General features: G+C 59.4%; 109 protein-coding genes and 1 riboswitch (1 of these 110 cut by a window edge). Of the genes, 27 read left to right on the top strand and 82 right to left on the bottom strand.

The window, feature by feature from the left end; translation table 11 throughout:
• Positions 1 to 167: 167 nt before the first annotated feature.
• From ACP7BN_RS15085 to cobO, 6 genes are read right to left on the bottom strand one after another with little or no spacing between them, the layout of a single operon-like run.
• The gene (locus tag ACP7BN_RS15085) at positions 168 to 1,619 is read right to left on the bottom strand and encodes a cobyric acid synthase (protein ID WP_426205052.1); all 1,452 of its coding nucleotides are present in this window, start codon (positions 1,617 to 1,619) and stop codon (positions 168 to 170) included.
• Positions 1,616 to 2,608, bottom strand: coding sequence for a threonine-phosphate decarboxylase CobD (cobD, locus tag ACP7BN_RS15080; RefSeq protein ID WP_426205051.1), 993 nt, complete (start codon positions 2,606 to 2,608; stop codon positions 1,616 to 1,618). Before cobD ends, ACP7BN_RS15085 begins: the two co-directional genes overlap by 4 nt.
• Positions 2,601 to 3,509, bottom strand: a complete 909-nt coding sequence (gene cbiB, locus ACP7BN_RS15075; RefSeq protein WP_426205050.1) for an adenosylcobinamide-phosphate synthase CbiB — start codon at positions 3,507 to 3,509, stop codon at positions 2,601 to 2,603. The genes cobD and cbiB overlap by 8 nt, the downstream gene beginning before the upstream one ends.
• Positions 3,506 to 4,156 (bottom strand): 5,6-dimethylbenzimidazole synthase, encoded by a 651-nt coding sequence (bluB, locus tag ACP7BN_RS15070; protein ID WP_420648064.1) that lies wholly within the window; start codon positions 4,154 to 4,156, stop codon positions 3,506 to 3,508. The genes cbiB and bluB overlap by 4 nt, the downstream gene beginning before the upstream one ends.
• Positions 4,153 to 5,568 carry a cobyrinate a,c-diamide synthase gene (locus ACP7BN_RS15065; RefSeq protein WP_426205049.1) on the bottom strand — a complete coding sequence of 472 codons (1,416 nt, stop codon included), beginning with the start codon at positions 5,566 to 5,568 and terminating at the stop codon, positions 4,153 to 4,155. Before ACP7BN_RS15065 ends, bluB begins: the two co-directional genes overlap by 4 nt.
• Positions 5,565 to 6,176: a cob(I)yrinic acid a,c-diamide adenosyltransferase gene (gene cobO / locus ACP7BN_RS15060; RefSeq protein WP_420648062.1), complete on the bottom strand. Its 612-nt coding sequence runs from the start codon at positions 6,174 to 6,176 to the stop codon at positions 5,565 to 5,567. Before cobO ends, ACP7BN_RS15065 begins: the two co-directional genes overlap by 4 nt.
• Before the next feature lie 81 nt (positions 6,177 to 6,257).
• Positions 6,258 to 6,486: riboswitch (cobalamin riboswitch) on the bottom strand.
• 165 nt (positions 6,487 to 6,651) lie between these two features.
• Here cobO and ACP7BN_RS15055 point away from each other — a divergent pair.
• Both ACP7BN_RS15055 and ACP7BN_RS15050 read left to right on the top strand, forming a co-directional pair.
• Positions 6,652 to 7,236 (top strand): hypothetical protein, encoded by a 585-nt coding sequence (locus ACP7BN_RS15055; protein WP_426205048.1) that lies wholly within the window; start codon positions 6,652 to 6,654, stop codon positions 7,234 to 7,236.
• A gap of 66 nt (positions 7,237 to 7,302) precedes the next feature.
• A complete protein-coding gene (locus ACP7BN_RS15050; RefSeq protein ID WP_426205047.1) occupies positions 7,303 to 8,616 on the top strand; it encodes a PQQ-dependent sugar dehydrogenase in 1,314 nt (437 codons plus the stop codon).
• Between the two features lie 74 nt (positions 8,617 to 8,690).
• Here ACP7BN_RS15050 and ACP7BN_RS15045 read toward each other — a convergent pair whose 3' ends face one another.
• The 6 genes from ACP7BN_RS15045 to ACP7BN_RS15020 form a co-directional block, all read right to left on the bottom strand.
• Complete coding sequence (locus ACP7BN_RS15045; protein WP_426205046.1) at positions 8,691 to 9,227, bottom strand: C40 family peptidase; 537 nt, start codon at positions 9,225 to 9,227, stop codon at positions 8,691 to 8,693.
• A gap of 220 nt (positions 9,228 to 9,447) precedes the next feature.
• The gene (locus ACP7BN_RS15040) at positions 9,448 to 10,065 is read right to left on the bottom strand and encodes a C40 family peptidase (RefSeq protein WP_420648058.1); all 618 of its coding nucleotides are present in this window, start codon (positions 10,063 to 10,065) and stop codon (positions 9,448 to 9,450) included.
• A 224-nt stretch (positions 10,066 to 10,289) separates the two neighbouring features.
• Entirely contained in the window at positions 10,290 to 10,994 is a 705-nt protein-coding gene (gene hda, locus ACP7BN_RS15035; RefSeq protein ID WP_426205045.1) for a DnaA regulatory inactivator Hda, read from the bottom strand.
• A gap of 222 nt (positions 10,995 to 11,216) precedes the next feature.
• The gene (locus ACP7BN_RS15030; RefSeq protein WP_420648056.1) at positions 11,217 to 12,290 is read right to left on the bottom strand and encodes an AI-2E family transporter; all 1,074 of its coding nucleotides are present in this window, start codon (positions 12,288 to 12,290) and stop codon (positions 11,217 to 11,219) included.
• A 34-nt stretch (positions 12,291 to 12,324) separates the two neighbouring features.
• The gene (locus ACP7BN_RS15025) at positions 12,325 to 13,380 is read right to left on the bottom strand and encodes a DUF2066 domain-containing protein (protein ID WP_426205044.1); all 1,056 of its coding nucleotides are present in this window, start codon (positions 13,378 to 13,380) and stop codon (positions 12,325 to 12,327) included.
• Between the two features lie 240 nt (positions 13,381 to 13,620).
• Positions 13,621 to 13,770, bottom strand: coding sequence for a hypothetical protein (locus tag ACP7BN_RS15020; RefSeq protein ID WP_420651428.1), 150 nt, complete (start codon positions 13,768 to 13,770; stop codon positions 13,621 to 13,623).
• Between ACP7BN_RS15020 and purM the strand changes: the two genes are divergently transcribed.
• Genes purM through ACP7BN_RS15005 form a run of 3 tightly spaced genes read left to right on the top strand, consistent with a single transcriptional unit; the run spans position 13,763 to position 16,193 of the window.
• Complete coding sequence (purM, locus tag ACP7BN_RS15015; RefSeq protein ID WP_420648053.1) at positions 13,763 to 14,821, top strand: phosphoribosylformylglycinamidine cyclo-ligase; 1,059 nt, start codon at positions 13,763 to 13,765, stop codon at positions 14,819 to 14,821. The two genes, ACP7BN_RS15020 and purM, sit on opposite strands and share 8 nt — an antisense overlap.
• Positions 14,821 to 15,471: a phosphoribosylglycinamide formyltransferase gene (gene purN / locus ACP7BN_RS15010; protein ID WP_426205043.1), complete on the top strand. Its 651-nt coding sequence runs from the start codon at positions 14,821 to 14,823 to the stop codon at positions 15,469 to 15,471. Before purM ends, purN begins: the two co-directional genes overlap by 1 nt.
• Before the next feature lie 8 nt (positions 15,472 to 15,479).
• Positions 15,480 to 16,193 (top strand): DUF3108 domain-containing protein, encoded by a 714-nt coding sequence (locus ACP7BN_RS15005; protein ID WP_426205042.1) that lies wholly within the window; start codon positions 15,480 to 15,482, stop codon positions 16,191 to 16,193.
• Positions 16,194 to 16,254: 61 nt separating this feature from the next.
• On the opposite strand, the gene ACP7BN_RS15000 is transcribed toward ACP7BN_RS15005, so the two are convergent.
• Positions 16,255 to 17,880 carry a methyl-accepting chemotaxis protein gene (locus ACP7BN_RS15000; protein ID WP_426205041.1) on the bottom strand — a complete coding sequence of 542 codons (1,626 nt, stop codon included), beginning with the start codon at positions 17,878 to 17,880 and terminating at the stop codon, positions 16,255 to 16,257.
• A 143-nt stretch (positions 17,881 to 18,023) separates the two neighbouring features.
• Entirely contained in the window at positions 18,024 to 19,064 is a 1,041-nt protein-coding gene (locus tag ACP7BN_RS14995; protein ID WP_426205040.1) for an amidohydrolase family protein, read from the bottom strand.
• 129 nt (positions 19,065 to 19,193) lie between these two features.
• Between ACP7BN_RS14995 and ACP7BN_RS14990 the strand changes: the two genes are divergently transcribed.
• Both ACP7BN_RS14990 and ACP7BN_RS14985 read left to right on the top strand, forming a co-directional pair.
• Entirely contained in the window at positions 19,194 to 19,610 is a 417-nt protein-coding gene (locus ACP7BN_RS14990; RefSeq protein WP_420648048.1) for an OsmC family protein, read from the top strand.
• Between the two features lie 61 nt (positions 19,611 to 19,671).
• The gene (locus ACP7BN_RS14985; protein WP_426205039.1) at positions 19,672 to 20,538 is read left to right on the top strand and encodes a pirin family protein; all 867 of its coding nucleotides are present in this window, start codon (positions 19,672 to 19,674) and stop codon (positions 20,536 to 20,538) included.
• A 188-nt stretch (positions 20,539 to 20,726) separates the two neighbouring features.
• On the opposite strand, the gene ACP7BN_RS14980 is transcribed toward ACP7BN_RS14985, so the two are convergent.
• The 4 genes from ACP7BN_RS14980 to ACP7BN_RS14965 all read right to left on the bottom strand — a co-directional run bounded on the left by ACP7BN_RS14980 (position 20,727) and on the right by ACP7BN_RS14965 (position 24,433).
• Positions 20,727 to 21,455, bottom strand: coding sequence for a dienelactone hydrolase family protein (locus ACP7BN_RS14980; RefSeq protein ID WP_426205038.1), 729 nt, complete (start codon positions 21,453 to 21,455; stop codon positions 20,727 to 20,729).
• Between the two features lie 69 nt (positions 21,456 to 21,524).
• Positions 21,525 to 23,426, bottom strand: coding sequence for a molecular chaperone HtpG (gene htpG, locus ACP7BN_RS14975; protein WP_426205037.1), 1,902 nt, complete (start codon positions 23,424 to 23,426; stop codon positions 21,525 to 21,527).
• An 81-nt stretch (positions 23,427 to 23,507) separates the two neighbouring features.
• Positions 23,508 to 23,960 (bottom strand): PaaI family thioesterase, encoded by a 453-nt coding sequence (locus tag ACP7BN_RS14970; RefSeq protein ID WP_420648044.1) that lies wholly within the window; start codon positions 23,958 to 23,960, stop codon positions 23,508 to 23,510.
• Positions 23,957 to 24,433 carry a PaaI family thioesterase gene (locus ACP7BN_RS14965; protein WP_426205036.1) on the bottom strand — a complete coding sequence of 159 codons (477 nt, stop codon included), beginning with the start codon at positions 24,431 to 24,433 and terminating at the stop codon, positions 23,957 to 23,959. Before ACP7BN_RS14965 ends, ACP7BN_RS14970 begins: the two co-directional genes overlap by 4 nt.
• 158 nt (positions 24,434 to 24,591) lie before the next feature.
• Here ACP7BN_RS14965 and ACP7BN_RS14960 point away from each other — a divergent pair, with 158 nt between their 5' ends.
• Positions 24,592 to 24,828, top strand: a complete 237-nt coding sequence (locus tag ACP7BN_RS14960) for a hypothetical protein (protein WP_420648042.1) — start codon at positions 24,592 to 24,594, stop codon at positions 24,826 to 24,828.
• Between the two features lie 83 nt (positions 24,829 to 24,911).
• Here the strand turns inward: ACP7BN_RS14960 and ACP7BN_RS14955 are convergent, their stop codons facing one another.
• The 12 genes from ACP7BN_RS14955 to sdhC all read right to left on the bottom strand — a co-directional run bounded on the left by ACP7BN_RS14955 (position 24,912) and on the right by sdhC (position 39,339).
• Complete coding sequence (locus ACP7BN_RS14955) at positions 24,912 to 25,313, bottom strand: MAPEG family protein (RefSeq protein ID WP_426205035.1); 402 nt, start codon at positions 25,311 to 25,313, stop codon at positions 24,912 to 24,914.
• Positions 25,314 to 26,051, bottom strand: a complete 738-nt coding sequence (locus tag ACP7BN_RS14950; protein WP_426205034.1) for a DUF599 domain-containing protein — start codon at positions 26,049 to 26,051, stop codon at positions 25,314 to 25,316.
• Between the two features lie 151 nt (positions 26,052 to 26,202).
• Positions 26,203 to 27,516: a branched-chain amino acid transport system II carrier protein gene (gene brnQ, locus ACP7BN_RS14945; protein ID WP_426205032.1), complete on the bottom strand. Its 1,314-nt coding sequence runs from the start codon at positions 27,514 to 27,516 to the stop codon at positions 26,203 to 26,205.
• Positions 27,517 to 27,978: 462 nt separating this feature from the next.
• A complete protein-coding gene (gene sucD, locus ACP7BN_RS14940; protein ID WP_426205030.1) occupies positions 27,979 to 28,860 on the bottom strand; it encodes a succinate--CoA ligase subunit alpha in 882 nt (293 codons plus the stop codon).
• On the bottom strand, positions 28,860 to 30,026 hold the full coding sequence (gene sucC / locus ACP7BN_RS14935) for an ADP-forming succinate--CoA ligase subunit beta (RefSeq protein ID WP_420648036.1): 1,167 nt from the start codon (positions 30,024 to 30,026) through the stop codon (positions 28,860 to 28,862). Before sucC ends, sucD begins: the two co-directional genes overlap by 1 nt.
• A 183-nt stretch (positions 30,027 to 30,209) precedes the next feature.
• Complete coding sequence (gene lpdA, locus ACP7BN_RS14930; protein WP_420648035.1) at positions 30,210 to 31,646, bottom strand: dihydrolipoyl dehydrogenase; 1,437 nt, start codon at positions 31,644 to 31,646, stop codon at positions 30,210 to 30,212.
• A gap of 97 nt (positions 31,647 to 31,743) precedes the next feature.
• Positions 31,744 to 32,976 carry a 2-oxoglutarate dehydrogenase complex dihydrolipoyllysine-residue succinyltransferase gene (gene odhB, locus ACP7BN_RS14925; protein ID WP_426205027.1) on the bottom strand — a complete coding sequence of 411 codons (1,233 nt, stop codon included), beginning with the start codon at positions 32,974 to 32,976 and terminating at the stop codon, positions 31,744 to 31,746.
• Positions 32,977 to 33,018: 42 nt separating this feature from the next.
• On the bottom strand, positions 33,019 to 35,850 hold the full coding sequence (locus ACP7BN_RS14920) for a 2-oxoglutarate dehydrogenase E1 component (RefSeq protein WP_426205025.1): 2,832 nt from the start codon (positions 35,848 to 35,850) through the stop codon (positions 33,019 to 33,021).
• Between the two features lie 260 nt (positions 35,851 to 36,110).
• Positions 36,111 to 36,815 carry a succinate dehydrogenase iron-sulfur subunit gene (locus tag ACP7BN_RS14915; protein WP_420648032.1) on the bottom strand — a complete coding sequence of 235 codons (705 nt, stop codon included), beginning with the start codon at positions 36,813 to 36,815 and terminating at the stop codon, positions 36,111 to 36,113.
• A gap of 11 nt (positions 36,816 to 36,826) precedes the next feature.
• A complete protein-coding gene (gene sdhA / locus ACP7BN_RS14910) occupies positions 36,827 to 38,599 on the bottom strand; it encodes a succinate dehydrogenase flavoprotein subunit (protein ID WP_420648031.1) in 1,773 nt (590 codons plus the stop codon).
• A 3-nt stretch (positions 38,600 to 38,602) separates the two neighbouring features.
• The gene (sdhD, locus tag ACP7BN_RS14905) at positions 38,603 to 38,971 is read right to left on the bottom strand and encodes a succinate dehydrogenase, hydrophobic membrane anchor protein (protein WP_045057756.1); all 369 of its coding nucleotides are present in this window, start codon (positions 38,969 to 38,971) and stop codon (positions 38,603 to 38,605) included.
• Positions 38,965 to 39,339 (bottom strand): succinate dehydrogenase, cytochrome b556 subunit, encoded by a 375-nt coding sequence (gene sdhC / locus ACP7BN_RS14900; RefSeq protein WP_420648030.1) that lies wholly within the window; start codon positions 39,337 to 39,339, stop codon positions 38,965 to 38,967. The genes sdhD and sdhC overlap by 7 nt, the downstream gene beginning before the upstream one ends.
• 364 nt (positions 39,340 to 39,703) lie before the next feature.
• Here sdhC and gltA point away from each other — a divergent pair, with 364 nt between their 5' ends.
• The gene (gene gltA, locus ACP7BN_RS14895) at positions 39,704 to 40,993 is read left to right on the top strand and encodes a citrate synthase (protein ID WP_071486445.1); all 1,290 of its coding nucleotides are present in this window, start codon (positions 39,704 to 39,706) and stop codon (positions 40,991 to 40,993) included.
• Between the two features lie 991 nt (positions 40,994 to 41,984).
• Here the strand turns inward: gltA and ACP7BN_RS14890 are convergent.
• The 3 genes from ACP7BN_RS14890 to ACP7BN_RS14880 form a co-directional block, all read right to left on the bottom strand.
• Positions 41,985 to 43,643: a cation acetate symporter gene (locus ACP7BN_RS14890; protein ID WP_426205021.1), complete on the bottom strand. Its 1,659-nt coding sequence runs from the start codon at positions 43,641 to 43,643 to the stop codon at positions 41,985 to 41,987.
• On the bottom strand, positions 43,640 to 43,951 hold the full coding sequence (locus ACP7BN_RS14885; protein ID WP_266018425.1) for a DUF485 domain-containing protein: 312 nt from the start codon (positions 43,949 to 43,951) through the stop codon (positions 43,640 to 43,642). The genes ACP7BN_RS14890 and ACP7BN_RS14885 overlap by 4 nt, the downstream gene beginning before the upstream one ends.
• Before the next feature lie 256 nt (positions 43,952 to 44,207).
• Positions 44,208 to 45,059, bottom strand: coding sequence for a glycine betaine ABC transporter substrate-binding protein (locus ACP7BN_RS14880; protein ID WP_426205019.1), 852 nt, complete (start codon positions 45,057 to 45,059; stop codon positions 44,208 to 44,210).
• Positions 45,060 to 45,357: 298 nt separating this feature from the next.
• Between ACP7BN_RS14880 and ACP7BN_RS14875 the strand changes: the two genes are divergently transcribed.
• Positions 45,358 to 46,950, top strand: a complete 1,593-nt coding sequence (locus ACP7BN_RS14875; RefSeq protein WP_426205017.1) for a beta (1-6) glucans synthase — start codon at positions 45,358 to 45,360, stop codon at positions 46,948 to 46,950.
• Between the two features lie 121 nt (positions 46,951 to 47,071).
• Here ACP7BN_RS14875 and ACP7BN_RS14870 read toward each other — a convergent pair whose 3' ends face one another.
• Positions 47,072 to 47,440: a hypothetical protein gene (locus ACP7BN_RS14870; protein ID WP_426205015.1), complete on the bottom strand. Its 369-nt coding sequence runs from the start codon at positions 47,438 to 47,440 to the stop codon at positions 47,072 to 47,074.
• A 223-nt stretch (positions 47,441 to 47,663) separates the two neighbouring features.
• On the opposite strand from ACP7BN_RS14870, the gene ACP7BN_RS14865 reads away from it, so the two are divergent.
• Positions 47,664 to 48,962: a serine/threonine protein kinase gene (locus ACP7BN_RS14865; protein ID WP_426205013.1), complete on the top strand. Its 1,299-nt coding sequence runs from the start codon at positions 47,664 to 47,666 to the stop codon at positions 48,960 to 48,962.
• Positions 48,955 to 49,743: an MlaA family lipoprotein gene (locus ACP7BN_RS14860; RefSeq protein ID WP_426205011.1), complete on the top strand. Its 789-nt coding sequence runs from the start codon at positions 48,955 to 48,957 to the stop codon at positions 49,741 to 49,743. The genes ACP7BN_RS14865 and ACP7BN_RS14860 overlap by 8 nt, the downstream gene beginning before the upstream one ends.
• Before the next feature lie 65 nt (positions 49,744 to 49,808).
• On the opposite strand, the gene ACP7BN_RS14855 is transcribed toward ACP7BN_RS14860, so the two are convergent.
• Positions 49,809 to 50,723 carry a DUF808 domain-containing protein gene (locus ACP7BN_RS14855; protein WP_426205009.1) on the bottom strand — a complete coding sequence of 305 codons (915 nt, stop codon included), beginning with the start codon at positions 50,721 to 50,723 and terminating at the stop codon, positions 49,809 to 49,811.
• A gap of 134 nt (positions 50,724 to 50,857) precedes the next feature.
• Between ACP7BN_RS14855 and ACP7BN_RS14850 the strand changes: the two genes are divergently transcribed.
• Positions 50,858 to 51,463: a TetR/AcrR family transcriptional regulator gene (locus ACP7BN_RS14850; RefSeq protein ID WP_420648022.1), complete on the top strand. Its 606-nt coding sequence runs from the start codon at positions 50,858 to 50,860 to the stop codon at positions 51,461 to 51,463.
• A 128-nt stretch (positions 51,464 to 51,591) separates the two neighbouring features.
• Here the strand turns inward: ACP7BN_RS14850 and ACP7BN_RS14845 are convergent, their stop codons facing one another.
• The 3 genes from ACP7BN_RS14845 to ACP7BN_RS14835 form a co-directional block, all read right to left on the bottom strand.
• Positions 51,592 to 52,050, bottom strand: coding sequence for an REP-associated tyrosine transposase (locus ACP7BN_RS14845; RefSeq protein ID WP_426205008.1), 459 nt, complete (start codon positions 52,048 to 52,050; stop codon positions 51,592 to 51,594).
• A gap of 247 nt (positions 52,051 to 52,297) precedes the next feature.
• Positions 52,298 to 53,368, bottom strand: a complete 1,071-nt coding sequence (locus ACP7BN_RS14840) for an alpha/beta hydrolase-fold protein (protein ID WP_426205006.1) — start codon at positions 53,366 to 53,368, stop codon at positions 52,298 to 52,300.
• A 95-nt stretch (positions 53,369 to 53,463) separates the two neighbouring features.
• The gene (locus ACP7BN_RS14835) at positions 53,464 to 53,904 is read right to left on the bottom strand and encodes a GlcG/HbpS family heme-binding protein (protein WP_426205005.1); all 441 of its coding nucleotides are present in this window, start codon (positions 53,902 to 53,904) and stop codon (positions 53,464 to 53,466) included.
• 266 nt (positions 53,905 to 54,170) lie between these two features.
• Here ACP7BN_RS14835 and gcl point away from each other — a divergent pair, with 266 nt between their 5' ends.
• The 9 genes from gcl (at position 54,171) to ACP7BN_RS14790 (ending at position 65,263) form a co-directional block, all read left to right on the top strand.
• Entirely contained in the window at positions 54,171 to 55,946 is a 1,776-nt protein-coding gene (gene gcl, locus ACP7BN_RS14830) for a glyoxylate carboligase (protein WP_420648018.1), read from the top strand.
• Positions 55,947 to 56,124: 178 nt separating this feature from the next.
• Positions 56,125 to 56,907 carry a hydroxypyruvate isomerase gene (gene hyi / locus ACP7BN_RS14825; RefSeq protein ID WP_134785770.1) on the top strand — a complete coding sequence of 261 codons (783 nt, stop codon included), beginning with the start codon at positions 56,125 to 56,127 and terminating at the stop codon, positions 56,905 to 56,907.
• A gap of 167 nt (positions 56,908 to 57,074) precedes the next feature.
• The gene (locus ACP7BN_RS14820) at positions 57,075 to 57,968 is read left to right on the top strand and encodes a 2-hydroxy-3-oxopropionate reductase (RefSeq protein WP_426205002.1); all 894 of its coding nucleotides are present in this window, start codon (positions 57,075 to 57,077) and stop codon (positions 57,966 to 57,968) included.
• A gap of 170 nt (positions 57,969 to 58,138) precedes the next feature.
• Positions 58,139 to 59,419: a glycerate kinase type-2 family protein gene (locus ACP7BN_RS14815; protein WP_426205000.1), complete on the top strand. Its 1,281-nt coding sequence runs from the start codon at positions 58,139 to 58,141 to the stop codon at positions 59,417 to 59,419.
• A complete protein-coding gene (gene pyk / locus ACP7BN_RS14810) occupies positions 59,409 to 60,824 on the top strand; it encodes a pyruvate kinase (protein ID WP_426204998.1) in 1,416 nt (471 codons plus the stop codon). Before ACP7BN_RS14815 ends, pyk begins: the two co-directional genes overlap by 11 nt.
• A 215-nt stretch (positions 60,825 to 61,039) precedes the next feature.
• Positions 61,040 to 61,942, top strand: a complete 903-nt coding sequence (locus ACP7BN_RS14805; protein WP_426204996.1) for an urea transporter — start codon at positions 61,040 to 61,042, stop codon at positions 61,940 to 61,942.
• A 21-nt stretch (positions 61,943 to 61,963) separates the two neighbouring features.
• Positions 61,964 to 62,788 (top strand): ion transporter, encoded by an 825-nt coding sequence (locus ACP7BN_RS14800; protein ID WP_426204994.1) that lies wholly within the window; start codon positions 61,964 to 61,966, stop codon positions 62,786 to 62,788.
• A 94-nt stretch (positions 62,789 to 62,882) separates the two neighbouring features.
• Positions 62,883 to 63,881 (top strand): sulfate ABC transporter substrate-binding protein, encoded by a 999-nt coding sequence (locus tag ACP7BN_RS14795; RefSeq protein WP_426204993.1) that lies wholly within the window; start codon positions 62,883 to 62,885, stop codon positions 63,879 to 63,881.
• 194 nt (positions 63,882 to 64,075) lie between these two features.
• Positions 64,076 to 65,263, top strand: a complete 1,188-nt coding sequence (locus ACP7BN_RS14790; protein WP_426204991.1) for an MFS transporter — start codon at positions 64,076 to 64,078, stop codon at positions 65,261 to 65,263.
• 47 nt (positions 65,264 to 65,310) lie between these two features.
• Here ACP7BN_RS14790 and ACP7BN_RS14785 read toward each other — a convergent pair whose 3' ends face one another.
• Positions 65,311 to 65,715 carry a type II toxin-antitoxin system HicB family antitoxin gene (locus ACP7BN_RS14785; RefSeq protein ID WP_426204989.1) on the bottom strand — a complete coding sequence of 135 codons (405 nt, stop codon included), beginning with the start codon at positions 65,713 to 65,715 and terminating at the stop codon, positions 65,311 to 65,313.
• On the bottom strand, positions 65,715 to 65,927 hold the full coding sequence (locus tag ACP7BN_RS14780) for a type II toxin-antitoxin system HicA family toxin (RefSeq protein ID WP_426204987.1): 213 nt from the start codon (positions 65,925 to 65,927) through the stop codon (positions 65,715 to 65,717). Before ACP7BN_RS14780 ends, ACP7BN_RS14785 begins: the two co-directional genes overlap by 1 nt.
• A gap of 211 nt (positions 65,928 to 66,138) precedes the next feature.
• Between ACP7BN_RS14780 and ACP7BN_RS14775 the strand changes: the two genes are divergently transcribed.
• Complete coding sequence (locus tag ACP7BN_RS14775) at positions 66,139 to 66,606, top strand: helix-turn-helix domain-containing protein (protein WP_426204986.1); 468 nt, start codon at positions 66,139 to 66,141, stop codon at positions 66,604 to 66,606.
• Positions 66,603 to 67,178, top strand: a complete 576-nt coding sequence (locus ACP7BN_RS14770; RefSeq protein WP_426204984.1) for a PIN domain-containing protein — start codon at positions 66,603 to 66,605, stop codon at positions 67,176 to 67,178. Before ACP7BN_RS14775 ends, ACP7BN_RS14770 begins: the two co-directional genes overlap by 4 nt.
• A gap of 61 nt (positions 67,179 to 67,239) precedes the next feature.
• On the opposite strand, the gene ACP7BN_RS14765 is transcribed toward ACP7BN_RS14770, so the two are convergent.
• The 10 genes from ACP7BN_RS14765 to ccmA form a co-directional block, all read right to left on the bottom strand.
• A complete protein-coding gene (locus tag ACP7BN_RS14765) occupies positions 67,240 to 67,644 on the bottom strand; it encodes a hypothetical protein (protein ID WP_420648008.1) in 405 nt (134 codons plus the stop codon).
• 29 nt (positions 67,645 to 67,673) lie between these two features.
• Positions 67,674 to 68,873 (bottom strand): c-type cytochrome biogenesis protein CcmI, encoded by a 1,200-nt coding sequence (ccmI, locus tag ACP7BN_RS14760; RefSeq protein ID WP_426204982.1) that lies wholly within the window; start codon positions 68,871 to 68,873, stop codon positions 67,674 to 67,676.
• Entirely contained in the window at positions 68,870 to 69,343 is a 474-nt protein-coding gene (locus ACP7BN_RS14755; RefSeq protein ID WP_426204980.1) for a cytochrome c-type biogenesis protein, read from the bottom strand. Before ACP7BN_RS14755 ends, ccmI begins: the two co-directional genes overlap by 4 nt.
• Positions 69,340 to 69,876 carry a DsbE family thiol:disulfide interchange protein gene (locus ACP7BN_RS14750; RefSeq protein WP_426204978.1) on the bottom strand — a complete coding sequence of 179 codons (537 nt, stop codon included), beginning with the start codon at positions 69,874 to 69,876 and terminating at the stop codon, positions 69,340 to 69,342. The genes ACP7BN_RS14755 and ACP7BN_RS14750 overlap by 4 nt, the downstream gene beginning before the upstream one ends.
• Entirely contained in the window at positions 69,873 to 71,861 is a 1,989-nt protein-coding gene (locus ACP7BN_RS14745; protein WP_426204977.1) for a heme lyase CcmF/NrfE family subunit, read from the bottom strand. The genes ACP7BN_RS14750 and ACP7BN_RS14745 overlap by 4 nt, the downstream gene beginning before the upstream one ends.
• 3 nt (positions 71,862 to 71,864) lie before the next feature.
• Positions 71,865 to 72,320, bottom strand: coding sequence for a cytochrome c maturation protein CcmE (gene ccmE, locus ACP7BN_RS14740; protein ID WP_420648003.1), 456 nt, complete (start codon positions 72,318 to 72,320; stop codon positions 71,865 to 71,867).
• The gene (ccmD, locus tag ACP7BN_RS14735; protein ID WP_420648002.1) at positions 72,317 to 72,493 is read right to left on the bottom strand and encodes a heme exporter protein CcmD; all 177 of its coding nucleotides are present in this window, start codon (positions 72,491 to 72,493) and stop codon (positions 72,317 to 72,319) included. Before ccmD ends, ccmE begins: the two co-directional genes overlap by 4 nt.
• The gene (locus ACP7BN_RS14730; RefSeq protein WP_426204975.1) at positions 72,490 to 73,245 is read right to left on the bottom strand and encodes a heme ABC transporter permease; all 756 of its coding nucleotides are present in this window, start codon (positions 73,243 to 73,245) and stop codon (positions 72,490 to 72,492) included. The genes ccmD and ACP7BN_RS14730 overlap by 4 nt, the downstream gene beginning before the upstream one ends.
• A gap of 78 nt (positions 73,246 to 73,323) precedes the next feature.
• A complete protein-coding gene (gene ccmB / locus ACP7BN_RS14725; RefSeq protein ID WP_420648000.1) occupies positions 73,324 to 73,992 on the bottom strand; it encodes a heme exporter protein CcmB in 669 nt (222 codons plus the stop codon).
• Positions 73,989 to 74,624, bottom strand: coding sequence for a cytochrome c biogenesis heme-transporting ATPase CcmA (ccmA, locus tag ACP7BN_RS14720; protein WP_426204973.1), 636 nt, complete (start codon positions 74,622 to 74,624; stop codon positions 73,989 to 73,991). The genes ccmB and ccmA overlap by 4 nt, the downstream gene beginning before the upstream one ends.
• Before the next feature lie 197 nt (positions 74,625 to 74,821).
• Here ccmA and ACP7BN_RS14715 point away from each other — a divergent pair, with 197 nt between their 5' ends.
• The gene (locus tag ACP7BN_RS14715) at positions 74,822 to 76,393 is read left to right on the top strand and encodes a flagellar hook-length control protein FliK (protein WP_426204971.1); all 1,572 of its coding nucleotides are present in this window, start codon (positions 74,822 to 74,824) and stop codon (positions 76,391 to 76,393) included.
• A complete protein-coding gene (locus ACP7BN_RS14710) occupies positions 76,390 to 76,719 on the top strand; it encodes an EscU/YscU/HrcU family type III secretion system export apparatus switch protein (protein ID WP_426204970.1) in 330 nt (109 codons plus the stop codon). The genes ACP7BN_RS14715 and ACP7BN_RS14710 overlap by 4 nt, the downstream gene beginning before the upstream one ends.
• A gap of 130 nt (positions 76,720 to 76,849) precedes the next feature.
• On the opposite strand, the gene ACP7BN_RS14705 is transcribed toward ACP7BN_RS14710, so the two are convergent.
• From ACP7BN_RS14705 to ACP7BN_RS14635, 15 genes are all read right to left on the bottom strand, one after another.
• Entirely contained in the window at positions 76,850 to 77,242 is a 393-nt protein-coding gene (locus ACP7BN_RS14705) for a DUF2802 domain-containing protein (RefSeq protein ID WP_420647996.1), read from the bottom strand.
• Positions 77,243 to 77,728 carry a chemotaxis protein CheW gene (locus ACP7BN_RS14700; protein WP_108226832.1) on the bottom strand — a complete coding sequence of 162 codons (486 nt, stop codon included), beginning with the start codon at positions 77,726 to 77,728 and terminating at the stop codon, positions 77,243 to 77,245. It lies immediately after the preceding gene.
• Between the two features lie 84 nt (positions 77,729 to 77,812).
• The gene (locus tag ACP7BN_RS14695; RefSeq protein WP_426204968.1) at positions 77,813 to 78,763 is read right to left on the bottom strand and encodes a CheW domain-containing protein; all 951 of its coding nucleotides are present in this window, start codon (positions 78,761 to 78,763) and stop codon (positions 77,813 to 77,815) included.
• 2 nt (positions 78,764 to 78,765) lie between these two features.
• Positions 78,766 to 79,554, bottom strand: a complete 789-nt coding sequence (locus ACP7BN_RS14690; protein WP_420647994.1) for a ParA family protein — start codon at positions 79,552 to 79,554, stop codon at positions 78,766 to 78,768.
• 43 nt (positions 79,555 to 79,597) lie between these two features.
• Positions 79,598 to 80,488, bottom strand: coding sequence for a flagellar motor protein MotD (gene motD, locus ACP7BN_RS14685; protein ID WP_420647993.1), 891 nt, complete (start codon positions 80,486 to 80,488; stop codon positions 79,598 to 79,600).
• Between the two features lie 12 nt (positions 80,489 to 80,500).
• Complete coding sequence (locus ACP7BN_RS14680; protein ID WP_420647992.1) at positions 80,501 to 81,241, bottom strand: flagellar motor protein; 741 nt, start codon at positions 81,239 to 81,241, stop codon at positions 80,501 to 80,503.
• Positions 81,241 to 82,377, bottom strand: a complete 1,137-nt coding sequence (locus ACP7BN_RS14675; RefSeq protein ID WP_426204966.1) for a protein-glutamate methylesterase/protein-glutamine glutaminase — start codon at positions 82,375 to 82,377, stop codon at positions 81,241 to 81,243. Before ACP7BN_RS14675 ends, ACP7BN_RS14680 begins: the two co-directional genes overlap by 1 nt.
• Positions 82,378 to 82,426: 49 nt before the next feature.
• Positions 82,427 to 84,691 (bottom strand): chemotaxis protein CheA, encoded by a 2,265-nt coding sequence (locus ACP7BN_RS14670; protein ID WP_426204964.1) that lies wholly within the window; start codon positions 84,689 to 84,691, stop codon positions 82,427 to 82,429.
• 54 nt (positions 84,692 to 84,745) lie between these two features.
• Positions 84,746 to 85,534 (bottom strand): protein phosphatase CheZ, encoded by a 789-nt coding sequence (locus tag ACP7BN_RS14665; RefSeq protein ID WP_420647989.1) that lies wholly within the window; start codon positions 85,532 to 85,534, stop codon positions 84,746 to 84,748.
• Between the two features lie 22 nt (positions 85,535 to 85,556).
• Positions 85,557 to 85,928, bottom strand: coding sequence for a chemotaxis response regulator CheY (locus ACP7BN_RS14660; protein ID WP_008072643.1), 372 nt, complete (start codon positions 85,926 to 85,928; stop codon positions 85,557 to 85,559).
• A gap of 167 nt (positions 85,929 to 86,095) precedes the next feature.
• Positions 86,096 to 86,836 carry an RNA polymerase sigma factor FliA gene (gene fliA / locus ACP7BN_RS14655; RefSeq protein WP_011333070.1) on the bottom strand — a complete coding sequence of 247 codons (741 nt, stop codon included), beginning with the start codon at positions 86,834 to 86,836 and terminating at the stop codon, positions 86,096 to 86,098.
• Entirely contained in the window at positions 86,833 to 87,663 is an 831-nt protein-coding gene (gene fleN, locus ACP7BN_RS14650) for a flagellar synthesis regulator FleN (protein ID WP_003222917.1), read from the bottom strand. The genes fliA and fleN overlap by 4 nt, the downstream gene beginning before the upstream one ends.
• 113 nt (positions 87,664 to 87,776) lie before the next feature.
• A complete protein-coding gene (flhF, locus tag ACP7BN_RS14645) occupies positions 87,777 to 89,117 on the bottom strand; it encodes a flagellar biosynthesis protein FlhF (RefSeq protein ID WP_420647988.1) in 1,341 nt (446 codons plus the stop codon).
• A gap of 11 nt (positions 89,118 to 89,128) precedes the next feature.
• The gene (gene flhA / locus ACP7BN_RS14640; RefSeq protein WP_426204960.1) at positions 89,129 to 91,258 is read right to left on the bottom strand and encodes a flagellar biosynthesis protein FlhA; all 2,130 of its coding nucleotides are present in this window, start codon (positions 91,256 to 91,258) and stop codon (positions 89,129 to 89,131) included.
• Between the two features lie 201 nt (positions 91,259 to 91,459).
• Positions 91,460 to 94,588, bottom strand: a complete 3,129-nt coding sequence (locus tag ACP7BN_RS14635) for an Ig-like domain-containing protein (protein WP_426204959.1) — start codon at positions 94,586 to 94,588, stop codon at positions 91,460 to 91,462.
• A gap of 620 nt (positions 94,589 to 95,208) precedes the next feature.
• On the opposite strand from ACP7BN_RS14635, the gene ACP7BN_RS14630 reads away from it, so the two are divergent.
• Positions 95,209 to 95,568: a DUF6124 family protein gene (locus tag ACP7BN_RS14630; RefSeq protein WP_426204957.1), complete on the top strand. Its 360-nt coding sequence runs from the start codon at positions 95,209 to 95,211 to the stop codon at positions 95,566 to 95,568.
• 230 nt (positions 95,569 to 95,798) lie between these two features.
• Here ACP7BN_RS14630 and flhB read toward each other — a convergent pair whose 3' ends face one another.
• The 17 genes from flhB to fliF all read right to left on the bottom strand — a co-directional run.
• Positions 95,799 to 96,938 (bottom strand): flagellar biosynthesis protein FlhB, encoded by a 1,140-nt coding sequence (gene flhB / locus ACP7BN_RS14625; RefSeq protein ID WP_420647984.1) that lies wholly within the window; start codon positions 96,936 to 96,938, stop codon positions 95,799 to 95,801.
• Positions 96,939 to 96,941: 3 nt separating this feature from the next.
• Positions 96,942 to 97,727: a flagellar biosynthetic protein FliR gene (gene fliR / locus ACP7BN_RS14620; protein WP_420647983.1), complete on the bottom strand. Its 786-nt coding sequence runs from the start codon at positions 97,725 to 97,727 to the stop codon at positions 96,942 to 96,944.
• A gap of 3 nt (positions 97,728 to 97,730) precedes the next feature.
• Positions 97,731 to 98,000 carry a flagellar biosynthesis protein FliQ gene (gene fliQ, locus ACP7BN_RS14615; protein ID WP_420647982.1) on the bottom strand — a complete coding sequence of 90 codons (270 nt, stop codon included), beginning with the start codon at positions 97,998 to 98,000 and terminating at the stop codon, positions 97,731 to 97,733.
• The gene (gene fliP / locus ACP7BN_RS14610) at positions 97,997 to 98,755 is read right to left on the bottom strand and encodes a flagellar type III secretion system pore protein FliP (RefSeq protein WP_420647981.1); all 759 of its coding nucleotides are present in this window, start codon (positions 98,753 to 98,755) and stop codon (positions 97,997 to 97,999) included. The genes fliQ and fliP overlap by 4 nt, the downstream gene beginning before the upstream one ends.
• Complete coding sequence (fliO, locus tag ACP7BN_RS14605; RefSeq protein ID WP_426204954.1) at positions 98,755 to 99,219, bottom strand: flagellar biosynthetic protein FliO; 465 nt, start codon at positions 99,217 to 99,219, stop codon at positions 98,755 to 98,757. Before fliO ends, fliP begins: the two co-directional genes overlap by 1 nt.
• Entirely contained in the window at positions 99,220 to 99,669 is a 450-nt protein-coding gene (gene fliN / locus ACP7BN_RS14600; protein WP_426204953.1) for a flagellar motor switch protein FliN, read from the bottom strand.
• A gap of 56 nt (positions 99,670 to 99,725) precedes the next feature.
• Positions 99,726 to 100,694 (bottom strand): flagellar motor switch protein FliM, encoded by a 969-nt coding sequence (fliM, locus tag ACP7BN_RS14595; protein WP_038363850.1) that lies wholly within the window; start codon positions 100,692 to 100,694, stop codon positions 99,726 to 99,728.
• 9 nt (positions 100,695 to 100,703) lie between these two features.
• Positions 100,704 to 101,210, bottom strand: coding sequence for a flagellar basal body-associated protein FliL (fliL, locus tag ACP7BN_RS14590; RefSeq protein WP_426204951.1), 507 nt, complete (start codon positions 101,208 to 101,210; stop codon positions 100,704 to 100,706).
• A gap of 212 nt (positions 101,211 to 101,422) precedes the next feature.
• Entirely contained in the window at positions 101,423 to 102,784 is a 1,362-nt protein-coding gene (locus ACP7BN_RS14585) for a flagellar hook-length control protein FliK (RefSeq protein WP_426204949.1), read from the bottom strand.
• 105 nt (positions 102,785 to 102,889) lie between these two features.
• Positions 102,890 to 103,237 carry an Hpt domain-containing protein gene (locus tag ACP7BN_RS14580; protein ID WP_426204947.1) on the bottom strand — a complete coding sequence of 116 codons (348 nt, stop codon included), beginning with the start codon at positions 103,235 to 103,237 and terminating at the stop codon, positions 102,890 to 102,892.
• Positions 103,238 to 103,267: 30 nt separating this feature from the next.
• The gene (locus ACP7BN_RS14575) at positions 103,268 to 104,971 is read right to left on the bottom strand and encodes an ATP-binding SpoIIE family protein phosphatase (protein ID WP_426205054.1); all 1,704 of its coding nucleotides are present in this window, start codon (positions 104,969 to 104,971) and stop codon (positions 103,268 to 103,270) included.
• A 5-nt stretch (positions 104,972 to 104,976) separates the two neighbouring features.
• Complete coding sequence (locus ACP7BN_RS14570) at positions 104,977 to 105,282, bottom strand: STAS domain-containing protein (RefSeq protein ID WP_426204945.1); 306 nt, start codon at positions 105,280 to 105,282, stop codon at positions 104,977 to 104,979.
• A 77-nt stretch (positions 105,283 to 105,359) separates the two neighbouring features.
• Entirely contained in the window at positions 105,360 to 105,809 is a 450-nt protein-coding gene (fliJ, locus tag ACP7BN_RS14565) for a flagellar export protein FliJ (protein WP_420647974.1), read from the bottom strand.
• A 6-nt stretch (positions 105,810 to 105,815) separates the two neighbouring features.
• Positions 105,816 to 107,174 (bottom strand): flagellar protein export ATPase FliI, encoded by a 1,359-nt coding sequence (gene fliI, locus ACP7BN_RS14560; protein ID WP_426204944.1) that lies wholly within the window; start codon positions 107,172 to 107,174, stop codon positions 105,816 to 105,818.
• The gene (gene fliH, locus ACP7BN_RS14555; protein WP_426204942.1) at positions 107,164 to 107,970 is read right to left on the bottom strand and encodes a flagellar assembly protein FliH; all 807 of its coding nucleotides are present in this window, start codon (positions 107,968 to 107,970) and stop codon (positions 107,164 to 107,166) included. Before fliH ends, fliI begins: the two co-directional genes overlap by 11 nt.
• Positions 107,971 to 107,974: 4 nt before the next feature.
• On the bottom strand, positions 107,975 to 108,994 hold the full coding sequence (gene fliG / locus ACP7BN_RS14550; protein WP_007958288.1) for a flagellar motor switch protein FliG: 1,020 nt from the start codon (positions 108,992 to 108,994) through the stop codon (positions 107,975 to 107,977).
• On the bottom strand, positions 108,987 to 109,608 hold the 3' end of the coding sequence (gene fliF / locus ACP7BN_RS14545) for a flagellar basal-body MS-ring/collar protein FliF (protein WP_420647971.1). It continues 1,166 nt past the right edge of the window; 622 of the gene's 1,788 nt are visible here — the last part of the coding sequence; its start codon lies off the right edge, out of view — the gene reads right to left on this strand; it ends in the stop codon at positions 108,987 to 108,989. The genes fliG and fliF overlap by 8 nt, the downstream gene beginning before the upstream one ends.

The raw sequence follows: 109,608 nt of genomic DNA, 5'->3' as shown, positions 1-109,608 counted from the left end.
CTGCCGCCAAAGCCGGTAGTCCATTACTGTGTCCCATGACTAACTCGTCGTATCGTTTTATCAGGCGGGCATCTAGCCCAGTCATTTGATATCCATGCCGTCCCTTTATAGACCAGGATCGGGAGATGTGTAGATACCAATGCCGCGATGGGGCCATTGAAAACGCCTCAAATCCCACAGAGCTGACGCAACAAATCAGTATCGAGATGGTTCACCACCAGATCCGCCAGGCGTTCGATATCGCGCTCGCGCAAGGCGTGGTAATCCACCTCCTGCACGTCGCTCAACCCCGCCCAACGCAACAACGCCGCACTGGCTGCAGGCGACTCAAACAGCCCGTGCAGATAAGTGCCGAAAATCTGCCCATCGAGACTCTGCGCACCATCGCAACGACCGTCATCCAGATGCACCGCGGCATTTTCCAGCGCCGGCCCGGTGGTCACGCCGGCATGAATTTCGTAACCGCTGACCTCGGCATCTTCCAACGCCAGACGCCCACGCACATTGCGCAATTGCTTCTCGGCTTCGAGTTGGGTGGCGAACGCGAGCAAGCCGAGGCCGGCACTGGAACCCGGTGCGCCCTCAAGACCCAAAGGATCGTGCACCTGCTCGCCAAGCATTTGCAGACCACCGCAAATCCCCAGCAGCTTGCCGCCGTAGCGCAGGTGGCGACTGATCGCCGTGTCCCAGCCATTCGCGCGCAAATACGCGAGGTCGCTGCGTACGCTTTTCGAGCCGGGCAGGATGATCAGATCGGCCGGAGGGATCGCCTGGCCGGGGCCGACGAATTGCAGGTCGACTTGCGGGTGCAAACGCAGCGGATCGAAATCGGTGTGGTTGCTGATGCGCGGCAGCACCGGCACCACGACTTTGAGCACTTGCGAGGCCTTGTCGGTCTGGCGCTGATCAATGCCGTCCTCGGCCTCAAGATGCAGATCCATCACGTACGGCAGCACGCCGATCACCGGTTTGCCGGTGCGCTGTTCCAGCCAGTCGAGGCCCGGTTGCAGCAAGGCGATGTCGCCGCGAAAACGATTGATGATGAAACCTTTGACCCGCGCCTGTTCGCTCGGCGACAGCAATTCCAGCGTGCCAACCAGATGCGCGAAAACCCCGCCACGATTGATGTCGGCGATCAGCACAACCGGGCAGTCCACCGCCTCGGCGAAGCCCATGTTGGCAATGTCGCCGGCACGCAGGTTGATCTCGGCAGGCGAGCCTGCGCCCTCCACCATCACCAGCGGATACGCCGCGCTCAAGCGCTGATGCGAGGCGAGCACGGCTTGCATGGCGATGGCTTTGTAGTCGTGGTAGGCCACGGCGTTCATGCTGGTGACCGCGCGACCATGAATGATCACTTGCGCGCCCGTGTCGCTGTTGGGTTTGAGCAGCACCGGATTCATGTCGGTGTGCGGCGCGAGAAATGCCGCTTGCGCCTGCACCGCTTGCGCGCGGCCGATCTCGCCACCGTCCGCGGTCACCGCGCTGTTGAGCGCCATGTTCTGCGGCTTGAACGGCACCACCGCAACGCCCTGACGCGTGGCCCAGCGGCACAATGCTGTCACCAGCGTACTTTTGCCGGCATCGGACGTGGTGCCCTGCACCATCAATGTGGTCATGAACGTTCCTTCGCAAAAGCTTGCAGCGCTTGTTCGAGACGAGCCTCTTCAACTGCATCGGCAGGCAGACCGAAACGCAGGCTGCTGTTGTGCGCGAAGATGCGCACCAGAATGCCGCGTCGGGCCATGAATTCGTGCAGTTCGGCAGCCTGTTCGGTGATCAGCCACTGGAACAATGCGCAGCCGCCATGAGGTTTGAAGCCGTAACGCTCAAGCAGCAACGCCAGCCGCTCACTGGCCTCGTCGCTGCGGATACGCTGTTGCGTGTGCCCGTCAGTGTCTTGCAGACAGGCCTGGCCGAGCACTCGAGTTGGCCCACTTACAGCCCAAGGCCCGACCTGCTCGGCGAGCAATTTGAGCAACCTACGCTCGGCCAGCACAAAGCCCAATCGCACACCGGCCAGACCAAAAAACTTGCCGAACGAGCGCAACACGATCAGGCCGACCAGATGGGTAAACCCGGCCAGGCTCAAATGAGGGGTGTTGTCCATAAACGCTTCATCAACCACCAGCCAGCCACCGCGTTGCGCCAATCGCGCGTGCCAGTCGAGCAACCGCGCCGGAGTCAGACTCAGGCCGGTCGGGTTGTTCGGGTTAACGACAACCAGTACATCGAGGCTGTCGATGAAGAAGTCGACTTCCTGCTCCAGCGCTTCACGCACGATGTAGCCGCTGCGGCGCCAGGCTTCGGCGTGTTCGGCATAACACGGCGATAACACGCCGACTTTGCCGGCCCGGCGCAAACGCGGCAGCAACTGAATGGCCATCTGCGAACCGGCGACCGGCAGCACGTGCGCGGCACCGTAGTAATCGCAGGCAGCCTGCTCCAGACCGTCATCGGTTTCCGGCAGCCGCGCCCAGGCGCGCAACGGAATTTCCGGGACCGGAAACGGCCACGGCGCGAGACCGCTGGACAGGTCGAGCCAGTCTTCTTCGGCGATGCCGTATTCAAGCGCCGCCCTGCGCAACCGGCCACCGTGCTCAAGCATAGAATTCAGCCCCCACGCAGAGAATCAGCAGCCATAACCATACGCCGCGCTGGACCAATTGCCAGCCACGGTCGATGGAGTCGGCATCCGCCGGCGCGCCTTCACCGAGCTGCGGACGCTCGTGCAGTTCGCCGTGATAGATCGCCGGGCCACCCAGCTCCACGCCTAGCGCTCCAGCTCCCGCCGCCATCACCGGGCCGGCGTTCGGGCTGTCCCACTGCGGCGCTTGGGTACGCCAGCATTTGAGTGCGAGTCGGGTTTTTCCCAGTAGCGCATAGGTTAACGCCACCAGTCGTGCAGGAATGTAATTGAGCACGTCGTCGATTTTTGCCGCCGCCCAGCCGAAACGTTCAAAGCGTTCGTTGCGATAACCCCACATCGCATCCAGCGTGTTGCTCAAGCGATAGAGCACCACGCCCGGCGCACCGGCCACGACAAACCAGAACAGCGCGGCGAACACTGCATCGCTGCCGTTCTCCAGCACCGATTCGGTGGCGGCGCGGGCGACAGCGGTGCTGTCGAGTTCATCGGTCTGGCGGCTGACCAGATAACCGACGCGCTTGCGAGCTTCCTCCAAATCATCGCTGCGCAACGCCTTGGCCACCGGCTCGACGTGTTCGCCGAGGCTGCGCATGCCGAGCGCGCAATACAGCGCGAGAATCTCGACGATCCAGCCCACGTATGGCGCCCAGGAAAATGCCGTGGCGAGCAAGGTCAGCGGCAACACCGCAATCACCCACGCAGTGACGCCATGACTGCGCCAACCGCGACCGCCGCTATTGAAACGTTGCTCGATGCGCCCGGCAAAATTGCCGAACGCCACCAGCGGATGCCAGCGTTTGGGTTCACCCAGCAGCGCATCCAGCGCCACTGCGGCGACACTCAACAACGCCACACTCATTGACTCACTCCCCAATAATTTTCGTACAGCAACTCATTGAGCGGACGCGCCTGCGCCCACCCTTCGAGTACCAGCATCGGCGCCGGATAGAACTCCTTGACCGGCCCGAGGCAAAGCACCGCCAACGGCTTGGCCCCGGCCGGCAAATTCAACAAATCAGCCAGCGCTTGCGGTTCGAACAGCGAGACCCAGCCCATGCCCAGCCCCTCAACGCGCGCGGCCAGCCACAGGTTCTGAATTGCGCAGGACAGCGAGGCCATGTCCATTTCCGGCAGCGTGCGCCGACCGAAAATATGCCGTTCGCGATCATCCATCAGCGCGGCGACCAGCACTTCCGCACAGTCGTTGATGCCTTCGACTTTCAGCGTCATGAACTCGTCGCTGCGCTCGCCAAGGGCTTCGGCGGTGCGCACGCGTTCTTCTTCGACGAGGGTTTGGATCTGCCCACGCAAGGCGCGGTCGCTGATGCGGATGAAGCGCCACGGCTGCATCAGGCCGACGCTGGGTGCCTGATGTGCGGCTTCGAGCAGACGCCGCAGCAAGTCAGGCTCGACGGTCCCGCCGCTGAAATGGCGCATGTCGCGGCGTTCGGCGATGGCTTTATAGACCGCTGCGCGTTCGGCTTCGGTATATGCGTTGTCGGTCATGGCCCCATCGCTGGCAAGCCAGCTCCCACAGTGGGCGGTGCAATACCTGACGAAACGCAATCCCCTGTGGGAGCTGCGGTGCGACGATTCGACTTGCCAGCGATGGCGGCCTCAAGGTCTGGTGTAAACAGAGCAGCGACAGCCACAGGATTCGACGGAAAATAAAAGTGCACGTAAGACGCGGTCATCCGCCCCTGCCGATAAACCGCTTCCGCACCGCGTCCGCCGTTGGGGCTGTGGCCTCGGGCAATCGGTGTCAGTTCGGTGGTGGTCAGGGAATGGTGATAAGTGTGGCCGCGCAGTGCGCCCTCCGGCAGTTCGACGTCCTGCAACGCCAGCGCCGCCAGGCGTTTCTGCATCGTCGCATCGCCGCGCAACAGGCCGACCAGTTCGGCGCGGGTGCCTTCGACATCAGTCAACGAATCGAGCAGATAGAGCATGCCGCCGCACTCGGCGAGCAGCGGTTTGCCGGCAGCGTGATGTTGGCGGATCGCATCGAGCATCGAGGTGTTCTGTGCCAGCGCGACGTGGTGCAATTCCGGGTAACCGCCGGGCAGGTACAGGCTGTCGGCCTCGGGGATTTGCGTGTCGCGGATCGGCGAGAAGAAGCTCAATTCGGCGCCCATTGCGCGCAGCAGATCAAGGCTGGCGCCGTAAGTAAAGGCAAAGGCTTCATCGCGGGCGACGGCAATCCGCACACCTTTGAGCAACGGTTCAACGATCAGCTCGTCTGGCACGGCGAATTCCACGGCTGGTGGCAGCGCTACCTCGCAACTGCTGGCCAGTGCGGCGGCAGCGGCGTCGAGGCGCACGTCGAGGTCATTCAGTTCGCTGGCCTGCACCAGTCCGAGGTGACGGCTCGGCAGTTCGATGCCGGTCTCGCGCGACAATGCGCCGTACCAACGCAGCCCTTCCGTCAGGCTGCCTTCAAGCAATTGCGCATGCCGCAGCGTGCCGACGCGATTGGCCAGCACCCCGGCAAACGGCAAGTCCGGCTGATAACGCGCCAGGCCCAGCGCCAGTGCGCCGAAAGTCTGCGCCATGGCGGTGCCGTCGATCACGCCGAGCACCGGCACACCGAAGTGCCGCGCCAGATCGGCGCTCGACGGCGTGCCGTCAAACAGCCCCATCACACCTTCGATCAGAATCAGATCGGCTTCGGCGGCGGCTTCCCACAGCAAGCGGCGACTTTCCTGCTCGCCGACCATCCACATATCCAGTTGATAGACCGGCGCACCGCTGGCGCGCTCGAGGATCATCGGGTCGAGAAAGTCCGGGCCGCATTTGAACACGCGCACCTTGCGCCCCTGATTGCGATGCAAACGAGCGAGCGCAGCGGTGACGGTGGTCTTGCCCTGACCGGAGGCCGGCGCGGCGATCAGTACCGCCGGGCAGTGACGTGGTTGCTTCAAAGTTCGACGCCTTTCTGCGCTTTGATCCCGGACTGAAAGGCGTGCTTGAGCATGCCCATCTCGGTGACCGTGTCGCCCATCTCGATCATTTCCGGCTTGGCGCCGCGCCCGGTGACGACCACATGCTGCATCGGCGGACGCGCCTGCAAATCGCTGAGCACTTGATCGAGATCGAGGTACCCGTGCTTGAGCGCGATGTTCAGTTCATCGAGCACCACCAGACCGATCGACGGATCGCGCAGCAGTTCACGAGAGACTTCCCAAGCGGCTTCGGCAGCGGCGATATCGCGCTGGCGATCCTGGGTTTCCCAGGTAAAGCCCTCGCCCATCACATGGAAGCGCACTTGTTCAGGGAAGCGGCGGAAGAACAGTTCCTCACCGGTGCTGTTGCGGCCCTTGATGAACTGCACCACGCCGCACTGCATGCCGTGGCCCATGGCGCGCGCGAGCATGCCGAACGCCGAGCTGCTTTTGCCTTTGCCGTTGCCGGTCAGCACCAGCACCAGGCCACACTCGTCCGGCGAATTGGCGATGCGTTCATCGATCACGGCTTTTTTACGCTGCATGCGCGCCAGATGGCGTTCGTCGCGCTCGGGGGAATCGGTCATGGGGGAGCTCTCCGTTGAGGCTGGATAACGGCGGGCAGGCACAAGAATAGACGGCAAAAAGCCTGGCATCGCCCACCGTGATGCCGCTGGATGGATCAGGCCGGTCTCCGGGCTCATGAGCGGCGCATTCGCCGGACTGCGCGCCTTCCCGCTTGTTCAGCAGTGGCATCAGACGCAGTTTTTACTCATTTACCGTTGCGGGGGCAGCGCCGGGATCGTGATCGGTCTTCGCTTGAAGACAATCCTCACCGGCTTCCCTGTTTCACTCTGTCGACGTACGTCACAGAGCACCTGAAACAAGCGGCGAAGGTTAGAGGGTTGGGGGTGGAGCGTCAATTAAAGAGGGGCGCGCGCGCGTAATAACTGCCGCCGATCAAATATATGCCGCCATTGTTGTGCCACACTCTCAGCAGTGATATCAAAGAGCCATGCTTTTACCCAAAAAAGCGCCATCACAATAACAAGGGAGTGCACCATGCAAGGCATGATCATCAGCAACCCGCGACTGGAGTTCCTGCGCCCGGTGCTGGAACGCTGGTTTGACTGTATCGACCGCTACAACGCCGTGCGTGGCGACAACGACACGCCCTACTGGCATGACGAAAAAGCCAACCTCGGCCTGCTCTCGGCCGCCGCATGGATGGCCGAACTGGTGACATTGCGCGACACCGCCACGCGCAAGCAGAACGAGGAAGGCGAGCGCAATGCCCGCGCCGATCTGTTTCTCGCCGGGGCCGAGAACCGCGCATTCATTCAGGCGACTCAGCGCTGGCCGCGAGTCAACAGCCTGAACCTCACTCAAGCCCTGGCGGATATCACCAGCGAAGCCAAGCGCATCAGCTACGCCAGCGATCTGAAACTCGGCTGCCTGTTCGTCGCCCCGCAAAAAGCCCAGCACAGCGCCAGCCCGGAAGAATTGCAGGACATGGTCGACGACCTGCAAAAGGAAAACACCTGCGCCGTGGCCTGGTATTTCCCCTACGCCTACCGCAAATTGCACAGCGACGCCGGCAACTATCATCCGGGCATCGCCGTGCTGTTCAAAGAGGCGCGCGGCTGAGCAGTTGAACCATCGGGCTTGTACGCTTCTCTATGATTAACAATGCATTCATAGGGAAGATCAGCAATGCGCAAGCCCCAGCTCGTTTTTGTCATCGCGCTCGCCGGAGGGCTCGCCGCCTGTGGTGAATCCTCCAGCCTGCAAGTCATCGACGGCACCGGCCCGTCACCGAAACTGCCAGAACCGAACAAAACCCTGATCCCGACGGTGAACATTGCCCCGGCAGTCGGCTGGCCGGCGGGGGCGAAACCGACCGCCGCCGCTGGCACTCAGGTCGCAGCATTTGCGGAAAACCTAGACCACCCACGCTGGCTGTATGTGCTGCCCAATGGCGATGTGCTGGTCGCGGAAACCAACGCGCCGCCCAAACCTGATGACGGCAAAGGCATTCGTGGCTGGGTGATGGAAAAAGTCATGGGCCGTGCCGGTGCCGGTGTGCCGAGTCCGAATCGCATCACCCTGTTGCGCGACGCCGATCACGATGGCGTGGCCGAGACGCGCACGGTGTTTCTGCAAAACCTCAACTCGCCATTCGGCATGACGCTGGTCGGCAACGATCTGTATGTCGCCGACACTGATCGGCTGCTGCGCTTCCATTACGAAGCCGGCGCCACCGAGATCAAGACCCAGCCGATCAAAGTCGTGGATCTGCCCGGCGGCACGCTGAACCACCACTGGACCAAAAACGTGATCGCCAGCAAGGACGGCAGCAAGCTGTACGTGACCGTAGGCTCAAACAGCAACGTCGGCGAGAACGGTCTGGATAAAGAGGAAGGTCGCGCGGCGATCTGGGAAGTGGATCGCGCCACTGGCAATCACCGCATATTCGCTTCGGGTATCCGTAATCCCAACGGCTTGGCCTGGGAGCCGCAGAGCGGAGCTTTGTGGACGGCGGTCAATGAGCGTGACGAAATCGGCAGCGATCTGGTGCCGGACTACATCACCTCGGTCAAGGATGGCGGCTTCTATGGCTGGCCATTCAGCTATTACGGTCAGCACGTCGATGTCCGCGTCGAGCCGCAAAACCCGGACTTGGTGGCCAAGGCGATCGCGCCGGATTACGCGGTCGGCCCACACACTGCTTCGCTGGGTCTGACATTCGCTGAAAGCAACACGCTGCCGGCGCAATTCAAGGAAGGCGCATTCATCGGCCAGCACGGCTCGTGGAACCGCAAACCGCACAGTGGCTATAAAGTGATTTTCGTGCCGTTTGCGGCGGGCAAGCCGACTGGCAAACCGGTGGATGTGCTGACCGGGTTCCTCGACAAAGATGAAAATGCCTTGGGTCGCCCGGTGGGCGTGGTGATTGATCAGCAGGGTGGATTGCTGGTCGCGGATGACGTCGGCAACAAGGTTTGGCGGGTTGCGGCCAGCAAATAACCGATCATTGCCTGACGCATAAAAAATGTGGGAGCCAGCCTGCTGGCTCCCACATTTGTTTTGTGCAGCTTGGGTTACGGGTTATGCGCCAGATGCTCCGGCTGCAACACTCGTTTGGCGCTCAAGTAAGCTTTCTGCCAATAAGCCTTGGACAGACTGTCCAGTTTCACCGTGCCGCCAGTCGCTGGTGCATGCACGAAGCGCCCTTCCCCGACGTAAATCCCCGCATGACTGACCTGCGAGCCGCCATTGGTGGCGAAGAAGATCAGGTCACCGGTCTGCAAGCCTTCTTTGCCGACATTCGGCGCCTGCATCACGATCAGTTCGCGGGTCGAACGCGGCAGGCTGATGCCGGCCGCATCGCGGTAAACAAAACCGATCAGGCCGCTGCAGTCAAACCCCGAATCCGGCGTGTTGCCGCCCCAGCGATAAGGCGTGCCAACCAGACCAAGCGCGCGGAACAGCACGTCTTCGGCAGCAGGCGAAAAACTTTGAGAAGGACTGAACACGACCGGCGCGCGTACAACCGGCGCGGGCGGCGGCGTGCGACTGGCGCAGCCACTGAGCAGCGCTGCGAAAAGCATAAAGGTGAGGCGGGCCGACATCGTCATAAGCAGAACATCCTGATCTGGCTGCGGCTTTAACTGCCGATTCGACAGAAAACAAAACCGCCTGCGTCAGACGCAGGCGGTTTGCCATCAATATAGATTCAGAATTCTAGCGGCTACGCGGCAAACTTCAAGTAAGACTTTAACTTCACCTTGTAAAGTTTAGGTCTATTACTCCTGAAGGGCCGTTTTTGTCGCCACGGACGTGGCGACAACAGGGTGATTACTTGCGAGCGGTAACCACGGTAGGCGCATTCGCCAAAGCGCGTTTGGCTTCGATGAAGGTCTTGCTCCAGTAGCTGTCACCCAGGCTGTCGATGCGAACACCGCCACTGCGACGACTGCTGGAATGGATGAACTGATTGTCACCCAGGTAGATCCCGGCGTGACTCACACGACCGCGACGACCATTGGTGGCGAAAAACAGCAAATCACCCGGCTCAAGATTGCTGCGCGCAACCAGCGGTGCATCGACGTTGATCATTTCGCGGGTAGAACGCGGCAGGTTCATGCCGGCCTCTTCGCGGAACAGATAGCCAATGAAACCGCTGCAATCGAAACCGGCTTCAGAGGTGCCACCGAAACGGTAACGGGTACCGATCAGGGACATGCCGCGTTCAAGGATGCTGTCAGCCAGAACTGGAAGCTGGTAAGGCTTGCTGCCGTTGAAATTGGCCAGTTCTTTTTCGGTGTCCAGCTCTTCCTGATAAATAACGGAAGACTGAGCAGTGGCAGAATTTTTAACCTGTTGAGGCTGCTCTTGGACTGGAGAATGAGCAGCGCAACCGAATAACAGGGTGACGAGTGCGAGAGGCACGAGGGGTGCGAAGCGCTTTAGCATGGGCACGACCGTGGCTGATAGTTGTAAAGAAGCCGAGACTATGCCCGCTATCATCCTCATTTGCAAATTCAATCGATCTTTTTGTGACTTCCGAGTTTCTCGTTTACATCTAAGCGCTTAAGCCCATTTGAAACGATACGCAGCTGGCACACCGTGCCGGAAAGCGGATTTTCTGGCGCCTGAAAGATGCCGAAACGCGCTGAACGCTACGGTTCAAGCGGGTTTCACCAGCCGAGGGTTTCTTTCAGAAAGGGGATCGTCAGTTTGCGCTGAGCTTGCAATGAGGCCTGATCGAGCTGCTCCAGCAGATCAAACAGCGCACTCATGCTGCGCGTGCCGCGAGTCAGAATGAAATGCCCGACTTCATCGGTCAGGTGCAGACCGCGTCGTGAGGCACGCAATTGCAGGGCACGCAATTTGTCTTCGTCGGAGAGAGGACGCATCTGGAAAATCAGCGCCAGGGTCAGGCGCGATTTCAGGTCAGCAAGTTTCACCGGCAGCTCACGCGGCGAAGTCGATGCGGCGATCAACAAGCGCCGACCGCTGTCACGCAGACGGTTGAAAAGGTGAAACATCGCCTCTTCCCAGTCAGCCTTGCCGGCAATCACCTGCAAGTCATCCAGACACACCAGTTCGTACTGCTCAAGGTTGTCGAGGATGCTCACGCCGCGATCCATCAACTCGGCCAGCGGCAGGTAAACCGCCGGTTCCCCCATCTGTTCGAAGCGCAGACACGCAGCCTGCAACAGATGCGTACGCCCGACCCCGTGCTTGCCCCACAGATAAATCAGGCTCTCCGTCCAGCCGGCGTCGGCTTCGCAGAGGCGCTCGACATAGCCGAGTGCAGCGGCATTGGCGCCTGGGTAGTAGTTGATGAAGGTGGCGTCGTCACGCAGACGCACACCTAGGGGCAGCTGAATCGGTTTCATGCTGACTGAACAGTTCTCAAGGAACCGTTAGTGGCCTCTGTGTAAAGTGAGCGGAAGTTTATACCCGTCAAGCGGAGCGCACAATGCGACAGACCCCAAGCAAAATCAAAGGTTTGCGTTAATGCAGCGGTTTTATGACAGTTTTACTGACGCTGCAGAGACAAGTATCACCTGCAGAACACGGGCCAACCCGGTTATCCACCGGGCGGCCCGTCGCGATGATTACAGCTTGGGTTCATCCAGGCCGCTGTAAATGTCGGAGTCCTTGTACACATCATGCATATGACGCACGAGCACCATGATGACCGCCGCGACCGGCAATGCCAGCAGCACACCGGTGAACCCGAATAACTCGCCACCCGCCAGGATCGCGAAGATCACCGCCACCGGATGCAGACCAATGCGGTCCCCCACCAGCCATGGCGTCAGCACCATGCCTTCCAGCGCTTGACCGACCATGAATACAGCAACGATTCCGATCATCGGGTACAGATCCCCGCCAAACTGGAACAGTCCGGCGATCAACGCCGCACCGATACCGATCACGAAGCCCATATACGGCACAATCGCCGCCAGACCGGCAATCAAACCGATCAAAAGGCCCAGTTCCAGCCCGACAATCATCAGACCCGCCGAATAGATCACGCCAAGCGCCAGCATCACCAGCAATTGCCCACGTACGAACGCGCCGAGCACTTCGTGGCATTCGCCAGCCAGTGCCACTACACGCTCCTCGCGATCACGCGGCAGCAGGCTACGGATCTTGGCCATCATCACGTCCCAGTCGCGCAGCAAATAGAAACTCACCACCGGGATCAGCACCAGATTCGCCAGCCAGCCGATCAACGCCAGACTCGAGGCGGTAGCCTGACTCAGTACCACACCGACGATATCAGTGGTCTGGCCCATGTGTTCACTGATCGCCGCTTTGACTTTATCGAACTTCCAGAACCCGTCCGACAATCCGAGCTTGGCCTGCGCCCATGGCACGGCCGTGTGTTGCAGCCAGTCGAGCATTTGCGGCGCCAGTTCATACAGGCGCATCAGTTGCTTGGCGAGCATCGGCACCAGCACCAGCATCAGCGCGGTGACAATCAGCGTAAACAGCGCAAATACCGAAATCACGCCCCAGGTGCGCGACAACCCCAGCTTCTCCAGACGATCCACCAGCGGATCGAATAGATACGCGAGCAGTAACGCCACCAGAAACGGCGTCAGGATCGGGTGCAGCAACCAGACAAATGCGCAAAGCAGGACAACCCCACCGAGCCAGAACCAACGCCGTGTATCGGCCATTTACCACTCCTGCTTCATCTATATAAGGAAAGACTTACCAACGGAAACGCAATGACGGCGCGGCAGGTGTCGGAGCCGGAGCAACCGGCGCTGCACCGGGAACCGCAGGCTGCGGCGCCGCTACCGGCGCCGGCGTTTCGGCGGGCAACTCTTGCAACTTGGCCAGCGACAATTGCGCACGCATCTGATCCGCGCTGCCATTCACGCGATACACGATGCGATCGCCGTCAACACTCTGCAGACGCACGCCAAACGGTTCGAGTAACCGCAACAGTGCTGCGTAATGCTCAAGATTCATGCCCTGCACTTCCAGGGTCTGCTGACCCGAAGCGCCAGGCCTGGCAACAAAACGTGGCGCCAACCGCTCGGTGACCGCCAGCATAACCGCATCAGCGACCGCAGCCTGATCGGCGCCCTGCACGTTGCCCGCTTCTTTTTTATCGCCAAGCCACAGCTGCCATTTGGCCTGCCATTGCCCACCCTCTTCACGCGCATGCACTGCCAGCAAGGCGTCAGCGTTATAGCGCTCAGACGCATCACGCAACGGCGCCGGGTCCGCGCCTTCGAGGGCGGGGCCGGTCGCGACCAACTGTTCACTCAGATCAGCCAGCGGCAAGCGCAACGGCAAACCACGATGCTGAGCCGCGCGGCGCAAAGGAGCGGCAGCGGCCTGACCGTCGCCAACCAGACTCGAACCTTCAGCGGAATCGTTCAGCCACCAGCTAAGAATCGACGGCCGACTGGCGCCCCACAATGCCAACCCGGCGCGACGCAATGCCTGCTCGGTAGTGCCCGGATCGAAATCGACCTTCAGCACTTCCGGCGGCCCGGCGTCGAAGCCGAACTGACTGATGATCTGTTGCGGGTCCTTGCGCACTGGCGCCAGCCCTGGGTTCTGCACGGCTTTCGGATCGCCCGTCAGGCGCAGCACCAGCGTGTCCAGCGCAGCCTGCGTCGCGCGATCACGCTCTTCAGGCGTCTGGCCAGTCACCGGCTCACGCACTTGATAAAGACCTTTGAGATTTTCGGCATGACTCGCCAGGCTGACCAGAGACAAACAGCCCACAAACAACAATTTACAAAAACGCATGGAGAATTCCCGTCGACAGGAGCGGCTGGAACAGGCCGCGTGAACCGGTTGAGCAATGGCTGTGACCCCCGGCCGTTGCAAAACATTCACACGCTGGCAGTAAGTTTTTGCACAGTGTTAACGATAGACGGTTAATCGCCACACCTTATACAGGCACCCGTAACAGCTTCTAAACCTTCGATTGCAAAATTTTTCCGGTGATATGGCCCTGCCCGTCGGCGCGAGGATGGCCGCTGCCCCTCAAGCCTGATAAAATCGCGCGCCTTCGCAGACCGGCAACAGCCGGGCGTCATGAAAATCGCGTGAGGCAATCGCCCCGTCGATTTTGGCGTCCCCGCTGAATTCGGTCGTTACCCAGAAATCCCCCCTAAAGGCCTGGATCATGAGCAAGCAACCCTCCCTGAGCTACAAGGACGCCGGTGTAGACATCGACGCCGGTGAAGCATTGGTCGAACGCATCAAGAGCGTCGCCAAGCGCACTGCGCGCCCGGAAGTCATGGGCGGCCTGGGCGGTTTCGGCGCCCTCTGCGAAATCCCGGCCGGCTACAAGCAGCCAGTGCTGGTGTCCGGTACTGACGGCGTCGGCACCAAGCTGCGTCTGGCTCTGAACCTGAACAAGCACGACAGCATCGGCATCGACCTGGTCGCCATGTGCGTCAACGATCTGGTGGTGTGCGGCGCCGAGCCGCTGTTCTTCCTCGACTACTACGCCACCGGCAAACTCAACGTTGAAACCGCGACCCAGGTAGTGACCGGTATCGGCGCTGGCTGCGAATTGTCCGGTTGCTCGCTGGTTGGCGGCGAAACCGCTGAGATGCCAGGCATGTACGAAGGCGAAGACTACGACCTGGCCGGCTTCTGCGTCGGCGTCGTGGAAAAAGCCGACATCATCGACGGCTCGAAAGTCGCCACCGGTGACGCGCTGATCGCGCTGCCATCGTCCGGTCCGCACTCCAACGGCTACTCGCTGATCCGCAAGATCATCGAAGTATCCGGCGCCGACATCGAAAACACCCAGCTCGACGGCAAACCACTGACCGACCTGCTGATGGCCCCGACCCGCATCTACGTCAAGCCGCTGCTCAAGCTGATCAAAGACACCGGCGCCGTTAAAGCCATGGCCCACATCACCGGTGGCGGCCTGCTCGACAACATCCCGCGCGTTCTGCCTAAAGGCGCTCAGGCCATCGTTGACGTGGCGAGCTGGACCCGCCCTGCGGTGTTCGACTGGCTGCAAGAGAAAGGCAACGTTGACGAAACCGAGATGCACCGCGTGCTGAACTGCGGCGTGGGCATGGTGATCTGCGTGGCGCAAGAGCACGTTGAAATCACTCTGAACACCCTGCGCGAAGCTGGCGAGCAGCCTTGGGTCATCGGCGAGATCGCTGCAGCTGCCGAAGGCGCTGCTCAGGTTGAACTGAAGAACCTTAAGGCTCATTAATGTCCGCAACCTGTGATGTCGTGGTGCTGTTGTCCGGCACCGGCAGTAACTTGCAGGCTTTGATCGATAGCACGCGGACCGGCGACAGCCCGGTCCGCATCGCTGCGGTGATTTCCAACCGCGCCGACGCTTACGGCCTGCAACGCGCCAGAGACGCGGGTATCGCCACCCGCTCGCTGGATCACAAGGCTTTCGAAGGTCGCGAGGCCTTCGATGCCGCTCTGGTCGAACTGATCGACGCCTTCAATCCGAAACTCGTGGTACTGGCCGGTTTCATGCGCATTCTCAGCGCTGACTTCGTGCGCCACTATCACGGTCGCCTGCTCAATATCCATCCGTCGCTGCTACCCAAATACAAAGGGTTACACACTCATCAGCGCGCGCTGGAGGCCGGCGATGCCGAACACGGCTGCTCCGTGCACTTCGTCACCGAGGAACTCGATGGCGGACCACTGGTCGTACAGGCAGTAATACCGGTAGAGTTGCACGATTCGCCGCAAAGTCTGGCGCAACGGGTTCACGTTCAGGAACACCTGATCTATCCGCTGGCCGTACGCTGGTTCGCCGAAGGACGGCTGAGCCTCGGCGAGCAAGGTGCTTTACTGGACGGCCAGCCACTCGCGGCCAGCGGTCACTTGATTCGTAACTAGGAGATATTATGCGTCGCGCCCTGCTCTTCGCTTGCGCTCTGCTCGCCCTGCCCTTCGCACAGGCTGCAGACCTTCAACCGTTCTCCGCCAGCTACACCGCCGACTGGAAACAGCTGCCGATGAGCGGCACCGCCGAGCGCAGCCTGACCAAGGATGCCAAAGGTGTCTGGACACTCAGCTTCAAGGCTTCGATGATGATTGCCAGCCTGACCGAGACCAGCACTCTGACGCTGGACAAGGACACGCTGCTGCCGCAGTCCTACCACTTCGAACGTGGTGGTCTGGGCAAAGCCAAGAAGGCCGATCTGGACTTCGACTGGGCCAACAAACTGGTGACTGGTACCGACCGTGGCGACGCGGTGAAAATCCCGCTGAACCGCGGCATGGTCGACAAATCCACCTACCAACTGGCGCTGCAACATGACGTCGCCGCCGGCAAGAAAAGCATGAGCTATCAGGTGGTTGATGATGGCGAAGTCGATACTTACGACTTCCGCGTGCTGGGTTCGGAGAAAGTCGAAACCAAGGCCGGCCAGATTGATGCGATCAAGGTCGAGCGCGTACGTGACCCGACGCAGAGCAAGCGCATCACGGTTCTGTGGTTCGCCAAGGATTGGGATTACCTGCTGGTGCGTTTGCAACAGGTTGAGACTGACGGCAAGGAGTACAACATCATGCTTCTTGACGGTACGGTCAACGGCAAAGCAGTTAAAGGCAGTTGATTTGACTGGTAGTAAAAGAGCCCCGTGAATGCGGGGCTTTTTTTTGCCTGTCGATCAGTGCTCAAACCGAAAACTTCGCCACCATCCCATTCAAATCCACCGCCAGCCGCGACAGCTCCTGGCTCGCCGCACTGGTCTGATTGGCGCCCGCCGATGTCTGCATCGCCAGATCACGAATATTCATCAAGTTGCGATCCACCTCGCGTGCCACCGCAGCCTGCTCTTCCGAAGCACTGGCAATCACCATATTGCGCTCGTTGATCAGGGTGAACGCCGAAGCAATCTCCTCCAGCGCCACCCCGGCAGCCTTGGCCAACTCCAGCGTCGAACGCGCGCGGACGTTGCTCTGCTGCATCGAACTCACCGCCGAATCAGTGCCCTGCTGAATCCCGCCGATCATTTGTTCGATCTCCTGCGTCGATTGCTGCGTGCGATGCGCCAACGCGCGCACCTCATCGGCCACCACCGCAAAACCGCGCCCGGCATCACCGGCCCGCGCCGCCTCGATCGCCGCGTTGAGCGCCAACAGGTTGGTCTGCTCGGCAATCGAGCGAATCACGTCCAGCACTTTGCTGATGCTGTAGACCTTTTGCGCCAGATCTTCGACCTGCGTGGCATTGGCAGTGACGTCGCCGGCCAGTAACTCGATCGAAGAGACCGTTTGCCGCACTTGCTCGCGACCATGCTGAGCAATGCGATCCGACTCGCGCGAGGCCTCGGAAGTTGCCACCGCATTGCTGGCCACCTCTTCAACCGCGGCGGTCATCTGATTCACCGCCGTGGCCGCCTGCTCGATTTCCAGGCTCTGCTGATGCAGCCCGCGCGTGGCGTCTTCCGTGACGCAGCTCAGCTCTTCCGAAGCCGAGGCCAATTGGCTAGAGGACTCTGAGATGCGCCGAATGGTGTCGCGCAGGTTGTGTTGCATGGTCTGCAATGCTTGCAGCAATCGCGCCGGCTCGTCCTTGCCGGAGATGTTGATATCACCGGTCAGATCGCCACCGGCAACCACTTCAGCGACATTCAACGATTGCGAAAGCGGCAGGACAATGCTGCGGGTCAGCGTCAATGCCAGCGCAATAGTGATCAACGCAGTGACGCCGATCATCACCCCGACCCACACCCGCGAGTTGCTGAACACCAGTCGCGCCGCCTCAGTGGCCAGGTTGGCGTTGTGTTTGTTCAGCTCGACCAGCTCACGCAGCGTGACGGCAATTTCGTCGGCCAACGGGCTCATCTGGCCATTGAGAATCGCCGCCGCCTCGCCCACCCGGTCTTGCGCCGACAGCGTCATCACCTGTGCCTGAAACTCCAGATACTTGTGCTCGGCAGTTTTAAAGCGATCAAACAGCGCGCGCTCCTCGGGCAACACGATCAACACGTTGTAACGTTGCTGGGCCTCGCTGAGCACGCCGCGCAGCTCGGTGAGCTTGGCGATATTCTGTTCCAGTGCCTGCGGATCGCGATTAAGCAGCAGACGCATGGTCAACGCGCGCAAGCGCAGCATGTCCTGGCTCATCTCTCCGACCGCCATCACGCTTGGCAGCCAGTTGTTGTCGACCTGATCGGACTGGGCGCGCATGTTGGACATTTGCAGCAAAGCGAACGCGCCGAGGGCAAATACCATCAACGCCAGCAGGCCAAAACCCAGTCCGGCCCGCGGCGCAATATTGAGACTACGGATACTCATTGCTCTGGTTCCTTCCAAAAGCGCTGCATCGACCTGCAGCTGGTTGCTCTAGAAGGTATCGGCCCTTTGCTAATTTGCGTAAGACCAAAACGTGATATCAAAGAGCCTTGATACTTCGAACACTCGGCATTAACGATTCAGCGCTATTGTGCGGACTTCACGACCGTTCGCGGCAAGATTGCCAGAAAGTTATCTCGCGCGACTTTTTGCGCCACGTCCGCTGGCAAAGCATCGAGGAACGGCTTGAAGCTGTGCATTTCCTTACCGAGCTTGTCAAAACGTCCTACGACGTCGGAGCCGAGCATGAAGCGCTCCGGATGACGTTCGACCAACGCCAGCCACTCCGCGCGCGGCTTGCCCTGCTCGTCCAGCAGATAGGGCGTGAGCATGCTCCACGACAGATCGACGTACAGATTCGGATAGGCCTCAAGCATGCGGCTCAAGGTCGGCAGCAGAAAATCCAGTTGGGTTTGATGCCGGTGAATCTCGGCACTGGTGCCGGCGTGCGCCCAGATGATCCGCGTGTGCGGATGATTACGCAGCGGCTGCTCGATTTCCTGCAAATACAGCGGATTCTTCTCACGCTTGGAGGTGATGTTGGAATGCACCATCACCGGCAGATCGTTTTCCGCCGCCAGGTGATAAATCCGCGTCATGGCTTCGTTGTTGGCTCGCGGCGTGTCGCCAGAGGTCAGCGCCGTCAGGTCGTCATGCCGGGTGAAGACTTCGCCAATGCCCTGCCACAGGCCCGGATACAGATCGAGCATGCGCTGAATGTGCGCAGCGGAGTTCTTGTCGTTGGGGTTGAAGCCTGACAGGAAAGGATGGAAATGCCCGCGCTGCTCTATGGGCAGTTTCTGCACCGCGTCGGCGACGATCACGTCAGTCGCGCTGTACCAATAGGCATCCGCATCATCGCCGGCGTAATAGCGCGGTCGTTTGGGTTCGTCTTCGTGCCACTTCTTGGCCACGGGAATACCGGAAATCATCACATGCTCGATGGAATTTTCTTTCATGGCCGTCAGCAATTTCGGCATGCCGGCGCTTTCCTGGAAAAAATCCACGTAATGCAGGTGCGCGTCGCTGTAGGTGTATTCCCGCGCGTGCGCAGCGCCGGCACACATCAACAGGCAAGCAAGACTCAGACGATACAAGGACACAAGCGTTCTCCGGCAGATAGGCATAGCCTAGACCTCCGCCGCACGAGCAGGGTTCAGCCGGCAACAAAGTGGAACGCCACTCTGTCGGAATGCTCTATACCTGCAAGGTCTGTTTTTGATCGAACGACTTTTCCTACCGCATGCGAGGTTCTCATGACTGTTACCGTCAATACCGTCTCCGCCGAAGGTTTGCGCCACACCGTACAGATCGATGAACACGAGCTATTTGCCGACGCCCCGGTCGCTGCGGGCGGCGAAGGCTCGGCACCTGAGCCGCACGATTACTTCGACGCTGCTCTGGGCGCCTGCAAAGCCTTGACGCTGAAGATGTACGCGAAGAAGAAAGACATCCCGCTGACCGGCGTGGGCGTCGAGGTCAAACGCGACAACAGCGAAGAGCAAAAAGGCAAATACGCCCTGCACGTTACCCTGACGCTCAAAGGCGTACTGACCGATGCTCAGCGTGAAGAATTGCATCGCGTGGCCGACCGCTGCCCGATTCACAAGCTGATGACCACCAGCGAAGTCACCATCGAAACCCACGCGCCACAAGGCTTCGACAGCCAGTAATCACTCCGACTACAGCGGCGGGTTATGCTTCGCGCATCGCCCGCTCAGCCTGGAATGCACCATGGACACGCCACTTCTGATCATCCGCCCGCGCGCCGAAGACGTCGAAGGCCAGCCGATTCTGCGCCCGCTGCCGTCAGCCAAATGCCGCAATGTCGGACCTTTCGTGTTTTTTGACCACATGCTCGAAACGGTTTATCCGCCTGGCACAGGCATGAACATCCGACAGCATCCGCACATCGGCCTGTCGACACTCACCTATTTGTTTGAAGGGCAGATCCAGCACAAAGACAGCCTCGGTTCGGATCAGGTTGTGGGGGCTGGCGATGTCAGCTGGATGACGGCGGGCAGCGCGATTGCCCACGTTGAGCGCACACCGGAGCCGTTGAAGGACAGCGGTTTCAGGTTTCACGGCTTGCAGATCTGGCTGGCTTCGCCGAAAGAACATGAGCAAGGCCCGGGGCATTACAGCCATCACCCGGCGTCAACGCTGCCGGTCAGCGATAACCTCGGCGTGCAGATCCGCATGATCGCCGGGTCAGGCTTTTGCCTGGAATCGCCAGTGCCGGTGCTTTCTCCTACGTTGTATGCCGAGTTGAAAATGCAGACGGCGACTACGCTGTTGATTCCGACCGAGCATGCAGAGCGAGCGTTGTATGTGTTGAGTGGCGATGCGCAGTTGAATGGCGAAGCGCTGGAGCCGCATTCGCTGGCGGTGTTGCCGGCGGGTGAAGAGATGAGCTTGTTCGCTGACAGTGACTGTCACGCGGTGTTGTTCGGGGGTGCGCCTCTGGATGGGCCACGGCGGATCAACTGGAATTTTGTCGCGAGTGATCCGGCGGCGATTGATGAAGCGCGGCGCAAGTGGGCGGCTGGGGATTGGCCGACGGTGCCGGGGGAAGTTGAGCGGATTGAGTTGCCGCGTTAGACCGCCTTACCCACCCCAGCCCTCTCCCGGAGGGAGAGGGAGCCGACCGAGGTGTCTGGCGCTGTACATTGACCTGAACGGCCGAGTCGATTGTGGATTCGGTGCTGCACGTTCAGGTCGATGTATCTATCAAGCATCCCACGCTCAGTCCCCTCTCCCTCCGGGAGAGGGTTAGGGTGAGGGGCTTTTCAGCCTTTAAACACTTCATCCAGCAGATTGTGCATCGACTTGAACGCCCGCGCAGCGGTCTTCGCGTCATACATCATCTTGCCCGGCACGTTCGCATGCGGATCGGTAAACGAGTGCACCGCACCGCCGTAACTCAGCAACTGCCAGTCAGCACCCGCCGCATTCATCTCCTCTTCAAACGCCGGCAACTGCTCTTTCGGCACCAATGGATCGGAAGCACCATGCAGCACCAGCACCGAGCCTTTGATGTTGTTGGCATCCGCCGGATTCGGCGAGTCCAGCGTGCCATGGAACGACACCGCCGCCTTCACTGGAGCGCCAGTGCGCGCCAGATCCAGCGCGCAGCAACCGCCAAAGCAGAAACCGAACACCGCCAGTTTTGAGGTATCCACTGCCGCCTCACCCTGCGCCTGCAACTGCTCGAAAGCCGCCTGCATGCGCTTGCGCAGTAACGCACGATCGTTCTTCAACGGCATCATCGCCGCGCCAGCCTGATCGGCATTTTGCGGACGCACAGATTGACCATAAACGTCCGCGATCAACACCACGTAACCTTTGGCCGCGACTGACTTGGCGATTTCTCCAGCGCCAGCGCTGACGCCCATCCAGTTCGGCGCCATCAGCAATCCGGGACGCGCGCCTTTGTGTTCGGCATCAAACGCCAATCGACCTTCATAAGGCTGGCCATCAATCTGGTAGACCACGGAACGTACGGTGATTTGGCTCATTTCTGACTCCTGATTAGCTAAACACCAGAATGAAAAAACCCGCCGAAGCGGGTTTTTCCTACAACGTGATCAAGCTGACAGTTCGACCAGCAGCTTGTTCAGACGGCGCACATAATCGGCCGGGTCTTTCAAGCTTTCGCCGGCAGCCAGCGCGGCCTGATCGTGGAGGATGTGCGACAAGTCGCGGAAGCGATCATCGTCCGGCTCATTGTCGAGTTTCTCGATCAACGCGTGGCTCGGATTGAATTCGAAAATTGGCTTCGATTCCGGCACCTTCTGCCCGCTCGCTTCGAGGATCTGACGCATTTGCATACCCAGATCCTGCTCGCCGATAGCCAAAATGGCCGGCGAATCGGTCAGACGATGGGAAACCCGCACTTCAGCAACCGAATCGCCCAGCGCGGCTTTCAGACGCTCAACCAGACCTTCTTTGGACTTGGCGACTTCTTCTGCAGCCTTCTTGTCTTCTTCCGAATCCAGATTGCCCAGATCGAGGTCACCGCGCGCCACGTCGACAAAGGTCTTGCCGTCGAAGTCGCTCAGGTAGCTCATCAGCCACTCGTCGATACGGTCGGTCAGCAGCAGCACTTCGATGCCTTTCTTGCGGAAGACTTCCAGGTGCGGGCTGTTCTTGACCTGCGCGTAGGTTTCGCCGGTCAGGTAGTAGATCTTGTCCTGACCTTCCTTGGCGCGAGCCAGGTATTCGGCCAGACCGACAACTTGCTCGCCATCGGTGTTGGTCGAAGCGAAACGCAGCAGGCCAGCGATTTTTTCCTTGTTGGCGAAATCTTCTGCCGGGCCTTCTTTCATGACCTGACCGAAGTTTTTCCAGAAGCCTTTGTATTGCTCAGGCTCGTTCTTCGCCAGTTTTTCCAGCATGTCCAGCACGCGCTTGGTCAGCGCCGATTTCATCGAATCGATGATCGGGTCTTTCTGCAGGATTTCCCGCGACACGTTCAGCGACAGGTCGTTGGAATCGACCACGCCTTTGATGAAGCGCAGGTACAGCGGCAGGAACGACTCGGCCTGATCCATCACGAACACGCGCTGCACGTACAGCTTCAGGCCTTTCGGCGCTTCACGCTGGTACAGATCGAATGGCGCACGGGCCGGCACGTACAACAGCGAGGTGTATTCGAGCTTGCCTTCGACCTTGTTATGGGTCCAGCTCGAAGGGTTCTCGTAATCGTGACCGATGTGCTTGTAGAACTCCTGGTATTCCTCGTCCTTCACTTCTGTGCGCGGACGGGTCCACAGGGCGCTGGCACGGTTGACGGTTTCCCACTCAACGGCTGGCTGCTCTTCACCTTCGGCAGCCGCAACTTCTTTCGGCACTTCGATCGGCAGAGCGATGTGGTCGGAGTACTTCTTGATGATGTTGCGCAGACGGTAGCCGTCAGCGTACTCGTCTGCGTCTTTCTTCAGATGCAGAACGATGCGGGTACCGCGCTCGACTTTTTCGACGGTGGCGACTTCGAACTCGCCCTCGCCTTTCGACGACCAATGCACGCCTTCGCTGGCAGGATCGCCGGCACGACGGCTGTATACGTCAACCTGGTCGGCAACGATGAACGCGGAGTAGAAACCCACACCGAATTGACCGATCAGGTGCGAATCTTTCTTCTGATCGCCCGACAGGTTTTTCATGAAATCGGCAGTGCCGGACTTGGCGATGGTACCCAGGTGGGTGACCACATCGTCGCGGTTCATGCCGATGCCGTTGTCTTCGAGGGTGACGGTGTTGGCCGCCTTGTCGAAGCTCACACGGATTTTCAGTTCAGCACCGCCTTCGAGCAACGCTGGCTTGGCCAGGGCTTCGAAGCGCAACTTGTCGACGGCATCAGAGGCGTTCGAGATCAATTCGCGAAGGAAGATTTCCTTGTTGGAATACAGCGAATGAATCATGAGGTGCAGCAATTGCTTCACCTCGGTCTGGAAGCCCAGGGTTTCCTTTTGAGTTTCCACGCTCATGGTCATCAAACTCCAATCAGATGGCATTGGCCGCGACCCAAATGGTCGGCGGCGGGTTGTTCATTGAGTTGGGGGCAGCGTTCAGGATTTCAAGGGCTCATCAATTTTGAAATGCGCACGCGCGGTGGCGATCGGTTCGCCCTCCGTGGACTGCCATGCAGTGATCGCGACGTTGGCCACGCGCCGCCCCTGACGACAGACCTGACACTTGGCCCAGGTGTCGCGAAATTGCCCGGTGCGCAGATAATCCAGCGAGAAATCGATGATCTTCGGCACACCCGGCGCCCCGGTAAAAATCAGCAGATGCAGGGCCGCGGACAACTCCATGAATCCGGCAATCACCCCGCCGTGGATTGCCGGCAATAAAGGGTTACCAATGTTGTCCTTGTTCGCTGGCAGCTTGAACAGCAGCTCATCGCCGACGCGCGAACACTCGATGCCGATCAGACCTGCGTAGGGGATCAATTGCAGCAGCGGCGCGTAGTCGCCATTTTTGTGAGCATCTTGTAATTGCTGCTTGAGGTCGTCGCTCACTGGCCTTCTCCCCTGATCGCGCCACCGAAGCCTTTAGTGCCTTTGATGTTCTTGCCCATGCGCATGAAAGTGCCGACGACGTGGGCGATTGGTTGCTCCGGATCATCCTGATAGGCGAAACCCCGGGCGAAAATCACGTCGGTGGTGACGCGGTAGCATTGCGCGAAGCCGTAGACGTCTTTGTGCGGCTCGGCGGCGTGCATATAGTCGATACGCAGGTCGAGCGTCGGGCAGACCTCGAATTCCGGCAGCACGCACAGGGTGGACATGCCGCATGCGGTGTCCATCAGCGAGGTCAGCGCGCCGCCATGAATGACTCCGGTCTGCGGGTTGCCGACGATTTTTTCGCTGTATGGCAGGATCACCGTCAAGCCGTCATTGCTCGCGCTGTGCACTTGCAATCCGAGTACCTGGCAGTGGCGCAAGGCTGAGAGAAATCGTGTCGCACGCTCAAAAACGAGGTTTTCGGCCATTTGATAATTACTCTCGTTAGTCGTCAATTCAGGTAGTAGAGCCTGCACTAAAAGTTCCACTGTAAAAGAAAGTTATATATCTAGAAGAAATGTGGAACTTAACCTGAGGGCGCGTGCTCGAAAGGCCAGTAGTTATTTTCCATAAGGAGAAACACCCCATGCGTAAGACTTTAGCTATTGCCTTGATGTTGACCGCTTCCCTCGGTCTCGCTGCCTGCGATAAAAAATCCGAGGACAAAGCTCAAGATGCAAACCAACATGCTGAGCAAGCTCAGCAAGACATGAACAAAGCTCAGGATAAAGTGAACGACGCAGCGAAAGAAAACGCCAAAGCTGCCGAAGCTCAGGCTGAATCGAACAAAGCTGCAGCAGAAGAAGCTGCCAAGAAGCAATAAGCTGCTTCTTGCTTCGCTAGATACAAAAGAAAACCCGCCTCGTGCGGGTTTTCTTTTGCCTGTCATTTTTTGGCAATGCGCCGTTAGAGCAACAGAGTTCTAAAAGTCGGACTAATCATCAGCAGTAACGAACACACTAATCCCACCAGCCATACCAGACTGCGAGGCGTGGGCAGATCCGCCAGGTAGAACCACAAGTAGAGGATTCGCGCGATCACGAAAATGATCGCCAGTGTATCGATCAGCCATCCTGCCGTTTGCGTGGTGTGCGCCATCAACACACCCACCGCAAACAATATGAACGCTTCGATACTGTTCTGGTGCGCAGCCAGCGCCCTCGCGCCGTAACCGGTCAGTTGCGCCTGTTGCTGACGCGGCAGGTGGTTGTTGTAACCGCCCTGCTCTTTCATGGCCTTGCCCACCGGCATACGCGCCACATAGATCATCAACGCGCTGACAAACACACACCAGAACGGAATACTCATTCAAACGACCTCTTTGTTCGCCTCAGGAAGAGGCGCCTCTGTAGGGGTATAGACCATCACGTCGAGAACGTCGGAATGGAACTCGCGGCGATACAACACCAGCACCACACCCGTGCTCATCAGCATGAACAGCCACGGGCTGACGAACCAGGCGAGCATGGTCATGCCGAAGTAGTAGGAACGCAGCCCGAAGTTGAACTGGTTGGCCGCCATCGAAATGACTCGTGCGGCGCGCGAAGCGAAGGCCTTGCGTTCCTGCTCCGAGACATGCCGCTCACCAATCATCGGCGCCGAACCGATCAGAATCGCCGCGAAGTTGTACTGGCGCATGCACCAACTGAAGGTGAAGAACGCGTAGACAAACACCATCGCCAGACACAGCAACTTGATCTCGGACATGCCCTGCGAGGCCTGCTGCACCATCGGAATATCCGCCAGCAACGACACCGCCCGCTCGGACGCACCGAGCACGGTAAGAATGCCGGCGAGGATAATCAGGGTGCTGGAAGCGAAGAACGAGGCATTGCGCTCAAGGTTGCCGATCACGCTGGCGTCGGCGATGCGGTTGTCACGCAGGAGCATGCGGCGCATCCAGTCTTCGCGGTACAGGTGCAGCACGCTGGCCAGACACGCAGTGTCGCGGCCCTTCCAGGAGGCGTAACGGGTGTAGCCGCCCCAGCAGATAACAAACCACAGCGCGGCGAGCAGGTGGATCAAATTGGCTTGAATGAACGACATGCAATTCCCTGTGATGAATATTTCGGCAACCCTTCGACGTTAGCTCAGGAAAAAAGACACTGCCTGACGCCCATAAAAAATGCCCCGTATCGATTGATACGGGGCATTTCTGTTTAATCGCTCAGCAGCCGTTTGTAGCGGCTCGGCAATCTTATGCGAGAGCTTCGCTGCGCTTGCCCAGCAGGCGATCGCACACCACCGCGACCACCAGCGTCATCACGCACGGCACCAGCCACGCCAGACCCTGCTCGCTCAGCGGCAACTGAGCCATCTGCGACGGCAGCCAGTCAGCCAGACCAGCGCCTTTCAGGGCGTCGATGCTGCCGAACACGAACGACACCAGCATCACCGGGCCGAGAATGCGGCTGTGCTCATGCCAGAAGTCCTTGCAGAAGCTCAGGCCGACCAGAACGATGCACGGCGGGTAGATCGCGGTGAGCACCGGGATCGAGAACGCGATCAGGTTGGTCAGGCCGAGGTTGGACACCAGCAGCGAAAACGCGGCGAGGATAATGACCAGCGTCTTGTAGGACAGCGGCAGCACGCCGCTGAAGTATTCGGCGCAGGCGCAGGTCAGACCCACAGCAGTCACCAGACACGCCAGAGAAATCAGCACCGCAAGGAAACCGCTGCCCAGCGAACCAAAGGTGTGTTGCACGTAAGCATGCAGCACCGCGGCGCCGTTGGTAGCGCCCGCAGCCACTTCATGGCTGCCGGAACCGAGACGGAACAGGCTGACATACACCAGCGCCAGACCGACGCCGGCAATCAGCCCGGCGATGATCGCGTAACGGGTGATCAGTGCTGGCGACTCGACGCCACGCGAGCGGATCGCGTTGACGATGACGATGCCGAATACCAGAGCGCCCAGGGTATCCATGGTCAGATAACCATTGATGAAGCCTTGGGAGAACGGTGCCGCAACGTATTCCGGCGTGGCCACGCCGATATCACCGGCCGGCAGCGCGAACGCGGCAATGCCGAGCACGGCCAGGGCGATGATCTTCAGCGGCGCGAGGAAGCGGCCTACGGTATCCAGCAGACGGCCCGGATACAGCGAGATGAAGAACACCAGCAGGAAGTACACCGAACTGTAGAGGAACAACGCCAGCGGACTTTCGCCGGTCAATGGCGCCAGGCCCACTTCGAACGATACGGTCGCAGTGCGTGGCGTCGCGAACAACGGGCCGACCGCGAGGTAGCACGCAGCTGCCAGCACACCACCGGCGATTTTGCCGATCGGGCTGCTCAGGGCATCCATCGCACCGCCGACCTTGGCCAGCGCCACGACAGTGATGACCGGAAGGCCAACCGCCGTGATCAGGAAGCCCAGCGCTGCCATCCAGACGTGAGGCCCGGACTGCAGACCGACGATAGGCGGGAAGATGATGTTGCCGGCCCCGACGAACAGGGCGAAGGTCATAAAACCAAGTGCCAGGATGTCCTGACCTTTCAAAACTTTCATTAAGGAAATACCACACTACTGAATCGGAATTTAGAGGGGGATTGCCCTGTGGGATTAGGGAAATGCTGTCGATCCGTATGGGATTGACCCTTATAGCGCGGTGCTGCCTTGTGGGCGGCGGACGCAAAAATGGCTGCTAGCCTAACGAATTTGCCTGACAAACGCACTGTTAGAGGGCGAACTATCCGATACGCGACGTTGCTGTGTCGCATTTACGTATCTAAATTTCCTGCAGAGAACTCTGTGGCGAGGGGATTTATCCCCGTTGGGCTGCGCAGCGGCCCCAAAGCAATTGGGGTTGGAACACCAGACAGAGCACGGTCGCTTGAATTAGGACCGCTTCGCAGCCCAACGGGGATAAATCCCCTCGCCACAAAAGCCCTCCTATCCTTTTGAGCCAGATACGACAAAGGCCACCCGAAGGTGGCCTTTGTCTGGTGAAGCGTCAGCTAAGCGCGTGGCTTACTTGACAGCCCAACCGGTCAGCTCGGCCAGGGCCTTGCCGATGTCTGCCAGCGAACGCACGGTTTTTACGCCTGCGTCTTGCAGAGCAGCGAATTTCTCGTCTGCAGTGCCTTTGCCGCCAGAGATGATTGCACCAGCATGGCCCATGCGCTTGCCCGCAGGGGCAGTCACACCAGCGATGTAGGAAACAACCGGCTTGGTCACGTGTGCCTTGATGTAGGCAGCCGCTTCTTCTTCAGCCGAACCGCCGATCTCACCGATCATAACGATCGCTTCGGTCTTCGGGTCTTCCTGGAACAGCTTCAGGATGTCGATGAAGTTCGAACCCGGGATCGGGTCACCACCGATGCCGACGCAAGTCGACTGACCGAAACCGGCGTCAGTAGTCTGCTTCACAGCTTCGTAGGTCAGGGTGCCGGAACGCGAAACGATACCGACTTTACCTGGCAAGTGAATGTGACCTGGCATGATGCCGATCTTGCATTCGCCTGGGGTGATCACGCCTGGGCAGTTAGGACCGATCAGGACAATGCCCAGCTCGTCGCAAACTACTTTGGCATCCAGCATGTCCAGGGTAGGAATGCCTTCGGTGATGCAAACGATCAGCTTGATGCCGCCGAAAGCAGCTTCCAGGATCGAGTCCTTGCAGAAAGGAGCCGGAACGTAGATCACGCTGGCGGTAGCGCCAGTGGCCGCTACAGCATCTTTCACAGTGTTGAACACTGGCAGACCCAGGTGCTCGGTGCCGCCCTTGCCCGGAGTTACGCCACCAACCATCTTGGTGCCGTATTCGATGGCTTGCTGGGTGTGGAAACTACCTTGCGAACCGGTAATACCCTGGCAGATAACTTTGGTGTCTTTATTGATCAGGACGCTCATTACTTGCCCTCCGCAGCTTTAACGACTTGTTGAGCAGCGTCGGTCAGGCTGGTAGCAGCGATGATGTTCAAACCGCTTTCTGCCAGTACTTTAGCGCCCAGTTCAGCGTTGTTGCCTTCAAGACGAACAACAACCGGGATTTTCACGCCGACTTCTTTCACTGCACCGATGATGCCTTCGGCAATCATGTCGCAACGAACGATGCCGCCGAAGATGTTGACCAGTACTGCAGCGACGTTGGAGTCGGACAGAATGATCTTGAACGCTTCGGTAACGCGTTCTTTGGTAGCACCGCCGCCCACGTCGAGGAAGTTGGCTGGTTTGCCGCCATGCAGGTTGACGATGTCCATGGTACCCATGGCCAGGCCAGCACCGTTGACCATGCAACCGATGTTGCCTTCCAGTGCTACGTAGTTCAGTTCGAACTTGGCAGCGTGCGCTTCGCGCGGATCGTCTTGCGACGGATCGTGGAAAGTCTTCAGCTTAGGCTGACGGTACATGGCGTTGGCGTCGATGTTGATCTTGGCGTCGAGGCAGTGCAGATCGCCGTCAGCCTTGATCACCAGCGGATTCACTTCCAGCAGAGCCAGGTCGTGATCCTTGAACAGTTTGGCCAGACCTACGAAGATCTTGGCGAACTGAGCAACCTGCTTGCCTTCCAGACCCAGCTGGAATGCCAGCTCGCGACCCTGGAATGGCTGAGCGCCAACCAGTGGATCGATAGTGGCTTTCAGAATTTTTTCTGGGGTTTCGTGAGCGATCTTCTCGATGTCCACGCCACCTTCGGTGGAAGCCATGAACACGATGCGACGGCTCGAACGGTCAACGACAGCGCCCAGGTACAGCTCTTTAGCGATATCAGTGCACGATTCAACCAGGATCTTGGTGACTGGCTGGCCATTGGCGTCAGTCTGGTAAGTCACCAGACGCTTGCCCAGCCACTGCTGTGCGAAGGCTTTGGCGTCTTCTCTGCTACGAACCAGCTTTACGCCGCCCGCTTTACCGCGACCACCAGCGTGGACCTGGGCTTTGACAACCCACTCACTGCCGCCGATTTTGTCGCAAGCTTCTGCTGCTGCTTCCGGGGTGTCTACTGCGTAACCAGTGGAAACTGGCAGGCCGTATTCAGCGAACAGCTGCTTACCCTGATACTCGTGAAGATTCATGCTTATTACCGTCTTCGTTAGGTACTGCGCATTCGGCGCTGCGCTCTTGATGAGTGCCGCGCCACCTGTGACTGCTGCTTGCGTAGCTGAGCTACGCAAGACTGCGTCCAGCGGACTTTCCGCGGTGAGTCTTGCTCGCAAGGCTCACGACGGGCAATTACCGCCGTGGTTTCTTATTGTGTCTTAACGCTTTTTGCGGTTGGCAATGTGGATGGCGCCGCCATTCACAGCCAGAGCAGCTTCGTGCAAGGCTTCAGACAGGGTCGGATGGGAGAAAACCATCATGCCCAGGTCTTCAGCGCTGGTGCCGAATTCCATACCGATCGCGCCCTGCTGAACCAGCTCTGCAGCGCTCGGGCCAATCACGTGCACGCCCAATACGCGGTCGGTCTTGGCATCAGCGATGACCTTGACGAAACCACCGGTATCGTTGGCGGCCATGGCACGGCCGGAAGCGGCGAACGGGAAGGTGCCGACGTTAACTTCAACGCCTTCGGCTTTCAAGGCCTGCTCGGTTTTGCCAACCCACGCGATTTCCGGGTGAGTATAAATAACCGAAGGGATCAAGTCATAGTTCATCTGGGCTTTGTGGCCCTTGATGCGCTCGACAACCATGATGCCTTCTTCGGATGCCTTGTGAGCCAGCATCATGCCGCGTACCACGTCACCGATGGCGAAAACGCCCGGTACGGTGGTGGCGCAGTGATCGTCAACGTGCACGAAACCGCGCTCGTCGAGGGTCACGCCGCTGTCGGAAGCCAGCAGATCAGTGGTCACCGGACGGCGACCAACGGCTACGATCAGCTTGTCGAAAGTGATGGTCTGTTCGCCGTTGGCGTCGGTGTAGTTAACGACAACTTCGTTGCCGTTGACTTTCGAACCGGTGACGCGAGCGCCCAGCTTGATGTCCAGACCCTGTTTGGTCAGGGTTTTCAGCGCTTCCTTGGAAACAGCGGTGTCCGCTGCCATCAGGAAAGTGTCCAGCGCTTCCAGAACAACCACTTCCGAACCCAGACGCGACCATACCGAACCCAGTTCCAGGCCGATCACGCCAGCGCCGATCACGCCCAGACGTTTTGGTACCGATTGGAATTCCAGTGCGCCAGTCGAATCAACGATGACATTCTGGTCGACCGGAGCCGGTGGAATGTCGATCGGACGCGAACCTGGAGCCAGGATGACGTTTTCGGCTTCGATGATTTCTACCGAACCGTCAGGCTTGGTGACTTCGACTTTCTTGCCAGCCAGCAGTTTGCCGTGGCCCTGGATCGAAGTAACGCCGTTGGCCTTGAACAGGGTAGCAACGCCGCCGGTCAGGTTCTTGACGATGCCAGCCTTGCGGCCAACCATCGCAGCGACGTCCATTTTGACTTCGCCAGTCGAGATACCGTGAACGTTGAAGCTTTCTTTCGCTTCCTTGTATTTCCAGGAGCTGTCCAGCAGCGCCTTGGAAGGAATGCAACCAACGTTCAGGCAAGTGCCGCCCAGCGCCAGTTTGTCTTCCTTGTCGGTGTATTTCTCGATGCAGGCAGTGGTGAGGCCCAGCTGAGCGGCTTTGATAGCTGCCACGTAGCCACCAGGGCCAGCACCGATCACTACTACGTCAAATTTCTGCGACATTCAAAAAATCCTCTTGAGCGAAAAGCTTCAAGCCGCGCGCTGCAAGCCAGGCTGCCTTTTCGTGCAGCTTGAAGCTTGCAGCGCGTGACTGCTTCTATCAGATATCCAGCAACAGACGAGCCGGATCTTCCAGCAGGTTCTTGATGGTCACCAGGAAGGTCACAGCTTCTTTGCCATCGATCAGACGGTGATCGTAGGACAGTGCCAGGTACATCATCGGACGGATCACGACCTGACCGTTGATTGCCATCGGACGCTGGATGATGTTGTGCATGCCCAGAATCGCTGCCTGCGGCGGGTTGACGATCGGAGTCGACATCATCGAACCGAAGGTACCACCGTTAGTGATGGTGAACGTACCGCCGGTCATTTCGTCCATCGACAGTTTGCCGTCACGGGCTTTCTTGCCGAAGGTGGCGATGCCGCCTTCGATTTCAGCCAGGCTCATCAGTTCGGCGTTACGCAGAACCGGAACCACCAGACCGCGATCGCTGGAAACTGCAACACCAACGTCGGCGTAGCCGTGGTAAACGATGTCGGCACCGTCGATCGAAGCGTTGACAGCCGGGAAGCGCTTCAGCGCTTCGGTGGCAGCCTTGACGAAGAACGACATGAAGCCCAGGCGTACGCCATTGTGGGACTTCTCGAACAGGTCCTTGTACTTCGAACGCAGGGCCATGACTTCGGTCATGTCGACTTCGTTGAAAGTGGTCAGCATCGCCATGTTCGACTGAGCTTCAACCAGACGCTTGGCTACGGTGGCACGAACGCGGGTCATTGGCACGCGCTTCTCGACGCGGTCGCCAGCGGCCAGTACCGGGGCAGCGGCCGATGGAGCGGCAGCCTTGGCCGGTGCAGCAGCCGGAGCAGCTTTCTTGGCTTCAACAGCGGCAACCACGTCTTCCTTGGTCACACGGCCATCTTTGCCAGTGCCTTTTACGGACGCCAGGTTGATGCCGTTTTCTTCAGCCAGCTTGCGCGCGGCAGGAGCAGCGATAGCATCTTCGTCAGCGCCGGCGGCAGCTGGAGCAGCAGCCGGAGCAGCAGCGGCAGCGGCAGCGGCAGCGGCAGCCGGAGCAGCGGCAGCAGCGCCGCCCGCTTCGATGGAGCCCAGGACTTCGTCGGACAGAACGGTGTCGCCTTCGTTCTTGACGATTGCGCCCAGCACGCCGTCGGCAGTAGCCAGAACTTCCAGTACGACTTTGTCAGTTTCGATGTCGACGATCAGGTCGTCACGCTTGACAGCGTCGCCCGGTTTTTTGTGCCAGGTGGCAACGGTGCCATCGGCAACCGATTCCGGGAAAGTGGGGGCTTTGATCTCGATAGCCATTATCTGTAGTTCCTTAAATTCGGTTTCAAATGCGCGAAGGCGTTAAACGGTAAACGCGGCTTGCAGCAGTTTTTCCTGCTGCTCGGCGTGCATCGATGCGTAACCACAAGCAGGTGCAGCAGAAGCCTCACGGCCCGCGTACTCAAGTACGAGAGACTTGTCGAGGTTGCTGATGCTGCGGCGCAAGTGGTGCTGGCTGCAGTACCAGGCGCCCTGGTTCATCGGCTCTTCCTGACACCAGACGGCATGTTTGGCGTTGGTGTAAGGAGCCAGGACTTCTTTCAAGTCGTCCTCAGGGAACGGATACAACTGCTCGATACGCACGATGGCGATATCTTCGCGGCCTTCGGCACGGCGTTTTTCCAGCAGGTCGTAGTAGACCTTGCCGCTGCACAGAACAACGCGCTCGACCTTTTGCGGGTCCAGTACATCGATTTCCGGGATCACGGTCTGGAACGAACCTTCGGCCAGATCTTCCAGGGTCGAGATGGCCAGCTTGTGGCGCAGCAGCGACTTCGGAGTCAGGACGACCAATGGTTTGCGCAGCGGACGAATCACCTGACGACGCAGCAAGTGGTAGATCTGAGCCGGCGTGGTCGGTACAGCTACCTGAATGTTGTGCTCGGCGCACAGTTGCAGGTAACGCTCCAGACGAGCCGAAGAGTGCTCAGGACCCTGACCTTCATAACCGTGCGGCAGCAGCATGGTCAGACCGCACAGACGGCCCCACTTGTGCTCGCCACTGGTGATGAACTGGTCGATAACCACTTGGGCACCGTTGGCGAAGTCGCCGAACTGGGCTTCCCAGATCACCAGCGCATCCGGCGTGGTGGTCGAGTAACCGTATTCGAACGCCAGAACGGCTTCTTCCGACAGGAACGAGTCGTACAGGTCAAAGCGCGGCTGACCGTCGTACAGGTGCTGCAACGGAATGTAAGTGCCAGCATCTTTCTGGTTGTGCAGAACAGCGTGACGGTGCGAGAACGTACCGCGACCGATGTCCTGACCGGTCATGCGAATCGGGTGACCTTCGAACGCCAGGGTCGCGTACGCCATGGTTTCGGCGTAACCCCAGTTGATCGGCAGGCCGCCGGCTTGCATTTTCTGGCGATCTTCGTAGATCTTCGCAACCTGGCGCTGAACCACGAAGCCTTCCGGAATTTCCAGCAGCTTGGCGGACAGTTCCTGCAAGGTCTTCAGGTCGAAACTCGTGTCGTGACGCGCAGTCCAGGCGTGGCCCAGATACGGACGCCAGTCCACGAACAACTCTTTGTTCGGCTCTTTGACCAGGCTTTTCACTACGTGCAGACCGTTGTCCAGCGCGTTGCGGTATTCATCGACTTTCGCCTGAACACGCTCAGCGTCGAGCACACCACTCTGGGTCAGACTGTCAGCGTACAGCTCACGGGTAGTGCGCTGCTTGGTGATCTGCTGGTACATCAGAGGCTGGGTGCCGCTTGGTTCGTCAGCTTCGTTGTGGCCGCGACGACGGTAGCAGACCAGGTCGATTACCACGTCACGCTTGAACTGCATGCGGTAGTCGATGGCGAGCTGGGTCACGAACAATACGGCTTCCGGATCATCACCATTCACATGGAGGATCGGCGCCTGGATCATCTTCGCAACGTCGGTCGCGTACTCGGTGGAACGTGAGTCCAGCGGGTTGCTGATGGTGAAACCAACCTGGTTGTTGATCACGATGTGCACGGTACCGCCGGTCTTGAAACCGCGGGTCTGCGACATCTGGAAGGTTTCCATCACCACGCCCTGACCGGCGAATGCCGCGTCACCGTGGATCGAGATCGGCAGAACCTTCTCACCGGTAGGGTCGTTACGACGATCCTGACGAGCGCGAACCGAACCTTCTACCACCGGGGAAACGATTTCCAGGTGAGACGGGTTGAACGCCATCGCCAGGTGAACTTCACCGCCGGTGGTCATCACGTTGGACGAGAAGCCCTGGTGATATTTAACGTCACCGGAACCCAGCTCGACCTTCTTCTTGCCTTCGAACTCGTCGAACAGCTCACGAGGGTTTTTGCCGAAGGTGTTGACCAGCACGTTGAGACGGCCACGGTGGGCCATGCCGATCACGACTTCCTTGGTCCCGTAGGAACCGGAACGCTGGATCAGCTCGTCGAGCATCGGAATCAGGCTTTCGCCGCCTTCCAGACCGAAACGCTTGGTACCCGGGTATTTGGTACCCAGGTATTTTTCCAGACCTTCGCCGGCGGTGACGCGCTCGAGCAGGTGGCTCTTGATGTCGGCGGAGTACGTTGGACGGCCGCGCACGCTTTCCAGACGCTGCTGGAACCAGTGACGCTGCTCGGAATCGGTGATGTGCGTGAATTCAGCGCCGATGGTGCGGCAATATGTCTGCTGCAACGCTTCGTGAATTTCGCGTAGGCTCGCTTCCTCTTTGCCGATGAACAGGTCGCCGGCACGGAAGGTCGTATCAAGATCGGCATTGGTCAAGCCGTAATGATTGATCGACAGGTCTGCAGGTGCAGGACGCTGCCACAGCCCCAGCGGGTCAAGCTGGGCTGCCTGGTGGCCACGCATACGGTAGGCCTGGATCAATCGCAGCACTTCAACTTGCTTCTTCTCGTGCTCACTGCTCACGCTCCCGGCGGAAACCGGTTGAGCGCGGCGCTGGTTCTTTGCCAGCAGCACGAAATGATCGCGAATTGTGGAGTGCGAAACATCAGTGGCAGAGCCGCCGTCGGCAGGCAGCTTCTGAAAGTAGGTGCGCCACTCTTCTGGCACAGCGTTAGGGTCGTGCAGGTAGAGCTCGTAGAGCTCTTCCACATAGGCAGCGTTTCCACCTGAAAGGTAGGCGCTGTTCCACATGCGCTGCATCACGCTTTCTTGCATGCTTGGTCACCCTCGGTTAGGGGAACACCATCGATGTCGACACCGAGCAAACTTGCAGAAGTCCGAATGCAGCGACTAAAACAAGCCACTTAGGATCACACTGATAGTCCGGGTACCAGCCCGGATGCCCCTGCTTGTCTCATTTCTTCAAAATAAGAGCCGCAGCTTATGGCTGCTGCTCTGGTTATAGCCTTGGCGCGGGTTGAAGCCCGCGCCACGGCCTCTACAGTTGTTGCGGTGCTACAGGTACATCGGCTGAATCACACGCCGCTGGAGAGCAACATGTTACGGATGTGACCGATGGCCTTAGTCGGGTTCAGGCCTTTCGGACATACGTTGACGCAGTTCATGATGCCCCGGCAGCGGAAAACGCTGAACGGGTCATCAAGCGAAGCCAGACGCTCGGACGTCTTGGTGTCACGGCTGTCTGCCAGGAAGCGATACGCTTGCAGCAGAGCAGCTGGACCGAGGAACTTGTCCGGGTTCCACCAGAAGGACGGGCAAGAAGTCGAGCAGCAAGCGCACAGGATGCACTCGTACAGACCGTCAAGCTTTTCACGCTCTTCAGGGGACTGCAGACGCTCGATGGCCGGAGCCGGCGTATCGTTCTGCAGGAATGGCTTAACCTTCTCGTATTGCTTGTAGAAGATGCTCATATCGACAACCAGGTCACGGATAACCGGCAAACCTGGCAGCGGACGAACGATCAACTTGTTGCCTTTTACGACAGCGGACAGCGGCGTAACGCACGCCAGACCGTTTTTGCCGTTGATGTTCATGCCGTCGGAACCGCAGACACCTTCACGGCAAGAGCGACGATAGGAGAAACCCTCGTCCTGCTCTTTGATCAGGGCCAGCACGTCCAGCACCATCAGATCTTTACCACCGGTATCGATCTGGAATTCCTGCATGAACGGCGCGGCGTCCTGATCAGGGTTGTAACGATAAACGCTGACTTGCAACATGGCGGCCACCCTTAATAAGTCCGAATCTTAGGTTCAAAAGTCGGAACAGTTTTCGGCGAGAAGTTCACGGCACGCTTGGCGACGCGCTTTTCACCCGGGAAGTACAGGGTGTGGCACAGCCAGTTTTCGTCGTCACGATCTTCAAAGTCTTCACGGGCGTGCGCGCCGCGGGACTCTTTACGGACTTCGGCCGCGATAGCAGTGGCTTCAGCGACTTCCAGCAGGTTTTGCAGCTCAAGCGCTTCGATACGTGCAGTGTTGAACGCCTGCGACTTATCGTTGATCTTGACGTTGGCGATACGCGTACGCAGGTCAGCCAGCTGGGCGATACCTTTCTGCATGTATTCGCCGGTACGGAACACACCGAAGTAGTTCTGCATGCAGCTTTGCAGCTCGCGACGCAGGGTAGCAACGTCTTCGCCGTCGGTACGGGTGTTGAGTGCGTTCAGACGCGACAGGGCTGCATCGATATCGGCTTCGATGGCGTCATCGTATTCGATGCCGTCAGTCAGCGCTTTTTCCAGATGCAGACCGGCTGCGCGGCCGAATACCACCAGGTCGAGCAACGAGTTGCCGCCCAGACGGTTGGCACCGTGAACCGATACGCAAGCCACTTCGCCTACCGCGAACAGACCATGAATGATCTGGTCTTCGCCATCAGCGTTCTGGGTGATCGCCTGACCGTGAATGTTGGTCGGCACGCCGCCCATCATATAGTGGCAAGTCGGAACAACCGGAACCGGAGCAACAACCGGGTCAACGTGGGCGAAAGTCTTCGACAGTTCGCAGATGCCTGGCAGACGGCTGTGCAGCACTTCCTCGCCCAAGTGGTCGAGTTTGAGCATTACGTGGTCGCCATTCGGACCGCAACCGTTACCGGCGATGATCTCTTTAACCATCGAGCGGGCAACCACGTCACGACCGGCAAGGTCTTTGGCGTTCGGAGCATAACGCTCCATGAAACGCTCGCCGTGCTTGTTGATCAGGTATCCACCTTCACCACGGCAACCTTCGGTAACCAGTACACCGGCGCCGGCGATGCCGGTCGGGTGGAACTGCCACATTTCGATGTCTTGTACCGGCACACCAGCACGCAGAGCCATGCCGACGCCGTCACCGGTGTTGATCAGGGCGTTGGTGGTGGAAGCGTAGATACGACCTGCACCGCCGGTGGCCAGAACAGTAGCCTTGGCGCGGATGTAGGTGGTTTCGCCGGTTTCGATGCAGATCGCGATCACACCAACGAACTCGCCCTTCTGGTTTTTCACCAGATCGACAGCGTAGTACTCGTTGAGGAACACGGTGCCGGCTTTCAGGTTGCCCTGATAAAGGGTGTGCAGCAGCGCGTGACCGGTACGGTCGGAAGCGGCGCAAGTACGGGCAGCCTGCCCGCCTTTACCGTAATCCTTCGACTGACCGCCGAACGGGCGCTGGTAGATGCGGCCCTGCTCGGTACGCGAGAACGGCATGCCCATGTGGTCCAGCTCGTAAACGGCAGCCGGGCCTTCCTGACACATGTATTCGATAGCGTCCTGGTCACCGATGTAGTCGGAACCCTTGACGGTATCGTACATGTGCCAGCGCCAGTCATCGTTCGGATCGGCAGAAGCGATCGCGCAGGTGATGCCACCCTGAGCCGATACAGTGTGCGAACGCGTCGGGAAAACCTTGGTGATCACGGCAGTCTTGTGACCGCCCTGTGCCAATTGCAGCGCTGCGCGCATGCCAGCACCGCCGCCACCAATAATGATGGCGTCGAAAGAAATCGTTGGAATGTTAGCCATGAATCAGATACCCCAGAGAATCTGCACACCCCAGACGAAGTAAGCGAACATCGCGACGCCGCATACTGCCTGGAAAAGGAAACGTACTGCAGTCGCGGACTTGCCCAGCGCCATCGGCGTCAGGTAGTCGGTCGCGATGGTCCACATGCCGACCCAGGCGTGAGCGCCCAGGGCAACGAGGGCCAGCAGACTGAAGATACGCATCCCGTTGTGAGCGAACAGGCCGTGCCATTGCTCGTAGCCAATGCCAGGGTTCGCGGCGAGGTAGCCGATCAGGAAGATGAAATAAGCCGCGAGAACGACCGCAGACACACGCTGCGCCATCCAGTCATAGAGGCCCGAACGCGAAAGGTTCGTAACGCTGGTTACCATATCCAAACTCCTGCCAGAACGATCAGCACCACGGAAATGGCGATGATGATTTTCGAGCCCAGGCGGCCGCCTTCCAGCGTCTCACCGATGCCCATGTCCATGATCAAGTGGCGCACGCCGGCAACCAGGTGATACAGCAGAGCGGACAGAAGGCCCCATGCTACGAACTTGGCCAGCGGACTGGTCAAGCATGCCTTCACCTCGACATAACCTTCCTCGGAACCCAGGGATTTGCCCAATGCATAAAGCATGATGCCAAGGCCCAGGAAGAGGATGATGCCGGAAACACGGTGAAGAAACGACGTAACGCCGGTGATGGGGAGTTTGATGGTCCTTAGGTCTAGGTTTACAGGTCGTTGGCTTTTCACGGCTTTTTTTTCACACTGAAGAGCCCCTAACAATCAGGGCAAAGTTGTTGGGGAGTGCACTGGTCAGGTAACCACCACCCAGGGATGCGACCCCCAATGAAAGCAAGCCCAAAAGCCCTTGGCGGTCGGTCGCCGAGTATAGACAGTTAGGCTACTAATGACAACGCAATCACCTACCCCCAATAGCGGATTGCACAAGTTGAATAAAAGGCGTAAATGGCAGGCAATTTCGAGGAAAAAGTACGGTTAAAGCCTTCTGGAGCAAGACTTTAGGCAAATTGACATTCGAATTTATCTCACTATAGTGGTGCGGGCCCTGCGTGGGGGGTCTGTCTGATGATTTCAAGCATAAATAGGAGGCCACATGGCTGACAAAAAAGCGCAGTTGATCATCGAGGGCGCAGCCCCCGTCGAGCTGCCCATTTTAACCGGCACCGTTGGTCCCGATGTTATCGATGTTCGGGGCCTGACGGCCACGGGCCGCTTCACGTTTGACCCGGGTTTCATGTCGACCGCCTCGTGCGAATCGAAGATCACTTATATCGACGGCGACAACGGCATTCTGTTGCACCGTGGCTACCCGATCGAACAACTGGCTGAACAGTCGGACTACCTGGAAACCTGCTATCTGTTGCTCAACGGCGAATTGCCGACTGCAGAACAGAAGGCCCAGTTCGTCAGCACCGTGAAAAACCACACGATGGTTCACGAGCAGTTGAAAACCTTCTTCAACGGCTTCCGTCGCGACGCCCACCCGATGGCCGTCATGTGCGGCGTAGTCGGCGCCCTCTCGGCCTTCTACCACGACTCCCTGGACATCAATAACCCGCAGCATCGCGAAATCTCCGCGATCCGCCTGGTTGCCAAGATGCCGACTCTGGCAGCGATGGTTTACAAGTACTCCATGGGTCAACCCATGATGTACCCGCGCAACGACCTGACGTACGCGGAAAACTTCCTGCACATGATGTTCAACACCCCGTGCGAGATCAAACCGATCAGCCCGGTGCTCGCCAAGGCCATGGACAAGATCTTCATCCTGCATGCCGACCACGAGCAGAACGCGTCAACCTCCACCGTACGTCTGGCGGGCTCTTCGGGTGCCAACCCGTTTGCCTGTATCGCCGCCGGTATCGCTGCACTGTGGGGCCCTGCCCACGGCGGTGCGAACGAAGCCGTATTGACCATGCTCGATGAAATCGGCGATGTCTCGAACATCGACAAGTTCATCGCCAAGGCCAAGGACAAGAACGATCCGTTCAAGCTGATGGGCTTCGGTCACCGCGTTTACAAAAATCGCGATCCGCGCGCTACCGTCATGAAAAAGACTTGCGACGAAGTGCTGAAAGAACTGGGCATCAAAAACGATCCGCAACTCGAACTGGCCATGCGCCTGGAAGAGATCGCGCTGACCGACCCGTACTTCATCGAGCGCTCGCTGTATCCGAACGTCGACTTCTACTCGGGGATCATCCTCAAGGCGATCGGCATTCCGACCAGCATGTTCACTGTGATTTTTGCGCTGGCACGTACTGTTGGCTGGATTTCGCACTGGAAGGAAATGCTGTCCAGTCCGTACAAGATTGGCCGTCCGCGTCAGCTGTACACTGGGTATGAGTCGCGGGACATTACCAAGCTGGAAGATCGCAAATAAGGCTTCTTTTGCTTTGACGTCTTGAGTTGTATCCGGAAACGGCCTCTATTTGGATAGGGGCCGTTTTTGTTTGTTTGGTGTTTTTGGATTGGGGGCATATCCGTTTTTTTGGTAGCGGCTGCTGGCGGTTTCGCTCTTACAGCGAGTCACCTTTTCCAAACGCCGAAAAGGTAACCCAAAAGGCTTCTCCCTGGCGTACGGCACTTCGCTTAGCTCAGTGTTCCCTCGCTACGGCGCCCATCAGGGGGCATCGCCTCCGGTTTGCTTCGCTGCACCTCCTCTCGATGTATGCGGCTGCGCCGCACGGCGCTGCGCGCCTACCCCCTGATGAACGCCTACGTTCGGCCTGCCGATGGGGCTGGAGATCAAAAGCCACATCAAAAGCCGGATCAAGAGCCCCTCACTAGCCCTCTCCCGGAGGGAGAGGGGACTGACCGAGTGGCTTGGCAGAGGTGCGCCGACGTGAAATACCGAGCCGAACTCAGGCTATGAAAAGACCACAAATCGGCTCCCTCTCCTCGGGGAGAGGGCTGGGGTGAGGGGTAAATCCACCACAAAACCAAAGCCGAATCTCCCGCCCCTCACCACTCAACACAATGAGCGTTAGCTCGAGTGCAGCTCTTGATCTCGAGCACCCGTCGGCAGGCTGAGTGGAGGGATTGATCCGGGGTGGGAGCGCAGCGACCGTTTGGCGCAGCCAAACACATCGAGAGGAGGTGCAGCGCAGCAAACCGGAGGCGATGCCCCCGGATCGATCCCGGAGCGAAGGAACCCGAGCCACAGCGAGGGCCGAACGTCAGGGCAAAGCCTTTTGGGTTACCTTTTCGCTGGGCCGGCATCCCGGCGTCTGGAAAAGGTGACTCGCCGTAAGGGCGAAACCGCAAGAAGCCATCTCCGCAGCAACGGATAAACACCTCAAACTCCAATAACCGCCCACAATAAAAAATGCCCCAATCTCACGACCAGGGCATTTGCTTACAACCTAAGGCGCTTAGTGCGAAACCGCCCCACTCGCCCCCAACCCAGTCTGCGAACGCACAAATTGCGGGAAGAACAACGCCCGCTCCCTGTCCGCAGCCGCCGACTTGTCAGTGATCGAGAAGAACCAGATCCCCACAAACGCAATGATCATCGAAAACAGCGCCGGATACTCATAAGGGAAAATCGCCTTCTCGTGATGCAGAATCTGCACCCAGATGGTTGGACCAAGGATCATCAAGCCAACCGCGCTGATCAGACCCAACCAGCCACCAATCATCGCCCCACGGGTGGTCAGCTTCTTCCAGTACATCGAAAGCAGCAGCACCGGGAAGTTACAGCTCGCAGCAATCGAGAACGCCAGACCAACCATGAACGCGATGTTCTGGCTTTCGAACAGGATACCCAGACCAATCGCCAGCACCGCCAGCGCGATTGTGGTGATCTTCGAGACGCGAATCTCGTCCTTCTCGTTGGCCTTGCCCTTCTTGATCACGCTCGCGTACAGGTCGTGAGATACCGCCGAAGCACCGGCCAGTGTCAGGCCAGCCACAACCGCGAGGATGGTCGCGAAAGCTACCGCGGAAATGAAGCCGAGGAAGATGCTGCCACCGACTGCGTTAGCCAGGTGCACCGCCGCCATGTTGTTGCCGCCGAGCAGAGCGCCCGCTGCATCCTTGAACGCCGGGTTGGTGCTGACCAGCAAGATCGCGCCGAAGCCGATGATGAAAGTCAGGATGTAGAAGTAGCCGATGAAGCCAGTTGCGTAGAGCACGCTCTTGCGAGCTTCTTTCGCGTCACTGACGGTGAAGAAGCGCATCAGGATGTGCGGCAGGCCAGCGGTACCGAACATCAGCGCCAGACCGAGAGAGAACGCCGAGATCGGATCTTTCACCAGACCGCCCGGGCTCATGATCGCTTCGCCCTTGGCGTGAACCTTGATCGCTTCAGAGAACAGTGTGTTGAAGTCAAAGTTGACGTGCTTCATCACCATCAGTGCCATGAACGAGGCACCGGACAGCAACAGCACGGCCTTGATGATCTGCACCCAAGTGGTCGCCAGCATGCCGCCAAACAGCACGTACATGCACATGAGCACGCCGACCAGGATCACCGCAACATGGTAGTCGAGGCCGAACAGCAACTGGATCAGCTTACCGGCACCGACCATCTGCGCGATCAGGTAGAACGCCACTACCACCAGCGAACCGCAGGCGGACAGGGAGCGAATCTGGGTTTGCCCGAGGCGGTAGGACGCCACGTCGGCGAAGGTGTACTTGCCCAGGTTACGCAGGCGCTCGGCGATCAGGAACAGAATGATCGGCCAGCCCACGAGGAAGCCGATCGAGTAGATCAGGCCATCGTAGCCGGAGGTGAACACCAGCGCGGAAATGCCCAGGAAGGACGCCGCCGACATGTAGTCACCGGCAATCGCCAGGCCGTTCTGGAAACCGGTGATCTTGCCGCCGGCTGCATAGTAGTCGGCCGCCGAGTTGTTTTTCTTCGACGCCCAATAGGTGATGTACAAAGTCGCGCCAACGAACGCCACGAACATCAGGATCGCCGGAATGTTCAGCGGTTGTTTGGCCACTGCACCGGTCAGGGCATCAGCCGCCCAGGCACCCGGCGCGAAAGCCGCGACACTCAATAGAGCCAATAGACGCCGGATCATTGCTGAGCCTCCTTGAGAATCGCATTGTTCAGGTCGTCGAATTCGCCGTTGGCGCGTTTCACGTAGATGCCGGTCAGGATAAAGGCCGAGAGAATCAGCCCGACACCGATCGGGATGCCCCAGGTAATGGATGACTCAGGACTGATCTTCGCGCCCAGAATATGCGGCCCGTAAGCAATCAGAAGGATGAATCCGGAGTAAAGCCCGAGCATGATCGCCGAAAGAATCCAGGCGAACTTTTCTCGCTTGCTGACCAGCTCCTTGAAGCGCGGGCTGTTTTGAATCGAGAGGTAAATGCTGTCGTTCATTGTTTTTATCCTCGCAGCACAAATTTTTATAGTTGGAACATATCCACTGTATGCGGCTGCGAGCCGGGTTCCAGACGACCTTAGTAGTAGACCGCCATGACACTTGTGCCAATTTCCAGCACACACAAAAAACTGTGGGAGCTGCGGTGCGACGATTCGACTTGCCAGCGATGGCGTCGTGTCAGCCAACTGATTAGTCAACTGACAGACCGCTATCGCGGGCAAGCCCGCTCCCACAGGTATTGCGGTGCTGCTGTTATTTGGTCCAGTCAGCCACGCGCTCCGGGTGTTTGGCTACCCATGCTTTAGCCGCTGCATCAGGCTTGGCACCATCCTGAATCGCCAACATCACTTCGCCAATTTCGTCTTTCGACGCCCACTGGAAGTTTTTCAGGAACTTGGCCACTTCCGGCGCCTTGGCTTCGAGTTCTTTGCTGCCGATGCTGTTGACGGTTTCAGCCGCGCCGTACACGCCCTTCGGGTCGTCGAGGAAGCGCAGTTTCCACTTGGCGAACATCCAGTGCGGCACCCAACCGGTGACGGCGATGGATTCGTTTTTCTTCTCGGCTCGGGTCAACTCGGCAATCATGCCGGCGCCGGAACTGGCCTTGAGCGAGTACTTATCGAGGCCGTAATCCTTGATCGCCTGATCAGTCTTGAGCATCACGCCCGAACCGGCGTCAATGCCGACGATCCGGTTTTTGAAGGTGTCGTCGGTTTTCAGGTCTTCGATGGACTTGGCTTTCACATATTCCGGCACGATCAGGCCGATTTTCGCATCCTTGAAGTTCGGGCCGTAATCGACGACCAGATCCTTGTTCTTGGTCCAGTAATCGCCGTGGGTCACTGGCAGCCAGGCGGACAGCATTGCATCGAGTTTGCCGGTGGCAACGCCTTGCCACATGATCCCGGTGGCGACGGCTTGCAGTTTCACGTCGTAGCCGAGTTTCTGCTTGATCACTTCGGCCGCCACGTGGGTGGTGGCGACGCTGTCGGACCAGCCGTCAACGTAACCGATGTTCAGGGTCTTGGTTTCCGCACTGGCAGCTGTTGCGCCCATCGCCAGCACCAGAGCGGCACCTGCGCCTAAAAGTCGTCGCATCTTCATCGTTACTTCCCCGAAATGCTGCGCCCGACGGATGCCGGGCGACGTCAACGTATTGTTATGGTGCACAGCGCCCATCACGCCTGACCGCAATCTGGATCGAATGTCAGTGCGCTTTATCAACAGAGAGCTGACGGCTTTGATCATCAACCTGACGCCCATCGCGACCTGCTCTGCCAGCGACCTCAAGCCATCGAGAAACGACATCAGAACGCCATTAATCTCGCGCCGGGAAAGCGCCTCGGGCAATCCGCCCGAACTTTGCATGTCAAAGTGATGCGGGCCACCTGACAGTTGTTAAATGCAGGTAACATGCGTCGCTTTGCAGCCACTCGGCCTGACCATGTCCGCGACTTCACGCTCTCCTCTTCTTCCTTATATATTCGCCAGCCTGCTCGGGCTGTTTGCGCTTTGCGGCTTCTGGTATGGCCTCGGAAAACCGGTGATTCTGCCGGACGCCGCCACGCCGACGCACAAGCTGCAATGCGCCTCCTACACCCCGTTCGATAAAGATCAGTCGCCGTTCGACGTGCCGTTCAAACTGCGCCCCGAGCGCATGGACGCCGACCTGGCCTTGCTCGCCACGCGCTTCGAATGTATCCGCACCTACTCCATGACCGGCCTCGATGCTCTGCCGGATCTGGCGCGCAAGCATGGCTTGAAGTTAATGATCGGCGCCTGGGTCAACAGCAACCCGGTAGATACCGAGAAAGAAGTCGATCTGCTGATCGCTTCGGCCAATGCCAACCCGGATGTGGTCAGCGCGGTGATCGTCGGCAACGAAGCCTTGCTGCGCAAGGAAGTCACTGGCGCGCAACTGGCTCGCTTGATCAACAAGGTCAAAAGCCAGGTCAAGCAACCGGTAACGTATGCGGATGTCTGGGAGTTCTGGCTCAAGCACCCGGAAATCGCGCCCGCGGTGGACTTCCTGACCATCCACTTGCTGCCGTACTGGGAAGACGATCCGTCGAGCATCGACGCGGCATTGCAACATGTGGCCGAGGTGCGTCAGGTGTTCGGCAACAAGTTCGCGCCTAAAGACGTGATGATTGGCGAAACCGGCTGGCCGAGCGAAGGCCGTCAGCGTGAAACCGCCCTGCCGAGCCGGGTCAATGAGGCCAAGTTCATTCGTGGTTTTGTCACCATGGCCGAGCACGAAGGCTGGCATTACAACCTGATTGAAGCCTTCGATCAGCCGTGGAAACGCGCCAGCGAAGGCGCGGTCGGCGGTTATTGGGGCCTGTTCGATGCAGATCGTCAGGACAAAGGCATCCTCGCCGGCCCGGTGTCGAACGTGCCGTACTGGTCGCAGTGGCTGGCGGTCGGCGGTTTGATTTTCCTTGGCACGCTGTTGCTCGGCGGTCGCGTGCGCAGCACTCGTTCAGCGTTGGTGCTGCCGCTGCTGGGCGCCCTCGCCGCGTGTTCGATTGGCGCGTGGGGCGATCTGGCGCGAGTGACCACACGGTTTGCCAGTGAATGGTTGTGGGTCGGCTTGCTGACGGCTTTGAATCTGCTGATCCTGGCGCACGCCGCGTTGACCTTGAGCGCGCGCACCGGCTGGCGTGGGCGCGCGTTCAATCTGCTGGAGCGTCGCGCGGGCTGGCTGGTGTCGGCGGCGGGGTTTGCCGCAGCGGTGATGATGCTGGAGCTGGTGATCGATCCGCGTTATCGCAGCTTTCCGAGTGTGGCGTTCATTCTGCCGGCGCTGGTTTACCTGTGCCGACCGGTGAGCGTGCCGCGTCGCGAGATTGCCTTGCTGACCTTCATCATCGGCGCGGGGATTGCGCCACAGTTGTTTGTTGAAGGATTGCTTAATCAGCAGGCGTGGGGTTGGGCATTCGTAAGTGTGTTGATGGTTGCTGCGTTGTGGCGCTGTTTGCGGGTTCGCAACTGATCTTTAGCGCCTGCTAAGCCCCCATCGCTGGCAAGCCAGCTCCCACAGTTTTTGTGTCGTACACACATGTTGTGTTCAGCAATTATCCTGTGGGAGCTGGCTTGCCAGCGATGACTGACCGTCAGGCGCTACGGGACTGTCTGACCAACCGCAACCCGGCAATCACCACCGCAAACACCGCCAACGTGGTGTTGTACAACGCCAGTGCCGGCAACCCGACCACCAGCGCCAGCACCGCCAGCCACCATCCGGCACGCCCCGGCACGACAAAACCGAGCAGCGCCGCAGCCAATGCTGTCCAACCCAACACCTTGAAGTGAATCATCCAGCCGAGGTTCGCGCGCAGTTGGCATTCCCAGCGGCTGGCCTCATCGATACAGACGCCGACCCACTGCCCGTCCTCCATGAAACCGTAACGCGCGCCATAACTGGCGGCCAGCCAAAGTGGCAGCAAAACGAGCAGCAGAATCACGGGCAAGCGGCGGGACATGGAACGCTCCAATCATCGAAATCGGCGGCCAGCTTAATCTGCCACCACTCATACGCAAGCGCTAACAACACTTAACTGGCCATCCAATCACTGCAAAGTGTATCGTTTAGCTACTATTACCCCGAATTCTGCCTGTTTGGTGCCGAGGCATGGCACTTTGGCGCAACGGCGGTGGTCATAGCCTGCGAACTTCATTCGGCACCTTCCTTTAAGGGATTCAGTCATGCTCCATTCCTTGCGCTTCGCCGCCTTCTTTGGCGGCCTTATTTTGAGTGCGTCCGCACTGGCGGTGGATATCGACGCCGCCAGCTATGGCTATCCCTTGACCAATCCGTTCGAGGCGACCATTGCCACGACGCCGCCGGATTTGCGCCCGGAGCTGCCGCTGGACGAAGACATCAATCAGTCCGACCGCAGCCTCACACTGCGCCCGGAGCGTGAGTTCACCCTGCCGGACAATTTCTGGGCAGTAAAAAAGCTGACTTACCGCATCGCCACCCAAGACAAGCCTGCACCGCTGATCTTCTTGATCGCCGGCACCGGCGCACGCTATGACAGCACGCTCAACGAATACCTGAAAAAGCTGTATTACAAGGCTGGTTACAACGTCGTGCAGCTGTCCTCGCCGACCAGTTTCGACTTCATCAGCGCCGCATCGCGCTTCGCTACTCCGGGCGTGACCAAGGAAGACGCCGAGGACATGTACCGGGTGATGCAGGCCGTGCGTGCGCAGAATCCGAAAGTTGCAGTCACCGAGTATTACCTCAGCGGCTACAGCCTCGGTGCACTCGATGCAGCCTTTGTCGCGCATCTGGATGAAACCCGCCGCAGCTTCAACTTCAAGAAAGTCTTGCTGCTGAACCCGCCGGTCAACCTCTACACCTCGATCACCAACCTCGACAAGTTGGTCCAGACCGAAGTGAAAGGCATCAACAACAGCACCACCTTCTATGAACTGGTGCTGAGCAAGCTGACTCGCTACTTCCAGCAGAAAGGCTACATCGACCTCAACGACGCCCTGCTCTACGACTTTCAACAGTCCAAGCAGCACCTGACCAACGAACAGATGGCGATGCTGATCGGCACCTCGTTCCGTTTCTCGGCGGCTGACATCGCGTTTACTTCGGACCTGATCAACCGTCGCGGCCTGATCACGCCGCCGAAATACCCGATCACCGAAGGCACCAGCCTCTCGCCGTTTCTCAAGCGTGCGCTGCAATGCGACTTCGACTGCTACCTGACCGAACAGGTGATTCCGATGTGGCGCGCCCGCACTGATGGCGGCAGCCTGCTGCAACTGATCGATCAGGTCAGCCTGTACGCGCTCAAGGATTACCTGCACGACAGCCCGAAAATCGCCGTTATGCACAACGCCGACGACGTGATTCTCGGCCCGGGCGACCTCGGTTTCCTGCGCAAGACCTTTGGTGATCGCCTGACTGTTTACCCACTCGGCGGCCATTGCGGCAACCTTAACTACCGCGTCAACAGCGACGCCATGCTGGAGTTCTTCCGTGGCTAAATATCTCCTGCTGACTGCAGCGTTACTCTGTGCAGGCGTGGCCCAGGCCGACAACAGCAAAGCCAATGCACCGGTGGTCATCGACAGCGACGGCTTCAAAGAGCCGTTGACCAAACTCAAATTCAACCCGGGCCTGGATCAGCGCGAATTCGAGCGTTCGACGCTCAGCGCGCTGAACGTCTACGACCCGCTGGAAGAGTGGAACCGTCGTGTTTATCACTTCAACTACCGCTTCGACCAATGGGTGTTCCTGCCGGTGGTCGATGGTTATCGCTACATTACGCCGAGCTTTTTGCGTACTGGCGTGAGCAACTTCTTCAACAACATTGGCGACGTGCCGAACCTGGTCAACAGCCTGTTGCAGTTCAAAGGCAAGCGCTCGATGGAAACCACCGCGCGCCTGCTGCTTAACACCACCATCGGCATCGCCGGCCTGTGGGATCCGGCCACCTCGATGGGCCTGCCGCGCCAGAGCGAAGACTTCGGTCAGACCCTGGGCTTCTACGGCGTACCGGGCGGCGCCTACTTCGTGCTGCCGATCCTCGGTCCGTCGAACATCCGCGACACCGCCGGCCTCGCCGTGGACTACACCGCAGAATCGGCGATCAACTTCCTCAACGTCTCGGAAGTCAGCTCCAACCACCCGGAATTGTGGGCACTGCGCGGCGTCGACAAGCGCTACCAGACCAGCTTCCGCTACGGCCAGCTGAACTCGCCGTTCGAGTACGAGAAAGTGCGTTACGTGTACACCGAATCGCGTAAGTTGCAGATCGCCGAGTAAACCCGGCAGCCACAAAAAAGGGCCATTCGATGCGAGTCGAATGGCCCTTTTTGTTTGCGTCAGGTTTAACCTTTCAACGCTTTCCACAGCTTGCCGATCACCATCACGCCGGCCAACACCACCGCGCCGGCGATAATCCCCGCCACGGCGTTGAGCAGCGTCGGCACCACAAACCCGGCACCACCGGCCGCTGCGCTAACGCCTTCGATCCAGTGATGCACCACCGGCACGCCGTGGGTAAGGATGCCGCCGCCGACCAGGAACATCGCCGCCGTGCCGATCACCGACAGGCTTTTCATCATGTACGGCGCTGCACGCAGGATGCCGTTGCCGATGCTTTTGGCCATTTTCCCAGGCTTCTGGGTCAGCCACAGGCCGAGGTCGTCGAGTTTGACAATGCCCGCCACCAGGCCATAAACACCGACAGTCATGACGATGGCGATGCCCGACAGTACGATCACTTGCTGAGTCAGCGAAGCGCCGGCCACGGTGCCGAGGGTAATGGCAATGATTTCCGCCGACAGAATGAAGTCAGTGCGGATCGCGCCTTTGATCTTGTCTTTCTCGAACGCCACCAGATCAGTCGCGGGATCGGCGACTGCTTCGGTCAGTTGCGCATGCTCCGCTTCGTCTTCAGCCTTGCTATGCAGAAACTTGTGCGCGAGTTTTTCGAAACCTTCGAAACACAGGTAGGCGCCGCCGACCATCAACAGCGGCGTCACCAGCCATGGCACGAACGCACTGATCGCCAGCGCCGATGGCACGAGGATCAGTTTATTCAGGAACGAGCCCTTGGCCACCGCCCACACCACGGGAATTTCCCGCTCGGCGCGCACCCCGGAGACCTGCTGGGCGTTCAGCGCCAAGTCATCGCCAAGCACCCCGGCGGTCTTTTTGGCGGCCATTTTGGTCATCAACGCAACGTCGTCGAGTACGGCGGCGATGTCGTCGATCAGCACCAGCAAACTGCTTCCTGCCATGAATCATGTTTCCTTCTGTGAATAATGCTGCGCAGCATAGCGCGACCGCAGACCACATGGTGCATTGTTGAGCGCCGCGTGAGGCCGGTGCTACCATGCGCAACCGCCAGAACAGGCAAGGAACCACCTGGTTTATGAGCACTATCCGCGAGCGCAACAAAGAACTGATCCTGCGTGCCGCCAGTGAAGAATTTGCCGACAAGGGCTTCGCTGCGACCAAAACCAGTGACATCGCGGCCAAGGCGGGGTTACCCAAACCCAACGTCTACTACTACTTCAAGTCCAAGGAAAACCTCTACCGCGAGGTCCTGGAAAGTATCATCGTGCCGATTCTGCAAGCCTCGACGCCGTTCAACGCGGACGGCGTGCCGAGCGAAGTGCTGAGCGGCTACATCCGCTCGAAGATCCGCATTTCGCGCGACCTGCCGTTTGCCTCGAAGGTGTTCGCCAGCGAAATCATGCACGGCGCTCCACACCTGAGCGCCGACTTGGTGGAACAGCTCAACAGCCAGGCCAAGCACAACATCGACTGCATCCAGACCTGGATCGACCGCGGCCAGATCGCCCCGCTCGACCCCAACCACCTGATGTTCAGCATCTGGGCCGCGACCCAGACCTACGCCGATTTCGACTGGCAGATTTCTGCGGTGACCGGCAAGGACAAACTGGACGAGGCGGATTACGAGGCAGCGGCGCAGACGATTATTCGGTTGGTACTCAAGGGGTGTGAGCCGGACTGAAATACCGCGGTGACCGCATCGCTGGCAAGCCAGCTCCCACAGGGTTTTGTGTCGTGTGCGAAATCGACATTCGACACAGCAACCTGTGGGAGCTGGCTTGCCAGCGATTGCGGCGACACGGTTTCAGCTCAAACCCAAATCGCATCCCACAGTGGATAGTCGCCTAGCTTTTCAACCAGTCCAGCCCGCAATGGATTGGCCACCACATACCGCGCCATTTTCACCAAATCCTCTTCGCGCCTCAGTGCACGGTCATGATAGCCCTGCTGCCACAGCGGCCCAGTCCTGCCACTGCGAAGATTCACCTCTCGAGTGCTCAGAGATTTGGTCTCACGCATCAGTTTGCGCAGGGAGCAATTTTCCAGTTCGACCAACCAGTGAAAATGATCAGGCATGACGACCCAAGCCAGCGACTTGGCTAACCCGAGATCTTGTGCGCGGCGAAATTGATGAACGACCAATCGTCCCAAAGCAAAGTCAGCGAAAACCGGCTCACGATTGAGGGTGTTGGTGGTCAGTAGATAGATTCGATCAGGTTCGGCATAGCGGCCGGCTCGCAGACGATGTGAAGCGGAAAGATCAGGCAATCCGTTGCCTCTTGATGATGAATTCATCAAGAGGCTAGACCTCAATGATCCATCTAGCTGGACCCGTCTGTTGTCTACATGTGTCTGTGAGGCCTCCATCGCTGGCAAGCCAGCTCCCACAGGGACTAGTGTCGATCGCAGAATTTGTGTTCAACACAGCAAACTGTGGGAGCTGCGGTGCGACGATTCGACTTGCCAGCGATGACTATCGATCAGACGCTAACGATCCAACAGCCATCCGAGGTTTTCAGACCTCTTCACCCATCAACCAGCGCAGTGCTTGCGGGAGTGAGGTGCTCCAGTCGTCGGGGAAGACGTGCCCACCCTCGTGGGTGCGGGACTTGACCTCGTTACCATCGCTGAACAGTTTGCGGAAATCGGCGCTCATCTGCTGATTGCCCGGGCCTTCTTTCTGGCCATTGACGACAAACACACGCTTGCCGCGAGCCTTGCTTTCGGTTGGCGTCGGCTGCATGCCGCCGGGGGACAACAGCAGCGCGCCGGCGTAATCGTCCGGATGCTGCGCCAACAAGGCGCCGGCATGTTGCGAGCCTTGGGAGAAGCCCATCAGGAACACCCGTTTGCGGTCGATGCATTGTTGCGCTTCCAGGGCTTTGAGGCCCTGCTGCACCGTCTGATGGGTGCCTTCGAAGCCGGGGCCGATCCAGCGGAAGCTGTCGACTGCGTTGATCATCTGCGTGCCGTTGATCCCCAGAATGATTGCGCCAGTATCGGCCAGCGGTTGGTAGCCCTCACCCAGCTCGCCATTGACACCATAACCGTGCAGCCAGACCACGACGGGGCGGCAGGCTTTTGGCACAGGAATGTTCGCCGACGGGTTGAGCACGGAAATCGCGCCGACCTTGCCCACAGCGATTTTCTTGTAGCGCTCCTGCGCGTTGGTCAGCACCGATTTATAGGTGGCGGTCTCGCGCAGCTCAGAGAAATCTTCGTCACCGGCCAACAGCGGGCCGAACCACAGGCCGCGATCATCGGCTTCTTGCAGATAGCGCAGTGCGAGTTTGTCATCACCACGCCGGGCAAACAGTGCGGCAACCTGATAAGGCGCAAGGATTTGCTTGGGATCTTCACGGCTGGCAGCCAGATAAACTGCGATCGCCTGCAAGGTGTCAGTGTCTGACAGAGTCTCGGCGCGTTCCATCAGTTCGGGAACATCGTCGGCGTTGAGCAGCGCAGAAACTACCGGACTGAGCGCGTTGAAAGCGATTTCGTCGGGATCGAGCTGTTCGGCGGCATGCAGAAAAGAGCTGCTGAGGGTCATGGCCGTGGCCAGAGAGATGGCATATAGCGTCTTCACGCTGATCTTCCTTGATACAAAAACGGGGCGGCAGTCTAACGACAGCGCCCCGTTTCGTCATCACCACAATGCCAGCCGTGGCAATTTAGCTCAGATCAAGCCGCCACGCCTGCATCGGCGCGCAGATCCAGCGCCTCCACCGCTTTGATCGCCACCTGCTCATCAATATCCGACACATCGCCACTGATGCCGATCGCCCCCAGCACATTCCCCGCCTGATCGCGGATCAACACACCACCCGGTGCCGGCACGACGCTGCCCTGGCCCATGCTGTTGAGTGCGGCGAAGAACGCCGGGCGTTGCTGAGCATCCACTGCCAGCAGACGCGAGCCCTTACCCAGCGCAATGGCGCCCCAGGCTTTGCCGATGGCGATGTCCGGGCGCAGCAGGCTCGCGCCGTCTTCGCGTTGAAGGGTGACCAGATGGCCACCGGTATCGAGTACCGCGATGGTCAGCGGGGCTGCGGAGATTGCGCGCCCTGCGGCGATGGCCTGATCGACCAGGTTGACTGCAACTTTCAAGGTTAAAGCGCTCATGGTGCCGTCCTCATTTTGTTATAGGGAAAGCTGTTGGCTGCGCGAAAGTGCCGCAGCTCGATCCAACAAATAGAACACAATGAGTTATTTTTTTGTATACAATAATTCTCGAAAATCGCCCCACGCGACGAAAAGCCACAGTAGATACGGCTTCCGACGAATGAAACGGGCGCTTGAGAAAATGGATTGACCTGCGCCGTCCGCCGTGAATAAACTCTGCGCAAAGCCACTTGTATACAATTACAAAACGTAAGAGGCACAAAACCATGAGCAAAATGAGAGCAATCGAAGCCGCCGTTCTGGTGATGCGCCGTGAAGGGGTTGATACCGCTTTTGGCATTCCCGGCGCTGCGATCAACCCGCTGTATTCCGCCCTGCAGAAAGTCGGTGGCATCGATCACGTCCTCGCTCGCCACGTTGAAGGCGCCTCGCACATGGCCGAGGGCTACACCCGCACCAAGGCCGGCAACATCGGCGTGTGCATCGGCACTTCCGGCCCGGCCGGTACCGACATGGTCACCGGTCTGTACAGCGCCTCCGCCGACTCGATCCCGATTCTGTGCATCACCGGCCAGGCGCCGCGTGCTCGCATGCACAAGGAAGATTTCCAGGCTGTCGACATCACCAGCATCGTCAAACCGGTGACCAAGTGGGCGACCACTGTTCTGGAACCGGGCCAGGTGCCTTACGCGTTCCAGAAAGCCTTCTTTGAAATGCGCTCCGGTCGTCCAGGCCCGGTGCTGATCGACCTGCCGTTCGACGTGCAGATGGCCGAAATCGAATTCGACATCGACGCTTACCAGCCACTGCCGCTGTTCAAGCCGACCGCCACGCGCATTCAGGTTGAAAAAGCCCTGGCCCTGCTCGATCAGGCCGAGCGTCCATTGCTGGTCGCCGGTGGCGGCATCATCAACGCTGACGCCAGCGACTTGCTGGTTGAGTTCGCTGAGCTGACCGGTATTCCGGTGATCCCGACCCTGATGGGTTGGGGCACGATCCCGGACGATCACCCGTTGATGGTCGGCATGGTCGGTTTGCAGACTTCGCACCGTTACGGCAACGCGACCATGTTGAAATCCGACGTGGTGCTGGGCATCGGTAACCGTTGGGCCAACCGTCATACCGGTTCGGTTGACGTCTATACCGAAGGTCGCAAGTTCATTCACGTGGATATCGAAGGCACGCAGATCGGTCGCGTGTTCACGCCGGATCTGGGCATCGTTTCCGACGCTGCTGCTGCGCTGACCGTGTTCATCGAAGTCGCGCGTGAATGGCAAGCCGCCGGCAAACTGAAAAACCGCAGCGCCTGGCTGCAAGATTGCCAACAGCGCAAAGCCAGCCTGCATCGCAAGACTCACTTCGACAACGTGCCGGTCAAGCCGCAGCGCGTTTACGAAGAAATGAACCAGGTGTTCGGCAAGGACACCTGCTACGTCAGCACCATTGGTCTGTCGCAGATTGCGGGCGCGCAGTTCCTGCACGTCTACAAGCCGCGGCACTGGATCAACTGTGGTCAGGCCGGCCCGTTGGGCTGGACCATTCCGGCAGCGCTGGGCGTGGTCAAGGCCGATCCGAGCCGTAAAGTCGTGGCCCTGTCGGGGGACTATGATTTCCAGTTCATGATCGAAGAACTGGCGGTCGGCGCTCAGTTCAAACTGCCTTACATCCACGTCGTGGTGAACAACTCGTACCTGGGCCTGATCCGTCAGGCGCAGCGCGGGTTCGAGATGGACTACTGCGTGCAGCTGTCCTTCGATAACCTCAACGCGCCGGAACTCAACGGTTACGGGGTTGACCACGTCGCAGTTGCCGAAGGCCTCGGCTGTAAAGCACTGCGTGTGTTCGAACCGTCGGAAATCGCCCCTGCCCTGCGCAAGGCCGAACAGATGATCGAAGAGTTCAAAGTGCCGGTGATTGTCGAGATCATTCTGGAGCGTGTGACCAACATCTCCATGGGAACCGAGATCAACGCCGTCAACGAATTCGAAGACCTGGCACTGGTCGGCAACGACGCGCCGACGGCGATTTCGTTGCTCGACTGATTGCCTTTAGCCCCCTCTCCCTTGGGGAGAGGGCTGGGGTGAGGGAACGATGTTGTGTCGTTCGCGGGATTTTGGGCCAACCTTGATTCTCCCCTCACCCTAACCCTCTCCCCCAGGAGAGGGGACTGATCGCGTTTAGTCTGACCCACCGTGTCAAATCCGCTTTTAGGAGACCACCATGCCGCGTTTCGCAGCCAACCTGTCCATGCTGTTCACCGAACAGGATTTTCTTGCCCGTTTCGACGCCGCCGCCAAGGCCGGTTTCAGCGGTGTCGAGTACCTGTTCCCGTACGATTTCAGCTCTGCCGAAATCAAGGCCAAACTTGATGCCAATGGCCTGACCCAAGTGCTGTTCAACCTGCCGGCCGGTGACTGGGCCAAGGGCGAGCGCGGGATTGCCTGCCTGCCGGATCGGGTTGAAGAGTTCCGTGCCGGGGTCGATCTGGCCATCGCGTATGCGCAGGTTCTCGGTAACACTCAGGTCAACTGCCTGGCCGGCATCCGGCCGCAAGGCGTGGACGATGCCACCGTTGAGAAGACCTTCGTCGCCAACCTCAAGTACGCCGCCGACAAGCTGCAAGCGGCAGGTATCAAACTGGTGATGGAAGCGATCAACACCCGCGACATTCCAGGTTTCTACCTGAACAACACCGCGCAAGCCCTATCGATTCGCGAGCAGGTCGGCAGCGCCAATCTGTTCCTGCAATACGACATCTATCACATGCAAATCATGGAAGGCGATCTGGCCCGCACCCTGCAATCGCACCTGGGCGAGATCAACCATGTGCAACTGGCGGACAACCCTGGGCGTAACGAGCCGGGGACTGGCGAGATCAACTATCGCTTCCTGTTCGAACACCTTGATCGCATCGGATATCAGGGCTGGGTTGGCTGTGAGTACAAACCGCTGACCACCACCGAGGCTGGCTTGGGCTGGCTCAAGAGCCACAACGCAATCTGAACAAAAATACAAAACCCTGTGGGAGCGGGCTTGCCCGCGATGGCGGCGGCACACACAACAAATATGTTGCCTGACCCACCGTCATCGCTGGCAAGCCAGCTCCCACAATGAATTTGCTGCGTCTCCAAGACTACATTGCAGCATCAGAATAAAAAGAGGATTTTCTCATGGCTAAAATCGGATTTATCGGCACCGGCATCATGGGCCACCCAATGGCGGCGAACCTGCAGAAAGCCGGTCACAGCCTGTTCCTGTCCGCGCACCACGACGCGGCCCCGGCTGATCTGGTCGCCGCTGGCGCCATCGCCCTGGCCAATCCGCGCGAAGTCGCGCAAGAAGCGGAATTCATCATCGTCATGGTGCCGGACACCCCGCAGGTCGATGACGTGCTGTTCCGCGCCGATGGCGTTGCTGCGGGCCTGAGCAAAGGCAAAATCGTCATCGACATGAGCTCGATTTCGCCGACCGCCACCAAGGCGTTCGCCGCGAAGATCAACGAAAAAGGCGCGCAATACATCGACGCTCCAGTCTCCGGTGGTGAAGTTGGCGCCAAGGCGGCTACCCTGAGCATCATGATCGGTGGCGACGCCGATGCCTTCGAACGCGCACTGCCGCTGTTCCAGGCCATGGGCAAGAACATCACGCTGGTCGGTGGTAATGGCGACGGTCAGACCGCCAAGGTTGCCAACCAGATTATCGTGGCGCTGAACATTCAGGCCGTTGCCGAAGCCCTGCTGTTCGCTTCGAAAAACGGTGCCGATCCAGCCAAGGTGCGTGAAGCGCTGATGGGCGGTTTTGCGTCCTCGAAGATTCTTGAAGTACACGGCGAGCGCATGATCAAAGGCACCTTCGATCCGGGCTTCCGCATCAGCCTGCACCAGAAGGATCTGAACCTGGCCCTGCAAGGCGCCAAGGAGCTGAACATCAACCTGCCGAACACCGCCAACGCCCAGCAAGTGTTCAGCACCTGCGCAGCGATCGGCGGCAGCAACTGGGATCACTCGGCGCTGATCAAAGGCCTGGAACACATGGCCAACTTCTCGATTCGCGATAAAAAATAATCCGCGCCTGTGGCTCGCTCTCTGTGGGAGCGGGCTTGCCCGCGATGGCATCGACTCGGTTTTCCTGAATGACCGCGGTGCCTGAATCGCTGGCAAGCCAGCTCCCACAAGGACCGCGTCGCTGCACCGTTGTCGCTTTATCCCAATAACAAGAATTCCGGGAGCCCGCCATGTCGGTCGATCCGCAACAACTGCTGCGCGAGCTGTTTGCCACAGCCATCGACGCGGCTCATCCGCAGCAAGTCCTTGAAGCTTATCTGCCAGCCGACCGCAGTGGTCGGGTGATTGTCATCGGCGCCGGTAAAGCCGCAGCCGCCATGGCGCAAGTGGTCGAGCGCTGCTGGACCGGCGAAGTCTCCGGGCTGGTAGTGACCCGTTACGGTCACGGCGCACCGTGCGAAAAAATCGAAGTGGTCGAAGCCGCGCATCCGGTGCCGGACGCCGCTGGTCTGGCCGTGGCCAAACGCGTGCTGGATCTCGTTAGTAACCTGACGGAAGACGACCGCGTGATCTTCCTGTTGTCCGGCGGCGGCTCTGCCCTCCTCGCCCTGCCGGCCGCAGGCATCACCCTCGCCGACAAGCAATCGATCAACAAAGCCCTGCTCAAATCCGGCGCGACCATCGGCGAGATGAACTGCGTGCGCAAGCACCTCTCGGCGATCAAGGGCGGACGGTTGGGCAAGGCCTGCTGGCCGGCGACTGTGTATACCTACGCGATTTCCGATGTGCCGGGCGACCTCGCCACGGTCATCGCTTCGGGGCCGACCGTGGCCGACCCGAGCACCAGTGCCGAAGCGCTGGCGATCCTCAAACGCTACAACATTGAAGTGCCGGCCTCGGTGCGCAACTGGCTGCAAAGCCCTGAATCGGAGACCGTCAAACCCGGCGATCCGAGCCTGGCACGCAGCCATTTCCAGTTGATCGCCCGGCCACAGCAATCGCTGGAAGCGGCGGCGGTGAAATGCCGTCAGGCCGGTTTCAGTCCGCTGATTCTCGGTGACCTGGAAGGCGAATCGCGCGAAGTCGCGAAAGTCCACGCCGGTATCGCGCGGCAGATCGTCCAGCACGGCCAGCCGCTGGCGGCGCCTTGCGTGATTCTGTCTGGCGGCGAAACCACAGTCACCGTGCGCGGTAATGGTCGCGGTGGCCGCAACGCCGAATTCCTCCTCAGCCTGACCGACAGCCTCAAAGGCCTGCCCGGCGTCTATGCGCTGGCCGGTGACACCGACGGCATTGACGGTTCTGAAGACAACGCTGGCGCGATCATGACCCCGGACAGCTACGCCCGCGCCGCCGCCCTCGGTCTGAGCGCCAGCGACGAACTGGATAACAACAACGGCTACGGCTATTTCGAGGCGCTCGACGCGCTGATCGTCACCGAGCCGACCCGCACCAACGTCAACGACTTCCGCGCCATCCTGATCCTCGAGAGCCCAAAACATGACGCCTGATAAAAAGGTCAAAATCCTCGCCACCCTCGGGCCTGCAGTCGACGGCATAGCGGACATCCGTGAACTGGTCGAGGCCGGGGTAAATATCTTCCGCCTGAACTTCAGCCACGGCGATCACGCCGACCATGCCAAGCGCTATCAGTGGATCCGCGAAGTCGAGCGCCAGCTCAACTATCCGCTGGGCATCCTGATGGATCTGCAAGGGCCGAAACTGCGGGTTGGCAAATTCGCCGACGGCAAAGTGCAACTGCATCGCGGCCAGGCCTTTCGCCTTGATCTGGATGCAACGCCGGGCGATGAACGCCGGGTGAATCTGCCGCACCCGGAGATCATCGAAGCACTGCAAGCGGGTATGGATCTGCTGCTCGACGACGGCAAACTGCGTCTGCGCGTGGTCACCAAATACGCCGACGCGATCGACACTACGGTGCTGAATGGCGGCGAACTGTCGGATCGCAAAGGCGTGAACGTGCCGCAAGCGGTGCTCGATCTGAGTCCATTGACGGCCAAGGATCGGCGCGACCTGAGCTTCGGTCTGGAGCTGGGTGTGGACTGGGTCGCGCTGTCGTTCGTGCAGCGTCCGCAAGACATCATCGAGGCCCGCGCGCTGATCGGCGACAAGGCGTTCCTGATGGCGAAAATCGAGAAGCCGTCGGCAGTTGAACAACTGCGCGAGATTGCTGAGCTGAGCGACGCGATCATGGTTGCCCGTGGCGACCTCGGCGTGGAAGTACCGGCCGAAAGCGTGCCGCAGATCCAGAAGAACATCATCAGCACTTGCCGCGAACTGGGCAAACCGGTGGTGGTGGCGACGCAGATGCTTGAGTCGATGCGTTTCTCCCCGGCACCGACCCGCGCCGAAGTCACCGACGTCGCCAACGCGGTGGCCGAAGGTGCCGATGCGGTGATGCTCTCGGCGGAAACCGCGTCCGGCGAGTACCCGCTGGAAGCGGTGCAGATGATGAGCAAGATCATTCGCCAGGTTGAGAATGGCCCGGATTATCAGACTCAACTCGACGTTAGCCGACCGAAAGCCGAGGCCACCGTATCCGATGCAATCAGCTGCGCGATTCGTCGTATCAGCAATGTGTTGCCGGTGGCGGTGCTGGTCAATTACAGCGAGTCCGGCACCTCGAGCTTGCGTGCGGCGCGCGAGCGGCCGAAAGCGCCGATTCTCAACCTGACACCGAACCTGCAAACCGCTCGCCGCCTGAGCGTGGCGTGGGGCATTCACTCGGTGGTCAATGATCGGCTGCGCCAGGTTGACGAGGTGTGTTCGACGGCACTGGAAATCGCCCAGGCGCAAGGGATGGCGCAGCGTGGCGATACGTTGTTGATCACTGCGGGCGTGCCGTTTGGCCAGCCTGGATCGACTAACTCGCTGCGTATCGAGACGCTGATCTAAAGATAGCTACACAACCTGTGGCGAGGGAGCTTGTCGAGTCGTCGCACCGTCCCGCTCGGCTGCGTAGCAGTCGTTGCTTTTAGGGCATGACGGTTTTCACAGAAGAACCGCATTGACCCATTTTGGGGCCGCTTCGCGACCCAGCGGGAGCAAGCTCCCTCGCCACAGGTATATGCAAGACCTTTTGATTTTCCAACTGCCCAGATTTTCTCAACATGCCTGCCAATCATTTCAACACCCACTGCCCCGACTGGGCCGAGGCTTTGCTCAACGGTTTCAGTCAGATTTTCCTGCAGCGCCATCCGCTCTGCGGTTTGTTGTGCCTGTTGGCGATTTTGTTCACCGCGCCGGTGTTGTTCGCCGGCGCGCTGCTCGGCGCGGTCGCCGGGTTGCTCACCGCGCAACGGCGCAACTACGCCAAGGCTGATCGTCAGGCTGGATTGTTCAGCTACAACGGCGTGCTGCTCGGGTTGTTGCTGAGCCTGTATTTCCCGTGGTCGCCAATGCTGCCGCCGCTGATTCTCGCCGCTGGCGGCCTGAGCGCGATGATTACGCAGCAGTGGCTGAAGCGTGTACGCATCGCCGAGCGTCTGCCCGCCTATACCGCGCCCTTCGTGTTGCTGAGCTGGGTGTTTTTGCTGTTCGCCGAGCCAGCGGCACCCGAGCCGGTGCTTGAGCTGGACACTTTTAATCTTCTCGCTGCGGCGCTCAAAGGCTTCGGTCAGGTGATGTTGCTCGATGATCCGCTGGCCGGAGCATTGATCGCCACGGGTTTGCTGGTCGCCGATCGCCGGGCGTTTTGCTGGGCGTTGCTGGCTTCGATCATCGGGTTGGGTTCAAGCCTGTTGCACCACGACAGCCAGGTCGCACTGATGGGCCTCGGCAGCTACAACGCCGTGCTCGCCGCCCTCGCCTTCAGTGCGCAGCGCCAGCAGCCATGGTTGCCGCTGTTCGGCATCGGCCTGGCGCTGTTGTTGACGCCGCTGTTCAGCGCCATCGGAGTAGCCACGCTGACTGCGCCGTTCATCCTCGCCTGCTGGCTGCTGCGCACCGGCATCCGGTGGATGCAGCAACCCGCGCCTTGCGCTCATGGGGAGAATCAACCTAGGCTTCGCTGATCATTGGTTCAGGCGGTATCCATGGACAGCAGCAAAAACTGGCGTGAAGAACTTTACGTCATGGTTTTCCAAAGCGACACCAAGGCCGGGCGGCGTTTCGACGGCATCCTGTTGTTGATCATCCTCGCCAGCATTGTCATCGTGATGCTCGACAGCATCGACTCCATTCACCAGAACTACGCCGATGTGCTGGCGTACATCGAGTGGGGCTTCACGCTCATCTTCGCCATTGAATACGGCCTGCGGCTGTATTGTTCGCCCAAACCGTTGCGCTATGCGTTCAGCTTTTATGGGCTGGTGGATTTGCTGGCTATCGTGCCCGGCATTCTTGCGCTGTATTACGCCGACGCGCAGTACCTGCTGATCATCCGCATCATCCGGATGCTGCGGATTTTCCGCGTGCTCAAGCTCAGTCCGTACCTCAAGCAAGCCAACTATCTGATGTCGGCGCTGCGCGGCAGCAAGCAGAAGATCGTGGTGTTTCTGGTCAGCGTCTGCACATTGGTGACGGTGTTTGGCACGCTGATGTATGTGATCGAAGGCCCGGAACATGGGTTTACCAGCATTCCCAAAGGCATCTATTGGGCAATCGTGACTCTGACCACCGTGGGCTTCGGCGACATCGTGCCGAAGACTCCGTTGGGCCAGGTTATTTCGTCGCTGGTGATGATCACCGGTTACTCGATCATTGCCGTGCCCACCGGGATTTTCACCGCCGAACTGGCCAATGCCATGCGCGGTGAACAGTTGCAACACGACTGCCCGGTGTGCAGAAAGAACAGCCATGAACACGGCGCGGCATTCTGCTCGCGCTGCGGTAATCAGCTGTTCAAGAAACTGGAATAAGCAAAGTCCTTTTTAATCTTTAAAGGACTATGCACGCCCGGCTATAGTCGCTGGCAAAACGGTATCACCCCCAATACAGAACAAGGAATGCGCAGTGAAAAAACTCTTTGGCGCCTCACTTCTCGCCGCCGGTCTGGCCTTCGGTAGCGTGGCTAACGCCGCACCAACCCTGCTCAACGTTTCCTACGACGTGATGCGCGATTTCTACAAAGACTACAACGCTGCCTTTCAGAAACACTGGCAAGCCGAGCACAAGGAAGCCATCACGGTTCAGATGTCCTTCGGCGGTTCGAGCAAGCAGGCGCGTTCGGTAATCGATGGCCTGCCGGCCGACGTCATCACCATGAACATGGCGACTGACATCAACGCCCTGGCCGACAACGGGCAACTGGTGCCGAAAGACTGGGTCACCCGTCTGCCGAACAACAGCGCGCCGTTCACTTCGGCCACCGTATTCATCGTGCGTAAAGGCAACCCGAAAGCCCTGAAAGACTGGCCGGATCTGCTCAAGGATGGCGTGCAAGTCATCGTGCCCAACCCGAAAACCTCGGGCAACGGCCGCTACACCTATCTCTCGGCATGGGGCTACGTGCTGAAGAATGGCGGTGACGAAAACAAAGCCAAAGACTTCGTCGGCAAACTGTTCAAGCAGGCGCCAGTGCTGGATACCGGGGGCCGTGCCGCGACCACCACGTTCATGACCAACCAGATCGGCGACGTGCTGGTGACCTTCGAAAACGAAGCGGAAATGATTGCCCGCGAGTTCGGCCGTGATCAGTTCGAAGTGATCTACCCAAGCGTCTCCGCCGAAGCCGAGCCGCCTGTGTCGGTGGTCGACAAAGTGGTCGACAAGAAAGGCACCCGCGACGCTGCCAATGAATACCTGAAATACCTGTGGTCGCCGGAAGGTCAGGAAATCGCTGCTGCAAACTACCTGCGTCCACGTGACCCGGCGGTGCTGGCCAAGTACACCGACCGTTTCCCGAAAGTCGACTTCCTGTCAGTCGAGAAAACCTTCGGTGACTGGCGCACGGTGCAGAAGACCCACTTCAATGATGGTGGGGTGTTTGATCAGATCTACAGCGGGCAGTGATGCCTGAGCAATAACCGAAAAGGCGACCTGACCGGGTCGCCTTTTTGCATTCAGGTTCGCCGATGACGACACTTCCCTCGACGGCTCTCATTACGCAGCGTAATAACTGATATCAATCGAAAGCGCCTACCGCCGGTCCGGCGTGTCCCTTAGCCTCAGCGCATTCCTTTGTTCGCTTGATCGAGAAAAATTCTATGACCGCCACAACTCACACAATGACCCGAGGCATGGTGCTGCTGTTCGCCTTTTGCTGCGGCGCCATCGTTGCGAATATCTACTACGCGCAACCGATCATTGGCCTGATTGCGCCGGACATCGGCCTGACCGACACCATGGCCAGTTTCATCGTGTCGCTGACGCAGATCGGTTATGCGCTGGGTTTGTTCTTTCTGGTGCCGCTGGCTGATCTGCTGGAAAACCGGCGCCTGATGATCATCACCACCGTGGTGGCGATTGCCAGCCTGCTGGCGGCGGCGTTCACCGACCAGCCGAACCTGTTTTTGCTGGTGTCGTTGCTGGTGGGTTTCAGTTCGGTGTCGGTGCAGATCCTGATTCCACTGGCCGCACATCTGGCGCCGGAAGAATCCCGTGGCCGAGTGGTCGGCGGGATCATGGGCGGCTTGTTGCTGGGTATCTTGTTGGCGCGACCGGTCTCCAGCGTAGTCGCCGATCACCTCGGCTGGCGTGCGATGTTCATGATTGCAGCCGGGTTGATGGCAGCGATCAGCATCGTCCTGGCCCTGACCGTGCCCAAGCGCCAACCAGATCACAGCGCGACTTACGGCCAACTGCTCGGCTCGTTGTGGACGCTGTTGCGCCAACAACCGGTGCTGCGTCAGCGCGCGTTTTATCAGGGGTGCATGTTCGCCACCTTCAGCCTGTTCTGGACTGCGGTGCCGCTTGAACTGGCGCGTAATCATGGCCTGAGCCAGACCCAGATCGCGATTTTCGCCTTGGTCGGGGCCATCGGGGCCATCGCCGCCCCGATCAGCGGACGCCTGGCCGACGCTGGCCACACCCGCATCGCCTCGCTGCTGGCGATGTTGTTCGCCAGCCTGAGCTTCCTCCCCGCCTTCATTCACCCGGCCTACAGCGTGATCGGCCTGGCCGTGACCGGCGTAGTCCTCGATTTCTGCGTGCAGATGAACATGGTGCTCGGCCAACGCGCGGTGTATTCCCTCGACGCGAAAAGCCGTGGCCGCCTCAACGCGCTGTACATGACCAGCATCTTCATCGGCGGCGCGTTCGGCTCCTCGGTGGCCAGTGCAGTGTACGAACATGGCGGCTGGTTGTGGATCGTGATCGTCGGCAGCGTGTTTCCGCTGTTGGCGTTGCTACGGTTCTTGAGCGTGTCGGACAAGCGTTCGCTGGCGACTGCTTAAGCCATGAAAAAGCCTTGTCGGATTAAAAATCCGACCAGGCTTGGGACTCAATAACGAACCAGCTTCTCCATCGCCGCGTCCGCCAGAAACGAGGAGCGGCTTTTGACGTTGTGCTCGCGCACATAACGGTCGATGCGCTGGATGACGTAACCGGGCAGCGTCACGTTGACCTTCTCGGTCTTGCCCATGTACGGCGCGATATCCAGCTCCAGCATGCCCCAGCCCATCTCGGCAAATTCCGGATTGTTGCGATGGGTTGCCGCCGAAGTCGGCATGGGAATCGAATCACCGTCCGAAGCGATCTCTTGCAACATGATGTGCGCGATCTCGACGGCGGCGTTGTAGGCATCTTCAAACGTATCCCCGGCCGTGACCGCGCCAGGAATATCGGGGATCTGAATACCGATGGCGGTGTTCTCGTCGCCCCATTCGATACAGATGGGATATTGCATTATGGATCTCCTGAGTAACCGGCTGACGGGTTGTACAACCCCGCGCGCCGCCTGATGCTCTTGACCGTTCCCAGCGGCAAATCCTTCTTCGGGTGCGGGACGGGAATCGTGTACGGGTTGTAGCGGTGCGTGAAGATATGATGACTGCCGGTGACCCGATCCAGCGTCCAGCCCGCCTCTTCCAGCTCCTTGATCAATAACCTGCTCTGCACCAACCGCCTCCTTGCTTCGGCCTGATAAAAGTAACCCTAGAGTTATCTTTACTCAAGCACAGAAAGTGTCGGGGCGACGTTTGGTTGTTTTGCAGGATGTGAGTTTCTACATAGGGAGAGAACCAATTCCTTCAACAGTTTCGTTTATTGCGATTTTCGTTTAATTCGAATAACGTTCCGGCATTATTCATTCAAAATTCTGGAAATCATCATGCCTACCGTTATTCATACACCGCCCCACCTCCCGCTCGAACGCGAAGTGAAAGCCGCCATTGAAGGCCAACGCGCTCTCGCCGCTTATCTTGCGACGCAATTCGAGACTCAGCACATCCAGATTTTCGATGAGCAAAACGAGGCTCATAAAGTCGAACTTCCTACGACCGCACTGCGCCTGCTGATCGATATCCTCTCGGCGCTGGCTGAAGGCAATGCAGTAAAAGTCGTGCCGGTTCACGCCGAACTGACTACTCAGGAGGCCGCCGACCTGCTCAACGTCTCACGCCCCCACCTCATAAAACTGCTGGAGAGCGGCGAGTTGTCCTACCACAAAACCGGCAAGCACCGACGTGTGCGTTTTGCCGATTTGATGGACTATAAAACCCGGCGCGACACAGCCAGTGAAGAGGCAATGACGCTTCTCGCGGAGCAGGCACAAGCGTTAAGGATTGGGTACGAGTGAGGCATTCCACTTTCACCGCTGTATACGATGCATGTGTTTTATATCCCGCCCCATTAAGAGATTTTTTGATGTGGCTTGCACTGTCGGGACGGTTTCGGGCTCGTTGGTCAAACGAGATTCACTGCGAATGGAAACGCAATCTGTTGAAGAATCGGCCGGACCTGAAAGCCGAACAACTGGATCGCACTTCCGAGTTGATGGATCGGGCGATTCCCGATGCATGCGTCTGCGACTACGAAGAATTGATCGCCGGGTTGAACCTTCCTGACACTGATGACCGCCACGTGCTGGCAGCTGCAATACGTTGCGGGGCCAGCGTGATCGTGACCTTCAATCAGAAAGACTTTCCAAGCGTGGTTCTTCAACCTCTCGGCATCGAGGCGCAACATCCTGACGAATTCGTCGGCAATCTCTTCGATCTTGATCCGGCAGCTGTAATCGCGGCGGCCCAAAAGCAACGCGGGCAACTGAGAATGCCGGCGATGGATGTCGAACCGTTTCTCGATCTTCTAAAGCGCCAGGGATTGGTTCAATCGGTCAAGGCGTTGAGTGCCTATCAGGCGATCCTTTGAAAAAGCTAATCGCGCAAAAACCCACACAGCAAAACGGCGATCCAGGGATCGCCGTTTTTCATTACTGCCCGAACCGTTTACCCAACCCCGCCGGCACGCCGTGGATGTTGGTGTCTTCCCACGGGCCGTTGGGGCTGATGGCGCGGCTCCAGCCGTTGTTCCAGCGATAGTAGGTGCGCTGGCGGTAGAAGGTGTTGGTTTGGTCGTCGAGGACGTAGACACCGAGTTTCTGGTCCCAGTGGCTGTTGCCGCCCGGTGGTGGGGCGAAGCTGGCCGAGGTGCGCGGGACGGGTTTGGCCGGTTTGGCCGGAATGCTGGTCTTGCCCGGGGTCGGGGTTGGCGACGGGGTCGGGCTTGGCTGCGACGGCGGGATCGGTGGCAGGCTGGTCGGTTCCGGGCGTTGCACCGCACAGGCGCTGACCGCGAGGGTCAGCGAGATGACTGCAATTCGAGCAAAGGCGTTCATGGCGGTGCTTCCAGTGGTCTGCCGGACGGTTATTTGTCCGGGCTGTCGATGGTCAGTGTCTGCGGCGCGGTGGTGCTGCTGGCCAGAGGCCCGCTGCGGCCGACCCACTCCCCGGCGGTCGGTTGACCGGCGCGGGAGATGCGTGCAACCAGTTGGACTTCAGGGAAGTTCGACAGTTTCAACTGCGGCATCATCGCGTCGGCATCACCCAGTTCGACGGTCACCGGCAGGTCGGCGACGGTCATGCGCTTGGCCGCCAGCGGCGCCGGTGGGCCGGAAGTGGCGCGGGCGAAGATGAACACGCTGTCGCCCGGTTGCACTTTGTCTTTCAGTTCTTTGGCCAGATCGACGCTGACCCGCAGCAGTGCAGTTTTTGCTACTGGCGCCACAGCAACCTTGCCGCCGCTGGCTTGCAGTTTCTCGGCAGCGCGGGCGATGCCGCCTTGCAGCGCTTCGCGGGATTTGTCTTCTGGCGGCAGTTGCGCCAGCAGACGGTTCCAGTAATCGATGGCTTCCTGATAACGCTGGCCTTCGAACGCGGCGATGCCCAGTAGACCGAGGCTGGTGACTTCCTTCGGATCGGCTTTCAGCGCTTCGTCGGTCAGCGCCTGCACCTTGTCCGACCACTTCTTGTTGTCGGCAAAATACTGCGCCTGCGCCCACTGCCCGAGCAGTTCCGGCTGGCGACCGGCGAGAGTGACGGTGCGTTCGAACATCTTCGCCGCGTCCGCCGGGCGATCCTGAGCCATGTAGGTGCGACCGAGGAAATACAGGCCTTCGGCCGAATCCGGTTGCGCCGCCACGGCACGCTCAAGGCGTTCGGTCATTTGCTCCATCGACTGCGGCGCCTGGGCGAATTCGCGGGTCAGTTCAACCTTGTCGCTGGCACCGAAATGCAGATACAGCGCAAGGCCCAATACCGGCACCAGCACCGCCGCCAACAACGGCAGCGGTTTACCCAGTTTGGCAACCCGCGCCGGCGCAACGCCTTCGGTATCGGCGAGCAATTCACGCGCGGCCTCAGCACGACCGCTGTCCATTTGCGCGGCATCGAGCACGCCTTCGGACTGTTGCGATTGCAACTCGGCGACGCGCTCCTGATACAGCGCAACGTTGAGGGCAGTGCGATCTTCCTCGCGCTGGGCACGACGGCCGCGCAACACGGGGATCAGCAGAAAACTCAGGGCGACCAGAAGCAACAGCCCTGCGGCAAGCCAGAAATCAATCATTCTTGGTTTTTATCCAACAGTTGGTCGAGGCGGTGACGTTCTTCGGTGGACAGCGATTGCGCGGTGTTGCTGCGTTGCTCGCGGCGGCGACGGCGGACGATCACGACAATCACCGCAAACCCACCGAGCAGCAGACCGGCCGGGCCAAACCACAACAGCGCAGTCTTGGCATTCAGTGCCGGCTTGTAGCGCACGAAATCCCCGTAGCGATCAACCATGAAGTCGATGATCTGCTGATTGTCCTTGCCCTCACCGAGCATGCGGAAAATCTCTTTACGCAGGTCGGCGGCAATCGGTGCGTTGGAGTCGGCGATGTCCTGGTTCTGGCATTTCGGGCAGCGCAGTTCCTTGGTCAATTCGCGAAAACGCTCGCGATCACCTTCTTTGGCGAACTCGTAAGTGTCGATGGCGGCGTGGGCCACCCCGGCCAGACTCAAACCCAACACGACAGCGGCTAAAAAGCGCTTCATGGCTTGGCCTCATCGACCAGCGCCTGATACTTGGCCGCGAGTTTTTCACGCCAGACCTGCTCGTCGATCACGCCCACGAATTTGTCGCGAATGATGCCCTTGGCGTCGATGAAGAAAGTTTCCGGCGCGCCGTACACACCAAGATTCAGGCCCAGCGAGCCTTCGTCGTCACGGATATCGAGTTGATACGGATTGTGGAACTCGGCCAGCCACTTCAAGGCGTCGGCGTTGACGTCCTTGTAGTTGATGCCGTAGATCACCACACCGCGCTCGGCCAGTTTGTTCAGCACCGGATGCTCGACCCGGCAAGAGATGCACCAAGTGCCCCAGACATTGACCAGCGCCGGTTTGCCGAGAATATCGGCCTTGGTCAGGGTCTTGTCGCCCTGCACTGACGGCAGGGAAAACTCCGGGAACGGCTTGTTGATCATCGCCGACGGCAGCTCCGCCGGATCGAGATACAGCCCGCGATACAGAAACACCGCCACCAGCAGAAAAATCGCCAGCGGCACCAGCATCAACCAACGTCTCATGCAGCGGCTCCTTCCATGCCCAGGGCTTCGCGCACCTTGGCTTTGACCTTGACTCGATAACGCCGATCCAGCGCCGCCAGCAGACCACCTACACCTGTGAGCAAACCGCCGAACCAGATCCAGCGCACGAACGGTTTGACGTGCACGCGCACCGCCCACGCGCCATCACCGAGCGGTTCACCCAAGGCGACGTAGAGGTCACGGGTGAAACCGGCGTCGATCCCGGCTTCAGTCATCACCGAATTCTGCACGGTGTACAGACGTTTTTCCGGATGCAGCACGCTGATTTCCTGACCATTGCGGATCACCCGAATGGTGCCTTTGTCTGAGGTAAAGTTAGGTCCTTCAAAGTGCTTGGCGCCTTCGAACACGAACTGATAACCGCCCAGCGCCATCGACTCGCCCGGCGCCAGACGCAGGTCGCGCTCGGCACTGTTCTGGCTCGACAACACCACGCCCAGCGCGCACACCGCGATACCGAGGTGAGCGATCTGCATGCCCCAGTAACTGCGGGTCAGCGTCGGCAAGCCTTTGATCAAACCTTTGTGGCGGGTCTTGTCGATCAGGTCACGCACACCGGCAAGCAACACCCATGCGGCGAGCATGAAGGTCGCGAGCACCGCCCAGTTGAAATCGCCGTACGCGATACCGGCGACCACTGCCAGCGCCGCGCTGCCGAGCAGCACCGGGGTCAGCATGCCCACCAGCCATTTCACCGGGGTGTCTTTCCAGCGCACGATCACGCCGACGGCCATGACCATCATCAGCAACGCCATCAACGGGATGAACAGTGCGTTGAAGTACGGCGGGCCGACCGACAGCTTGGCGCCGCTGATCGCATCGAGGATCAGCGGATACAGCGTGCCGAGCAGAATCATCGACGCGGCCACCACCAGCACCAGGTTATTGCCCAGCAGCAAAGTTTCGCGCGACCACAGATTGAAGCCGACCTGGCTCTTGACCACCGGAGCGCGCAACGCAAACAGGGTCAGCGAACCACCGACCACGAACAGCAGGAAGATCAGGATGAACACGCCGCGTTCAGGGTCGGAGGCAAACGCATGCACCGAAGTCAGCACGCCGGAACGCACGAGGAAGGTGCCAAGCAGGCTCAACGAGAACGCTGCAATCGCCAGCAAAACCGTCCAGCTCTTGAACACGCCGCGTTTTTCAGTGACGGCCAGCGAGTGAATCAGCGCCGTGCCGACCAGCCAAGGCATGAACGAAGCGTTTTCCACCGGGTCCCAGAACCACCAGCCGCCCCAGCCGAGTTCGTAGTAGGCCCACCACGATCCGAGGGTGATGCCGATGCCAAGGAACGCCCAGGCGACAATCGTCCACGGACGCGACCAGCGTGCCCACGCGGCATCAAGTCGACCGCCCATCAACGCGGCGATGGCGAACGCGAACGCTACCGAAAACCCGACGTAACCCATGTACAACATGGGCGGATGAACGATCAGGCCGATGTCTTGCAGCAATGGATTGAGGTCAGCGCCATTGCTGGGCATTTGCGGCAGGATGCGTTTGAACGGGTTGGACGTGAGAATCAGGAACAGCAGGAAACCGGTGCTGATCATGCCCATCACCGCCAGCACACGGGCGAGCATGACTTGCGGCAACTGCCGCGAGAACACCGACACCGCGAACGTCCAGCCGCCGAGAATCATTGCCCACAGCAGCAGCGATCCTTCGTGCGCGCCCCACACCGCGCTGAATTTGTAATACCACGGCAAAGCGGTATTGGAGTTATTGGCAACATAGGCGACGGAGAAATCATCGCTCATGAACGCGTAGGTCAATGCGCCGAAGGCGAACAGCAAAAACGCAAACTGCCCCCACGCGGCCGGTTGCGCCAGGCTCATCCACAAACGGTCGCCGCGCCAGGCACCGAGCAACGGAACCACGGCCTGCACCAGCGCAAAACACAGCGCCAGAATCATCGCCAGATGACCGAGTTCAGGAATAAACAGTGCGGAAGTCATCGATCAACCCTCCTTCGCTGGGGTCGGTGCGGATTGACCGCTGTCTTTCAACGCCTTGGTCACTTCCGGCGGCATGTACTTTTCATCGTGCTTGGCCAGCACTTCGTCGGCAACCACCACGCCGTCGGCGTTGATCTTGCCGAGGGCGACGATGCCTTGGCCTTCACGGAACAGATCCGGGAGGATGCCGCGATAGGTGATGGTTACGGATTTGCTGAAGTCGGTAACCACGAAGCGCACGTCCAGCGAATCCTTGGAGCGTTGTAACGAGCCCTTCTCGACCATGCCGCCGGCGCGAATCCGCGTGTCCTGCGGGGCCTCACCGTTGGCAATCTGCGTCGGCGTGTAAAACAGATTGATGTTCTGCTGCAGGGCGCTCAGGGCCAGGCCGACGGCAGCGCCGACCCCGACCAGAATTGCCAGAATGATGATAAGACGCTTTTTACGCAGCGGATTCACTTGCCATTCTCCCGGCGCAGACGACGCGCCTCTTGTTGCAGATAGCGCTTGCGGGCCGCAATCGGCACCACCACGTTGAGGGCCAGCACCGCAAGGCAGATGCCGTAGGCCGACCAGACATACAGGCCATGATGGCCCATGGCGAGAAAGTCGCCGAATGACGCGAAACTCATCGAGCGGCCTCCAGACTGTTTTGCACTTCGGCTTTCACCCAGCTGGCGCGGGCTTCACGCTTGAGCACTTCCAGGCGCATGCGCAGCAACAACACCGCGCCGAAGAAACAGTAGAAGCCCAGCACGGTCAGCAACAGCGGCAGCCACATCTCGGCCGGCATCGCCGGTTTTTCGGTAAGGGTGAACGTCGCGCCCTGGTGCAGTGTGTTCCACCACTCCACCGAGTATTTGATGATTGGAATGTTGATCACGCCGACAATCGCCAGCACCGCGCAGGCCTTGGCCGCACTGTCGCGATTACTGATGGCATTGCCCAGCGCGATCAAGCCGAAGTACAGAAACAGCAGAATCAGCATCGAGGTCAGACGCGCATCCCAGACCCACCACGAACCCCAGGTCGGTTTGCCCCAGATCGCCCCGGTGACCAGCGCCACGGCGGTCATCCACGCACCAATCGGCGCGGCGCATTGCAGGGCGACGTCGGCCAGTTTCATTTTCCACACCAGCCCGACCACGCCGCACACCGCGAGCATCACGTAGATCGACTGCGCGAGCATTGCGGCAGGCACGTGGATATAGATGATGCGAAAGCTGTTGCCTTGCTGATAGTCCGGCGGCGCGAAGGCCAGGCCCCAGACAACGCCGACAGCGATCAGCAGCAACGCAGCGATGCTCAACCACGGCAACAGCTTGCTGCTGATGCCGTAAAACCATTTGGGCGAGCCGAGCTTGTGAAACCAGGTCCAGTTCATACTGTTTCCATCACGGGTGCCGCTCATCGTTGTGAACGGGCTTAGGGTCTTTACTGGTCAAATTTTGACCAGACCTCATTATTCGCCGACGCTGATCTTCAGGCCAGCAGCTATTGCAAAGGGTGTCAGGGTGATCGCCAGGGCGGTCAGGCTACCAAGCCACAGCAGATACCCGGTCGCCGGCATGCCCTGGAGGGCTGCCTGCAAGGCGCCACTGCCAAGAATCAACACCGGGATGTACAACGGCAGAATCAGCAGCGCCAGCAGCAGGCCACCGCGTTTCAGACCGACCGTCAGCGCCGCGCCCACCGCGCCGAGCAAGCTCAGCACCGGTGTCCCCAGCAGCAACGAGAGCAGCAACACCGGCAGACACGCGGCCGGCAAGCCGAGCATCAACGCCAGTAACGGCGAGAGCAAAACCAGCGCCAGACCGGAGAACAGCCAGTGTGCCAGCACCTTGGCCAACACCAGAAGTGCCAGGGGGTGCGGCGAAAGGACCCACTGTTCCAGAGAGCCATCTTCGAAATCACTGCGGAACAGCCCGTCCAGCGAGAGCAGGACCGACAACAACGCGGCCACCCAGACTAACCCCGGGGACAGGTTTTGCAACACTTGTGTCTCCGGGCCGACGGCCAGCGGGAACAAAGCGATGACGATGGCGAAGAAAATCAACGGATTGGCCAGCTCCGCCGGGCGGCGAAACAGCAGTCGGGATTCACGGGCGATCAGCAGACCAAAGACACTCATGCTGCCCAATTCCCCAGATCGATGTCGCGATAACCGGCCGGCGTTCGGCTCAGCGCGTGGTGGGTGGTCAACACCACCATGCCGCCGCGCTCGCAGTGCTCGGCCAGATGCGCTTCGAGCTGCGCCACGCCTTGCTTGTCGAGGGCGGTGAACGGTTCGTCGAGAATCCACAACGGCGGGCTATCCAGATACAAGCGCGCCAGCGCCACGCGGCGTTGCTGACCGGCGGACAGGCTGTGGCAGGGAACATCTTCGAATCCGCGCAATCCTACAGCGGCCAGTGCTTGCCAGATCGCCTCGCGTGCGGCGGGCTGATGCAGCGCGCACAGCCACGAGAGGTTTTCTTCCGGAGTCAAAAGTTCTTTGATCCCGGCGGCATGGCCGATCCACAGCAGGTTGCGCGCCAGTTCGCTGCGTTGCTCGGCCAGCGGTTTGCCGTTGAGCAGCACTTGACCCTCGGTCGGCTGCATCAGACCGGACAGAAGACGTAGCAAACTGGTTTTGCCGCTGCCATTGGGGCCGCTGATCTGCAGCATGTCGCCACTGACCAGGCGCAATTCGAGATTTTCGAAAAGCAGCCGCAGATCACGCTCACAAGCGAGGGCAACAGTTTGCAGGACAGGACTGGTCAAGGGTTCACGGGCCTTATACGGTTCAAGTCGGCTCTGGCGCGGCCGTTAAAGAGTTGCAGCATAGATGCATTGACGGCTCGTTCTAGAGAGCTGGGTCAAACAATTGCAATGTTTTCGCCACTCTCGGTACGACGGGCGGCATTATACATGTCGCCACCCTCTCTCCAGAGTGCATTTTCCTCAGGTTGTGTCCGCGTATGACAGGCGAAATGAACATCCTCCCGCTCCCGCCCACCACCCCGGCGACCGTTCGCCCGCAGGTGGGTGAGTTGCTCAAGCTGCTGACACCGGTCGAAGGTTTGATCGGCGCCGGGCAAAGCGCCAAGGCCGAGGTGTTGTCGCTGAAGCAGGCCGACCAGACCTTTCAGTTGCTGCTCAAAGTGACGCTCGACAGCGGCCGCCAGACCACCGTGCAAGCCACCAGCACCCAACCGTTGCCGCAGGGCACCAGTCTGGCGATCACCCAGCCATCGGCGGGTAATCTGGCGATCACCGTGCAGCAGGCGATTGCCAGCAGCGTCGCCACCCTCACGCGTATCGACACCGCGCAATTGCCGGTCGGCACCCTTCTGCAAGGCAAAGTGCTGACCTCGCAGGCGCTGCCGCAAACGCCGGGGCAACCAACGGTGTTTCGCTCGATGGTCAGCCTGCTCAACACCGCGTTGAGCGGCAGCACGTTGAGCATCGACAGTCCGCAACCGCTGCGTATCGGCACTTTGCTGTCAGCGCTGGTGCAGGACACGCAAACCCTGAAATTTCTGCCGCTGAGCAATCGTCAGGAACAGTTGGCAGTCAGCCAGCAACTGGTCAGTCAACAGAGCCGCCAAGGCTCGCTCGATGGCTTGCTCAAACTCTTGCAGAGCCTGCCCGCCGACAGTCAAACCACCCAGGATTTGCGCGCAGCGGTCGACAAACTGCTCGCCGGCCTGCCCGACGTGCAGCAACTGAGCACGCCGAAAGGTCTGGCGATGGCACTGGCCAACAGCGGCATGTTTCTCGAAGCCAAACTGCTGACCGGGCAGAACCCGATGCTGGCCCCTGACATGAAGGCCGATCTGCTCAAGCTGATCGCGCAACTCACGCCTGGCCTGCCCGGCAACACCAATCTGAATGCAATCCTCGCCGCCAACACCCTGGCGCAGGCAATGCCGAGTTTCGTGCGCAACGCGCTGGGCATGCTCGGTCAGGTCAGCGCCAAACCAGTGCCGAGCAGTTTCCCGCTGCCGGATCGGCTGCTGCAAAGTCAGGATGGCGAAGGTGATCTGGAGCACTTGCTGCGCCTCGCCGCTGCGGCGGTGTCGCGCCTGCAAAGCCATCAGCTGTCCAGCCTGGAACAGACCGGTGTCACCGATGACGGTCGACTGCTCAGTACCTGGCAACTGGAAATTCCGATGCGCAATCTGCAGGACATCGTGCCGTTGCAGGTCAAGTTCCAGCGCGAAGAAGCGCCTGAGAAAGAAGAGCAGAACGAACAGCGCCGCGATGATCGCGAACCGAAAAAACAACTGTGGCGCGTCGATCTGGCGTTCGACATGGAACCGCTGGGGCCGATGCAGATTCAGGCGCAGTTGAGCAGCGGCAGCTTGTCCAGTCAGCTGTGGGCCGAGCGGCCGTACACCGCGAGCCTGATCGAAAGCAATCTGGCCGCACTGCGCCAGCGCCTGTTGGATTCCGGGCTGAACGTCGGCGACCTCGACTGCCACCTCGGCAGCCCGCCGCAAGGCAACCAGACCCGTCTCGAACAACGCTGGGTGGATGAAACCGCATGAACGATTCCAGCGCTCCACGCCAGGCCATCGCCCTCAAATACGATGGCAACCACGCGCCGACGCTCACTGCCAAGGGTGACGAAGAACTCGCCGAAGAAATCCTGCGCATCGCCCGCGACTATGAAGTGCCGATCTACGAGAACGCCGAGCTGGTGCGCTTGTTGGCGCGCATGGAATTGGGCGACAGCATCCCGGAAGAGCTGTACCGCACGATCGCCGAGATCATCGCGTTTGCCTGGAACCTGAAGGGCAAATTCCCGGCAGGACAAGACCCGGATGCGCCGATGGTCGAGAAAGACATCACCGAGCGTGGCGAGGATTATTGAGGTTTCGAAGACGCCATCGCGGGCAAGCCCGCTCCCACAGGGATAGGTGGCGTACACAAAATGTGTGAACGCCGCTAATCCTGTGGGAGCGGGCTTGCCCGCGATGGCGATTTGAAACAGATCGCAAAAATCAGTTCTTGTGCAACTTGCGCATCAATTCCGCCTCAGCCTGGGTCAACCCGCAGGACTGAGTCAGTTCATCGACACTCGCGCCCATTCCCACCAGTTTCGCCGCTTGAGCGAATGACAGGCTGGACGGGTCGCGCTGTTCCAGCTGAGCGAGTTTGTCCGGTATCGGCCCGACTACCGCGCGCAGTTCGTGCAGGGCGTCGCCCATGCGCACGGTGCCGTTCTGGTAGTCGTCGACACGCTTGGCCAGATCCTTGATGCGCTGATCACGCAGCGCATCGCCCTCGGCCTGTTGCGCAGTGATCACTCGCTGCGCCTTGATGTACGCCACAAACATCGCCAGCGTGCCTGCCCAGAAGAGGAACAGGACAATGACCGCAACCTCAAGAATCAATCAGATGTTCTCCAGATCCGACCATTCTTCTTCGCTCATCATCTTGTCCAGTTCGACAAGGATCAGCAGTTCGTTGTTCTTGTTGCACACGCCTTGAATGAACTTGGCGGATTCTTCGTTACCGACGTTTGGCGCGGTTTCGATTTCCGACTGACGCAGGTAAACCACTTCAGCCACGCTGTCGACCATGATCCCGACCACTTGCTTGTCGGCTTCGATGATGACGATACGGGTGTTGTCGCTGATCTCGCCGCTGTTCAGGCCGAAGCGCTGACGGGTGTCGATCACGGTGACCACGTTACCGCGCAGGTTGATGATGCCCAGCACGTAGCTTGGCGCACCCGGAACCGGAGCGATTTCGGTGTAGCGCAGGACTTCCTGAACGCGCATCACGTTGATGCCGTAGGTTTCGTTGTCCAGCTTGAAGGTTACCCATTGCAGGATCGGATCTTCAGAACCCTTTGCCGCCGTCGCCTTGTCGTTCATACCCTAGCCCCTCGAAATACCGCGCCTGGCGGTGTATGTCTCGTGTGCCGGCATTGAGTGCCGGCGTAGTCTGTTATGTAAGTGTTATGTCGGTTTGTGGTTCGGCTTACTGCCGGACATGTGCTTTGCCCCACCGCTGGCGATCAACTCGGCCAGGGCTGCGACATCAAGCAAGGCGCACATGTGTTCAATCACCGTGCCGGCGAGCCATGGCCGCTGACCTCGATGACTTCTCCATTTGATTTCATTCGGGTCCAGACGCAACGAGCGGCTGACCTGATGCACCGCCAGCCCCCACTCGTAGCCTTGTACCGAAATCACGTACTGCAAGCCCTGACGGAAGTCATCGCGATAACGATCCGGCATGACCCAGCGCGCGGTATCCAGCACTTTCAGGTTGCCGGCCTGGCTCGGCAGAATCCCGAGGAACCATTCCGGCTGACCGAACAGCGGCGTCAGCTCGTGACCGGCCAGTGAATAGATCGAGCCGAGGCATACCAGCGGCACTGCCAGGGTCAACCCGGCCACATCGAACAGCAGGCATTCGAAGGCTTCGGAGGCCCAGGCCGGACGGCCGTCGATGTCTACCGGCGGCGGTGGATTGCTGGGCGGCAGATGCACTTCGACCAGTGGCGGAACCAGAGCCTGAACGACCGGCGCTGGTTCGGGTGCTACCGGTTCCGGCGTCGGTTCGACCGGCTCAGGTGCAGCCTGCATCAATTGAGTTTGCAACAGCGGTGCGAGTGTCGAGGCCAAGCGCGGCGGCTCTGCCGTTTCCAGCAACACCACCGGCGCCTTGGTCACCGCAGCAGGCGCAGCAACCGGCGCAACAGGCCTAGCCGCTTTCTCGGCATCACGCGCCTGCTCTTCCAGCACTGCAGCCTGGAATTCATCCAGTGCTTCGGCGCTTTCAACCACCTCAGGCTGCGCCGCAATCTCCACCGGCAATTCGTCGGGAATTTCCTCCAACAAACTGTCCAGATACGACTGCAAAGCCATTTGCGGCTTCGACGTCAACTTCACCGGCCGATTCATACTCAAGCCACCTGCGGAACAAGTTGTTGCGCGAGCAGATGCTTGAGCAGCGCGCGATAGGCCAGCACGCCACGGCTCTTGCCGTCGAATTGCGAAGGCGTGACACCGGCCCGGCTGGCGTCGCGCAGACGGGTATCGACCGGGATGTAACCCTGCCAGATATCCTCGGGAAACTTGTCGCGCAGCACGCGCAGGGTATGCATCGAAGCTTGTGTGCGGCGGTCGAACAGGGTCGGCACGATGCTGAACGGCAGCGCCTGTTTGCGCGAGCGGTTGATCATCGCCAGGGTGTTGACCATGCGCTCCAGACCTTTCACGGCCAAGTGCTCGGTCTGCACCGGGATCACCAATTGCTGGCTCGCGGCCAATGCGTTGACCATCAACACGCCGAGCAACGGCGGGCTGTCGATCACCGCGTAATCGAAGTCCTGCCACAGCTGCGCCAGACTCTTGGCGATCACCAGCCCCAAGCCACTCTGCCCCGGCGACTGGCGCTCGAGGGTGGCCAGCGCGGTGCTTGAGGGCAGCAGGGAAATGCGTGCGTCGCTGGTCGACAGCAGCAACTGACCGGGAAGACCTTGCGGCACGCTGCCCTTGTGCAGGAACAGGTCGTAGTTGCTGTGTTCCAGACTGTCGGGGTCGTAACCGAAGTAGCTGGTCATCGAGCCGTGCGGGTCGAGATCGACCACGACCACGCGCTTGCCCGCCTCCGCCAGCAACCCGGCTAAAGCGATGGAAGATGTGGTTTTACCAACACCACCCTTTTGATTGGCGACTGCCCAGACTCTCATTCGGATCGTTCCTCCCGGCCGATATGCTCGACCGAGACATAGCTCAGCGTATTAATGCGGGCGACGGAGAATTGACGGCACTCTCGCGTCCCGGCGTCTTGACCGGGGTCGGTGCAGTTTGTGTGCCAGCACGCTTCAATGCGGCGTCCGGTTTCGCGTTGGCGGTTCCGGTGCCTGTCAGGCTGCGGCGCACATCGAGGTTGCGCGATACCACCAGCACCACGCGCCGGTTTTTCGCCCGGCCTTCGGCGGTAGCGTTATTGGCCACTGGCTGAAATTCGCCGTAGCCGACCGAGGCCAGCCGGCCAGGGTTTACGCCCTGCATCGCCAGCATCCGGACGATGCTCGCCGAACGCGCCGAGGACAGCTCCCAGTTGGTCGGGTACTGCGAGGTACGGATGGGTTGATCGTCGGTAAAGCCTTCGACGTGGATCGGGTTGTCGAACGGTTTGAGGATCGCCGCAACCTTGTCGATGATGTTGAACGCGATGTCGCTCGGCATGGCGTCGCCGCTGCCGAACAACAGGCTGGAGTTGAGTTCGATCTCGACCCACAGCTCGTTGCCGCGCACGGTCATCTGGTTCGAGCTGATCAGATCGCCGAATGCAGCGCTGATGTCGTCGGCGATGCTTTTCAGCGGATCGCTGGCCCCGGCGATACCGGCATCGATCTGTTCGGCGTCCTTGACCAGCGGCTTGGCCGGGGTCACGGTCTTCGGTCGCTCGTCGCCAATCGGGATCGGTTTGAGCGCGCGATCGGAGTCCTTGAACACCCCGACCAGCGCTTCGGAAATCTCTTTGTACTTGCCTTCGTTGATAGACGAAATCGAGTACATGACCACGAAGAACGCAAACAACAAAGTGATGAAGTCAGCGTACGACACGAGCCAGCGCTCGTGGTTTACGTGTTCTTCCTGGTGGCGACGACGTGCCATGAGGTTAGTCCCTTAATCCATGAAGCCCTGAAGCTTCAACTCGATGGAGCGAGGGTTTTCACCTTCGGCGATCGACAAAATGCCTTCCAACAACATTTCGCGATAACGCGACTGCCGCAACGCGATTGACTTCAATTTGGCCGCCACCGGCAACAGGATCAGGTTGGCACTGGCCACGCCATAAATGGTCGCGACGAACGCCACGGCGATGCCGCTGCCCAACTGGGTCGGATCGGCAAGGTTGCCCATCACGTGGATCAGGCCCATCACCGCACCGATGATGCCGATGGTCGGCGCGTAGCCGCCCATGCTTTCAAAGACTTTGGCGGCTTCGATGTCGCGTGCTTCCTGAGTGTAGAAATCCACTTCGAGGATGCTGCGAATGGCTTCCGGCTCGGCGCCGTCGACCAGCAATTGCAGGCCTTTGCGCGAGTAGTTGTCCGGTTCGGCATCGGCCACGCCTTCCAGCCCCAGCAGGCCTTCCTTGCGCGCCGTGAGGCTCCAGTTGACCACGCGATCAACGCCGCCGGCCAGGTCGACACGCGGAGGAAAGAAGATCCACGCCAGAATCTGCATCGCGCGTTTGAACGCGCTCATCGGCGATTGCAGCAGCGCGGCACCAACGGTGCCGCCGATCACGATCAACGCGGCCGGACCGTTGGCCAGCGCGCCGAGGTGACCGCCTTCAAGGTAGTTGCCGCCGATGATGGCGACGAACGCCATGATGATCCCGATCAGGCTTAGAACATCCATCAGACGCACGCCTCGACCAGGTGCTTGCCGATATCGTCGAGGCTGTAGATCGCATCCGCGAGGTCAGCTTTGACGATGGCCATCGGCATGCCGTAGATCACGCAGCTTGCCTCGTCCTGTGCCCAGATCGAACTGCCGCCCTGCTTGAGCAGACGCGCACCTTCACGGCCATCGGCGCCCATGCCGGTGAGTACCACCGCCAGAACTTTGTCGCCGTAGGATTTCGCCGCCGAACCAAAAGTGATATCGACGCATGGCTTGTAGTTCAGACGCTCGTCGCCTGGCAAGATTTTCACCGCGCCACGGCCATCGATCATCATCTGCTTGCCACCCGGTGCCAGCAACGCCAGACCCGGACGCAGGATGTCGCCATCCTCGGCTTCCTTGACGGTGATGCGGCACAGCTTGTCCAGACGCTCGGCGAAAGCCTTGGTGAAGGCTGCCGGCATGTGCTGGATCAGCACGATTGGCGCCGGGAAGTTGCCCGGCAACTGGGTCAGCACCCGTTGCAGCGCAACCGGGCCGCCGGTCGACGTGCCGATGGCTACGAGCTTGTAGGATTTGCGTTTCGGTGCCGGCGACGAGGCGCTGGCTGCCGAAGTACGCGTCGGCGCAGGTGCCGGTGCCGGACGCGCCGGAGCACTGTGGCTGCCATAGCTCGACGCTGCCGGCGCAGGCGCTGGTGTCGGCGCCGGTGCAGCGGCAGGCGCTGGCGTGCTATAGGCACTGAAACGACGGTTACTGCGCGAGATGCTGTGCACTTTTTCGCACAGCATCTGTTTGACCTTCTCGGGATTGCGGGAGATGTCTTCGAAATTCTTCGGCAGGAAATCCACCGCGCCAGCGTCCAGCGCATCCAGGGTTACCCGGGCGCCTTCGTGGGTCAGCGAGGAGAACATCAACACCGGGGTCGGGCAGCGCTGCATGATGTGCCGCACTGCCGTGATGCCATCCATCATCGGCATCTCGTAGTCCATGGTGATCACGTCCGGCTTGAGGGCCAGGGCCTGATCGATCGCCTCTTTACCGTTGGTTGCCGTGCCGACAACCTGGATGCTCGGATCCGCTGAAAGAATTTCCGAGACGCGGCGGCGGAAAAAACCCGAATCGTCCACCACCAGGACTTTGACTGCCATAAACACTCCATTAGGTGCAGCGGGACGTCGTCGCCCCGCCGCCCCGGATTCAAATACGCCGTGCGGCGTAACGCTTGAGCATGCTCGGAACATCGAGAATCAGTGCAATGCGGCCGTCACCGGTAATGGTGGCGCCGGACATGCCCGGAGTTCCCTGGAGCATTTTGCCCAATGGCTTGATGACCACTTCTTCCTGGCCGACCAGTTGATCGACAACGAAGCCGATGCGCTGAGTGCCCACCGAAAGGATCACCACATGGCCTTCACGCTGCTCTTCGTGAGCGGCGGAGCTGACCAGCCAGCGCTTGAGGTAGAACAATGGCAGCGCCTTGTCCCGCACGATCACCACTTCCTGCCCGTCCACCACGTTGGTGGTCGACAGATCGAGGTGGAAGATTTCGTTGACGTTGACCAGCGGGAACGCGAACGCCTGATTGCCCAGCATCACCATCAGGGTCGGCATGATCGCCAGGGTCAACGGCACCTTGATGACGATCTTCGAACCCTGGCCCTTGGTCGAGTAGATGTTGATCGAACCGTTGAGCTGGGAAATCTTGGTCTTCACCACGTCCATGCCGACACCACGGCCGGACACATCGGAGATCTCGGTTTTGGTCGAGAAACCCGGAGCAAAGATCAGGTTGTAGCACTCGGTATCGCTCAGACGATCCGCTGCGTCCTTGTCCATCACGCCGCGTTTTACTGCGATGGCGCGCAGGACGTTCGGGTCCATGCCTTTGCCGTCATCGGAGATCGACAGCAGGATGTGATCGCCTTCCTGCTCGGCCGCCAGAATCACCTTGCCGCCACGGGACTTGCCCGAGGCTTCGCGTTCTTCCGGCGACTCGATGCCGTGGTCGACCGCGTTGCGCACCAAGTGGACCAGCGGGTCGGCCAGTGCCTCGACAAGGTTTTTGTCGAGGTCGGTTTCTTCGCCGACCAGTTCCAGGATGATCTCTTTCTTCAGCTGACGCGCCAGGTCGCGAACCAGACGCGGGAAGCGCCCGAAGACTTTCTTGATTGGCTGCATCCGCGTTTTCATCACCGCGGTCTGCAAGTCAGCCGTGACCACGTCGAGGTTCGACACAGCCTTTTGCATGGCTTCGTCGCCGCTGTTCAGACCCAGGCGCACCAGACGGTTACGCACCAGCACCAGCTCGCCGACCATGTTCATGATTTCGTCGAGGCGTGCAGTGTCGACCCGCACGGTGGTCTCGGCTTCGCTCGCCGGTTTTTCCGGTGGCGGTGCAGCAGCCGCAGCACGGGCCGGAGCCGGTGCAGCAGCGGCGGCCGGTTTTGGCGTTTCGGCTTTCGGCTCAGGCGCTTTGGCGACAGGCTTCGGCGCAGCGGCCGGGGCCTTGGCGGCAGGCGTGGCGACGGCAGACGTGCTGCCAGCGGACGCGGTGCCGACTTCAGTGAACTTGCCTTTGCCGTGCAGTTCGTCGAGCAGCGATTCGAACTCGTGATCGCTGATCAGATCGCTGCCCGCAGCGGCCGCCGTCGGGACTGCTTGCGCAGGCACCGAGGCAATCGCCGATTCCAGCGCATCAACGGCAAAGTTGCCTTTGCCGTGCAACTGATCGAGCAACGCTTCGAATTCGTCGTCGGTGATGTCCGAGTTGTCGCCTTTGGCCGGTGCAGCAGGCGCCGCAGGAGCCGCCGCCGCAGGAGCTACAGCGTCCACCGCGAACTGGCCTTTGCCGTGCAGTTGATCGAGCAACGACTCGAACTCGGCATCGGTGATTTCATCGCTGGCCGCCGCAGTTGCAGCAGGCGCAGGCGCAGGTGCCGGGGCTTCCGCTTCGGCCTTGACGGCGTTCAGCGAGTCCAGCAACTGCTCAAATTCGTTATCGGTGATGTCACCCGATTCGCTCTCGGCGACCGGCGCTTCCACCACTTCTTCAACCGCTACGGCGTCAGCCGATTGCGGTTCCGCCAGACGCGCGAGGGCGGCCAGCAGTTCAGGTGTTGCAGCAGTAATCGGGCTGCGCTCGCGCACTTCGGTGAACATGCCGTTCACCGCGTCCAGTGCTTCAAGCACAACGTCCATCAGCTCTGCATCAACGCGACGCTCACCCTTGCGCAGGATGTCGAACACGTTTTCGGCGATGTGACAGCACTCCACCAGCTCATTGAGCTGAAGGAAGCCGGCGCCCCCTTTTACAGTGTGAAAACCGCGAAAAATTGCGTTGAGCAGATCAGCATCATCCGGGCGGCTTTCCAGCTCGACCAATTGTTCTGACAGCTGCTCAAGAATCTCGCCGGCCTCAACCAGGAAATCCTGAAGGATCTCTTCATCGGCGCCGAAGCTCATTAATGGGGTGCTCCTACAGGTCTAAAAACCCAAAAAACCTAAAATTCAAAAACTCTAGAATCCGAGGCTGGATAACAAATCGTCCACATCGTCCTGACCGGACACAACGTCTTCTCGTTTATCGGCATGAATCTGCGGACCTTCACCCTGCGAGAGATGTTTTTGTGGATCTTTTTCAGCGAGCATCGCCGCACGGTCATGTTCGATGCCCGCAAAGCGGTCAACCTGACTGGCCATGAGTACGAGTTTGAGCAGATTGCTTTCGACTTCGGTGACCAGTTGGGTCACGCGCTTGATCACCTGACCGGTCAGGTCCTGGTAATCCTGAGCCAGCAGAATGTCGTTGAGGTTGCTCGACACCGCACGGTTGTCCGTGCCGCTGCGTGCCAGAAAACCGTCAACCCGACGCGCCAGCTCGCGGAACTCTTCAGCCCCGACTTCGCGACGCATGAAGCGGCCCCAGTCGGCGCTCAGGCTCTGGGCTTCATCAGCCAGGCCGTTGACCAGCGGGGTGGCGCTTTCCACCAGATCCATGGTGCGGTTGGCCGCGGCTTCAGTGAGCTTGACCACATAGCCCAGACGCTCGGTTGCGTCGGTGATTTGCGACACTTCCTCGGCCTGCGGCATGTTCGGGTCAATCTGGAAATTGACGATCGCACTGTGCAGTTCACGTGTGAGCTTGCCAACTTCCTGGTACAGGCCACGGTCACGGGTCTGATTGAGCTCATGGATCAGTTGCACAGCGTCGCCGAACTTGCCCTTTTCAAGGCTTTCGACCAATTCGACCGCGTGTTTTTTCAGGGTCGATTCAAAATCGCCCTGTGAAGATTCGTTGTTGTCCATAGCTCCCCCGTGGCGCAGTTTCTCAACCGATGCGTTCGAAAATCTTCTCGATCTTGTCTTTCAACGCCTGGGCCGTGAAGGGTTTCACCACATAGCCGTTAACACCGGCCTGGGCTGCTTCGATGATCTGTTCGCGCTTGGCTTCAGCGGTCACCATCAGCACTGGCAAGTGCTTGAGTTTTTCATCGGCGCGCACGTGGCGCAGCAGGTCGATACCGGTCATGCCCGGCATGTTCCAGTCTGTTACCAGAAAGTCGATGCTGCCGCTGTTGAGAACCGGAATGGCGGTGATGCCATCGTCAGCCTCGACCGTGTTGGTGAACCCAAGGTCACGCAACAGGTTTTTGATGATCCGCCGCATCGTTGAGAAGTCATCAACGATGAGGATTTTCATGTCTTTGTTCAATTCGACCTCCAAGCAGTCTTAAACGCGCCCAGCACCTGGACGCGCCATTTCAATCATTCCGGCAAAGCACTCGATGACTGTCTGGAGCACAACAGAGCAAGACCGGTGCCGTTCACCACCGCACCAGCCTCCTCTACAGTGTCCCCACACTGTCTTCAGCGCGCTCGCCACTCCCCCAAACGCCCCCGCAAACGGGCCGCGCACTGGCTGTGTAACTGGCTGACCCGCGATTCGCTGACGCCAAGGACTTCACCGATTTCCTTGAGGTTCAGCTCTTCGTCGTAGTACAGCGCCAACACCAGTCGCTCACGCTCCGGCAAATTGGCAATCGCGTCCGCCAGCGCGGCCTGGAAGCGCTCATCTTCCAGATCGCGCGACGGCTCAAGATGAGCACTCGCGCCGTCCTCGTGCAGCCCTTCATGTTCGCCGTCCTGTAGCAGGTCGTCGAAACTGAACAGGCGGCTGCCCAAGGTATCGTTCAAAATCCCGTAATAATCGTCGAGACTCAATTGGAGTTCGGCCGCAACTTCGTGATCTTTAGCGTCACGGCCGGTTTTAGCTTCAATCGAGCGAATTGCGTCGCTGACCATACGGGTATTGCGGTGAACCGAGCGTGGAGCCCAGTCCCCTTTGCGCACTTCATCGAGCATGGCGCCGCGGATCCGGATGCCCGCGTACGTTTCGAAACTGGCGCCTTTGCTGGCGTCGTATTTGGTCGAGACTTCCAGCAGACCGATCATCCCGGCCTGAATCAGATCTTCGACCTGCACACTGGCCGGCAAGCGTGCCAGCAAGTGGTAGGCGATGCGTTTGACCAGTGGCGCGTAACGCTCGATCAACTCGTACTGCGCGTCACGTGCCGACTTCTTGTAGAAATTCATACCGCTGGCGGTCATAGAACAGGCCCTGCCGTTTGCTGCACGAGGCGCTCGACGAAAAATTCCAGATGCCCACGCGGGTTGGCCGGCAGCGGCCAGGTATCGACCTTCTGTGCGATTGCCTTGAACGCCAGCGCGCACTTGGAACGCGGGAAGGCTTCATAGACCGCACGCTGCTTCTGCACCGCTTTACGCACACTTTCGTCGTAAGGCACGGCGCCGACGTATTGTAGGGCGACATCGAGAAAGCGATCCGTGACCTTGGTCAACTTGGCGAACAGATTGCGCCCTTCCTGCGGGCTCTGCGCCATGTTGGCGAGGACGCGGAAGCGGTTCATGCCGTAATCGCGGTTGAGCAACTTGATCAGCGCGTAGGCGTCAGTGATCGAAGTCGGCTCGTCGCAGACCACCAGCAACACTTCCTGCGCTGCGCGCACGAAACTGACTACCGAGTCACCAATACCCGCAGCGGTGTCGATCACCAGTACGTCGAGATTGTCGCCGATGTCGCTGAATGCCTGAATCAGACCGGCATGTTGCGCCGGGCTCAGGTGCACCATGCTCTGAGTGCCGGAGGCGGCCGGCACGATGCGAATCCCGCCGGGGCCTTGCAACAACACGTCGCGCAGCTCGCAGCGGCCTTCGATCACGTCGGCCAACGTGCGTTTGGGCGTGAGGCCCAGCAGAACGTCGACGTTCGCCAGCCCCAGGTCAGCGTCCAGCAGCATGACCCGACGGCCAAGTTCTGCCAGCGCCAGGGACAAGTTCACTGAAACGTTAGTCTTGCCGACGCCACCTTTGCCGCCGGTCACCGCGATCACCTGTACGGGATGCATGCTGCCCATGTTATTTCTTTACCTTGTCTTGCATAGACGGAGGCCACATTACTGGCTGCGCGTTCACAACCGGAACAATGCGTGGCAGACCACCGATGTAGGTACAAAAACTGTTCATTACCTCAGCCAACCTGCTTGGTCGGACTGTGGTAGATATCAGCGAACATGTCGGCCATGGCTTCTTCGCTGGGTTCTTCCTGCATTTGCACGCTGACGGCGCGACTGACCAATTGATGACGGCGCGGCAGATGCAAATCATCCGGAATCCGTGGGCCGTCGGTCAGGTACGCGACCGGCAATTCATGACTGATCGCCAGGCTCAACACTTCGCCAAGGCTGGCCGTTTCATCCAGTTTAGTCAGGATGCAGCCGGCAAGCCCGCAACGCTTGTAACTGTGATAAGCGGCGGTTAGAACCTGTTTCTGGCTGGTGGTTGCCAATACCAGATAATTTTTTGAGCGAATGCCACGCCCGGCCAGACTTTCGAGCTGCATGCGCAGTGCCGGATCGCTGGCTTGCAGGCCGGCGGTATCGATCAGCACCACGCGTTTGCGCAGCAGTGGATCCAGCGCCTGCACCAGCGATTGGCCCGGGTCGACGTGAGTCACCGAGACGTTGAGGATGCGACCCAAGGTCTTGAGCTGCTCCTGCGCGCCGATGCGGAAACTGTCCATGCTCACCAGCGCGATGTTCTGCGCGCCGTACTTGAGCACGTAGCGTGCGGCGAGTTTGGCCAGGGTGGTGGTCTTGCCCATGCCGGCAGGGCCGACCATGGCAATCACGCCGCCCTCTTCCAGTGGCTCGACTTCCGGGGTGGCGATCATCCGCGCCAGGTGCGCGAGCAACATGCGCCAGGCCTGACGGGGTTCTTCAATTTCGGTGGTCAGCGCCAGCAGATCGCGCGACAACGGGCCGGACAGGCCGATGCGTTGCAGACGACGATACAGATTGGCCTGCGCCGGACGGCTGCCTTGCAGCTGATTCCAGGCCAGCGTGCCGAGTTGCACTTCCATCAGCTCGCGCAGACTGTTCAGTTCGAAACGCATCGAGTCCAGAGCACGCGGGTCGATACCGCCGGAGGCTTGCGCAGGTGCTGGAGCAGGACGTGCCGGAGCGGCGTAAGTCGGCTCGCTCAACGGCTCGGCAGCAGTCAGCGGCAGGCCAGCGGTCAACGGCAGCCCGGAAAACAATTGTTGATTGGTGTTGCCGTCGGCTTCGCCACGCAGGCTCAGCTCGGCCTGGGCGGTGACGATGCGCGACTGGGTCTTGCGCAGCTCATCTTCGAGTTCCATGTTCGGAACACGCGGAGCCAGCGCCGACAATTTGTAATCGAGCGCGGCCGTCAGCTCGACACCGCCGGCAATGCGGCGGTTGCCAATGATGGCGGCATCAGCGCCCAGCTCATCACGAACCAGCTTCATGGCCTGACGCATATCGGCGGCGAAAAAACGCTTAACTTGCATGTACCACTACCTCAGCCGTTGGGCCCTACTGTCGCAACGATCGTCACTTGCTTGTTATCCGGTATTTCCTGGTAGGCCAGCACGTGCAGTCCAGGGACTGCCAGGCGACCAAAGCGCGAGAGCATCGCGCGCACCGGGCCTGCTACCAGCAGGATAACCGGCTGACCTTGCATTTCCTGACGCTGCGCCGCTTCGATCAACGAACGCTGCAGCTTCTCGGCCATGCTCGGCTCCAGCAGAACGCCCTCTTCCGAGCCTTGTCCCGCCTTCTGCAGACTATTGAGCAATATCTGTTCCAACCTTGGCTCCAGCGTGATAACTGGCAGCTCGGACTCAGTCCCTACAATGCTTTGGACGATGGCACGCGAAACGCCGACCCGCACCGCAGCCACCAGCGCGGCGGTATCTTGACTCTTGGCGGCGTTGTTGGCGATGGCTTCGGCGATGCTGCGAATGTCGCGCACCGGCACATGTTCGGCCAACAGCGCTTGCAGCACCTTGAGCAACTGCGACAGCGAAACCACGCCCGGCACCAGCTCTTCCGCCAGTTTAGGCGAGCTTTTGGCCAGCAATTGCATGAGTTGCTGCACTTCTTCGTGGCCAATCAGCTCACTGGAGTGCTTGTACAGAATCTGGTTCAAGTGCGTCGCCACTACCGTACTGGCGTCCACCACGGTGTAGCCAAGCGATTGCGCCTGTGCGCGCTGGCTGATTTCAATCCACACCGCCTCCAGGCCAAAAGCCGGATCTTTGGCGGTTATGCCGTTGAGGCTGCCGTAGACCTGACCGGGGTTGATCGCCAGTTCGCGATCCGGGTAGATCTCGGCTTCGGCGAGGATCACGCCCATCAAGGTGAGGCGATAGGCACTCGGCGCCAGATCGAGGTTGTCACGGATATGCACAGTCGGCATCAGGAAGCCCAGATCCTGCGAGAGCTTCTTGCGCACGCCCTTGATCCGCGCCAGCAACTGACCACCCTGATTGCGATCCACCAACGGGATCAAACGATAGCCAACTTCGAGGCCGATCATGTCGATCGGGGTCACGTCATCCCAGCCGAGTTCTTTGGTTTCCATGGCGCGGGCCGGCGATGGCAGCAGTTCCTGCTGACGCTTGACCTCTTGCAGCGCGACGACTTTGGCCACGTTCTGCTTCTTCCAGAACAGGTAGGCGCCGCCAGCAGCCAGCGCGGCCATGCTGAGGAACGAGAAGTGCGGCATGCCCGGCACCAGACCCATGACCGCCATCAGACCGGCCGCCACTGCCAGCGCTTTCGGCGAGGCGAACATCTGGCGATTGATCTGCTTGCCCATGTCTTCCGAACCGGAAGCACGGGTCACCATGATCGCGGCAGCGGTGGACAACAGCAGTGATGGCAATTGCGCCACCAAACCGTCACCAATGGTCAGCAAGGCGTAAACCCGACCGGCATCACCGAAGGTCATGTCGTGCTGGAAGATACCGACGGCCATGCCGCCGATCAGGTTGATGAACAGAATCAGCAGGCCGGCGATGGCGTCACCGCGTACGAACTTGCTGGCACCGTCCATCGAACCGTAGAACTCTGCCTCTTGGGCGACTTCGGTACGGCGCGCCTTGGCCTGGTTCTGGTCGATCAGACCGGCGTTGAGGTCGGCGTCGATCGCCATTTGTTTGCCGGGCATCGCATCGAGGGTGAAGCGCGCGCTCACCTCGGAAATCCGCCCGGCACCTTTGGTTACCACGACGAAGTTGATGATCATCAAGATCGCGAAAACCACGATACCGACCACGTAGTTACCGCCGATCACCACTTCACCGAAGGCCTGGATCACCTTACCGGCGGCGGCGTGACCGTCCTGACCGTGCAGCATTACAACCCGCGTCGACGCTACGTTGAGCGCCAGCCGCATCAGCGTCGCCACCAGCAGGATGGTCGGGAACACCGCAAAATCCAGTGGTCGCAGCGCGTAGACGCAGACCAGCAACACGACAATCGACAGCGCAATGTTGAAGGTGAAAAACACGTCGAGCAGGAACGGCGGTATCGGCAACATCATCATTGCCAACATGACCAGCAGCAACAACGGCACGCCCAAATTGCCTCGACTGAGGTCGGCAACGTTTGTGCGTGCAGTGCTGATTAACTGAGAGCGATCCACCGGTTTTCCCCGTTCCTTAAAAGCAAACTTTTGACGCCCAGAGCGGACGTACGGCGGCTACTGCAAGAAGCCTTCCAACTTTTGCTGTCAGGGGGGAACAGATCGTGAATCGCCCGTGAACAAAACGCACACGGAGGATTTTCTCTCTATGTGCGTACGCGCCAAAAATCAGGTGTCGAAATACCGTTTACCCTGACTTCATCAAGTAGCGATATAAGCCATGGCACGCTTGCGAATGGACTCAGTGAGCGAGTGGTTGCCCGCGCCTAACCCGCCATTTACGGTTAGGGAGGTCTCTATGACGTACAAATCCGGGTAAGTCAGATTCGACGAAAAAAATCGTCCGTAAGCAAGACCGCGACCACCAAAAAGCGGATAGACATCAATAAAATTTTGCGTCGGTAGATTGAAACCCAGCGGAACGCCAGCGCCGTTGTATATCTCAGTTGCACCGACAGACTTTAGCCAATTTCTTGCTTCAGGCGGTGTCATATATGCATCGTTAAGCAGCAACCAATACACGTTTAAAATCCGCACCGGGTAGGAAACCTGCGCCCCGGCGCCATCCGTCACCATAATCTTGGTCAAACCATTTTTTAGCCCCTTGACCTTGCCGAGGCTATCCACTGTTGCCAAGGCAGGATTGGCAACCCGATAGGTGTAAGGTTCCCGCCCCCCGGTCGGTATCCGCGTCGCCGTATTACGAGGCACTTCCCGCTCCTGCAAACCGTAAGCGCTGCCACCCACCACCTTCAAGCCATCCAATAACATCTCGGAGCCTTCGATCGCCAAGGCTGGCGTGACCTTTACCGTGTAGGACGTCAGCGGCAATATCAGCGCCGTTGCTTCCGTGTCTGTGCTACGCAGCGCAATTTTGCAAGTCAGTTCGCAACGGGAAAGATCATCGAGAGCGGCAAACCACTTCAGATCAGCCTTGGCAGTGATGCCTTTAGAAATTTCCGCGTCATTCAATGCAACACCATCTCGCACACGCAACGCAGCGCCCTTCGAATCGGAAATCTCAATCCAGACCTTCTGCCCCACTACTGCAATTGGTAGTGGTAACGGGATCGAGCAAGTCAAATCGCTGGACATTGTTCTGAGGTCGATAAACTGAGTACCACCAGCCTCAACTATCACCGGTTTGACGAGCCCGGCATCCTGATCAGCGATTTTCAGTACAGTCAGTTCCAACGCGGGGGACGTGATAGGCCTGACGCCACCCAATACGTCGTAGTCGATCACGACTTTACGACCGAGATTTTCCGCAACGAACTCTGGGCTCAACGTAAACCCGGCGCGATTATCCACATCCAGCGACTGCGGGACGAAAACCGGGGAACCGGCACCCGCTGTGCCTTTGACCCTCAACAGCACCTTAGTACCCGGGCGCGGGTCCGCCAGATGCACCCAGGCCACAGCGCCTTGATTGTTCTCCAGAGGATTGAGAATCCCACGCAGAGCGCGCCAAACCCTAGGCGCCTGCAATGCCAACTTCGGATCTCCTATAAACAGTTCGAGAGCACTCGAGGACTGCGGCAACGCGCCTGCCCGCTCAATCCACCAAAGCAAGCTGAAGAACTGATTCAAATAGCGCTCGATAGCGTGATCATCTAGCCAGAAATCAAGATTTTTACCTTCCTTTCCGTGATTGATCAGCAACCGATCTCGGTATACAACATCATTGTTATCTCCACGCCCCTCAACATGCACCACGTCCCCCAACCGAGTATCACTTGCTGCTGGAATCCGGATATCGGTGCCATAAGGCACATCTGCGGGCTTCAGCACACCTGCGACAACGCCGTCGACCGTCAGCCCTGGTAAAGTTGCGTCGAGATCATCTACCCGGGCGAGCAGCGTTCCGGAGACCAGCGCAGGATTTAAAGAGGGATCACTCACTTCAAAACAAATCGCAACAGAACCGTGTTTTAACAGGCCGATATCCTTCGCGGCGATGTTAAATGGTATGACTTTCCCTACCAGCCGGTCGCTGACGTTACGAAAAGTCTGATACAAATGCTCGCGCCCAGAGGCCGTCTTCCCCACCCAACTCAGCGTGACCCGGAATCCTTTTTTTATCCGCGCGTCGGGGCCGCATTCAACGACAGCTTGGGTCAATGAGGAATCCAGGAAGCCTCCGATGAGTTGCGGCATACGAGGTGCTGCCAAGCGCAAGCTTTCTCCGAGCACGCGAAGGAAATAACGCTCAGCCGGATCTTGCGTGCCGTCAGTTCTCGTACGCAAGTAATCCAGCCGCACCATGCTGTCAGCACTGACTCGCACAATTTCGTTTGGAATTTTGAAAGACTGGATACCCAGCCGAGTAATCGGCTGCTCTTCGCTGTGCTCGACCACCTCCCCATTTTCCGTTGTGGCCAGCCATCGGAGCAAAAGCTTCTCTCTCAACGCGAACCCCGGACGCGTAACGATCTCGACCGCGAGCTCATCAAAACCGACCTCATCAAGACCGACCTGATCTTTTTCGTTGGCCAGCGGAACGAACACCGGGTCCAGCCAATTAACGCCAGGATCACTGACAACCGTAGTGCGCTCGGAAAAACTACTGAAGTTCTCTACCTGATCCCTGAGTTGATAGACCAACACCGCGGGATTCGCTGGCCCCGCGTCCGCTATATGCTGCGGCGTAATGAAAACATCTACGGGCTTACCGACCTCGCTTTTAAGCACAGTGTGCTGGATCAATACGCCGTGAAAAAAGAGCGATAGAACATCCCCTTGGGTCATATCGAACCAAGGCAAAATGCTCGCCGTTACACCCTGCTCAGCGACTTCCTTATCGATTACCTTCCCGGGCGGTAGTTGCAACTGCGCAGGAGGGAGCCCCTGATGACCAGGATTATCCGGCTCCGGATCAATGCCACCGGGCGGCTGCGGTTTGGACCAGACATACATCTGCGCGCCCTCTGGGAGCTGACCGCTTTTCCGGGCAATTTCGTATCGCAGCAGATGCACGCCCGGGTAGAGCTTGTCTGCACGAATTCGCAACCCGATATCACGATTGCCGTGATCCAGAGGTAATACCGTTGAAGCAACCAGATTCGAGCCGACATACAAACGTATTGAATCCCCCTGGTCCATATTCAGATAAGCCTGAACCAACACCAGAAGACCTGCTGCACTAACGTGCAACATAGGCCCGTTAACGCCGACCTGAGCCGGTTCGAAATCAATGTTTTCGAACTGTCCCGGAATATAGGGAGGATTTAAAGCGGACGATCCAAAAACGCCTGTAGCGGGGAAGCAGAGGACATCGACCTGTGCATCGTCGATATCTTCCGCTATAGGCATCACCATTATCTGAATCATGAGAACTCTCCTGAACATTCTTGGAGCGTTCAGCTCCAAAACCTGGGAGTTCATTGAATGTTGCTGCAGGTGATTCGACCACTGTCAGAAGTAACAGGTGGAGGCGCTTTTCAGACCAAAGGTTGAATGTGTCGAAGTGCACGTTTTGGGGATGCAGTAGGAAAAAGAGCAGGAAAAAAGGAACAAATTTAGTTGACAGGTTCCACCCGAGCCTCCCCCCTTCCTCTTCAACCGGGAGCGCGATTTTTTTGTTTAAGCCCAATTCGACGAAACCGTTGAATAGTGTTTAAAGCCGTGTCCGCAAAGCCACGCGTCCTTGCGCCTTTGCCTACACGTACGCCAGAATCGGCCGGCTTGTGCGCTTTGGGGTCGGGTTCTATTGTGGGTCGGTCGCTGACGAATCAGCGATCGGGTTTAGCGACTCGGACCATCTCAGTGCACCAGCGTTCGTGGCTTCGTTGTGGGACTATTCGCCCGCAATTACGTTATGGCGGCTGTATGCGGGAGACCTTTGGGTCTACCGGGGTGCCTGTGACCGGTTCGCTAACCTGCGTACAGCTGCCACCTTCACTTGTTTAGCGACAGGGAAAGGGTGGCTCCATAACCTCAGGAGCCTCACCATGATCAAACCAACACCAAACCCGCCCGAAATCGACCCCACCTCGCCCTACGAATCCCTCGAATCAAGAAAACTCAACGAAGCCGCCGACCGCGCCCTCGATCACTATCTCTGCCCGCCCGGCTCCCCTCCACCTCCACGCAAGACCCGCGGGATGTACGCCGTTACCGCCGACTGCAAAAACGAGGAGCTGCTGGTCGATGCCTGCGAAACACTCGCCTCGGCCAGAACCATCGCCAATGACTTCGCCTACCTCTTGCCGGCGTCGCAGCGCAGGACGCTCTTGGGTGTCACGCAACTGATCATGCTCGGGGAGCTGGCAGTGAATCGGGTGCTGGCTAACCTGGAGTTGCCGCAGTAGTAGGCCCCTGTGACAAGCCTTGAATGAAGTGTTGTGGCTGCTGACGTCATCGCGGGCAAGCCCGCTCCCACAGTGATTCGTGGTGTGCACATACTTCCCAAACGACGTGAAACCTGTGGGAGCGGGCTTGCCCGCGATGGCGGTTTCAAAGCCAACACATATCTGCAGGCATAAAAAAACCGCCGCCCCGTTCAATCGGGGCGGCGGTTTTTTGCTTCACCAGAGTAGAGTCAGGAATCGCGGCGTAAATCCGGCGGGATCGGCAGGTCGTCCTTGAGCGGATCCGGGCGTTTGCCCTTGCCTGCGCGGTGCTGGCGGATCTGGTAGACGTAGGCCAGTACCTGAGCGACCGCCAAATACAGCCCACCAGGGATTTCTTCGTCGAGTTCGGTGGAGTAGTAGATCGAACGTGCGAGGGCCGGCGATTCGAGGAGCATGACGTTGTTGGCCACGGCGATTTCGCGGATTTTCAACGCGAGGAAATCACTGCCCTTGGCCAGCAGCAGCGGCGCCCCGCCCTTCTCCGAGTCGTACTTGAGCGCGACGGCGTAGTGGGTCGGGTTGGTGATGACCACGTCGGCATCCGGAATCGCCGCCATCATGCGCCGCTGCGACATCTCGCGTTGCAACTGACGAATGCGCTGCTTGACCTCGGGTTTGCCGTCCTGATCCTTGTGCTCGTCGCGCACTTCCTGTTTGGTCATCTTGAGCTTTTTGATGCTTTCCCAGATCTGCACCGGGACATCCACCGCGGCAATGATCGCCAAGCCGCAAGCCATCCACAACGAACTCCAGCCAACCAGTTGCAAGCTGTGGATGATCGCCCGGTCCAGCGGCTCATGGGCGATACGCAGCAGGTCGTCGACATCGTTCGACAACACCACCAGCGCCACCGCGAGAATGATCAGAAACTTGGCCAGGGCCTTGAGCAGCTCGATAACCGACTTCATCGAGAACATGCGCTTGATGCCGGCACCGGGGTTCATCCGGCTGAATTTCGGGGCCAGGGAACCCGCCGCGAACAACCAGCCTCCGAGGGCAATCGGGCCGATGATCGCTGCCAGCACCAGAGCGATCATGATCGGTTGAATCGCCACCAGCGCGATCAGTCCGGAGTGCATCAGGAACTTGCCCATGTAGGTCTGATCCATGATCTCTTCGCGCGTCAGCGTGAAGTTGATCCGCATCAGGTCCATCAACTCTTGCGCGAGCATGCCGCCGAAAATCAGCAGCGCGCAGGTACCGGTGACCATGATCGCCAGGGTATTGAGCTCTTTGGAGCGGGCGATCTCGCCCTTCTCACGGGAATCCTTTTTGCGTTTCTCCGTGGGGTCTTCTGTTTTGTCTTGACCGCTTTCGCTCTCAGCCATGACTCAGCGCGCCCGTGCCAGTTCGCGTAACCACTGCAAAGCCTCGGTGGCCAGCGGTTGGTACTGATTGAGAATATCCGCCAGCCCCACCCAGACAATGAACAGCCCGAGCACCAGGGTCAGCGGGAAACCGATGGAGAAAATATTCAGTTGCGGCGCGGCGCGAGTCATCACGCCAAACGCGATGTTGATCACCAGCAATGCAGTCACCGCAGGCAAAACCAGCAACAGTGAAGCGCCAAGCACCCAGCCGAGTTTAGTGGCCACGTCCCAATAATGCGTGACCGTCAGGCCACTGCCGACCGGCAGGGTGGTGAAGCTCTCGGTAATGACCTCGAACACCACCAAATGGCCGTTCATCGACAGAAACAGCAGGGTCACGAGCATGGTGAAGAACTGCCCGATCACTGCCACCGATACGCCGTTGGTAGGGTCGATCATCGAGGCGAAGCCCATACCCATCTGCACCGCGACGATCTGACCGGCGATGGCGAACGCCTGGAAAAACAGCTGGAGAGAAAAGCCGAGCAATGCGCCGATCAGAATCTGCTCGGCAATCAGCAGCAACCCGCTCAAATCCAGCGGACTCACTGCCGGCATCGGCGGCAAACCCGGCGTGATCACCACAGTGATTGCCAATGCCAGATACAGACGCACGCGCTTGGGAACGAGGGTCGTACCAAAGACCGGCATCACCATCAGCAGCGAGCCGATGCGAAACAGCGGCAACATGAAGCTCGCCACCCAGGTACTGATCTGAGTGTCGGTCAACTGCAACAGCGACTGCATGACTTAGCCGATCACCAGCGGAATGTTTTTGTACAACTGGATGATGTACTCCATGAAGGTCTGCACCATCCATGGGCCGGCGACGATCAGGCTCACCAGCATCACCAGCAGACGCGGCAGGAAGCTCAGGGTCTGTTCGTTGATCTGCGTGGCCGCCTGAAACATCGACACCAACAGACCCACCAGCAAGCTCGGCACTACCAGAATCGCCACCATCATGGTGGTCAGCCACAAGGCTTCACGAAAGATATCGACGGCGACTTCTGGCGTCATGGCGAAACACCTCCGAAACTGCTGGCCAGGGTGCCGATGATCAGCGCCCAGCCATCCACCAGCACGAACAGCATGATTTTGAACGGCAGGGAAATGATCAGCGGCGAGAGCATCATCATACCCATGGCCATCAGCACGCTCGCGACCACCAGGTCGATGATCAGGAACGGAATGAAGATCATGAAGCCGATCTGGAACGCGGTTTTAAGTTCGGAGGTAACGAACGCAGGCACCAGAATGGTCAGCGGCGCCGCATCCGGAGTGGCGATATCGGTACGCTTGGACAGGCGCATGAACAGCTCCAGATCGCTGGAGCGGGTCTGCGCGAGCATGAAGTCCTTGATCGGCACCTGAGCTTTTTCCACCGCTTGCTGCGCGGTGAGTTTTTCCGCGAGATACGGTTGTAGCGCATCGTTGTTCACCCGGTCGAACACCGGCGCCATGATGAACATCGTCAGGAACAGCGCCATGCCCGTGAGGATCTGGTTCGACGGCGTCTGTTGCAGGCCGAGGGCCTGACGCAGGATCGAGAACACGATGATGATTCGCGTGAAACTGGTCATCAGGATCACGGCCGCCGGAATGAAGCTCAGGGCGGTCATGATCAGCAAAATCTGCAAGCTGACCGAATATTCCTGCGCGCCGTCGGCGTTGGTGCCCAGCGTGATCGCCGGAATCTGCAACGGATCGGCGGCCAGTGCCAGCGGCGCGGCCAGCATCAGGGCCAGGGTCAAGACGATGCGCAACGCACCCATTACTTCGTATCCTTTTGATCCTTGCCGAGAATCTTCAACAGATGCTGGGCAAATTCCGGGGTCGCTTTTTCAGGGGGGCTCGATACCACGACCGGCTCCTTGAGCACGTGCAGCGCGGTGATGGTGCCCGGGCTCAGACCGAGCAGAATCTGCTCGTTACCGACCTGCACCAGCAGCAAACGGTCACGCGGGCCGAGTGCCCGCGAGGCGATCAGATCGATCACCTGGCCTTTGCCCGCAGGCCCGGCCTGCTGCACGCGGCGCATCAGCCAGGCGAGGAAGAAGATCAACCCCACGACCAGCAACAGCCCCAACACCAACTGAGTCAGTTGCCCGGCGACGCTGCCGCTGACGGCGGGAACGGCGGCAGCCGCAGCCGTGGCGCTCACAGCCGGCTCGGCCGCCAGCACACTGAACGGCAACGCCAGCACTGCGCCGAGCACACAACCGAGAAGCTTTTTCACTCAGCGCAGCTTCTTGATGCGTTCGCTTGGGCTGATCACGTCAGTCAGGCGGATGCCGAACTTCTCGTTGACCACAACCACTTCGCCGTGCGCGATCAGCGTGCCGTTGACCAGCACATCGAGCGGCTCACCGGCCAGACGATCGAGTTCAATCACCGAACCCTGGTTGAGTTGCAGCAGGTTGCGGATGTTGATGTCGGTGCTGCCGACTTCCATCGAGATCGATACCGGAATGTCGAGAATCACATCCAGGTTCGGGCCATCCAGGGTCACTGGATCGTTGTTCTTCGGCACGCTGCCGAACTCTTCCATCGGCATACGCGAACCGCTGGATGCGTCGGCAGCCAGCAGTGCGTCGATTTCGGATTGGCCGTCGCCGGTTTCTTCCAGGGCAGCAGCCCATTCATCAGCCAGAGCCTGGTCGTCCTGGGCGTTCATATCGTCGTTCATCGTGTGTCCTCGGCGGGCAACAATTCAGTTAAATGCGTAGGGGGTGTTGCGCCGCTTCAGCGACGCTCGATCGGCTCGATCACTTGCAACGCGAGGTTGCCTTTGTGCGAGCCCATCTTGACCTTGAAGGCCGGCACGCCGTTGGCGCGCATGATCATTTCTTCCGGCATCTCGACCGGGATCACATCCCCCGGCTGCATGTGCAGGATGTCGCGCAGCTTGAGCTGACGACGAGCAACGGTGGCACCAATCGGTACATCGACGTCGAGCACGTCCTGGCGCAGGGCGTTGACCCAGCGCTCGTCCTGATCGTCGAGATCGGACTGGAAACCGGCGTCGAGCATTTCGCGCACCGGCTCGATCATCGAGTACGGCATGGTCACGTGCAGATCGCCGCCGCCGCCATCGAGTTCGATGTGGAAAGTCGAAACCACAATTGCTTCGCTCGGGCCGACGATGTTGGCCATGGCCGGGTTCACTTCCGAGTTGATGTACTCGAAGTTGACTTCCATGATCGCCTGCCAGGCTTCTTTCAGATCGACGAAAGCCTGCTCCAGCACCATGCGCACTACGCGCAGTTCGGTCGGGGTGAATTCACGCCCTTCGATCTTCGCGTGACGGCCGTCGCCGCCAAAAAAGTTGTCCACCAGTTTGAACACCAGTTTGGCGTCCAGAATGAACAGCGCGGTGCCGCGCAACGGTTTGATCTTGACCAGGTTGAGGCTGGTCGGCACGTACAGCGAGTGCACGTATTCGCCGAACTTCATCACCTGCACGCCACCGACAGCAACGTCCGCCGAGCGGCGCAGCATGTTGAACATGCTGATGCGGGTGTAACGGGCAAAACGCTCGTTGATCATTTCCAGAGTCGGCATGCGTCCGCGGACGATGCGATCCTGGCTGGTCAGGTCGTAGCTTTTGACACTGCCGGGTTCGGCAGCGTTATCGGTCTGTACCAGACCATCGTCGACGCCATGCAGCAACGCATCGATTTCATCCTGGGACAGCAGATCCTGCACGGCCATGTCGTGTTCCTACTGCAGTACGAAATTAGTGAAAAGCAACTGTTCGATCACCACTTTGCCCAGCTCTTTCTGCGCCACTTCCTGCACGCTCGCTGTAGCCTTCTGGCGCAACATCTCCTGACCGACCGGCGTCGCCAATGTGGCGAAATCCTGACCGGAGAAGAGCATGACCAGGTTGTTGCGGATCACCGGCATGTGCACTTTGAGCGCTTCCAGATCAGCCTGATTGCGCCCGAGCATGGTGATGCTCACCTGCATGTAGCGCTGACGCCCGTTCTGCGTGTAGTTGGCCACGAAGGCCGGAGCCATCGGCTCGAAAATCGCTGGCTGTTTGCCCACCGGGCCAGCCTCGGCTGCTTCGGCCGGTTTACTCTGAGCGCTGTGCATGAAGAACCAGGTCGCCCCCACGGACGCGCCGATCGCCAGCAGCAACCCCAGCACGATCACGATGATCATCTTGAGTTTGCCTTTGGTTGCCGGGTCTTTTACCGCTGGTGCTGCTTCGCTCTTCGCCATGCCAATAATCCGTCACTAATCGGGTTTTCACAGTCGCACGGCTAGGCAAGAGCAAGTGTTATGCCAGAAGTGTCGGAGGGGTGATCTGGAGAGCAGCACATAACAAATGTGGGAGCTAGCCTGCTAGCGATGGCGGCACCCCAGTCAACTGAGATGTTGACTGCCAGGGCCTCATCGCCAGCAGGCTGGCTCCCACAGTTTTACGCGGTGTGTCAGGCGTAATAATCGACGGCGCTGGTGCCGATCACGCTGGTGGTCTGCGCAGCAGCTTCAGCCACGCTGGCCGCCGCCAATTCTTCATCGGCCGAATCCAGACGACCGCCGGAAGCGCTGGTGCGACCACCCTGCCCCTGCTGCGCCTGTTCCTGGCCCTGCCAGCCACGCCCCTGATCGGCAACGTTGACGTCGACCTGGCCCATGCCCTGCTGGACGAACATGTCGCGCAGACGATGCATCTGGCCATCGAGGGCTTCACGCACGCTTGGATGGGCGCTCATGAAGGTGATTTGCGTCTGCTGATCCGGAACCATGTTCACGCGAATATCCAGCCGCCCGAGCTCGGCCGGCTGCAACTGGATATCGGCCGCCTTCAGATTGACGCTCGACAGGTACATGACGCGGTTGACCACTTCTTCGGTCCAGCCGCTCTGGTGCATGGCGATCGGCTGATTCACCGGCACGGCATTCGCGGTTTTCGGCGTGGCCGCCTGAGTCAGCGCCGCCAGACGGTTGGCGAAGTCATCGACGCGCGTATCAGTGGTCGCCGATTTCAAGTCTTTCAAGCCATCGTCGAGCAGACCGCTGAAGGCCTTTTCACCGCCCTGACTGGTGCTGTCCTTGTCCGCCTGCACATTGAGCATGCTGGCCATGCCGGTGGCAAAGGTCTGCGCGGCGGTCAATTCACCGTCGGCTTGTGCCTGATTGGCGGCAGCTTTGGGCTGCGCCTGGCTGGAAGCGGAGATGTGCCCACTCTGCTCCATCGCCATGCGCACGGCCGGCAACGCATCAAGCGGGTCGGCCTCGGGATCGAATCCGCTGTCGCCAGTGGCCGCTGGGTCTTTGACGATCCCCGGCAATACCGCGACCAGTGGTGTTTCAACCTCAGGCTTGGCCGAGGCGTCGACTACCGGAGCCGACACAACTGGCGGCGTGACCTGCGGCTGCACGGTGGCTATCAGCGCGGGATCCAGCGTCGGATCAACCGGAGCCGTGTCGGCAACTGGGGTTTGCGCGGTGTCAGTCGAGTCGTCGCTGGCGGCTTTATCTTCAGTCGCCGCTGCCGGTTTGTCGGCGGGCAAGGCATTGCCGCTATCGGCAACGGCTGGCTCAGAGGCGGCAGACTGTTCCGTGCTGATATCCTTTTTGCCGCTGTCGTCGGAAGCCTTGTCACGCGCGGTTTTCTGCGTACTGTCGGCAGACACTGAAGGCTTGTTCTGACCTTGGTCGGCGAACACCTTAGCGAAGCCGGAAGCCTTGTCCCCGGGCTCTGCGGCCACTGCCGATGGTTTGGCAGAGGCGGCTTGCGCCTTGGCCTGGGCGGCGGTCTGAAGAAAAATGTTGGGACTTGCAGGCATGACACGGTCTCCGCTGCACTGGGATCGTAGGTACAGGTACCAGAGATGGTTGCAAGCGTCGGGCCAGTTTCGCCGGGCGCTGTATAAAAGCGCCGGGCGGTTGACTCAATGGGCGTGGGAACGCAGGCGTTCAGCCTCATAAACCGGGCGCACTTCGCCGAACTCGCTATGGATGTCGGCCACCAGCTTGAGGATTTCGGAGGGACTTTTGTCTCTCGCGTGCTGTTCCAGCTCCTGGCACAGCTCGGCGAGGCGGGTTGCGCCCATATTGCTGCTGCTGCCCTTGAAGCTATGGGCGACGGAAGACAACACCTCGGCGTCGGCCGTCTGCTGCAATTCGCGCAGGCGATTGTCGGAGTCGACGAGGAAGGTATCCAGCAATTCCGGATAAGCCTCCTCCATGACCTCGTGCAACGTGTTGAGCACGTCGCGATCCACATGTTTATCAGCCACTTGCTCACTCCTTGATCAAGAATGCGCGGATTATGCCAGAGCTTCCCAGAAAAACTCCACGCGGGCACTGCGACCATCGTCGGACCAGCCAGCATTTGCGGCCAGTTGCCGCACAAGGCTGACCCCACGGCCCGACAGACGGACACCATCCAGCGGCCGCTCCATCACGCGCGCCACATCAAAACCCTTGCCGCTGTCCTCGACCCGCACCACCAGGCAACCGCCCGCACCCTGCGGCGTGATCTGCAAATGCACGCGCACGTAACCATCCTGCAAAGCCTCAAGGCGCGCATTGCGTTGTTCATAGTAGCGGGCGAATCCCGAGGCATCGCGCTTGAGGCTGGAATCCAGACCGAGCACGCCATGCTCCAGCGCATTCGAATAGAGTTCGGCGAGCACGCTGTACAGCGCTCCGCTCTGAGCGCGCAGGCCATGGACTTCCATCATCAGTTGCAGCAAGAACGGCAACGGGTTGAAACGCTTGAGCGTGGCGCCACGGAACTCGAAACTCACCGACCAGTCCAGCGGACACGACTGGCCGCTGTCGGAGTACACCGGCGCCGACGGGTTGAGCCGCACCGCGTCAAGCAGGCTGACTTCGACCATGCTCACATCGTCACGCGCCTCGCCGCGAAAATCCTGCAATGCCTGCTCGATCTCTTCGAACAGGCGATCCGGCTGGCGATTGGCGGCAAACACTTGCTGTAAACGCTCGACACCAAACAACTGGTCATTGGCGTCACAGGTGTCGATCACCCCGTCGGACAACAAAAACACCCGATCCCCCGCCGCCATCGAGTGCACTTCGGTGCGATCGTCAAACATCTGCGGGCTGAGTACGCCGAGCGGCAAGTGCCGCGCCGCCAGCGGTGTGCGCTCTCCCGTGGCGATACGATGCAAGTAGCCGTCGGGCATGCCACCGTTCCACACCTCGACCGATCGCCGTTGAACACTCAGACACAGCAGCGTCGCACAACAGAACATATCGACCGGCAGGATGCGCTTGAGCTTGGCGTTCATCTCGCGCAGGGTTTCCGCCAGGCCGTAGCCCTTGGCGGTCATGCCGTAGAACACTTCGGCCAGCGGCATGGCACCGACCGCCGCCGGCAGACCGTGGCCAGTGAAATCGCCGAGCAGCACGTGCATATCACCCGCCGGGGTGTAGGCCGCCAGCAGCAAGTCGCCGTTGAACAGCGCATAGGGCGATTGCAGGTAGCGGATGTTCGGCGCGCTCAGGCAACCGGAGTGCGCGACTTTGTCGAATACCGCTTTGGCGACGCGTTGCTCATTGAGCAAATAGTCATGGTGCCTGGCGATCAGGTCGCGCTGTTGCAGCACCGTCGCCTGCAAGCGACGCAAGCGATCCATCGCCTTGATTTTGGCGGACAGGATCACCTGGTTATAGGGCTTCGCCAAAAAGTCGTCACCACCGGCATCCAGACACCGGGCCAACGCTTCGCTTTCGGTCAGCGAGGTGAGGAAGATGATCGGCACCAAGGTTTCGCCGGCCAGCGCCTTGATCTGGCGCGCCGCTTCGAAGCCATCCATCACCGGCATCATCGCGTCCATCAACACCAGTTGCGGTTGCTGACTGCGGAACAGTTCGATCGCTTCGGCGCCATTGGCGGCCGTCAGCACCGAATGCCCCTGACGACGGACGATGGTCGACAACAGCAGGCGATCAGCGGCACTGTCCTCGGCGATCAGGATCGTCAGCGGCTCTTGCGCCTGCACGGTCGTCAACTGATGTTGAAGAGTTTGTCGAAATTGGAGATGGCAAGGATCTTGCGCACGTCGGAGTTGCTGTTGATCACCCGCACATTCGAACTTTCGCCACCGGCATGGTCACGCAGCAACAGGAGCATGCCCAGCGCCGAGCTGTCGAGGTAGGTGGCCTCTTTCAGATCGACGACGATGGATTCAGGTTTTTTATTGAGTCGCTCGTAGGACTCGCGAAATTCTTGATGGCGACCGAAATCGAATCGACCCTTGACCGAAATCGTCAGTTCTTGCCCATCCGCAGATACTTCTGTAACGACTGACATTGTCTGGCTTCCTTGTCATGAACAAACCTGTACAAGGTTTAGCACCTGGTATGGGTTGGGGCAAGGAGCAAGCAAGATCAAAAAACATCACGCCGTGGCAGGCGCTGGGATAATTCGTCGAGCAGCTTCTGCTCGCGCTTGTCTTCGGCGCGCTGCGCTTCGTCGCGGTAGCGCTGGACCAGTTTGCGCAAGCCTTCGACCCGGGCGAACGCCTGTTGCCAGGCATCACGCGCCTTATCGAGGTTGTTTTGATGCCATTGCAGACTTTGCCGCTGCTGATCGACCGCGGTGTCGAGTTGCGCGAGAAAGCCCTGAAAACCCAGCAGCCATTGGCCGGACACGCCAGTGCTGCCGCGTACGATCCACTGTTCCGAGTAATCCAGACGAAAGGCGTTGAGGTCGGCGAGTTTGCTTTCGGCAACCTTGACCTGGCCCTGGAAATGACCGAGGCGCAGCACGGCGGTTTTCTCGGCCTTTTCAGCCATGTCCACCACCGGGGCCAGACGTGCAGCGCGGCTCAGGGCCATGACCGGTTACCCGCCGGCCGCAGGCGCGAAAATCGTTTCGAGGTAAGCCTCGCTCTCGCCCAGGCTGATCTTGTCGTTCAAGCCTTGGCGCAGGTAGCGCACCAACTGCGGTTGCAGGGAAATCGCCAGATCGGTCTCGCGATCGCCGCCAGCGACATAGGCGCCAACGCTGATCAGATCGCGACTCTGTTGATAGCGCGACCACAGTTGTTTGAAGTATTGCGCGCGCCGCATATGCTCGACCGAGACTACCGCCGGCATGACCCGGCTGATCGACGCTTCGATATCGATGGCCGGATAGTGACCTTCTTCGGCCAGACGCCGCGACAGCACGATGTGTCCGTCGAGTACGCCTCGGGCGGCGTCGGCAATCGGGTCCTGCTGGTCATCGCCCTCGGATAACACGGTGTAGAACGCGGTAATCGAACCGCCGCCCTTCTCCGCATTACCGGCGCGTTCCACCAGTTTCGGCAGTTTGGCGAACACCGACGGCGGGTAACCCTTGGTCGCTGGCGGTTCGCCAATGGCCAAGGCGATTTCCCGCTGCGCCTGAGCGAAACGGGTCAGTGAATCCATCAGCAACAGGACGTTCTTGCCCTTGTCGCGGAAATACTCGGCGATGCGCGTGCAATACATCGCCGCACGCAGACGCATCAGCGGCGCATCGTCCGCAGGCGACGCCACGACGACGGAGCGCTTGAGGCCTTCTTCACCGAGGATGTGCTCGATGAATTCCTTGACTTCGCGACCGCGCTCACCAATCAGGCCGACGACGATGATGTCGGCCTCGGTGAAGCGCGTCATCATGCCCAGCAATACCGATTTACCCACGCCAGTACCGGCGAACAGACCGAGACGCTGACCGCGACCGACCGTCAACAAACCGTTGATCGAACGAATGCCCACGTCCAGCGGCTCGCTGATCGGATCACGGTTGAGCGGGTTGATCGTCGGGCCGTCCATCGGCACCCAGTCCTCGGCTTTCATGCCGCCCTTGCCGTCCAGCGCGCGACCGGCGCCGTCGAGTACGCGACCGAGCATGCTCATGCCCATCGGCAAGCGACCGGTGTCGACCATTGGCACTACACGGGCGCCAGGGGCGATACCGGCGACGCTGCCAACCGGCATCAGGAAGACTTTGTTGCCGGAGAAGCCCATGACTTCGGCTTCAACCTGCGAAGGGTGATAGCTGTCGTCGTTGATCACCATGCAGCGCGTGCCCATGGCGGCGCGCAGGCCTTCGGCTTCGAGGGTCAGGCCGACCATGCGTAGCAGGCGCCCTTCGAGAATCGGCGCAGCAGCTATTTCGACGGCCTCGGCATAACTGCCCAGGCGTTTGGCGAAACTGGTGCGATCAAGGCGCATCGGCTTGGTCCGCGAGCGGCTCTTCGGCGACGGCAGCCGGTTTGACGGCTTCAGGCAATTCCAGGCTCAGGTCCGGCTCGGCCGGGTGCAGCGCTTGTTCGTGCAACTGGTCGAACAGCTTGGCCATGACCTGGCTGACGCGGGTTTCGATGCTCGCGTCGATCCGGCTGTGCTCGGTTTCGACCCGGCAACCGCCCGGCAGCAAGGCTTCGTCTTCAACGATGCGCCAGGTTTCCTCATGACGCTCGCGCAGGGCTTTGACCTGCTCGAAATCCTGCGGATTGACGTACAGCCGCACGTTGCCCACGCCCAGCGGCAACAGCTTGAGGGCGTCGCGCATGACGTGTTCGATCTGCGTCGAGTCGATGGCCAGTTCGCGCTGAATCACCTGTTTGGTGATGTGCTGCACGAGGTCGACCAGCGATTTTTCGATCTGCGTGTCTTGCTCGGCAATTGGCTCGAACAGGTTCGCCATCAGTTGCTCGAGGCTGGCGACTTTCGCCGCCAGCGCCACTTCGGCTTCCTGGCGCACCTTTAAAGTGGTGCTGTGAAAACCTTCCTTCTCGCCGGTAGCGAAGCCCTCGTTGTAAGCCTCCTGACGGATGCTTTCGAGTTCTTCCAGGGTCAGTGGCTGGACTTCTTCCAGCGGCACTTCTTCCATTTCCGGCGGTTCAGGCTCGGGTTCCGGCTCAGGTTCGGGTTTCGGCGGATCGAAGCTGGGGATGGCCCAGGTTTCGAAACCGCGGACATCGCGGGCACGGATCAGATCCGTCACATCGTCGTCGTGCTTGTCCATGGGCTTAGATCATTTCCTCGCCGCCCTTGCCACCGAGCACGATTTCTCCGGCTTCGGCCATACGGCGGGCGATGGTGAGGATTTCCTTCTGCGCGGTTTCGACATCGCTGACGCGCACCGGGCCTTTGGCCTCGAGGTCGTCGCGCAACAGTTCGGCCGCACGCTTGGACATGTTCTTGAAGATCTTTTCTTTGACGCCTTCGTCCGAACCCTTGAGGGCCAGCACCAGCACGTCCGAGGACACTTCGCGCAGCAACGCCTGAATGCCACGGTCGTCGACGTCGGCGAGGTTGTTGAACACGAACATGAGGTCTTCGATCTGACCGGACAGGTCTTCGTCGACTTCGCGGATCGAGTCCATGAGCTGACCTTCGATCGAGCTGTCGAGGAAGTTCATGATGTCCGCCGCACGCTTGATGCCACCCAGGGTGGTGCGCGAGGCATTCGAGTTGCCGGAGAACTGTTTCTCGAGAATCTGGTTCAATTCTTTCAGCGCGGCAGGCTGCACGGTGTTCAACGACGAGACGCGCAGGATGATGTCCAGACGCACTTTGTGGTCGAAGTTGCCGAGCACTTCACCGGCCTGATCGGGGTCGAGGTACGCGACCACGATGGCTTGAATCTGCGGGTGCTCGTAACGGATCACGTCCGCCACGGCGCGCGGTTCCATCCACTTCAGGCTGTCCAGGCCGCTGGTGTTGCCACCCAGCAGAATCCGGTCGATCAGGCCGTTGGCTTTGTCTTCGCCCAACGCCTGAGTGAGCATTTTGCGCACGTAGTCGTCGGAGCCGACCCCGAGGCTGGTCTGGTCGCCGACGATGTCGACGAACTCGCTCATCACCTGCTCGACCTGCTCGCGGTGGACGTTGCCCATTTGGGCCATCGCCACACCGACACGCTGAACCTCTTTGGGGCCCATGTGGCGCAGCACTTGGGCGGCGTCGGTCGAACCCAGGGACAGCAGCAGAATCGCGGCTTTATCGACCCGGGACAATTTGGCGACGGCGGCTCGGTTATCACTCATCTGCGTTAATCCACTCTTTCACGACCTGGGCCACACGACCCGGATCTTCTGCCACCAGACTCTTGATTGCGTTCAACTGTGCGTCATAGCCTTCGCTCGGGCTCGGCAGCAAGATGCTGGTCGGGCCGCCGAGGCTTACGCGATCGTTCGACAGTTCGCCGTCCAGACCGCCCATGCCACCCAGTTCCATGTCGCCGCCCAGACCGGCCAGCTCCTTGGATTTGCCGCCACCGGTGATGTTGTTGAGCACCGGACGCAGCACGCCGAACACCAGCACGAGGATGAACAACACACCCAGCACTTGTTTGACGATGTCCCAGAACCATGGCTGGGAGTAGAACGGAATATCGGCAATCACTTCGCCGCGCTCGGCGGAGAACGGCATGTTGATCACGCTGACGCTGTCGCCACGGCTGGCGTCGAAACCGACGGCGTCTTGCACCAGGCGCGTGAAGCGCGCCAATTCGTCGGTGGTCCACGGCGCACGCGTGGTCTCGCCGTTGGCTGCGTTGACCTTGACCTGATCGTCGACCACCACCGACACCGACAGACGATTCAGGCGACCCTGCTGCTGTTTGGTGTGGCTGATGGAGCGGTCGAGTTCGAAGTTCTTG

The sequence above is a fragment of the Pseudomonas sp. TWP3-1 genome (assembly GCF_049896625.1).
GTDB lineage: Bacteria > Pseudomonadota > Gammaproteobacteria > Pseudomonadales > Pseudomonadaceae > Aquipseudomonas.
This window is presented reverse-complemented; position numbering and strand designations above follow the sequence as displayed.

Coding starts and splice junctions, on each gene's coding strand:
- ACP7BN_RS15085 (WP_426205052.1), bottom strand. CDS start 1,619: ATGACCACATTGATGGTGCAGGGCACCACGTCCGATGCCGGCAAAAGT.
- cobD (WP_426205051.1), bottom strand. CDS start 2,608: ATGCTTGAGCACGGTGGCCGGTTGCGCAGGGCGGCGCTTGAATACGGC.
- cbiB (WP_426205050.1), bottom strand. CDS start 3,509: ATGAGTGTGGCGTTGTTGAGTGTCGCCGCAGTGGCGCTGGATGCGCTG.
- bluB (WP_420648064.1), bottom strand. CDS start 4,156: ATGACCGACAACGCATATACCGAAGCCGAACGCGCAGCGGTCTATAAA.
- cobO (WP_420648062.1), bottom strand. CDS start 6,176: ATGACCGATTCCCCCGAGCGCGACGAACGCCATCTGGCGCGCATGCAG.
- ACP7BN_RS15055 (WP_426205048.1), top strand. CDS start 6,652: ATGCAAGGCATGATCATCAGCAACCCGCGACTGGAGTTCCTGCGCCCG.
- ACP7BN_RS15050 (WP_426205047.1), top strand. CDS start 7,303: ATGCGCAAGCCCCAGCTCGTTTTTGTCATCGCGCTCGCCGGAGGGCTC.
- ACP7BN_RS15045 (WP_426205046.1), bottom strand. CDS start 9,227: ATGACGATGTCGGCCCGCCTCACCTTTATGCTTTTCGCAGCGCTGCTC.
- ACP7BN_RS15040 (WP_420648058.1), bottom strand. CDS start 10,065: ATGCTAAAGCGCTTCGCACCCCTCGTGCCTCTCGCACTCGTCACCCTG.
- hda (WP_426205045.1), bottom strand. CDS start 10,994: ATGAAACCGATTCAGCTGCCCCTAGGTGTGCGTCTGCGTGACGACGCC.
- ACP7BN_RS15030 (WP_420648056.1), bottom strand. CDS start 12,290: ATGGCCGATACACGGCGTTGGTTCTGGCTCGGTGGGGTTGTCCTGCTT.
- ACP7BN_RS15025 (WP_426205044.1), bottom strand. CDS start 13,380: ATGCGTTTTTGTAAATTGTTGTTTGTGGGCTGTTTGTCTCTGGTCAGC.
- purM (WP_420648053.1), top strand. CDS start 13,763: ATGAGCAAGCAACCCTCCCTGAGCTACAAGGACGCCGGTGTAGACATC.
- purN (WP_426205043.1), top strand. CDS start 14,821: ATGTCCGCAACCTGTGATGTCGTGGTGCTGTTGTCCGGCACCGGCAGT.
- ACP7BN_RS15005 (WP_426205042.1), top strand. CDS start 15,480: ATGCGTCGCGCCCTGCTCTTCGCTTGCGCTCTGCTCGCCCTGCCCTTC.
- ACP7BN_RS15000 (WP_426205041.1), bottom strand. CDS start 17,880: ATGAGTATCCGTAGTCTCAATATTGCGCCGCGGGCCGGACTGGGTTTT.
- ACP7BN_RS14995 (WP_426205040.1), bottom strand. CDS start 19,064: ATGCCTATCTGCCGGAGAACGCTTGTGTCCTTGTATCGTCTGAGTCTT.
- ACP7BN_RS14990 (WP_420648048.1), top strand. CDS start 19,194: ATGACTGTTACCGTCAATACCGTCTCCGCCGAAGGTTTGCGCCACACC.
- ACP7BN_RS14985 (WP_426205039.1), top strand. CDS start 19,672: ATGGACACGCCACTTCTGATCATCCGCCCGCGCGCCGAAGACGTCGAA.
- ACP7BN_RS14980 (WP_426205038.1), bottom strand. CDS start 21,455: ATGAGCCAAATCACCGTACGTTCCGTGGTCTACCAGATTGATGGCCAG.
- htpG (WP_426205037.1), bottom strand. CDS start 23,426: ATGAGCGTGGAAACTCAAAAGGAAACCCTGGGCTTCCAGACCGAGGTG.
- ACP7BN_RS14965 (WP_426205036.1), bottom strand. CDS start 24,433: ATGGCCGAAAACCTCGTTTTTGAGCGTGCGACACGATTTCTCTCAGCC.
- ACP7BN_RS14960 (WP_420648042.1), top strand. CDS start 24,592: ATGCGTAAGACTTTAGCTATTGCCTTGATGTTGACCGCTTCCCTCGGT.
- ACP7BN_RS14955 (WP_426205035.1), bottom strand. CDS start 25,313: ATGAGTATTCCGTTCTGGTGTGTGTTTGTCAGCGCGTTGATGATCTAT.
- ACP7BN_RS14950 (WP_426205034.1), bottom strand. CDS start 26,051: ATGTCGTTCATTCAAGCCAATTTGATCCACCTGCTCGCCGCGCTGTGG.
- brnQ (WP_426205032.1), bottom strand. CDS start 27,516: ATGAAAGTTTTGAAAGGTCAGGACATCCTGGCACTTGGTTTTATGACC.
- sucD (WP_426205030.1), bottom strand. CDS start 28,860: ATGAGCGTCCTGATCAATAAAGACACCAAAGTTATCTGCCAGGGTATT.
- sucC (WP_420648036.1), bottom strand. CDS start 30,026: ATGAATCTTCACGAGTATCAGGGTAAGCAGCTGTTCGCTGAATACGGC.
- lpdA (WP_420648035.1), bottom strand. CDS start 31,646: ATGTCGCAGAAATTTGACGTAGTAGTGATCGGTGCTGGCCCTGGTGGC.
- odhB (WP_426205027.1), bottom strand. CDS start 32,976: ATGGCTATCGAGATCAAAGCCCCCACTTTCCCGGAATCGGTTGCCGAT.
- ACP7BN_RS14920 (WP_426205025.1), bottom strand. CDS start 35,850: ATGCAAGAAAGCGTGATGCAGCGCATGTGGAACAGCGCCTACCTTTCA.
- ACP7BN_RS14915 (WP_420648032.1), bottom strand. CDS start 36,815: ATGTTGCAAGTCAGCGTTTATCGTTACAACCCTGATCAGGACGCCGCG.
- sdhA (WP_420648031.1), bottom strand. CDS start 38,599: ATGGCTAACATTCCAACGATTTCTTTCGACGCCATCATTATTGGTGGC.
- sdhD (WP_045057756.1), bottom strand. CDS start 38,971: ATGGTAACCAGCGTTACGAACCTTTCGCGTTCGGGCCTCTATGACTGG.
- gltA (WP_071486445.1), top strand. CDS start 39,704: ATGGCTGACAAAAAAGCGCAGTTGATCATCGAGGGCGCAGCCCCCGTC.
- ACP7BN_RS14890 (WP_426205021.1), bottom strand. CDS start 43,643: ATGATCCGGCGTCTATTGGCTCTATTGAGTGTCGCGGCTTTCGCGCCG.
- ACP7BN_RS14885 (WP_266018425.1), bottom strand. CDS start 43,951: ATGAACGACAGCATTTACCTCTCGATTCAAAACAGCCCGCGCTTCAAG.
- ACP7BN_RS14880 (WP_426205019.1), bottom strand. CDS start 45,059: ATGAAGATGCGACGACTTTTAGGCGCAGGTGCCGCTCTGGTGCTGGCG.
- ACP7BN_RS14875 (WP_426205017.1), top strand. CDS start 45,358: ATGCAGGTAACATGCGTCGCTTTGCAGCCACTCGGCCTGACCATGTCC.
- ACP7BN_RS14870 (WP_426205015.1), bottom strand. CDS start 47,440: ATGTCCCGCCGCTTGCCCGTGATTCTGCTGCTCGTTTTGCTGCCACTT.
- ACP7BN_RS14865 (WP_426205013.1), top strand. CDS start 47,664: ATGCTCCATTCCTTGCGCTTCGCCGCCTTCTTTGGCGGCCTTATTTTG.
- ACP7BN_RS14855 (WP_426205009.1), bottom strand. CDS start 50,723: ATGGCAGGAAGCAGTTTGCTGGTGCTGATCGACGACATCGCCGCCGTA.
- ACP7BN_RS14850 (WP_420648022.1), top strand. CDS start 50,858: ATGAGCACTATCCGCGAGCGCAACAAAGAACTGATCCTGCGTGCCGCC.
- ACP7BN_RS14835 (WP_426205005.1), bottom strand. CDS start 53,904: ATGAGCGCTTTAACCTTGAAAGTTGCAGTCAACCTGGTCGATCAGGCC.
- gcl (WP_420648018.1), top strand. CDS start 54,171: ATGAGCAAAATGAGAGCAATCGAAGCCGCCGTTCTGGTGATGCGCCGT.
- hyi (WP_134785770.1), top strand. CDS start 56,125: ATGCCGCGTTTCGCAGCCAACCTGTCCATGCTGTTCACCGAACAGGAT.
- ACP7BN_RS14820 (WP_426205002.1), top strand. CDS start 57,075: ATGGCTAAAATCGGATTTATCGGCACCGGCATCATGGGCCACCCAATG.
- ACP7BN_RS14815 (WP_426205000.1), top strand. CDS start 58,139: ATGTCGGTCGATCCGCAACAACTGCTGCGCGAGCTGTTTGCCACAGCC.
- pyk (WP_426204998.1), top strand. CDS start 59,409: ATGACGCCTGATAAAAAGGTCAAAATCCTCGCCACCCTCGGGCCTGCA.
- ACP7BN_RS14805 (WP_426204996.1), top strand. CDS start 61,040: ATGCCTGCCAATCATTTCAACACCCACTGCCCCGACTGGGCCGAGGCT.
- ACP7BN_RS14800 (WP_426204994.1), top strand. CDS start 61,964: ATGGACAGCAGCAAAAACTGGCGTGAAGAACTTTACGTCATGGTTTTC.
- ACP7BN_RS14790 (WP_426204991.1), top strand. CDS start 64,076: ATGACCGCCACAACTCACACAATGACCCGAGGCATGGTGCTGCTGTTC.
- ACP7BN_RS14785 (WP_426204989.1), bottom strand. CDS start 65,715: ATGCAATATCCCATCTGTATCGAATGGGGCGACGAGAACACCGCCATC.
- ACP7BN_RS14775 (WP_426204986.1), top strand. CDS start 66,139: ATGCCTACCGTTATTCATACACCGCCCCACCTCCCGCTCGAACGCGAA.
- ACP7BN_RS14765 (WP_420648008.1), bottom strand. CDS start 67,644: ATGAACGCCTTTGCTCGAATTGCAGTCATCTCGCTGACCCTCGCGGTC.
- ccmI (WP_426204982.1), bottom strand. CDS start 68,873: ATGATTGATTTCTGGCTTGCCGCAGGGCTGTTGCTTCTGGTCGCCCTG.
- ACP7BN_RS14755 (WP_426204980.1), bottom strand. CDS start 69,343: ATGAAGCGCTTTTTAGCCGCTGTCGTGTTGGGTTTGAGTCTGGCCGGG.
- ACP7BN_RS14750 (WP_426204978.1), bottom strand. CDS start 69,876: ATGAGACGTTGGTTGATGCTGGTGCCGCTGGCGATTTTTCTGCTGGTG.
- ACP7BN_RS14745 (WP_426204977.1), bottom strand. CDS start 71,861: ATGACTTCCGCACTGTTTATTCCTGAACTCGGTCATCTGGCGATGATT.
- ccmD (WP_420648002.1), bottom strand. CDS start 72,493: ATGAGTTTCGCGTCATTCGGCGACTTTCTCGCCATGGGCCATCATGGC.
- ACP7BN_RS14730 (WP_426204975.1), bottom strand. CDS start 73,245: ATGAACTGGACCTGGTTTCACAAGCTCGGCTCGCCCAAATGGTTTTAC.
- ccmB (WP_420648000.1), bottom strand. CDS start 73,992: ATGAGTGTCTTTGGTCTGCTGATCGCCCGTGAATCCCGACTGCTGTTT.
- ACP7BN_RS14715 (WP_426204971.1), top strand. CDS start 74,822: ATGACAGGCGAAATGAACATCCTCCCGCTCCCGCCCACCACCCCGGCG.
- ACP7BN_RS14710 (WP_426204970.1), top strand. CDS start 76,390: ATGAACGATTCCAGCGCTCCACGCCAGGCCATCGCCCTCAAATACGAT.
- ACP7BN_RS14700 (WP_108226832.1), bottom strand. CDS start 77,728: ATGAACGACAAGGCGACGGCGGCAAAGGGTTCTGAAGATCCGATCCTG.
- ACP7BN_RS14695 (WP_426204968.1), bottom strand. CDS start 78,763: ATGAATCGGCCGGTGAAGTTGACGTCGAAGCCGCAAATGGCTTTGCAG.
- ACP7BN_RS14690 (WP_420647994.1), bottom strand. CDS start 79,554: ATGAGAGTCTGGGCAGTCGCCAATCAAAAGGGTGGTGTTGGTAAAACC.
- motD (WP_420647993.1), bottom strand. CDS start 80,488: ATGGCACGTCGTCGCCACCAGGAAGAACACGTAAACCACGAGCGCTGG.
- ACP7BN_RS14680 (WP_420647992.1), bottom strand. CDS start 81,241: ATGGATGTTCTAAGCCTGATCGGGATCATCATGGCGTTCGTCGCCATC.
- ACP7BN_RS14675 (WP_426204966.1), bottom strand. CDS start 82,377: ATGGCAGTCAAAGTCCTGGTGGTGGACGATTCGGGTTTTTTCCGCCGC.
- ACP7BN_RS14670 (WP_426204964.1), bottom strand. CDS start 84,691: ATGAGCTTCGGCGCCGATGAAGAGATCCTTCAGGATTTCCTGGTTGAG.
- ACP7BN_RS14665 (WP_420647989.1), bottom strand. CDS start 85,534: ATGGACAACAACGAATCTTCACAGGGCGATTTTGAATCGACCCTGAAA.
- ACP7BN_RS14660 (WP_008072643.1), bottom strand. CDS start 85,928: ATGAAAATCCTCATCGTTGATGACTTCTCAACGATGCGGCGGATCATC.
- fliA (WP_011333070.1), bottom strand. CDS start 86,836: ATGACCGCCAGCGGTATGAATTTCTACAAGAAGTCGGCACGTGACGCG.
- fleN (WP_003222917.1), bottom strand. CDS start 87,663: ATGGGCAGCATGCATCCCGTACAGGTGATCGCGGTGACCGGCGGCAAA.
- flhF (WP_420647988.1), bottom strand. CDS start 89,117: ATGCAAGTTAAGCGTTTTTTCGCCGCCGATATGCGTCAGGCCATGAAG.
- ACP7BN_RS14635 (WP_426204959.1), bottom strand. CDS start 94,588: ATGATTCAGATAATGGTGATGCCTATAGCGGAAGATATCGACGATGCA.
- ACP7BN_RS14630 (WP_426204957.1), top strand. CDS start 95,209: ATGATCAAACCAACACCAAACCCGCCCGAAATCGACCCCACCTCGCCC.
- flhB (WP_420647984.1), bottom strand. CDS start 96,938: ATGGCTGAGAGCGAAAGCGGTCAAGACAAAACAGAAGACCCCACGGAG.
- fliR (WP_420647983.1), bottom strand. CDS start 97,727: ATGCAGTCGCTGTTGCAGTTGACCGACACTCAGATCAGTACCTGGGTG.
- fliQ (WP_420647982.1), bottom strand. CDS start 98,000: ATGACGCCAGAAGTCGCCGTCGATATCTTTCGTGAAGCCTTGTGGCTG.
- fliP (WP_420647981.1), bottom strand. CDS start 98,755: ATGGGTGCGTTGCGCATCGTCTTGACCCTGGCCCTGATGCTGGCCGCG.
- fliN (WP_426204953.1), bottom strand. CDS start 99,669: ATGAACGACGATATGAACGCCCAGGACGACCAGGCTCTGGCTGATGAA.
- fliM (WP_038363850.1), bottom strand. CDS start 100,694: ATGGCCGTGCAGGATCTGCTGTCCCAGGATGAAATCGATGCGTTGCTG.
- fliL (WP_426204951.1), bottom strand. CDS start 101,210: ATGGCGAAGAGCGAAGCAGCACCAGCGGTAAAAGACCCGGCAACCAAA.
- ACP7BN_RS14585 (WP_426204949.1), bottom strand. CDS start 102,784: ATGCCTGCAAGTCCCAACATTTTTCTTCAGACCGCCGCCCAGGCCAAG.
- ACP7BN_RS14570 (WP_426204945.1), bottom strand. CDS start 105,282: ATGTCAGTCGTTACAGAAGTATCTGCGGATGGGCAAGAACTGACGATT.
- fliJ (WP_420647974.1), bottom strand. CDS start 105,809: ATGGCCCTGAGCCGCGCTGCACGTCTGGCCCCGGTGGTGGACATGGCT.
- fliI (WP_426204944.1), bottom strand. CDS start 107,174: ATGCGCCTTGATCGCACCAGTTTCGCCAAACGCCTGGGCAGTTATGCC.
- fliH (WP_426204942.1), bottom strand. CDS start 107,970: ATGGACAAGCACGACGACGATGTGACGGATCTGATCCGTGCCCGCGAT.
- fliG (WP_007958288.1), bottom strand. CDS start 108,994: ATGAGTGATAACCGAGCCGCCGTCGCCAAATTGTCCCGGGTCGATAAA.